General features: G+C 66.8%; 93 protein-coding genes, 1 tRNA gene and 8 pseudogenes (2 of these 102 only partly in view). 47 read left to right on the top strand and 55 right to left on the bottom strand.

Going from position 1 to position 115,343, the window contains the following annotated elements; all coding sequences use genetic code 11:
• Positions 1-925: the 3' portion of an alpha/beta hydrolase gene (locus MF407_RS15210; protein ID WP_239702811.1), read on the top strand. Its footprint begins 23 nt before the window's first position; 925 of the gene's 948 nt are visible here — the last part of the coding sequence; the start codon falls outside the window, past its left edge; the stop codon is at positions 923-925.
• Positions 922-2,439: a fatty acyl-CoA synthetase gene (locus MF407_RS15205; RefSeq protein ID WP_345770877.1), complete on the top strand. Its 1,518-nt coding sequence runs from the start codon at positions 922-924 to the stop codon at positions 2,437-2,439. Before MF407_RS15210 ends, MF407_RS15205 begins: the two co-directional genes overlap by 4 nt.
• A gap of 75 nt (positions 2,440-2,514) precedes the next feature.
• On the opposite strand, the gene MF407_RS15200 is transcribed toward MF407_RS15205, so the two are convergent.
• Entirely contained in the window at positions 2,515-3,057 is a 543-nt protein-coding gene (locus MF407_RS15200) for a YceI family protein (protein WP_129626493.1), read from the bottom strand.
• 118 nt (positions 3,058-3,175) lie between these two features.
• On the opposite strand from MF407_RS15200, the gene MF407_RS15195 reads away from it, so the two are divergent.
• Together MF407_RS15195 and MF407_RS15190 are read left to right on the top strand one after the other, a co-directional pair.
• Entirely contained in the window at positions 3,176-3,679 is a 504-nt protein-coding gene (locus MF407_RS15195; protein WP_129626495.1) for a MarR family transcriptional regulator, read from the top strand.
• A gap of 107 nt (positions 3,680-3,786) precedes the next feature.
• Positions 3,787-5,247 (top strand): SIR2 family protein, encoded by a 1,461-nt coding sequence (locus MF407_RS15190; protein ID WP_239702810.1) that lies wholly within the window; start codon positions 3,787-3,789, stop codon positions 5,245-5,247.
• Positions 5,248-5,251: 4 nt separating this feature from the next.
• On the opposite strand, the gene gabT is transcribed toward MF407_RS15190, so the two are convergent.
• A complete protein-coding gene (gene gabT / locus MF407_RS15185; RefSeq protein ID WP_239702809.1) occupies positions 5,252-6,598 on the bottom strand; it encodes a 4-aminobutyrate--2-oxoglutarate transaminase in 1,347 nt (448 codons plus the stop codon).
• Positions 6,599-6,722: 124 nt separating this feature from the next.
• On the opposite strand from gabT, the gene MF407_RS15180 reads away from it, so the two are divergent.
• From MF407_RS15180 to MF407_RS15170, 3 genes are all read left to right on the top strand, one after another.
• Complete coding sequence (locus MF407_RS15180) at positions 6,723-7,436, top strand: exonuclease domain-containing protein (RefSeq protein WP_239702808.1); 714 nt, start codon at positions 6,723-6,725, stop codon at positions 7,434-7,436.
• Between the two features lie 199 nt (positions 7,437-7,635).
• Positions 7,636-9,792, top strand: coding sequence for a M4 family metallopeptidase (locus MF407_RS15175; protein ID WP_239702807.1), 2,157 nt, complete (start codon positions 7,636-7,638; stop codon positions 9,790-9,792).
• 313 nt (positions 9,793-10,105) lie between these two features.
• A complete protein-coding gene (locus MF407_RS15170; RefSeq protein WP_129626505.1) occupies positions 10,106-11,092 on the top strand; it encodes an NYN domain-containing protein in 987 nt (328 codons plus the stop codon).
• 58 nt (positions 11,093-11,150) lie between these two features.
• Here MF407_RS15170 and MF407_RS15165 read toward each other — a convergent pair whose 3' ends face one another.
• A complete protein-coding gene (locus tag MF407_RS15165; RefSeq protein ID WP_239702806.1) occupies positions 11,151-12,989 on the bottom strand; it encodes a phosphoenolpyruvate carboxykinase (GTP) in 1,839 nt (612 codons plus the stop codon).
• A gap of 222 nt (positions 12,990-13,211) precedes the next feature.
• Positions 13,212-14,471 carry a DUF4921 family protein gene (locus MF407_RS15160; RefSeq protein WP_239702805.1) on the bottom strand — a complete coding sequence of 420 codons (1,260 nt, stop codon included), beginning with the start codon at positions 14,469-14,471 and terminating at the stop codon, positions 13,212-13,214.
• Positions 14,472-14,571: 100 nt separating this feature from the next.
• Here MF407_RS15160 and fgd point away from each other — a divergent pair, with 100 nt between their 5' ends.
• Positions 14,572-15,579, top strand: a complete 1,008-nt coding sequence (gene fgd / locus MF407_RS15155) for a glucose-6-phosphate dehydrogenase (coenzyme-F420) (RefSeq protein WP_239702804.1) — start codon at positions 14,572-14,574, stop codon at positions 15,577-15,579.
• Positions 15,580-15,887: 308 nt separating this feature from the next.
• Complete coding sequence (locus MF407_RS15150; protein WP_239702803.1) at positions 15,888-17,264, top strand: aspartate aminotransferase family protein; 1,377 nt, start codon at positions 15,888-15,890, stop codon at positions 17,262-17,264.
• Positions 17,265-17,558: 294 nt separating this feature from the next.
• Here MF407_RS15150 and MF407_RS15145 read toward each other — a convergent pair whose 3' ends face one another.
• The 7 genes and pseudogenes from MF407_RS15145 to MF407_RS15115 all read right to left on the bottom strand — a co-directional run bounded on the left by MF407_RS15145 (position 17,559) and on the right by MF407_RS15115 (position 22,660).
• Complete coding sequence (locus MF407_RS15145; RefSeq protein ID WP_129626515.1) at positions 17,559-17,876, bottom strand: GNAT family N-acetyltransferase; 318 nt, start codon at positions 17,874-17,876, stop codon at positions 17,559-17,561.
• A gap of 72 nt (positions 17,877-17,948) precedes the next feature.
• On the bottom strand, positions 17,949-18,134 hold the full coding sequence (locus MF407_RS15140) for a hypothetical protein (RefSeq protein WP_239702930.1): 186 nt from the start codon (positions 18,132-18,134) through the stop codon (positions 17,949-17,951).
• A 449-nt stretch (positions 18,135-18,583) separates the two neighbouring features.
• Positions 18,584-18,871: pseudogene (locus tag MF407_RS15135) on the bottom strand (pirin family protein); the annotation flags it as partial.
• 110 nt (positions 18,872-18,981) lie between these two features.
• Positions 18,982-19,308 (bottom strand): tetratricopeptide repeat protein, encoded by a 327-nt coding sequence (locus MF407_RS15130; protein ID WP_239702802.1) that lies wholly within the window; start codon positions 19,306-19,308, stop codon positions 18,982-18,984.
• Positions 19,309-19,374: 66 nt separating this feature from the next.
• The gene (locus MF407_RS15125) at positions 19,375-19,974 is read right to left on the bottom strand and encodes an FMN reductase (protein WP_239702801.1); all 600 of its coding nucleotides are present in this window, start codon (positions 19,972-19,974) and stop codon (positions 19,375-19,377) included.
• Between the two features lie 90 nt (positions 19,975-20,064).
• A complete protein-coding gene (locus MF407_RS15120; RefSeq protein ID WP_239702800.1) occupies positions 20,065-21,225 on the bottom strand; it encodes an LLM class flavin-dependent oxidoreductase in 1,161 nt (386 codons plus the stop codon).
• Positions 21,226-21,304: 79 nt separating this feature from the next.
• Positions 21,305-22,660, bottom strand: coding sequence for an NAD(P)/FAD-dependent oxidoreductase (locus MF407_RS15115; RefSeq protein ID WP_239702799.1), 1,356 nt, complete (start codon positions 22,658-22,660; stop codon positions 21,305-21,307).
• A gap of 63 nt (positions 22,661-22,723) precedes the next feature.
• On the opposite strand from MF407_RS15115, the gene MF407_RS15110 reads away from it, so the two are divergent.
• From MF407_RS15110 to MF407_RS15095, 4 genes are all read left to right on the top strand, one after another.
• Complete coding sequence (locus MF407_RS15110) at positions 22,724-23,773, top strand: biotin/lipoate A/B protein ligase family protein (RefSeq protein ID WP_239702798.1); 1,050 nt, start codon at positions 22,724-22,726, stop codon at positions 23,771-23,773.
• A 187-nt stretch (positions 23,774-23,960) separates the two neighbouring features.
• Positions 23,961-24,770 carry a CoA transferase gene (locus MF407_RS15105; protein WP_129626529.1) on the top strand — a complete coding sequence of 270 codons (810 nt, stop codon included), beginning with the start codon at positions 23,961-23,963 and terminating at the stop codon, positions 24,768-24,770.
• A 325-nt stretch (positions 24,771-25,095) separates the two neighbouring features.
• Positions 25,096-26,049: a PfkB family carbohydrate kinase gene (locus tag MF407_RS15100; protein WP_129626531.1), complete on the top strand. Its 954-nt coding sequence runs from the start codon at positions 25,096-25,098 to the stop codon at positions 26,047-26,049.
• A gap of 1 nt (position 26,050) precedes the next feature.
• Positions 26,051-26,878, top strand: coding sequence for a 5'/3'-nucleotidase SurE (locus tag MF407_RS15095; protein WP_129626533.1), 828 nt, complete (start codon positions 26,051-26,053; stop codon positions 26,876-26,878).
• A gap of 90 nt (positions 26,879-26,968) precedes the next feature.
• Here MF407_RS15095 and MF407_RS15090 read toward each other — a convergent pair whose 3' ends face one another.
• The 5 genes from MF407_RS15090 to MF407_RS15070 all read right to left on the bottom strand — a co-directional run bounded on the left by MF407_RS15090 (position 26,969) and on the right by MF407_RS15070 (position 35,109).
• Complete coding sequence (locus tag MF407_RS15090; RefSeq protein ID WP_129626535.1) at positions 26,969-27,976, bottom strand: NADP-dependent oxidoreductase; 1,008 nt, start codon at positions 27,974-27,976, stop codon at positions 26,969-26,971.
• 20 nt (positions 27,977-27,996) lie between these two features.
• Positions 27,997-29,286 carry a nucleoside transporter C-terminal domain-containing protein gene (locus MF407_RS15085; protein ID WP_239702797.1) on the bottom strand — a complete coding sequence of 430 codons (1,290 nt, stop codon included), beginning with the start codon at positions 29,284-29,286 and terminating at the stop codon, positions 27,997-27,999.
• 159 nt (positions 29,287-29,445) lie between these two features.
• A complete protein-coding gene (betT, locus tag MF407_RS15080) occupies positions 29,446-31,455 on the bottom strand; it encodes a choline BCCT transporter BetT (protein ID WP_239702796.1) in 2,010 nt (669 codons plus the stop codon).
• A complete protein-coding gene (gene betA, locus MF407_RS15075; protein ID WP_239702795.1) occupies positions 31,452-33,191 on the bottom strand; it encodes a choline dehydrogenase in 1,740 nt (579 codons plus the stop codon). The genes betT and betA overlap by 4 nt, the downstream gene beginning before the upstream one ends.
• Positions 33,192-33,621: 430 nt before the next feature.
• Complete coding sequence (locus MF407_RS15070; RefSeq protein ID WP_239702794.1) at positions 33,622-35,109, bottom strand: aldehyde dehydrogenase family protein; 1,488 nt, start codon at positions 35,107-35,109, stop codon at positions 33,622-33,624.
• Positions 35,110-35,240: 131 nt separating this feature from the next.
• Between MF407_RS15070 and MF407_RS15065 the strand changes: the two genes are divergently transcribed.
• The 3 genes from MF407_RS15065 (at position 35,241) to MF407_RS15055 (ending at position 38,626) form a co-directional block, all read left to right on the top strand.
• The gene (locus MF407_RS15065) at positions 35,241-35,792 is read left to right on the top strand and encodes a TetR/AcrR family transcriptional regulator (protein WP_239702793.1); all 552 of its coding nucleotides are present in this window, start codon (positions 35,241-35,243) and stop codon (positions 35,790-35,792) included.
• Between the two features lie 146 nt (positions 35,793-35,938).
• Entirely contained in the window at positions 35,939-36,952 is a 1,014-nt protein-coding gene (locus MF407_RS15060) for an IS481 family transposase (protein ID WP_239702792.1), read from the top strand.
• Between the two features lie 234 nt (positions 36,953-37,186).
• Complete coding sequence (locus MF407_RS15055; protein WP_239702791.1) at positions 37,187-38,626, top strand: DEAD/DEAH box helicase; 1,440 nt, start codon at positions 37,187-37,189, stop codon at positions 38,624-38,626.
• A 90-nt stretch (positions 38,627-38,716) separates the two neighbouring features.
• On the opposite strand, the gene MF407_RS15050 is transcribed toward MF407_RS15055, so the two are convergent.
• Both MF407_RS15050 and MF407_RS15045 read right to left on the bottom strand, forming a co-directional pair.
• Positions 38,717-39,613 carry an exodeoxyribonuclease III gene (locus tag MF407_RS15050; RefSeq protein ID WP_239702790.1) on the bottom strand — a complete coding sequence of 299 codons (897 nt, stop codon included), beginning with the start codon at positions 39,611-39,613 and terminating at the stop codon, positions 38,717-38,719.
• 235 nt (positions 39,614-39,848) lie between these two features.
• Positions 39,849-40,274 (bottom strand): organic hydroperoxide resistance protein, encoded by a 426-nt coding sequence (locus MF407_RS15045; protein WP_129626549.1) that lies wholly within the window; start codon positions 40,272-40,274, stop codon positions 39,849-39,851.
• Positions 40,275-40,728: 454 nt separating this feature from the next.
• On the opposite strand from MF407_RS15045, the gene gdhA reads away from it, so the two are divergent.
• On the top strand, positions 40,729-42,072 hold the full coding sequence (gdhA, locus tag MF407_RS15040; protein WP_129626551.1) for an NADP-specific glutamate dehydrogenase: 1,344 nt from the start codon (positions 40,729-40,731) through the stop codon (positions 42,070-42,072).
• 136 nt (positions 42,073-42,208) lie between these two features.
• Positions 42,209-42,955, top strand: a complete 747-nt coding sequence (locus tag MF407_RS15035) for a GAP family protein (protein ID WP_239702789.1) — start codon at positions 42,209-42,211, stop codon at positions 42,953-42,955.
• A gap of 3 nt (positions 42,956-42,958) precedes the next feature.
• Here the strand turns inward: MF407_RS15035 and MF407_RS15030 are convergent, their stop codons facing one another.
• Together MF407_RS15030 and MF407_RS15025 are read right to left on the bottom strand one after the other, a co-directional pair.
• Positions 42,959-43,390: a rhodanese-like domain-containing protein gene (locus MF407_RS15030; protein WP_239702788.1), complete on the bottom strand. Its 432-nt coding sequence runs from the start codon at positions 43,388-43,390 to the stop codon at positions 42,959-42,961.
• 108 nt (positions 43,391-43,498) lie between these two features.
• Positions 43,499-44,110, bottom strand: coding sequence for a hypothetical protein (locus MF407_RS15025; RefSeq protein ID WP_141927218.1), 612 nt, complete (start codon positions 44,108-44,110; stop codon positions 43,499-43,501).
• A 60-nt stretch (positions 44,111-44,170) separates the two neighbouring features.
• On the opposite strand from MF407_RS15025, the gene MF407_RS15020 reads away from it, so the two are divergent.
• Positions 44,171-44,317, top strand: coding sequence for a hypothetical protein (locus MF407_RS15020; protein ID WP_168990275.1), 147 nt, complete (start codon positions 44,171-44,173; stop codon positions 44,315-44,317).
• A gap of 188 nt (positions 44,318-44,505) precedes the next feature.
• Here MF407_RS15020 and MF407_RS15015 read toward each other — a convergent pair whose 3' ends face one another.
• The 5 genes from MF407_RS15015 to MF407_RS15995 all read right to left on the bottom strand — a co-directional run bounded on the left by MF407_RS15015 (position 44,506) and on the right by MF407_RS15995 (position 58,444).
• On the bottom strand, positions 44,506-47,598 hold the full coding sequence (locus MF407_RS15015) for a M6 family metalloprotease domain-containing protein (RefSeq protein ID WP_239702787.1): 3,093 nt from the start codon (positions 47,596-47,598) through the stop codon (positions 44,506-44,508).
• Between the two features lie 235 nt (positions 47,599-47,833).
• The gene (recD, locus tag MF407_RS15010; RefSeq protein ID WP_239702786.1) at positions 47,834-49,558 is read right to left on the bottom strand and encodes an exodeoxyribonuclease V subunit alpha; all 1,725 of its coding nucleotides are present in this window, start codon (positions 49,556-49,558) and stop codon (positions 47,834-47,836) included.
• Positions 49,555-53,154 (bottom strand): UvrD-helicase domain-containing protein, encoded by a 3,600-nt coding sequence (locus tag MF407_RS15005; RefSeq protein WP_239702785.1) that lies wholly within the window; start codon positions 53,152-53,154, stop codon positions 49,555-49,557. Before MF407_RS15005 ends, recD begins: the two co-directional genes overlap by 4 nt.
• Positions 53,151-56,723, bottom strand: a complete 3,573-nt coding sequence (gene recC / locus MF407_RS15000) for an exodeoxyribonuclease V subunit gamma (RefSeq protein ID WP_239702784.1) — start codon at positions 56,721-56,723, stop codon at positions 53,151-53,153. The genes MF407_RS15005 and recC overlap by 4 nt, the downstream gene beginning before the upstream one ends.
• Complete coding sequence (locus MF407_RS15995) at positions 56,720-58,444, bottom strand: TM0106 family RecB-like putative nuclease (RefSeq protein ID WP_239702783.1); 1,725 nt, start codon at positions 58,442-58,444, stop codon at positions 56,720-56,722. Before MF407_RS15995 ends, recC begins: the two co-directional genes overlap by 4 nt.
• 888 nt (positions 58,445-59,332) lie before the next feature.
• Between MF407_RS15995 and MF407_RS14990 the strand changes: the two are divergent.
• Together MF407_RS14990 and MF407_RS14985 are read left to right on the top strand one after the other, a co-directional pair.
• Positions 59,333-60,282 (top strand): annotated as a pseudogene (locus MF407_RS14990) (ISL3 family transposase); the annotation flags it as partial.
• 79 nt (positions 60,283-60,361) lie between these two features.
• Entirely contained in the window at positions 60,362-60,895 is a 534-nt protein-coding gene (locus MF407_RS14985) for a GNAT family N-acetyltransferase (protein ID WP_168990277.1), read from the top strand.
• Positions 60,896-60,897: 2 nt separating this feature from the next.
• Here the strand turns inward: MF407_RS14985 and MF407_RS14980 are convergent, their stop codons facing one another.
• Both MF407_RS14980 and MF407_RS14975 read right to left on the bottom strand, forming a co-directional pair.
• Positions 60,898-62,544 carry an exodeoxyribonuclease VII large subunit gene (locus MF407_RS14980; protein WP_129626571.1) on the bottom strand — a complete coding sequence of 549 codons (1,647 nt, stop codon included), beginning with the start codon at positions 62,542-62,544 and terminating at the stop codon, positions 60,898-60,900.
• The gene (locus MF407_RS14975; RefSeq protein WP_129626573.1) at positions 62,504-63,337 is read right to left on the bottom strand and encodes an MFS transporter; all 834 of its coding nucleotides are present in this window, start codon (positions 63,335-63,337) and stop codon (positions 62,504-62,506) included. Before MF407_RS14975 ends, MF407_RS14980 begins: the two co-directional genes overlap by 41 nt.
• Positions 63,338-63,380: 43 nt before the next feature.
• On the opposite strand from MF407_RS14975, the gene MF407_RS14970 reads away from it, so the two are divergent.
• Complete coding sequence (locus MF407_RS14970) at positions 63,381-64,019, top strand: GntR family transcriptional regulator (RefSeq protein WP_129626575.1); 639 nt, start codon at positions 63,381-63,383, stop codon at positions 64,017-64,019.
• A gap of 66 nt (positions 64,020-64,085) precedes the next feature.
• On the opposite strand, the gene MF407_RS14965 is transcribed toward MF407_RS14970, so the two are convergent.
• Positions 64,086-64,664 (bottom strand): hypothetical protein, encoded by a 579-nt coding sequence (locus MF407_RS14965; protein ID WP_129626577.1) that lies wholly within the window; start codon positions 64,662-64,664, stop codon positions 64,086-64,088.
• 109 nt (positions 64,665-64,773) lie between these two features.
• Positions 64,774-65,058: a hypothetical protein gene (locus MF407_RS14960; protein ID WP_129626578.1), complete on the bottom strand. Its 285-nt coding sequence runs from the start codon at positions 65,056-65,058 to the stop codon at positions 64,774-64,776.
• A 43-nt stretch (positions 65,059-65,101) separates the two neighbouring features.
• Here MF407_RS14960 and MF407_RS14955 point away from each other — a divergent pair, with 43 nt between their 5' ends.
• The 4 genes from MF407_RS14955 to MF407_RS14940 all read left to right on the top strand — a co-directional run bounded on the left by MF407_RS14955 (position 65,102) and on the right by MF407_RS14940 (position 69,252).
• On the top strand, positions 65,102-65,890 hold the full coding sequence (locus MF407_RS14955) for an aminoglycoside phosphotransferase (RefSeq protein ID WP_239702782.1): 789 nt from the start codon (positions 65,102-65,104) through the stop codon (positions 65,888-65,890).
• Between the two features lie 617 nt (positions 65,891-66,507).
• Positions 66,508-66,702, top strand: a complete 195-nt coding sequence (locus MF407_RS14950) for a hypothetical protein (RefSeq protein WP_239702781.1) — start codon at positions 66,508-66,510, stop codon at positions 66,700-66,702.
• Positions 66,699-67,574 (top strand): IS1634 family transposase, encoded by an 876-nt coding sequence (locus MF407_RS14945; RefSeq protein WP_239702780.1) that lies wholly within the window; start codon positions 66,699-66,701, stop codon positions 67,572-67,574. The genes MF407_RS14950 and MF407_RS14945 overlap by 4 nt, the downstream gene beginning before the upstream one ends.
• A 280-nt stretch (positions 67,575-67,854) precedes the next feature.
• The gene (locus MF407_RS14940; protein ID WP_239702779.1) at positions 67,855-69,252 is read left to right on the top strand and encodes an IS256 family transposase; all 1,398 of its coding nucleotides are present in this window, start codon (positions 67,855-67,857) and stop codon (positions 69,250-69,252) included.
• Between the two features lie 613 nt (positions 69,253-69,865).
• Here MF407_RS14940 and MF407_RS14935 read toward each other — a convergent pair.
• The 5 genes and pseudogenes from MF407_RS14935 to MF407_RS14915 all read right to left on the bottom strand — a co-directional run.
• Positions 69,866-70,174, bottom strand: a pseudogene (locus MF407_RS14935) (DUF664 domain-containing protein); the annotation flags it as partial.
• Between the two features lie 15 nt (positions 70,175-70,189).
• A pseudogene (locus tag MF407_RS14930) lies at positions 70,190-71,499 on the bottom strand (ISL3 family transposase).
• Positions 71,500-72,117: 618 nt separating this feature from the next.
• Positions 72,118-72,201, bottom strand: a pseudogene (locus tag MF407_RS14925) (antibiotic biosynthesis monooxygenase); the annotation flags it as partial.
• Positions 72,202-72,278: 77 nt separating this feature from the next.
• On the bottom strand, positions 72,279-72,689 hold the full coding sequence (locus tag MF407_RS14920) for a heme-binding protein (protein ID WP_063250650.1): 411 nt from the start codon (positions 72,687-72,689) through the stop codon (positions 72,279-72,281).
• Between the two features lie 130 nt (positions 72,690-72,819).
• Positions 72,820-73,131 carry an antibiotic biosynthesis monooxygenase gene (locus MF407_RS14915; protein WP_068102119.1) on the bottom strand — a complete coding sequence of 104 codons (312 nt, stop codon included), beginning with the start codon at positions 73,129-73,131 and terminating at the stop codon, positions 72,820-72,822.
• 108 nt (positions 73,132-73,239) lie between these two features.
• On the opposite strand from MF407_RS14915, the gene MF407_RS14910 reads away from it, so the two are divergent.
• On the top strand, positions 73,240-74,181 hold the full coding sequence (locus tag MF407_RS14910) for a helix-turn-helix domain-containing protein (protein ID WP_239702778.1): 942 nt from the start codon (positions 73,240-73,242) through the stop codon (positions 74,179-74,181).
• Between the two features lie 335 nt (positions 74,182-74,516).
• On the top strand, positions 74,517-75,056 hold the full coding sequence (locus MF407_RS14905; RefSeq protein ID WP_129626586.1) for a GNAT family N-acetyltransferase: 540 nt from the start codon (positions 74,517-74,519) through the stop codon (positions 75,054-75,056).
• On the opposite strand, the pseudogene MF407_RS14900 reads toward MF407_RS14905, so the two are convergent.
• Positions 75,053-75,557, bottom strand: a pseudogene (locus MF407_RS14900) (transposase); the annotation flags it as partial. The gene MF407_RS14905 and the pseudogene MF407_RS14900 sit on opposite strands and share 4 nt — an antisense overlap.
• 330 nt (positions 75,558-75,887) lie before the next feature.
• Here MF407_RS14900 and MF407_RS14895 point away from each other — a divergent pair.
• The 4 genes from MF407_RS14895 to MF407_RS14880 all read left to right on the top strand — a co-directional run bounded on the left by MF407_RS14895 (position 75,888) and on the right by MF407_RS14880 (position 81,466).
• A complete protein-coding gene (locus tag MF407_RS14895; protein WP_239702777.1) occupies positions 75,888-76,895 on the top strand; it encodes a hypothetical protein in 1,008 nt (335 codons plus the stop codon).
• The gene (locus MF407_RS14890) at positions 76,883-78,103 is read left to right on the top strand and encodes a glycosyltransferase (RefSeq protein ID WP_129626590.1); all 1,221 of its coding nucleotides are present in this window, start codon (positions 76,883-76,885) and stop codon (positions 78,101-78,103) included. The genes MF407_RS14895 and MF407_RS14890 overlap by 13 nt, the downstream gene beginning before the upstream one ends.
• Before the next feature lie 136 nt (positions 78,104-78,239).
• Positions 78,240-79,601, top strand: a complete 1,362-nt coding sequence (locus MF407_RS14885) for a deoxyribodipyrimidine photo-lyase (protein WP_239702776.1) — start codon at positions 78,240-78,242, stop codon at positions 79,599-79,601.
• A gap of 359 nt (positions 79,602-79,960) precedes the next feature.
• The gene (locus tag MF407_RS14880; protein ID WP_239702775.1) at positions 79,961-81,466 is read left to right on the top strand and encodes a plasmid pRiA4b ORF-3 family protein; all 1,506 of its coding nucleotides are present in this window, start codon (positions 79,961-79,963) and stop codon (positions 81,464-81,466) included.
• Between the two features lie 111 nt (positions 81,467-81,577).
• Here the strand turns inward: MF407_RS14880 and MF407_RS14875 are convergent, their stop codons facing one another.
• The 6 genes from MF407_RS14875 to MF407_RS14850 form a co-directional block, all read right to left on the bottom strand.
• Entirely contained in the window at positions 81,578-82,822 is a 1,245-nt protein-coding gene (locus tag MF407_RS14875) for an arginine deiminase (protein ID WP_239702774.1), read from the bottom strand.
• A 31-nt stretch (positions 82,823-82,853) separates the two neighbouring features.
• Positions 82,854-83,255: a phospholipase A2 gene (locus MF407_RS14870; RefSeq protein WP_170221650.1), complete on the bottom strand. Its 402-nt coding sequence runs from the start codon at positions 83,253-83,255 to the stop codon at positions 82,854-82,856.
• 148 nt (positions 83,256-83,403) lie between these two features.
• Positions 83,404-84,285, bottom strand: coding sequence for a polyphosphate kinase 2 (gene ppk2 / locus MF407_RS14865; protein ID WP_141927304.1), 882 nt, complete (start codon positions 84,283-84,285; stop codon positions 83,404-83,406).
• Between the two features lie 227 nt (positions 84,286-84,512).
• On the bottom strand, positions 84,513-85,022 hold the full coding sequence (locus MF407_RS14860; protein WP_275578278.1) for a pyridoxamine 5'-phosphate oxidase family protein: 510 nt from the start codon (positions 85,020-85,022) through the stop codon (positions 84,513-84,515).
• A gap of 170 nt (positions 85,023-85,192) precedes the next feature.
• Positions 85,193-85,789, bottom strand: coding sequence for a DoxX family protein (locus MF407_RS14855; RefSeq protein WP_239702772.1), 597 nt, complete (start codon positions 85,787-85,789; stop codon positions 85,193-85,195).
• 221 nt (positions 85,790-86,010) lie between these two features.
• Positions 86,011-86,310 (bottom strand): hypothetical protein, encoded by a 300-nt coding sequence (locus MF407_RS14850; RefSeq protein WP_129627748.1) that lies wholly within the window; start codon positions 86,308-86,310, stop codon positions 86,011-86,013.
• A gap of 34 nt (positions 86,311-86,344) precedes the next feature.
• Between MF407_RS14850 and MF407_RS14845 the strand changes: the two genes are divergently transcribed.
• Positions 86,345-87,154: a hypothetical protein gene (locus MF407_RS14845; protein ID WP_239702771.1), complete on the top strand. Its 810-nt coding sequence runs from the start codon at positions 86,345-86,347 to the stop codon at positions 87,152-87,154.
• Here MF407_RS14845 and MF407_RS14840 read toward each other — a convergent pair.
• From MF407_RS14840 to MF407_RS14815, 6 genes are all read right to left on the bottom strand, one after another.
• Entirely contained in the window at positions 87,129-87,407 is a 279-nt protein-coding gene (locus tag MF407_RS14840) for a hypothetical protein (RefSeq protein WP_239702770.1), read from the bottom strand. The genes MF407_RS14845 and MF407_RS14840 overlap by 26 nt on opposite strands.
• Positions 87,404-87,784, bottom strand: a complete 381-nt coding sequence (locus tag MF407_RS14835; RefSeq protein ID WP_239702769.1) for a hypothetical protein — start codon at positions 87,782-87,784, stop codon at positions 87,404-87,406. Before MF407_RS14835 ends, MF407_RS14840 begins: the two co-directional genes overlap by 4 nt.
• A gap of 22 nt (positions 87,785-87,806) precedes the next feature.
• A complete protein-coding gene (locus MF407_RS14830) occupies positions 87,807-88,757 on the bottom strand; it encodes an NADPH:quinone oxidoreductase family protein (RefSeq protein WP_239702768.1) in 951 nt (316 codons plus the stop codon).
• A gap of 314 nt (positions 88,758-89,071) precedes the next feature.
• Positions 89,072-89,737, bottom strand: coding sequence for a TetR/AcrR family transcriptional regulator (locus MF407_RS14825; RefSeq protein WP_239702767.1), 666 nt, complete (start codon positions 89,735-89,737; stop codon positions 89,072-89,074).
• Positions 89,734-90,957, bottom strand: coding sequence for an acyl-CoA dehydrogenase family protein (locus tag MF407_RS14820; protein WP_239702766.1), 1,224 nt, complete (start codon positions 90,955-90,957; stop codon positions 89,734-89,736). The genes MF407_RS14825 and MF407_RS14820 overlap by 4 nt, the downstream gene beginning before the upstream one ends.
• Before the next feature lie 575 nt (positions 90,958-91,532).
• A tRNA-Leu gene (locus MF407_RS14815) sits at positions 91,533-91,615 on the bottom strand.
• 350 nt (positions 91,616-91,965) lie between these two features.
• On the opposite strand from MF407_RS14815, the gene MF407_RS15735 reads away from it, so the two are divergent.
• The 9 genes from MF407_RS15735 (at position 91,966) to MF407_RS14765 (ending at position 103,222) form a co-directional block, all read left to right on the top strand.
• Positions 91,966-93,099, top strand: a complete 1,134-nt coding sequence (locus tag MF407_RS15735) for a DUF2207 domain-containing protein (protein WP_275578277.1) — start codon at positions 91,966-91,968, stop codon at positions 93,097-93,099.
• Between the two features lie 437 nt (positions 93,100-93,536).
• Positions 93,537-94,622, top strand: a complete 1,086-nt coding sequence (locus MF407_RS14800) for a DUF3662 and FHA domain-containing protein (RefSeq protein ID WP_239702765.1) — start codon at positions 93,537-93,539, stop codon at positions 94,620-94,622.
• On the top strand, positions 94,619-95,083 hold the full coding sequence (locus MF407_RS14795; RefSeq protein ID WP_129626442.1) for an FHA domain-containing protein: 465 nt from the start codon (positions 94,619-94,621) through the stop codon (positions 95,081-95,083). Before MF407_RS14800 ends, MF407_RS14795 begins: the two co-directional genes overlap by 4 nt.
• A 3-nt stretch (positions 95,084-95,086) precedes the next feature.
• Complete coding sequence (locus MF407_RS14790) at positions 95,087-96,406, top strand: protein phosphatase 2C domain-containing protein (protein WP_239702764.1); 1,320 nt, start codon at positions 95,087-95,089, stop codon at positions 96,404-96,406.
• The gene (locus MF407_RS14785; RefSeq protein WP_239702763.1) at positions 96,403-97,770 is read left to right on the top strand and encodes an FtsW/RodA/SpoVE family cell cycle protein; all 1,368 of its coding nucleotides are present in this window, start codon (positions 96,403-96,405) and stop codon (positions 97,768-97,770) included. Before MF407_RS14790 ends, MF407_RS14785 begins: the two co-directional genes overlap by 4 nt.
• Positions 97,767-99,218 (top strand): penicillin-binding transpeptidase domain-containing protein, encoded by a 1,452-nt coding sequence (locus tag MF407_RS14780; protein WP_239702762.1) that lies wholly within the window; start codon positions 97,767-97,769, stop codon positions 99,216-99,218. The genes MF407_RS14785 and MF407_RS14780 overlap by 4 nt, the downstream gene beginning before the upstream one ends.
• Entirely contained in the window at positions 99,218-100,672 is a 1,455-nt protein-coding gene (locus MF407_RS14775; protein ID WP_239702761.1) for a serine/threonine-protein kinase, read from the top strand. The genes MF407_RS14780 and MF407_RS14775 overlap by 1 nt, the downstream gene beginning before the upstream one ends.
• 2 nt (positions 100,673-100,674) lie before the next feature.
• Positions 100,675-102,576 (top strand): Stk1 family PASTA domain-containing Ser/Thr kinase, encoded by a 1,902-nt coding sequence (gene pknB, locus MF407_RS14770; protein WP_239702760.1) that lies wholly within the window; start codon positions 100,675-100,677, stop codon positions 102,574-102,576.
• 25 nt (positions 102,577-102,601) lie between these two features.
• Positions 102,602-103,222 (top strand): aminodeoxychorismate/anthranilate synthase component II, encoded by a 621-nt coding sequence (locus MF407_RS14765; RefSeq protein ID WP_239702759.1) that lies wholly within the window; start codon positions 102,602-102,604, stop codon positions 103,220-103,222.
• A 204-nt stretch (positions 103,223-103,426) separates the two neighbouring features.
• Here MF407_RS14765 and MF407_RS15990 read toward each other — a convergent pair whose 3' ends face one another.
• On the bottom strand, positions 103,427-103,879 hold the full coding sequence (locus tag MF407_RS15990) for a cell division protein CrgA (protein WP_239702758.1): 453 nt from the start codon (positions 103,877-103,879) through the stop codon (positions 103,427-103,429).
• A 66-nt stretch (positions 103,880-103,945) separates the two neighbouring features.
• Between MF407_RS15990 and MF407_RS14755 the strand changes: the two genes are divergently transcribed.
• Positions 103,946-104,671, top strand: coding sequence for a DUF881 domain-containing protein (locus MF407_RS14755; RefSeq protein WP_239702757.1), 726 nt, complete (start codon positions 103,946-103,948; stop codon positions 104,669-104,671).
• Between the two features lie 77 nt (positions 104,672-104,748).
• On the opposite strand, the gene MF407_RS14750 is transcribed toward MF407_RS14755, so the two are convergent.
• The 3 genes from MF407_RS14750 to MF407_RS14740 form a co-directional block, all read right to left on the bottom strand.
• Complete coding sequence (locus MF407_RS14750; protein ID WP_239702756.1) at positions 104,749-105,537, bottom strand: rhomboid family intramembrane serine protease; 789 nt, start codon at positions 105,535-105,537, stop codon at positions 104,749-104,751.
• A gap of 68 nt (positions 105,538-105,605) precedes the next feature.
• The gene (locus MF407_RS14745) at positions 105,606-106,121 is read right to left on the bottom strand and encodes a peptidylprolyl isomerase (protein WP_239702755.1); all 516 of its coding nucleotides are present in this window, start codon (positions 106,119-106,121) and stop codon (positions 105,606-105,608) included.
• 81 nt (positions 106,122-106,202) lie between these two features.
• Positions 106,203-107,393 carry a MarP family serine protease gene (locus MF407_RS14740; RefSeq protein WP_239702754.1) on the bottom strand — a complete coding sequence of 397 codons (1,191 nt, stop codon included), beginning with the start codon at positions 107,391-107,393 and terminating at the stop codon, positions 106,203-106,205.
• A 229-nt stretch (positions 107,394-107,622) separates the two neighbouring features.
• On the opposite strand from MF407_RS14740, the gene MF407_RS14735 reads away from it, so the two are divergent.
• The 4 genes from MF407_RS14735 to MF407_RS14720 all read left to right on the top strand — a co-directional run bounded on the left by MF407_RS14735 (position 107,623) and on the right by MF407_RS14720 (position 111,944).
• Positions 107,623-108,435, top strand: a complete 813-nt coding sequence (locus tag MF407_RS14735; protein WP_141927291.1) for a hypothetical protein — start codon at positions 107,623-107,625, stop codon at positions 108,433-108,435.
• Positions 108,436-108,555: 120 nt separating this feature from the next.
• Positions 108,556-109,770, top strand: a complete 1,215-nt coding sequence (locus MF407_RS14730) for an ATP-grasp domain-containing protein (protein WP_239702753.1) — start codon at positions 108,556-108,558, stop codon at positions 109,768-109,770.
• Positions 109,771-109,855: 85 nt separating this feature from the next.
• Positions 109,856-110,821, top strand: coding sequence for a hypothetical protein (locus tag MF407_RS14725; RefSeq protein ID WP_239702752.1), 966 nt, complete (start codon positions 109,856-109,858; stop codon positions 110,819-110,821).
• Positions 110,790-111,944 (top strand): alpha/beta hydrolase-fold protein, encoded by a 1,155-nt coding sequence (locus tag MF407_RS14720; protein WP_129626415.1) that lies wholly within the window; start codon positions 110,790-110,792, stop codon positions 111,942-111,944. Before MF407_RS14725 ends, MF407_RS14720 begins: the two co-directional genes overlap by 32 nt.
• Positions 111,945-112,084: 140 nt before the next feature.
• On the opposite strand, the pseudogene ilvA reads toward MF407_RS14720, so the two are convergent.
• The 4 genes and pseudogenes from ilvA to MF407_RS14700 form a co-directional block, all read right to left on the bottom strand.
• Positions 112,085-113,305: pseudogene (gene ilvA / locus MF407_RS14715) on the bottom strand (threonine ammonia-lyase IlvA); the annotation flags it as partial.
• 154 nt (positions 113,306-113,459) lie between these two features.
• Positions 113,460-113,549, bottom strand: a complete 90-nt coding sequence (locus MF407_RS14710) for a hypothetical protein (RefSeq protein ID WP_239702926.1) — start codon at positions 113,547-113,549, stop codon at positions 113,460-113,462.
• Between the two features lie 188 nt (positions 113,550-113,737).
• Positions 113,738-114,235 (bottom strand): annotated as a pseudogene (locus tag MF407_RS15985) (DNA-formamidopyrimidine glycosylase family protein); the annotation flags it as partial.
• Between the two features lie 160 nt (positions 114,236-114,395).
• A protein-coding gene (locus MF407_RS14700) for a hypothetical protein (RefSeq protein WP_239702751.1) crosses the window boundary here: on the bottom strand, positions 114,396-115,343 show its 3' portion. 372 nt of this gene lie beyond the right edge of the window; the window shows 948 of its 1,320 coding nt (coding positions 373-1,320); its start codon lies off the right edge, out of view; the stop codon is at positions 114,396-114,398.

Below are 115,343 nucleotides of genomic sequence, written 5' to 3'. Positions count from 1 at the left end.
CGACACCGCCGACGAGACGCCGGTCTTCGTCCACTGCTGGTCGCCGGAGGGCACTCCGCGCGCCGCCGTCCAGCTCGCGCACGGCATGGCCGAGCACGGCGCCCGTTACGAGCGGTTCGCCCAGGCACTGACCGACGCCGGGTATGTGGTCTACGCCGGTGACCACCGCGGCCACGGCAAGACGGTCCACGACCCGAACGACGTCGGTTACTTCAAGGACGAGGAAGGTTTCGACGCCGTCGTCGACGACATGTCCGTGCTCACCCAGCGGATCAAGGCCGACCACCCGGGCCTGCCGGTGTTCCTGTTCGGCCACTCGATGGGATCGTTCCTCTCGCGGATGTACGTCACGAAGTACGGATCCGAACTCGCCGGCCTGGTGCTCTCGGGCACCGGTGGATCGGCCGGCCCGCTCGGCAAGGTGGGCCGCGGAATCGCCGGCGTACAGGCGAAGGTGAAGGGTCGCCGGCACCCGTCCGGCCTGATGAACAAACTCACCTTCGGCCAGTACAACGCCGCCTTCAAACCGGCACGCACCGACTTCGACTGGCTCTCGCGCGACGAGGCCGAGGTCGACAGGTACATCGCCGATCCCAAGTGCGGCGAGCTGTTCACGGCCGGGTTCTACGCCGACCTGCTGCACGGACTGGAGCGGGTCAACGACGACAAGGTCGTTTCGGCGACCCCGGACGATCTGCCGATCCTGCTGGTGTCCGGCAGCAACGATCCGGTCGGCGGCAAGGAGGCCAAGGGCGTGCGCGAGGTGGCGGCACAGTTGCGCACGACGGGCGTCCGCGAGGTCACGACGACAATCTATCCCGAGGCTCGTCACGAACTGCTCAATGAGACCAACCGCGACGAGGTGACCGCCGACCTGCTCGCCTGGTTCGACGCACATCTTCCCCAACAAGGGGCCGGCGCATGATGGACGCGACCACGCTGCGCAGCAACACGGTGTCGGACGTCGTCCGCCGAAGTGCCGCGCGATTCGGCGACCGGGAGGCCGTGCGCTTCGGCGACCGCACCTGGAGCTACCGCGAGTTGGACGACGCGGTCACCCGGGTCGCGCACCACCTGGCCGGTCTTGGACTCGAACCGAAAGCGCGCATCGCAACCCTCGGCAAGAACTCCGACGCCTACCTGATCGCGTTCCTGGCCTGCGCACGCGCCGGGTTCATCCATGTGCCGCTCAACTACAACCTGCTCGGCCGCGAGCTCGACCACCTGATCAACAACAGCGCAAGCACGCTCGTCCTGGTCGATCCCGCGTTCGCCGCCCGCCTCGACGACATCGAGCACCAGCCGTCCGCCGTCATTACGCTCCGCGACGCCGGCGACTCTATTCTCGCTGTGGCACAAGGTGATTCAACACCCGACTTCGAGGAGCGCGGCCGGGACACCGACACCGTCCAGTTGCTCTACACCTCCGGCACGACATCGGCTCCGAAGGGCGCGATCATGTCGCACCGGGCGCTGGTCAGCGAGTACGTGTCGTGCATCCACGCGCTCGACCTGCACCCGGACGACAACCCGTTGCACGTGATGCCGCTGTACCACTCGGCGCAGATGCACGTGTTCGTACTGCCGGGGCTGATGATCGGTCAGACGAACACGATCCTCGAAGTGCCCGAAGCAGCGGACGTCCTGAACCGGCTGGCGAACGACGGTCACCGTTCGTTCTTCGCAGCACCGACACTGTGGGTGGGCATGGCGAATCACCCTGATTTCGAACGACTTTCGTTCGGTGGGCTGACCAAGGCCTACTACGGGGCGTCGATCATGCCGGTGCCGGTGCTCAAGAAGTGGCAGGCGAAGGCGCCGACTGTCGGTTTCTACAACTGCTTCGGTCAGAGCGAGGTCGCACCACTGACGACGGTGCTGCGACCGGAGGAGCACGAGGCGCGTCCGGACAGCGCGGGCAAGCCGGTGCTGTTCGTCGAGGCACGGGTCGTCGACGCGTCCGGCGACGACGTCCCGACCGGCGAATCCGGTGAGATCGTCTACCGCTCACCGCAGTTGTGCGACGGCTACTGGAACAATTTCAAGGCCACCGAAGAAGCGTTCGCCGATGGCTGGTTCCACTCCGGCGACTTGGTGCGCCAGGACGAGGAAGGCTACATCTTCGTCGTCGACCGCATCAAGGACGTCATCAACACCGGTGGTGTGCTCGTCGCGTCCCGCGAGGTCGAGGACGCTCTTTACACCCACCCCGGCGTCGCCGAGGTCGCGGTCGTCGGGGTGCCCGACGAGAAGTGGGTGGAGAAGATCGTGGCGTTCGTCGTACGCCGGCCCGAAGCGTCCGACCTGGACGTCGAGACGCTCACCGAGCACGCGCGCACGCAGGTGGCGTCCTTCAAGGTGCCCAAGCAGATCGAGTTCATCGACGATCTGCCGCGCAACGCGTCCGGCAAGATCCTCAAGCGTGAACTTCGCGGCTGACGAACGAGCCCGCCCCACCGCGACGGGGGTTCGCGGTGGGGCGGGGGCTTGCTTTGCGGTCAGGCCGCGGGCGGATCAGGCCTGACGAATCGCGGAAATTTCGAACTCCAAGGTGACCTTGTCGGAGACCAGGACGCCGCCGGTCTCGAGGGCTGCGTTCCAGGTCAGACCGTACTCCGCGCGGTTGACGACGGTCTTGCCCTCGAAGCCGACACGCTGGTTGCCGAACGGGTCGGTGGCCCCACCCTCGTACTCGAACTCGATGGTGATCGACTTGGTGAGGTCCTTGATGGTCAGGTCGCCGGTGACGACGAGGTCATCGCCCTTGGCCTGGACGTCGGTGCTCTTGAAGGTGATCGTCGGGTACTTCTCGACGTCGAAGAAGTCGGCGCTCTTCAGGTGCCCGTCACGGTCGGCGTTGCGGGTGTCGACCGATGCGGTGTCGATCGTGACGTCGATGGACGCATCCTGCAGGTTCTCACCGGTGACGGCCTTGCCGTCGACCTCGTTGAACGAGCCGCGGACCTTGGTGACCATCGCGTGGCGGACCACGAAGCCGATGCGGGTGTGCGACGGGTCGATAACGTAGGTGCCGTTCAGCGTGTCGATACCGGACATATGTAGTGCTCCTTGTTGAACGCGGTGCGGCCGAGCCGGCGCCGCAGCTATTGTTGACGTGTCACCAACAATAGAGGTAATATTCTTGACATGTCAACTACGCCGGGGGAGCCCGGAAATGAGCGGGAATGAGACACCCGAGCCGCGTTGGCTCGACGACCGACAGCAGCAGGTCTGGCGCCAATGGCTGCTCGCACATCGCGAGTTGAACGCGCTGATCTCGCGGCAGTTGCAGGCCGACGGCGGACTTTCACTACCCGACTTCGAGGTGTTGGTCGCACTGAGCGAGGCACCTGACCGCCGGTTGCGCGCCACCGTGCTGGCCGACGGGATGTTCTGGGAGCGCAGCCGACTGTCGCATCAGGTCAAGCGGATGGAAGCACGCGGACTGGTCAGCCGTATCGACTGTGAGCAGGACCGCCGCGGTGCCTGGATCGGGATCACGGCCGAGGGTCAAGCCGCGCTCGACAAGGTCGCACCCGGCCACGTCGAGACGGTGCGCCGTCACCTGTTCGATCGCCTGGATGAGGCATCGCTGGAGGCCCTGGGCCGCGCGACCAGCACGGTCCTGGACGGCATCGACGGGCCTGAGGTCACCTACCCGAACACGAAGGTTTCCTGATCCGAGAAGGTTTTCTCCTTCTCGGAACGGTGATCGAACCTTCTCAACGGTAGAGAACCTTCTGCGTCCGACCGACGACCGTCCCCCTGGTTTGACAGGATCGACTCATGCTCAAGGGCCACCTCTTCCTGCTGCACGCCGACCTGGCCGATGTCGCGTACGACGCGATCGTTCTTCCCACTGACTCCACCTTCTCGGTGCGTGAGGAATGGAAGAAGCTCGGCGTCGACACCAGCAAGCCCGCACGCTTCGACGAACAGCACTTCGGCAGGACCGGTCGCACCTGGTGGGTCGACGTCACCGACGGCGGACGCTCGGACGCTGACGCGCTCGTCGCGCACCTCGCCGCTTGTCTGGACGATGTCGCCGCGACACTGAACACCCGCCTGGCGCGGGTCGCCGTCCCGGTGCTCGCTGTCGGCGGCGGCGGGCTCGACGACGAATCCGGCTCTGTCCAGGGCCGATTGCTCGACGTACTGGTGAAAGCGGCCGAGCATCACGTGCTCGACATACTGCTCACGACCATCGACGAGCGTCGATTCCAGGCACTTCAGGACGCCCGACTCGGGGATCCGACGCGATGGTTCCCGGGGTTCGCACAGTCCGGGCGTCCGGACGAGCCCACGCTCTCCCTGGCGCAGACCCTCGGCACCCGCGCCCGCAAGGGTGAACTGTCGCTCTTCCTCGGCGCAGGCGTGAGCGTCGGTGCCGGACTTCCGGATTGGCGAACCCTCGTTGCCCGGATCGTGGCAGCCGCGAAGTTGCCGGACACGATCACGCCCCAGTCGTTCGGCGAACTGTCGCTGCTGGATCAGGCCGAGTTGCTGCAGCGGCGCGACCCGAAGTTCGCCTCGGCGGTCGTCGATCAGGTCAAGACGGTCAAGCGTCCCGGGCTGTCGCATCTGCTGCTCGCCGCGCTACGGGTTCAGCAGTCGGCCACCACCAACTACGACGATCTCTACGAACGTGCGGTGAGTTCCGCCGACCACCGCATACGCCTGGCGGTGTTGCCGTACGAACGGCGCACCGACGGACGGCCCTGGCTGCTGAAGATGCACGGCGATGTGCAGCATCCGGACGACATCGTGCTCACCCGCTCACAGTTCGCGGCGTACGACGCACGGCATCGGCCGGCCGGCGCACTGTTCCAGTCGATGTTGTTGACCTCGCACCTACTGGTCATCGGAGCATCGCTGACCGACGACAACGTGCTGCGACTGGTGCACCAGGTGCGCGACTACCTGCGGCCGACAGCCGGCACCGCGAACTTCGGCACCGTACTGAGTCTTCATCCCGACCCGGCGCGCTCGGCGCTCTGGCAGGACGAACTCGACTGGATCAGCGTCGACCGGGAGGGTGACGACCCCGGACGGGTGCTCGAGATCTTCCTGGACGCCGTCGCCATGCATGCCTGGTCGGCATCGACCAGCGTCCTGGACGAACGCTTCGACAATCAGTTGACCATCGACGAGCGCGACCTTGCGCAACGAGTGCGCGAGATTGCCGGCGAGGTCGAGAGACAGACCGGCCACGCCTGGCAGGGACTCAAAGGCGCCCTGCGACTCTGATCGCTCAGAGTGCGTCGATCGCTTCCCCGATCACGTCGAGGCCTTCGTCCAGTTCTTCGTCGCTGATGATCAACGGCGGGAGCAGGCGGATGACGTTGCCGAAAGTGCCGCAGGTCAACGTCAGCACGCCCTGCGAATTGGCTTGAGCAGCAACCTTCTTGGCTGCATCCGCATTCGGGGTGATGCCGTCGTCGGTGACGAACTCGATCGCGAGCATCGCTCCACGACCGCGCGCCTCACCGACGTACGGGGACGACTGCACGAAGCTTTCCAGCCGCGGCATCGCCACCGCTTCGATCTGTTTCGCACGACCGACCAGGTCATCGCTCTCGATGACCTCGATCGCCGCGAGCGCAGCAGCACAGGCCACCGGGTTGCCGGCGTACGTACCGCCGATGCCACCGACCGGCGCCGCATTCATGATCTCGGCCCGCCCGGTGACCGCGGAGATCGGCATTCCACCACCGAGCGCCTTGGCGGTGGTGATGAGGTCGGGCTCGATGTTCTCGAACTCGGAGGCGAAAAGCGTTCCGGTACGGGCGAATCCGGTCTGAATCTCGTCGGCGACGAACACGATGCCGTGCTCACGCGCGAAGTCCTGCACACCCTTGAGGAAGCCGGGCTCGGGAGCGATGAAACCGCCCTCCCCCGCGATCGGCTCGGCCACGATGCAGGCGACGTTACCGGCACCGATCTGGGTCAGCACCATTTCCTTCAGCATCGCCAGCGCCTCGGACGCAGCGTTCTCGCGCCGGTTCGGCCAGCGGAAGCCGTACGCGGTCGGCGTCCGGTACACCTCGGTCGCGAACGGACCGAATCCCTGCTTGTAGGGCACGTTCTTCGCGGTCATCGACATCGTCATGTGCGTGCGCCCGTGGTACGCGTGATCGAGGACGACGACTGCCGGGCGACCGGTGTAGGCGCGGGCGATCTTCACGGCGTTCTCGATCGCCTCCGCCCCACTGGTGAACAGCGCGCTGCGCTTGTCGAAGTCGCCCGGCGTCAACTCGTTCAGCTTCGCGCAGACGTCGACGAAGCCTTGGTACTCGGTCACCATGAAGCAGGTGTGGATGGCCGACTTCGCTTGTGCAGCAACGGCTTCAGCGACCTTCGGGTTCGCCGCACCGACACTGGTCACTGCGATACCGGACGCGAAGTCGATCAGCTTGTTGTCGTCGACGTCGACCAGCAGCGAACCCTCGACATGGTCGATGAAGATCGGCGAGGTGATACCGAATCCGCTGGAGACGGCCTTCTCGCGAGCAGCGTGCAGTTCACGGGACTTCGGCCCCGGGATCTGCGTGCGCAACTGACGGATCGACGCGACGGTCGCTGACTGTGACTCGGACATTGTGACGGCTCCCGAACGTGGTGACATTTCGAAGTCGAACTCTTGAGCCCGACCTGGCCAACGGTATGCCCTCGTCCGCGACTTGTCTCCCGGGACTGTCAGACCGTGCTCCTACAGTGGTGCCATGACCTCGACGACTCCCCCCGAACCGTTTCCGGTCGAGGTGAGTCGCCGTTTTCCACACAATTACGCCGTGCTCGACGTCGAGACCAGCGGACTCGACCCGCGCCACCACCGCGTCCTGCAGGTCGCGGTCACCCAACTCGATGCATCCGGGTCGATCGAGCGACGCTGGAGCACGTTGGTCGATCCAGGCGTCGATCCGGGTCCCGTCGACCTCCACGGCATCACTTCCGAGAGACTGGCCGGAGCGCCCACGTTCGCCCAGATCGCGCCGACCGTCGCCGACCTCGTCCGTGATCGTGTCGTCGTGGCACACAACGCACGTTTCGACTGGGCCTTCCTCGCCGCCGAGGCCAAACGCGTCGGCTCGACGTTGCCCACTCGCGAGCGCCTGTGCACGATCGAGCTGACTCGCGCGCTGAAGACTCCTGCGGCCACGTTCTCCCTCGAATCCCTGTGCACCTACTGGAACGTCCCACAGGCCAGACCGCACGACGCCGAGGACGACGTCCGGGTGCTCGTCGAGGTGCTGCGCCACGCACTCACCGACGCCCACACCCAGCGCATCGCGCTTCCGATTCGTGATCCTTACGCCCGGATTCCGTTGCGTCGCAAGCTTCGTCGTCGTTACCGTCGTCTTCGGTGGAAGCTGCGCCGCCGCTGGAAAAACATCCGCGCTCACGCACACGATGTGCCGCATATCCCCCAGCCATAACTCCACGGTGCCGGTAAAGCGCACCCCACCTCACCGGTAAGGAAACGGTCAGCGCGAGGACGTCTCCGATCAAGGTTTCGTCTTGCCTTGGTCAAGCTTTGTCAAAGCCGCTGTCCTACTAACGGACGCAGGGAGCACCCTCAGCGAACGGCGTGTCACCCCGCACGCCGTTCCCTTTCCCGCTCCGTAGGAGGAGTACATGAAGCGCACAGCGCTCGGCCTCGTGGCCCTCGGTTCCGTTGCCGCCCTCACGCTCGGCACACCTGCCGACGCGGCGCACGTCGCCGCCCCCAAGGCCGCTGCCCCCGCGGCCGCCATGTCGGTCACCCCGGCCACCTACGCCGGTCAGATGGCGGCGGCCGGCAAGGCCGCCGGCGACACCGCGAAGTCCCTCGGCCTCGGCGCCAAGGAGAAGCTGGTCGTCAAGTCGGTCATCACCGACCCGGACGGCTCCACGCACACCCGCTACGACCGCACCTACGCCGGGATGGAGGTCATCGGCGGCGACCTCATCGTCAAGCGTGACGCGGGCGGCAAGATCGTCGACACCATCTGGAACGTCGAGGCGAAGGTCTCGCTGCCGTCCGGTACCGCGAAGGTCACCGACGCCGGCGCCCGCCAGAAAGCGGTCGGCCACAGCGCCGAGCGCACCAAGGACGGCGCGCTGAAGCAGGTTAAGGCGACGAAGTCCGAGCAGGCCGTCATCCTCCACGCCGACGGCACCGCGAGCCTCGTCCGCGCCGTCACCACCGAAGGCGTCGCGCACAACCAGACCCCGAGCCGCCAGGTCGTGATGGTCGACGCGTCGACCGGCGCCGTGATCTCCTCGAGCGAGAAGATCCACGCCGGCACCGGTCGCGGCGTGTTCGTCGGCAGCGTGAACCTGTCGACCACGTACTCGGGTGGCGCCTACCAGTTGCGCAACTCGACCACCGGCAATTACACGACCGACATGAACAACGGCACCTCCGGCACCGGCACCCAGTTCACCGACTCCGACGATGCCTGGGGCACCGGTTCCACCAGCAGCCGTCAGTCGGCGGCCGTCGATGCACAGTTCGGCGCCGACACCACGTTCGCCTACTTCAAGAACGTGCTCGGCCGTAACGGCATCTGGAACAACGGTACCGGCGCTCGTAGCCGCGTCCATTACGGCAACAGCTACGTCAACGCCTTCTGGGACGGTACCCAGATGACCTACGGCGACGGCCGCAACAACGCTGCCCCGCTGACCGAACTCGATGTCGCCTCGCACGAGATGACCCACGGCGTCACCGAGAACACCGCGAACCTCGACTACGGCAACCCGGGCGCCGGCCGCTACGTGGAGTCGGGTGGCCTCAACGAGGCGACCTCGGACATCTTCGGCGTCGCCGTCGAGTTCCACGCGGCTCTCCCCGCCGACAATCCCGACTACTACATGGGTGAGCTGATCAACCTCAACGGCAACGGCACGCCGCTGCGTTACATGGACAAGCCGAGCAAGGACGGCGTCAGCCTGGACTGCTACTCCTCCAGCACGATCACCGTCGACCCGCACTACTCCTCCGGCCCGCTGAATCACTGGTTCTACATGGCTGCCGAAGGGTCGGGTTCGAAGACGATCAACGGGGTCTCCTACAACTCCCCGACTTGTGGTGGCGCACCGGCGGTCACGGGCGCAGGACGGACCAATATCGAGAAGGTCTGGTACCGCACCCTGTCCACCAAGCTCACCACGAGCTCGAACTACCGGGCAGCTCGTGAAGGTGCGATCAAGTCGGCGATCGAGCTGTACGGCTCGAGCAGCGCGGTCTGCACCGCGGTCGAGAAGGCGTTCAACGCGATCACCGTTCCCAAGGGCACGGCGGCCTGCTCCGGCACCACCGACCCCGGCCCGACCGACCCGACGCCGGCCGGCAGCGAGCGTGTCACCAACGGTGGCTTCGAATCCGGTAGCACCGGTTGGACCGGCACCAGCGGACCGATCACGAACAACACCGGCCGCACCGCGCACAGCGGCAGCTGGAAGATGTGGCTCGGCGGAAACGGTACGACCTCCTCGGAGTACGAGCAGCAGACGGTGACCATCCCGTCGACGTCCACCTCGGCCACCCTCACCTATTGGGTGTCCGTGGACTCGTCCGAGACCACCTCGTACACCGCGTACGACAAGGCATCGGTGACGGTGACCCCGTCCGGCGGCACGGCCCGCACGGTTGCTTCGTACTCGAACCTGACCAAGGGTGCGTGGAAGCAGGTCACGGTCGACCTGTCCGCCTACAAGGGCCAGTCGGTCACGTTGAAGTTCTCGGCCACCGAGGACTCCTCCGCCCAGACGAGCTTCGTCTTCGACGACGTCTCGATCAAGGCTTGATCGAACGCGTCTGCTGAACGTGAAGTGGCCGGGTCCGCGGGGGGACCCGGCCACTTCGCCATTCTCTTTGCCTGTCAGACCAATTCCCGATCCGGCACGTGCTGCAACCTGCTCGGCCACCGGATCTTCGCTCCGATGTCCAGGTTCAGCGCAGTGACCAGCACCCCCCGGACGATGACGGTCTTTCCCCTCGGTCTGCGTTGACGAACCTAACCCTCCTCCCCAGGGGTGGGCAGCACATTCCCGTCCACGGGCGGGTTCGAGGTCGGGCCAACCCGATACGGCGGACGGCCCGCCTCGTTAGGGTCGGGTCATGAGCCGGTCCTATTGCGCCCTGTACGTCGATGCCGGATACCTGTTGGCGGCCACCGCCACCTGCGTCTCGGGGAGTTCGTTGCGTGCCGGTGTGGTCGTGGACCATCAGCGTTTGATCGAGCAGCTCATCGCGCAGGCGGAACGGCTGAGCGGACTGCCGTTGCTGCGCGTCAACTGGTACGACTCCGGCGGTCAGCGTGGTGGCAACCCGGACGAACTGCAGGAACGCATCGGCATGCTGCCGCGCGTGAAACTGCGCTTGGGACGCCTGTCGTACGGCGGCGAGCAGAAGGGTGTCGACCTGCGCATCGGGCTCGACCTCGCCACCCACAGCCGCAACCGGATCGTCGACATCATCTATCTGCTCAGCGGCGACGACGATCTCACCGAAGCAGTGGAGGAAGCTCAGCACCTCGGCGCCCAGGTGATCGTGTTGGCCGTGCCGGACAAGGACGGGAACCCCAACGGTGTCTCCAAGCACCTGTGGCGCGAGGCCGACGACGTCCAGCTCGTCGATCCGTCGATCATCGACGACACCGTGTTCGTGCGCACCACGCCGGCTCCCGCCCCCGAGCAGCCTTCGGCCAGCGAAACCGCTGAACCGCAAGTAGATTCGGCGCCTACTCCCACGAGTATCGGCGCTCGCCCGAGCCCGAAACAGATGCCCGCCAGGCGGGTCGACCGACCGGCGCCCATCCCGGTACCGATTGACTTCGACCGGGTCGACCCGGCGATGTTGGTCACCGCCGACGAGGAGGCCGCGATCACCGCGGTCAGCAAGGCCGTCGTGTCGTCGTGGATGCGTTCGGCGTCGCCGAGCGCACGCGCTCACCTGCTGGAGCGCAAGCCGTCGATACCGCCGGAACTCGACCGGGCGCTGCTGGTCGACCTGTCCGGTCGCCTCGGTGTCTACGAGATCAGCGAGCCCACCCGTTTTCGGCTTCGTACCCGATTCTGGGACGTCGCCGAGGAATTCGCCGAGTAGCGGGAGCAAACGAAAAGTGGCCGCAGGAGCGGCCACTTTCGTTGATTACGGGTGTAGGTCACTCGGCGTCGTCGAAGTCCTTGGCGACGCGGCGGTGGGCTTCCCAAATCTCCTGCGGCAAACGCTCGAACGCCTTGAGGTGCTCCTCGCGGTAGCCCATCTCCTCGCGCCAGCGCGGCACGTCGATCGACAGGATCCTGTCGAGGTCGGCCTGCGGCATCTCCAGGCCTTCGAGGTTGAGTTCCTCCTGCTTGGGGATGATGCCGGCCGGCGTCTTGACGCCGTCGACCTCGCCGTTCTTCAGCGCCATCAGCCACAGCAGCGGACGCAGGTTCTCGCGGTAGCCGGGCCACAGGTAGTGACCGTCCTCCTGGCTGCGCTGGAACCAGTTCACGTGCGCGAAGATCGGCTTGTCCTTGACGGCGCCGATGATGTCGAGCCAGTGCTGGGCGTAATCGCCCTCGCCGTACGACATGAACGGGCGCATCGACATCGGGTCGTAACGCAGCACGCCCTCCTTGCCGTCGGCCGCAGCGGTCGCCTCGGCGCCGAGCGTCAGACCGTCGTACACACCTTCGGCGAGGTCGTCGATCGCGCGGATCAGCGGCTCACGGTCCCGGGTGCGGCCACCGAAGATGATGCCGTCGATCGGCACACCCTTGGGGTCCTCGAAGTCCTGCGCGACGTTCGGCACATTGGCCAGCGTCGTGGTGAAGCGGCTGTTCGGGTGCGCCCACGGGGCGCTCTTCTCATCGTCGCTGCGCTCGGAGATGAGGCGACCGCGCCAGTCACGCCAGCCCTCGACGTCCGAGGGGGTGTTCGGGGTCTTGCCCTCCCACCACACCTCGTGGGTCTTCTCGTTGTAGGCGACGTTGGTGAAGATCGTGCCGGTGCCGGGTGCCACGGACGCGAGCGCCGTCGGGTTGGTCTTCTCGTTGGTGTCCTTGGCGACACCGAACGCACCGAACTCGGGGTTCATGCCGTAGAGCTTGCCGTCGTCGCCGACCCACAGCCAGGCGATGTCGTCGCCGTAGAAGGAGACTTCGTACCGGTCGCCCAGGGCGTCCGGCGGGAGCATCATGGCCAGGTTGGTCTTGCCCGAGGCACTCGGGAAGCCACCACAGATGTGGTACTCCTTGCCGGTCTCCTTGTCCTTGATGCCGATCAGCATGAACTGCTCGGACAGGAACTCCTTGGAGGCCCATCCGTCGTACGCCGCCTGGCGCAGACCGTGGGCGATCTTGCCCAGCAAGGCGTTGCCGCCGTAGCTGGAACCGAAGTGCAGGATGGTGCGCTCGTCGGCGACGGTGACGAAGTAACGCTGGTCGTCGTCGGTGCCCTGGCCGAGGTTCTCCAGGTCGCCGGTGACGTGCACGGCGCGCACGAAGTGGTCGGGCTCGGCGAGCTTGTTGATGTAGTCGGCGCCGACGCGGGCCATGCGGATCATGTGCAGGACGACGGTGCGCGAGTCGGTGAGTTCGACCCCGGCGGCGTACTTCTCCAGCGGAGCGCCGCGGGGCGACATCAGGTACGGGACGACGTACATCGTCTTGCCCTTCGAGGCGCCGGTCATGCGCTCGACCTGGACCTGCTTCATCTCCTGCGCCGGGCGCCAGTTGTTGTAGACACCCTTGTCGCTCTCACGGTTCGTGGCGACGATGGTGCGCTCCTCCGAGCGCGCGGTGTCCTTCTCGTAGCTGCGCGAGTAGTACAGGCCCTCCCCGGCCGGCTCGAGCTCGCCCGCGTCCAGGCATTCCTGGATCAGTCGCGCGTCATCCTCGGCGCCGACCACTTCGACGCGGTCCGCGCCGGTGATCTTCGCCCAGTGTTCGACGTACTCGCGAACATGGGGATTCGTCAGGCCACCGGCTTCGAGCGCCGCCGCCACATCAACCATCGGTTCACTTCCCTCTCAACGGGTGCGAGGCATGACGTCGCGTTCGGACGTCATTGTCCTAGCTACTACTCAGAATAGTACTTCTTCTGGGGTTGGCCGTGCTGGGGTCAAATCTGCCATGGCCGACAGCGGCGGTGTGACGCGGGTCCTATTTATTTACCCGTCGGTAACATCTTGGCTCACGCAGGACAAAGCCCGATCTTTGTCAGCAGTTGCTGTCACTCAGGTGGTCGACCCGAGTTCGACCTCACCCAACACACCGTCGCTGCGCAGGTCACCCAGTCGATCGACCAGCCGCTCGCGCAACGTCCACGGGTCGATGGTGTTGACGAACACCCCTGTGCCGCCTTCGAATCCGGCCGGGTTGTTGATCCGCCACTTGATGACCGCCCGCAGCGGCATGCGCACGCCCGGCACGGACGGCGGCTGGTGGTGCCACTCCTCGTTCGTGGGTACGAGCACGCCGGTCGCGGCGTGACAGGCGTGGACCAGATCGGACCAGCCGCGCAGCACCTCGTCCCCCAACTCCCACGGCAGCCCGTCGGCCTTGGTGAACACATCGATGCCCGGGTAGCGGTGCCCGACGCCGGCGAATGCGATCGCGTGCTCGTTCTCGGCGATGACCAGACCGTGCGTGCGCGCGAGGTCGGGCCCGAACCGGCGGTAGATCTCCGGGTCCTTGCGCCACTTGGCGATCTCCCCGCGCAGTCGACCACCGATGCGGTCGATCGCGACCAGTTGCTTGTGCAGATGCTCGAACGACGCCCCGGCGGGCGCGAGCCAGTTCTGGAAGATCGAGACGTACTGCGCGTGCGGGTTGCCCTCGTACAACCGCCGTGCACTGCTGACCGTCGCTCGGACGAAAGCCGTGTGCTCGTGCGGGCTGAGCGTGCCGGACGACGCGAGCTGGTCGGTGCGCGTCGCGCCGTCGACGTAGTGCCGGCGAGCGACGATCACGTCATGGCAGCCGGCGAAGAAGCCGCGTGACTCGTTCTGCAGCAGGTCGTCGTCCAGGTCGGCGGATTCCTCACCCTTGGCCTTCAACCGGGTGCGGACGAGGTCGCGAACGTGCCGGCGACCCAGTTCCGTCGACAGGTAGTGCTCCTCGCGTTCGAGTGCCGCCGGACCACCGTCGTACCCGTGGTTGAGGTGCCAGTAGTCGTAGGAGAGGATCTCGAAAAGGTTTGGTATCCGGCGGAACTCGGCCGGCGCCGCAATCACCTCGTCCGCCGTGAGGTCACTTGTCTCGACCCAGCCGGACTCGACCCGCGTCCAACGAGTGCGCTCCGGCGTCGTCTCCAGGTAGCGCCCTTCGCAGAACGCGCACCGGTTGCGGATCTCGTGTTCGGTGAGCGAGTGCACGTCGTCCAGCACCGACGGCAGCGGACGGTTGCCGCGGCCGGGCACCGTCCACACCTCCGTGCCGGAAAACGGGTTGATCTGCTTCACGGTGCCGTCGGGCAGTCGCAGCAACGGCTCCATGCACTCAACCCTAGGCCGCGGGGGATACTCGGGTCAGACCGCGCCACCGCCTTGACACCACCTTGACACCGCCTTGCCACCGTCCCGCTAGGAGCACCCCATGGCCCTCACCCTCGGGTACAAAGCGTCAGCCGAGCAGTTCGGCCCGCGCGAACTCGTCGACCTCGGCGTCGCCGCCGAGCAACGCGGAATGCAGTCGGCCTTTGTCAGCGACCATTTCCAGCCCTGGCGCCACGACGGTGGGCACGCACCGTTCGCGATCTCGTGGATGTCGGCCGTGGGCGCGCAGACCAGCGACATCACGCTCGGCACGTCCGTCATGACTCCGACCTTCCGTTACAACCCCGCGGTCGTCGCGCAGGCGTTCGCAACGATGGGCTGCCTGTTCCCGAGACGGGTCGTGCTCGGCGTCGGCACCGGCGAAGCCCTGAACGAGATCGCCACCGGGTTCGAGGGCGAGTGGCCGCCGTTCAAGGAGCGCTTCGCCCGTCTGCGTGAGGCCGTCCGACTGATGCGACAGCTGTGGAAGGGTGACGAGGTCACCTTCGAGGGCGACTACTACCGCACCGACTCGGCGTCGATCTACGACGTGCCCGACGGCGGGATCCCGGTGTACGTCGCGGCCGGCGGTCCGACCGTTGCCAAGTACGCCGGACGCATGGGCGACGGGTTCATCTGCACCTCCGGCAAGGGCATGTCGCTCTACACCGACGAACTGCTGCCCGCGGTGAAGGAGGGCGCTGAGCTGGGCAAGGGTTCTTACGAGGACCTCGACAAGATGATCGAGATCAAGTTGTCGTACGACACCGACCCGGCGAATGCCCTTGAGAACACTCGCTTCTGGGCTCCCCTGTCACTCACTCCCGAGCAGAAGCACTCGGTCGATTCACCGCGCGAGATGGAGCGCCTGGCCGACGAACTCCCGATTGAGCAGGTCGCCAAGCGGTGGATCGTCGCCTCGAACCCGGACGAGGTGCTCGAGCAGGTCAAGCCGTACGTCGACGCCGGATTCGACCACCTGGTCTTCCACGCGCCCGGCCACGACCAGCGCCGCTTCCTGGAGCAGTTCGAGCGCGACCTGGCCGACCCCCTGCGCTCCCTCGGCTGACAAGCAGAATCCGCGTGAGTTTGTGCCCTTCGCCGAGTCGGGCGAAGGGCACAAACTCACGCCGATTTCAGCACTGTCTGCGCAAGCATGGTCAACGCGGTGGACGGTCTGTACCCGCCCTTCCCCGAGAAAGTGCGTCCGCTCGTGCCATGCGGCCGCGCTGCGTTCGACGCGTTCTGCGAACTTTCGTGGGTGAGTGTCCGGGGTACTGTGGAGGTCGCGCGTTCACGCGCCCTGCTCCGCTGCCAGGCCGGTCGGAGCCGAACGACACAGCCGCCGATGCCAGGCCGATCGGCTGGAGAACTGTCATGCCTGTAGAGATCAGTCCCGAGCGGATCGCCGAACTCACCGAGATCGAGGCGGCCAAGCTCGACAAGAAGACCCAGAAGTCCAAGGAGATGTACGCCCGGGCGCAGAAGCACCTCGCCGGCGGCGTCGCGTCGTCCTACCAGCTGCGCGACCCGTGGCCGATCTACCTGGAGGGTGGTTCGGGCCCGCGCGTGTGGGACGTCGACGGCAACGAGATGTGGGACTTCCACAACGGCTTCGGCTCGATGGTGCAGGGTCACGCGAACCCGATCATCGGCAAGGCGATCGCCGACCGTTACCCCAAGGGCACGCACTTCGCGGCACCCACCGAGGACGCCATCGTCGTCGGTGACGAGCTCGCCCGCCGCTGGAACCTACCGAAGTGGCGTTTCACGAACTCCGGTTCGGAGTCGACGATGGACGCCATCCGCATCGCCCGTGCATACGCCGGTCGCGACACCGTGATGAAGATCTTCGGTTCGTACCACGGCCACCATGACACCGTCATGGTCTCGATCGGCGTGCCCTACGGCGAGATCGGCGACAAGGACGACCTCAAGTCGCTGCCCTACGGTGCGGGAATCCCGGACGCCACCGTCCAGATGACCGTCGCGGTGCCGTTCAACGACGCCGACGCGATGGAGCGGCGCATCGTTGCCCTCGACAAGGAGGGCCGCAAGCCGGCCTGCGTGATCATGGAAGCCGCGATGATGAACCTCGGCGTCGTGCTCCCCGAACCCGGTTACCTCGAGGCCGTCCGTGAGATCACCAAGAAGCACGGCATCGTGCTGATCTTCGACGAGGTCAAGACCGGCCTGCAGGTTGCTCCGGGTGGCGCCACCGAACTGTTCGGCGTGCTGCCCGACATGGTCACGCTCGCCAAGGGTCTCGGCGCGGGTCTGCCCACCGGTGCGATCGGTGGAACCGAAGAGGTCATGTCCGTCGTCGAGGACGGCTCGGTCTACCAGGTTGGCACCTACAACGGGAACCCGCTCGGCGTCGCCGCGATGCGCGCGAACCTGCTCGACGTCCTCACCCCGGACGCCTACAAGCACCTCGCGCACCTCAACGACCGCATCGTCGGTGGCTGCCAGGACGTCGTCGACAAGTACGACCTGCCCGGGTACGCCGTCGGCATCGGCTCGAAGGGTTGCGTGACGTTCGCGCCGGAGAAGGTCGTCGACTACGCCAGCTACAAAGAGCACCAGAACGGCCCGCTGGCCGACCTGGCGTGGCTCTACAACATGAACCGCCGCATCTTCATGACCCCCGGGCGTGAAGAGGAGTGGACGCTGTCGATCACCCACACCGACGAAGCCGTCGACGCATTCGTGGCGGTGTTCGACGAGATGGCTCGCGACCTCACCACCGACTGACGACCAATTCATCACCGCTGGTTGCACCGAAAATCGGTCACACCCAACGGAACTCACCGCTGGTTGAGCAGCGGGACTGGCGAAGGAAATCCCGCGCGCCGAAACCCGATGAGACACAACGAAACCCGGCCACACGTATCCATCGTGTGGCCGGGTTCTCCTTCGCGGCACCGTGGTCTCGGCGCACGCTGCTTGCTTCGTCAGCAGCCTGACTCAACCAGCGTTCGGGTTCAGCTACGCAACTGGAACGCGGCACCTTTCAGACCGACCGGGCGATGAACTTCTCGGACGTCGTCAGTCGGCGGCCGGCTTGGCCTGGCCGTAGACCAGCGGGATGTAGTCGGGGTGCTTGGCGATCCACCCCTTGACGTACGAGCACTGCGGCACGACCTCACGGGTGCCTTCGTCGCGCACCGCGTCGAGCGCGAACCGGACGAGTTGTCCGGCGACACCCTTCCCCTCGTACCCCGAATCGACGACCGTGTGGGTGAACACGACGACGTCCTCGGTCTTGTCGTACTCCGCGAACCCGATCACCTCACCGTCGTGGACGGCTTCGTAACGGCTGCGCTCGGGGTTGTCACGGACGTCGATGTCGAGCTTGTCGGTCATGTCGGGCAACACTTCCTCTGAGTCGGATCCTTGGTCACAACGCTAGGCGTGACTCACGGGTAGTTCAGGGTTTCACGCAGTCCGTTTGCCGCGACGGTTGCGCGGACGCAGCCGGACACCGGGCAGCTTTGGGGCCGCGATCCGCAGCGTCTCGCCCTCGTACCCCTCGACCTCGCCGAAACGCTCGGCCTGTGCCTGCCACTGCTCACGGAACTGCTCGATCTCGTCATGGGTGCGCCCGACGAAGTTCCACCACATGATGATCTCCTCCTCGAACGGCTCACCGCGAGCAGAATGATCCGCGCACCGTCCGGACCTGCCTGCAGCACAAGAGAATCCGGGCCCTCGTCCTGGCAGACCAGGTCACCGAACTCCAGCGGCTCGCCGTCCACGCTCACCGCGCCGGTGTCGAGCAGCACCCCGTGTTCGAACGTCGGATCGAGCCGCAGCGTGACCTTCGCGTCGGGCGCGAGGTCGAGTTGTGCCCCGAGCAGCGGGGTATAGGTGTGCACCGGCGACTCAGCGACGTCAGCGAGGGAGCCGAGGAAGACGCGAGCGGTGCCGGCGTCGTCCGCGAGCGCCACCGGCTCGGCCGCGAAATGCTCGAAATTCCGGACGGTGTGCCGGTCGGCGTCCGGCAGAACAGCCCAGAGTTGGACGCCGTGCAGCACGTCCGTCGACTCGGTGGACACCTCGGAATGACAGATGCCGGCGCCCGAGGTCATCAGGTTGACCTCACCCGGGCGCACCTGGCCGATCGCGCCGCCGGAGTCGCGGTGCTCGATCTCGCCCTCGAACAGCCACGAGACGGTCTGCAGTCCGGTGTGCGGGTGCGGCGGGACGTCCATGCCACCCTCGTTGTTCGCGCGAACCCGCTGCGGACCGTAGTGATCGACGAAGCACCATGCCCCGACGAACGAGCGATCCTTCGCCGGCAGTGTCCGCCGCACGGTGATCGCGCGCAGCCCGCCGAGCGGCACCTCCCGCGGCTTCATCAGTTGCGTGGCCATGACGTCATCCCATCACCGAGTGGCCGGGCTATGAACGAGTGGCCGGGGTATAGACCGGCCACCAGTTGACAGCCCGGCCACTCGGTGGAGGCTTTCTAGACGGTCGAGACGCCGAACGCCTCGGCCTGCTTCAGATAGGTCTCGGCCTCCTCGTACCGGGCCTGCCGGTACAGGGTGCGGCCCAGGACGACGAGCGCGTACGCGTCCGTCGGGTTGTCCTCGAGTGCCGCGCGGGCCGCGGCCTCGGCCTTGGTCAACTGCGCGGAGTGGAACAGCGCTCGCATGAGCAGCTCGCGGGCGTCGCCGGTGCCGAGGCCCTCGCCGGACGCCAGCACTTCCTCGAACTCACGCGCCGCCTGCGCATACTTGCGCTGCTCGAACAGCCGACGTCCGTATTCGTAACGGTCGAACTCCTGGATCATCGGTGCTCCTTCCGATTTCTGATGGAAGATCGACCCCGTCCTGGCGGGCCCGATCTTCCACTCGAACTAGTTTGCCGCGGCGAGCAGTTGCTCGAACGGCGTGACGTCGGCGGACTCGTCCACCTTCGGCTTCCGAATGCTGCTGCCGCCCAGGACGGTTCGCAGTTCGCCGGCAGCGCGCTCGATACGGCGCTCGAGCGCGGCAGCGCCTTCTCCGCCGAAGTCGGAGGTCGCGGCGTACACGCCGGTCGGCAGCACGAACGCACCCATGTAGGCGAACAGTGGACGCAGCGCGTGGTCGATCGCGAGCGAGTGGCGCTCGGTACCGCCGGTCGCGGCGACCAGCACCGGCGTCCCACGCAGCGTGTCGGGCTCGATGAGGTCGACGAAGGACTTGAACAGGCCACTGTAGGACGCCTGGAAGGTCGGGGTCACGGCGATGATCGCGTCGGACGCCGTGACCTGCTTGAGCGCGTCCTTGAGCGCACCGGTCGGGAAACCGGTGAGCAGGGCGTCGGTGATCTCGTGGGCGAGATCGCGCACCTCGATGTCGTGGATGTCGACGGCGCCCAGTTGACGACGGACGGCGTCGGCCAACTGGTCGGCGAGCAACTTCGTCGACGACGGCGAGCGCAGGCCCGCGCTGATGACGGTAACGGTGGTCACGTCAGGTCTCCTTGCTGGTGATCTACACCCGTAGTCCATGGAAACGGTCGCAACAGCAGCCGCATTCCACGACTACGGGTGGAAGGAAAATCAGAGTTGGTTGGCGTCCTCAGCGCGGGTGCCCGTCCACTGGTCGGTGGCGGGTGTGGCCGCGTCCCCCGTGGCGGTGCCGTCGGCCTGAGCCGCGGCGAGCAGCGAGGCGTGCGTCGGCGCGTCCGGCACGTGCGCCGGCTTCATCGTCGCGAACTCCTTGCGCAGCACCGGCACGACCTCCTCGCCGAGCAGGTCGAGCTGCTCGAGCACGGTCTTGAGCGGCAGGCCGGCGTGGTCCATCAGGAACAGCTGGCGCTGGTAATCGCCGACGTACTCACGGAAACCGAGCGTCCGCTCGATGACCTCCTGCGGCGAACCGACGGTCAGCGGCGTCTCGCGGGTGAACATCTCCATCGACGGACCACCCCCGTAGACCGGGGCGTTGTCGAAGTAGGGACGGAACTCCCGCTTGGCGTCCTGGCTGTTCTTGCGAATGAACGCCTGACCACCCAGGCCGACGATCGCCTGGTCGGCGGTGCCGTGGCCGTAGTGCTCGAAGCGGCGGCGGTACAGCTGCACCATCTGCTGCGTGTGCTCCTTCGGCCAGAAGATGTGGTTGGCGAAGAACCCGTCGCCGTAGTACGCGGCCTGCTCGGCGATCTCGGGGCTGCGGATCGAGCCGTGCCAGACGAACGGTGCGATGCCGTCCATCGGACGCGGGGTGGAGGTGAAGCCCTGCAGTGGCGTGCGGTGCTTGCCCTGCCAGTTCACCGCCTCCTCGCGCCACAACTTGTGCAGCAGCGCATAGTTCTCCACCGCGAGCTCGAGTCCGTCGCGGATGTCCTTGCCGAACCACGGGTAGACCGGACCGGTGTTGCCGCGTCCGAGCATCAGGTCGATGCGTCCGTCGGCGAGGTGTTGGGCGTAGGCGTAGTCCTCCGCCAGTCGCACCGGGTCGTTCGTGGTGATGAGCGTGGTCGCGGTAGTGAGGATGATCCGCTCGGTCTGAGCGGCGAGGTGCGCCATCAGGATCGTCGGGTTGGCCGGCGCGATGAACGGCGGGTTGTGGTGCTCACCGGTGGCGAATACGTCCAGGCCGACTTGCTCGGCCTTCTTCGCGATCGCGACCGTGGCCTTGATCCGCTCATGCTCGGTGGGCGTGCGGCCCGTCACCGGGTCGGTGGTCACGTCACCCACGGTGAAGATTCCGAACTGCATGACTGACTCCTCTGATCGACCGATGACCACGTTAGTGGACATGTCAACTAACGTCCAATCGACTCTGTTCCGGGCTCTTTCAGCCGCGGCGGTACTGCCTCGGGAGCTCCTCCAACAGCCGCAGCCACAGTTCGCTCGCGGTCGGATAACTCGGCACCGCGTGCCGCAGGACGTGGACGGGCACCCGTCCCACGATCGCGATCGTCGCCGCATGCAGGAGTTCGCCGGCACCCGGTCCGACGAAGGTCGCGGCCCGCACCACGCGATCCTTCCGATCGACCAACAACTGGGCCTGGCCCTGGACGTGGTCACGCAGCAGCGCGGCGCCGGCGGCAGAGTTGAACGGCACCCTGACGACCTCGACGTCGTCGAGGTCCTTGCGGAGCGGTCCGACCTGGGCGATCTGCGGCTCGGTGAAGACCACCTGCGGGACCGGGACATCCGCGGGCTCCGGTTCAGCGGCGCCGGCCAGCCGGGCGCCGATCCCGCGAGCTCGGTACTTGCCCCAGTGCGTCAACGGGGCCTCGCCGCTCGCGTCGCCGACGGCGATGAGCCAGTCCGGCCAAGCGTCCGGGTCGTCGGTCAGGTCGAGCGCGTCCAGTCCGATCTCGCCGAGGCGGGGACGGCGCCCGACAGCCAGCAGGATCTCGTCGAACTCGAGTTTCTGGTCATCGACCGTCACCGTGACAGCTCCGCCGTGGACCCGCCCGAGGCCGGTGTCGCTCGCGTCCGGGCGCTCACAGGAGGTCACGTTCGCTTCGAGCCGGACGTCGACACCGCTGTCCCGCAAGCTCTTCAGCACGGTCTCGGCGGCGAAGGGCTCCTGGTTGGTGAGCAGGCTGTCACCCCGCACCAGCATCGTGACCTCGCTGCCGAGCGCGCGCATCCAGGTGGCGGCTTCGCACGCCACGACACCACCGCCGACGATGGCCAGCCGTTCGGGCACGTCCACCACGCCGGTCGCGTCCCGCGAACCCCAGGCACACACGTCCGCGTACTCCGGCGGAATGACGGGTGTACTTCCGGTGGCAATCACCACGGCCTTGCGCGCGGCGATCGTTCGCCCGTCCACCTGCACCTTCCGCTCGCCGGACAGTCGCGCAGCACCGCGCACCACGGGGACGCCGATGCCTTCGGCCCACTCCACCTGGCTCGCATCGTCGTAGTGCGAGACCCACTCGTCCCGACGTTTCAGAAGTTCCTCGACCTGTACCGAGGCATCCGAAATGCCTTGCAGGTCAACCGAATCGTTCGCGATCTCGACCGGACGCAGCAGCGCCTTGCTCGGCATGCACGCGTAGTAGGAGCACTCACCGCCGGCGAGTTCTTTCTCGATCAGCACCGCGTTCAGGTCGGAAGCCTCGGTCACGTACTGCGCCACGTTCTCCCCGACGGGTCCGGCACCGATCACGATCACGTCGTATTCATCGCTCATACATCGACGCTACGGGCAGGCAGGCGCGGGAAGGACCGGGCGGCTGGTGTTGTTCTCGACTGCATGCGCGGTGAATACAAGGTTCCGGGCGGCAAACTCGTCGCCGTCGATCTCGAGGTTCGTGACGGACGCCTGGCCGAGGTCAGTGTCTCCGGTGACTTCTTCCTTGAACCCGAGGAGGCGCTGCTCGACATCAACGCGGCCCTCAACGGCGTCTCGACGGAGGCCGGTGTCGACCAGCTGAGTTCGGCGATCCAGGGTTCGGTCGACAGAGACGTCGCGTTCATCGGGTTCTCGCCGGAGGCCGTCGGCATCGCGGTGCGCCGGGCCCTCGGCAAGGCCACCGGTTGGCACGACCACACCTTCGACGTCATCCCCGCCAAGGTGATGGACCCCGCCATGCACGTCGCGCTGGACGAGGTCATCGGACGTGAGGTGGCGCGCGGCGAGCGTCCGCCCACGCTGCGCTTGTGGGACTGGGACTCCCCGCTGGTCGTCATCGGTTCGTTCCAGTCGGTGAAGAACGAGGTCGACCCGGACGGTGCGGCCAAGCACGGCATCGACGTCGTCCGACGCGTTTCCGGCGGCGGCGCGATGTTCATGGAGCCTGGCAACTGCATCACCTACTCGCTCGTGGTGCCTGCGTCGCTGGTCGAGGGGCTGTCCTTCGAGCGGTCCTACTCCTTCCTGGACGACTGGGTGATCGAGGCCCTGCGCGAGGTCGGCGTCAACGCGCACTTCGTCCCGCTCAACGACATCGCGAGCGACCAGGGCAAGATCGGCGGTGCCGCGCAGAAGCGGTTCGCCGACGGAGCCGTGCTGCACCACGTGACGATGAGCTACGACATCGACGCCGACAAGATGGTCGAGGTGCTGCGCATCGGCCGCGAGAAGATGAGCGACAAGGGCCACCGTTCGGCGAACAAGCGCGTCGACCCGATGCGCTCGCAGACCGGCATGACCCGCGACGCGATCCTCGACTCGTTCCTGGCGACCTTCGAGAAGCGTTACGCCACGACACGATCGGACTACACGCAGGCAGAGTTGGAGGCTGCCGAACAGCTGATGGACGCGAAGTTCTCCACTCCCGAGTGGACCCACCGCGTCCCCTGACCCCGGACGTCGTAGCTGTTCCCGCACGGGTTCGTGGGCTTCGCTGCGGGCTTCTGGATCGCCGTCTTCGCCTTCGTCGGAGCAGAACTCGTCGGCACCGCGGCGGCCCCGCCCGGGCCATCAGGCGCTGCGCGAGTCACACGCCGAGAAGGTCGCGCAGCGGGTCCGTCAGGGTTAGGTTCGGTTCATGCTCGAGGGAACCCGCGTGGTGTCGCTGGCGATCAATCTGCCCGGTCCGTTGGCCGCCGCACGGCTGGCCTCGATGGGTGCGGATGTAACGAAGGTGGAGCCCCCGTCCGGTGATCCCCTGGCCAGCATGGTGCCCGATTACTACGCCGAACTTGTTGCGGCACAACAGGTTCTGACGATCGACCTCAAGACGGACGACGGACGCGCGCAACTGGCCGAGTTGCTCACGGACGCCGATCTGCTGCTCACCGCGCAGCGTCCTTCCGCACTCGCCCGCCTCGGTCTGGACGACCTGGACCTGCCGCAGTTGTGCCAGGTGCGGATCGTCGGGCACTCCGACGACCCGGAGGTGGGTGGCCACGACCTGACCTACCAGGCGACGGCCGGCCTGCTGCGGCCGCCGGCGCTGCCGTCCGTGCTGGTGGCGGACGTCCTCGGCGCGGAACGCGCGGTGTCGACCGCGCTCGGTGCGCTGGTGCAGCGCTCGCTCACCGGACACGGCGGCACCCACATGGCCGGCCTGGACGAGGCCGGTGCGTTCGCGGCCGGACCCAACCGGCACGGCATGACCGACCCGGCAAGCCCGATCTCCGGCGGCTGGGCCCGGTACAACCTCTACCGCGCGAGCGACGACGGCTGGGTAGCACTCGCCGCACTGGAACAACACTTCTGGAAACGGTTCGCGGACGCCTTCGACTGCGCCGAGGAGTACGCCGACGTCGCGTCCGTCATGGCGACGAAAACCGTTGCCGGATGGGTCGATTGGGGCAACGAACACGACGTCCCCATCGCCGCGGTGAAGCGCTAGCTCAGGCTGCACGAACCGAATCCCGCACCGGACCCGTCCGCTTCCCGGACCAGATGCGACGTCGCCCCGGCGACAGCAAACCAGGACGAAAACCATGAAGAAGCTCACCGCCGCTGCGTGCCTGATGGCTCTCCCGCTGCTCGCCGGGTGCAACACCGGGGACGTGCCGACGACGACAAGGAGTCCCGTTCGGTCTACGACTCCGACAAGATCAACTGACCGCTCACGCCGACGGCTCCACCCACCCGGGTGGAGCCGTTCGTTTCGGTCGAAGTCATCGCCGCGCTCGCCCTGTTCGTAGCCGTTCATCGACAACGATTGAGGCGTGACCTTCGAACCCCGCATTGCCGTCCTTGCCCCCACTCCCCTCGCCGTCGTCGAGGCCACCGCTGCTCTCACCGACGTCAAGCGCAGCGAACACGTTGATGCCGAGGGCGGCGTCCACATCCACCCGGGTGGTCAGGGACTGTGGATGGCCCGGATGGCACGGTCGCTGGGTGCGAAGGTGACGGTCGTCGGCCCGTTCGGTGGGGAGCTGGGTCCATTGATCCAGACGATGTTGACCGATCTTGATCTCGAGGTGAAGCCGGTGCCCTACTCCGCGGGCAACGGTGGCTACATCTACGAACTGCGAAACGGCGAGCGGGAGGTGCTGACCCACATGCCACCGCCTGTGCTCACCCGTCACGAGTACGACGACCTCTACGGCATCGCCCTGGTCGAGGGCATGGACGCCGACCTCACGGTGATCACCGGGTGTGAGCCGGCCGACGTGCTGCCGGACGAGTTCTTCCACCGGCTCGTCTCCGACATCCGTTCCTCGGGCGGACGCGTTGTCGCCGACCTCTCGGGTGGACCGGCGCTGGCCGCGATCGACGCCGGGGTCGACGTGCTGAAGATCGCCCACGACGAACTTCTCGAAGCAAAGCTCGCCGACGGCGAGAGCGCCGAGAAGATCATCGCCGGGGCCAAAAAGGTCCTCGACAAGGGCGTCGGCGCGATCGTCGTCTCGCGCGCGGAGAAGCCGGCGTTCGCGATCGACAAGGATGGCGTCCGCGAGCTCATCACCCCGGCCGTCACCACGCACGAACACCGCGGCGCCGGTGACTCGATGACGGCCGGCATCGCCGTTGCGCTCGCCCGCGGCGAGAACCTCACCGAGGCAGCCCGATTGGGTGCAGCCGCCGGCGCTTTGAATGTCACTCGCGGCGGCCTGGGCACCGGCAACCGCGAGACCATCGAGCGCATCGCCGACCACGTCCAGATCAAGGAACGCTGACATGCACGTATTGGTCACCAATGACGACGGGATCGAGTCGGCAGGTCTGGCAGCACTCGTCAAGGCGGCTCTCGGACGCGGTTACACCGTCCAGGTGGCCGCACCGGCACACGAGTACTCGGGTGCTTCCGCGTCCCTGGCCGGTGAGGAGAAGGACGGGAAAATCGTTCTCGTCAAAGCGGATCCACCCGAAATGCCCGAAGGGGTCGACTGCATCGGCGTGAAGGCAGCGCCCGGTCTCATTGCCTTCCTCGCCTCGTACGGCGCCTTCGGTGACAAGCCCGACCTGATCATGTCCGGATGCAACCTCGGCGCCAACACCGGTCACGCGACGCTGCATTCCGGCACCGTCGGAGCGGCCCACACTGCAGTCACGCACGACATCCCCGGCCTGGCCGTGTCGGTGACCTCAGGCGAGCCGCAGAACTGGGACACCGTCCAGCGCATCACCGACATCGCGCTTGAGTGGCTGGAGAAGACCGAGTTCAACGGCCACGTGCTCAACATCAACGTCCCCGACGTGCCGTGGTCGAAGCTGCGCGGCCTGCGCGGTGCACATTTGGCACCGTTCGGCGCCGTGCAGGCGCGCATCGACGAGCGGTTCACCGAGGGCATCGACGTCACGTACATCGCGGAGGACGCCGACGACGAGCCCGGTTCGGATCATCACCTGCTCACCCAGGGCTGGGCCACGGCCACCTGGTTGCGTGCTCCGGTCGACAACCTGGATCTCGAGGTTCCGGAGTTCACGGGCGAGGGCACCGAGGACGACGTCGAGGAGTACCGCCCCGACTCCGCGCGGGTGATGACGACCCGCGAGAGCGACTGAGCCAGCACCGGCTGCAGTAACAACCGGAACCCTTGACTACAGGCGTAGTCAAGGGTTCCGGTTGTTACTGCGACCTGTTGCCGCTGCGGTTCAGAGGCGGACGATCATCTTGCCGGTGTTGGCCCCGGCGAGCAGGTCGATGAACGCCTGCGGGGCGTTCTCCAGTCCTTCGCGCACCGTCTCGTCCCACTGGATCGAACCGTCGGCCAGCCACGGACCGACCACCGACAGGAACTCGTCCCGCATGTCGGAGTACTTGCCCACGATGAATCCGCGCAGCGTCAGGCGCTTGCCGATCGCGAGCGCGAGATTCCTTGGTGCACAAGCGGGTTCGGTCGCGTTGTATTGCGAGATCGCACCACACATCGCCACGCGCCCGTCGACGTTGAGCGCGGAGATCGCGGCTTCGAGGTGGTCGCCACCGACGTTGTCGAAGTAGACGTCGATGCCGTCGGGCGCGGCCTTCTTCAACGAATCGCGCACCGATCCATCGTGGTAGTCGAAGGCGGCGTCGAACCCGAGGTCGATGAGTCGCTCCACCTTGGCTGCGGACCCGGCAGAACCAACGACTCGCGAGGCCCCGGACAGTCGGGCGATCTGCCCGACCAGTGAACCCACGGCGCCGGCGGCACCCGAGACGAATACCGCGTCCCCGGGCTGGAACTCGGCCGCCGCCATGAGTCCCGCATACGCGGTGAGGCCAGGCATGCCGAGTACCCCGAGATAGCTGCTGTCACGCAGGTCGGAGGTGTCGACGGCCGTCGCGCGCCCTGCCGGGAGGATGGCGTGCTCGCGCCAGCCGAGTCCGTGCAGCACGCTCTGCCCTTCGGCGAATTCGTCCGAACGAGAAGCGATCACGGTGCCGACCGCACCGCCGTCGAGGGGCTGGTCGATCTGGAACGGCGGCACGTAAGACTTCACGTCGTTCATCCGCCCACGCATGTACGGGTCGACCGACATGACGGTGTTGCGGACGAGGATCTCGCCGTCCTTCAGTTCGGGCAGATCCACCTCCATCAGCCGAAAATTGTCGGGCGTCGGCGCGCCGCTCGGGCGGGACGCCAGTTGGATCTCACGGGTTCTGGTCGGAAGGCTCATACCCCCACCGTACGTGCCGATCAACCCAGCAGGATACCTGCGATCGCCGCGCTCATCAGGTTCGCCAAAGTGGCCGCGAGGATGGCACGCAGACCGAGTTCGGCGATCTCACCGCGGCGCTTGGGAGCCATCCCACCGAGGCCGCCGAGCAGGATGCCGAGCGAGCCCAGGTTGGCGAAGCCGGTGAGCGCGAAGGTGACGATCGCCTGGGTGCGCTGGGAGAAGTCGGCGATGTTGGGAGCGAAGTTGGAGAACGCCACGAACTCGTTGACCACGACCTTCTGACCGACGTACGAACCCGCGTCCGTCGCCTCCGACCACGGCACACCGATGAGCGTCATGATCGGCGCCATCACATAGCCGAGGATCGTCTCGAACTTCAGGTCGTCAGCACCGAACCACCCACCGACCACGCCGAGCAGCAGGTTGATCAGCGCGATCAGCGAGATGAAGGCCAGCAGCATCGCGCCGATGTTCAATGCGAGCTTCATGCCGTCGGACGCACCCGCGGCGGCGGCGTCGATCACGTTGCGGTGCTTGACCTCGTCCTCATCGTCGTCGTCATCGACAGCGACCGCGCGCGGTTCACCCCTGTCGAGGTCGACCGTGCCGACCCCATCGCCGGCTTTCGCGGTGGCCGGCACGGTGGCTGGCTCGGCACCCTCCGGAAGGATGATCTTCGCCATCAGCAGCGCGCCCGGAGCAGCCATGAAGCTGGCAGCGATCAGGTAGTCGAGTTTGGCGCCGAGCAGCGCGTAACCGACCAGCACCGAACCTGCGACGGTCGACAACCCGCCGACCATCACCGCGAACAGCCCGGAGCGGGAGATCCTCGAAAGGTACGGCTTGATCACCAACGGCGCCTCGGTCTGGCCGAGGAAGATGTTTGCGGCGGCGTTGACCGACTCCTCGTGACGGGTGCCGAGCACCTTGGCGAGCGCCCCACCGAGCCAGGTGACCACCTTCTGCAGGATGCCCAGGTGGAACAGGATCGCCGTCAGCGAGGCGAAGAAGACGATCACCGGTAGCACCTGCAACGCGAAGACCATCCCCTCCTTCGGGATCAACGGCCCGAACAGGAAGCTGATGCCTTCCTTCGAGGAGTCGATGACGGCCTGGACGCCCTCGGACGCCTTCGCGAGCGCGTCGCGTCCCCACGGCACGAACAGCACCAGCACGCCGAAGCCCACCTGCAACGCAAGCGCGGCAGCGATCGTCCGCGCCTTGATCGCCTTGCGGTCCATCGAGAGCAGATACGCGATGGTCAGCAGGCCGATCATGCCCCCGATCCCCCAGAGAACGTTGACCATGTGCGACTCCTCTCGGCAGGTTTGGGCACGAGCCTTTCATCTGAATCGAGGAAGTTGGTGAGTCCGCACCGACCAGCCCCGAACGCCGAGTGGCCGGGCTGTGAGCCAGCGGCCAGGCTCTAACCCGTCCACCAGTTCATAGCCCGGCCACTCGGTGGATCAGGTGGCGTCGGAGACCGCCTGCTGCGTCGAGACCCACCACTCGTAGTGGTCCAACACGTCGTGACAGATCTGCTCGAACGAGTAGGCGATCACGTCGTAGGCACCCCCGCTGGGGAGCACGACCTCCAGCAGCGTGGTCTGGTCGTCGGCCTCGATCATCCGCGAGCCGTAGCTCGGGGCCTTCATCCGACGCACCTGCACGGTGTAGGCGAACTGCTCCTCACCGTCCCGGACGGTCAGCACCGCCGTCCGCGGCGCCTGCGTGGTCGAGCCTGCGACGTCCTCGACGGACGCGTCCACACCGCGCTCGACCAACTCGCCCGCGACCTCGCGCAGGGCAGGGACGACGGTCGAGTCGAGTCGTTGGGTCGCCTGCTTCAGCGAGACGGTGCCGAGCGAACGTGCGAGGCGACGCTTCCACGAACCCAGGCTCGCCGCTGCCTCCCGCCCGACGACGGACGCGGTCACCGAGGTGCGTAGTGCGTCCGCGTGCAGACGTTCGCCTTCGAGCGCGCGGTGCAGGCCGATCATCACCAGCACCATGACGATCGCGAACGGCAGACCCATGATGATCGTGGCGCTCTGCAGCGCACCGATGCCGCCGACCAGCAACACGGCCACCGTGAGCAGACCGGTCGCGGCGGCCCACAGGACCCGCAGCCACGGCTTGGCGTCGACGTCGGAGTCGGGTAGGTCGGACGAGAGGTTCGCCATCACCAGAGCGCCCGAGTCCGCGCTGGTCACGTAGAAGAGCAGACCCACGAACGTGGCCAGTGCGACGAGGACCATCGCGCCCGGGTACTGCTGCAGCATGTCGTAGAACCCGGTCTCCGGAGTGTTGACCGCGGTCTCACCGAAAGCCTTGTCCCCGTCCATGATTCGCTTCACGGCGCTGTTTCCGAAGATGGTCACCCACATCACGATGTAGATGAACGGGATGGTCAGCGTGCCGACCACGAACTGGCCGATCGTGCGGCCCTTGGAGATGCGGGCGAGGAACATGCCCACGAAGGACGCCCAGGCAATCCACCAGGCCCAGAAGAACAGCGTCCAGCCGTTCATCCATTCCGCGTCGTAGTCGAAGGCCATGGTGTCCATCGTCATGCCCGGGAAGAGGTTGACGAAGTCGCCGACGTTCATCATCGCGGCCCGCAGCAGGAATGCGGTCTGCCCGGTGACCAGCACCCACAGGGCGAGGACGATCGCGAGGACGACGTTGAGCTGGGACAGGATGCGAATGCCCTTGTCGACGCCGGACGTCGCGGAAATGGTCGCGACGACGACCGCGAGGATCGCCAGTCCCACCTGTGCCGGCGTCCCCTGGTCGATGCCGAACATCACGTCGAGGCCGACATTGAGCATCACCACGCCGATGCCCAGCGAGGTGGCGACACCGAAGATCGTGCCGAGCACGGTCGCGATGTCGACGGCGTCCCCGATGCGTCCGTTGATGCGTTTGCCGAACAGCGGATGCAGCGCCGAACGAACGGCGAGCGGCAGACCCTTGCGGTGTGCGAAGTAGCCGAGCGCGATGCCCATGAGGGCGTACATTCCCCACCCGGTGATGCCGTAGTGGAACAGCGTCCAGACGGTGGATTCCCTTGCCGCGTCGAGGGTTTCACCCTTGCCCTGCGGCGGGTGGAGGTACTGCGTTGCCGGTTCGGCGACGGCGAAGAACATCACGTCCGTGCCGATGCCGGCCGCGAACAACATGCACGCCCAGGAGAATGTGGAGAACTCCGGACGATCGGAGTCCGCACCCAGTCGCACCCTCGAGTACCGCAGTCCGAGGTAGACGACGAAAACGAGGATCGCGGTCGCCAGCAGAATGTAGAACCAGCCGAACCAGTTCGAGATCCAGCTCACCGTGTCACCCAGGACCCGTCCGGCGTGGTCGGGAGCAAAAAGCGCCCAGGCAGCGACCGCGAGCGTGAAGACGTCCGAGACGATCAGCACCGGCCATTTGGTGCGCGGCTGCGTGATCTCTTGCGTATCAACAGAACTCACTGGATCTCACCCATGGCCTCGGCGGCACTCGGCACCTTGTCCGCAGCGTTCCACGAGTGGTTGCGTGGGTCACCCTCCGGGAAGATCGGCATGCCCGACTTCGCCCGGTAGACCGGCGGGTGCTCCGGCGCGAGCGGGGTGTTGCCGGCGATCAGGTCGGCCGCCTTCTCCGCGACCATCATCACCGGTGCGTAGATGTTGCCGTTCGTGATGGTCGGGAAGACCGACGCGTCCACAACCCGCAGACCCTCGGTGCCGTGCACCTTCATCGACGACGGGTCGACGACCGCCATGTCGTCGACACCCATCTTGGCCGAGCAGGACGGGTGCAGCGCGGTCTCGGCGTCCTTGGCCACCCAGTCGATGATCTCCTGGTCGGTCTCGACCGACGGTCCGGGCGAGATCTCGCCGCCGTTGAACGGCGCGAACGCGGGCTGCTTCAGGATGTGCCGGGCGGCCCGGATGACCTCGACCCACTCGCGCCGGTCGTTCTCGGTGGACAGGTAGTTGAACAAGATGCTGGGCTTGGCCAGCGGGTCGTCGTTCTTGATGCGGACGTGGCCGCGCACGTCGGAGTTCATCGGGCCGACGTGCACCTGGTAGCCGTGCGTGCCCTCCGGCGCGGTGCCGTCGTAGCGGACCGCGATCGGCAGGAAGTGGAACATCAGGTTCGGGTAGGCGACCTCCTCGTTGGTGCGGATGAATCCGCCGCCCTCGAAGTGGTTGGACGCACCGACGCCGCGGTTGAGGAACAGCCACTCGGCACCGATGTACGGGGCCTTCCACTTCTTCAGCCAGGGCGCGATCGACACCGGCTGCAAGCTGGAGTGCTGCAGGTAGACCTCGAGGTGGTCCTGCAGGTTCTCACCGACGCCGGGCAGGTCGATGCGCGGCGTGACGCCGGCTGCACGAAGCGTCTCCGGGTTGCCGACTCCGCTGAGCTGCAACAGTTGTGGAGAGTTGAACGCGCCACCGCACAGGATGACCTCGCCCGCCTCGACGGAGTGCTTGAACTTGCCGCCGCGCGCAAAGTCGACGCCGGTCACCCGGTTGCCCGACCACTGCAGGCCGGTCACGGTGGCGAGCGTGGCGATGTCGAGGTTCTTGCGGTTGCGGATCGGGCGCAGGTAGGCGCGGGACGCGCTCATCCGGCTGCCCTTGAAGACGTTGCGATCGAAGGGCGCGAAACCCTCCTGGCGATAACCGTTGACGTCGTCCGTGCGCGGGTAACCGGCCTGCTGGGTCGCCTCGAAGAACGCTTGGAACAGCGGGCTGCTGGCCGGCCCACGCTCGAGCTTCAGCGGACCGGAGCCACCGCGCCAGTCGTCCGCGCCGGCGATGCAGGTCTCCATGCGCTTGAAGTAGGGCAGGCAGTGGGCGTAGTCCCAGTGCTCCATGCCCTCGAACGTGGCCCACTTGTCGTAGTCACCGGCGTTGCCGCGCTGGAAGATCATGCCGTTGATCGAGCTCGACCCGCCGAGCACCTTGCCGCGGGCATGCGGGACGCGTCGTCCACCCATGTGCGGCTCGGGCTCGGTCTCGTAGGCCCAGTCGTAGAGCGGGTTGCCCGAGGGGAACATCAACGCCGCTGGCATGTGGATCAACGGGTCGAACAGGAAGTCGGCACGACCTGCTTCCAGCACCAGGACGCTGGTGTTCTTGTCGCTCGACAGCCGGTTGGCAAGAGCCGAGCCGGCGGACCCGCCGCCGACGATCACGTAGTCGTACTTCTTCATCGTTTCGTATCTCCTTGAATCACAGTCGAAGTGCAGTCGCGGCGACCCGCTGGTCGAGCCGCACGTCTCCGCTGGTCGAGCCACACCCTTTTCCGCTGGTTGAGCCGCGGGACTGAGGAACGAAGTCCCGCGCGCCGAAACCTCTCCCATTCACGAAGCGCTGGTCGAGCCACACCCTTTTCCGCTGGTTGAGCCGCGGGACTGAGGAACGAAGTCCCACGCGCCGAAACCTCTCGCATTCACGTTCCCGCTGGTCGATCCACACCCTTTTCCGCTGGTTGAGCCGCGGGACTGAGGAACGAAGTACCGCGCGCCGAAACCTCTCGCATTCACGAAGCGCCTCGATGAAGTGCTCCGTCCGCGCACCAGGTTTCGGCACCTTCGGATTCGCAAGCTCATCCGTAGGGCTCAACCAGCGAAAAGGCGAGAGTCAGTTGCCGAACCATCCCGCCGGGGCGGGCCGAGTGTTGTGCCAGATGTGCTTGGTCTCCTGGTACTCGTGCAACCCGGCGTGACCCAGTTCGCGGCCGATACCGGACTGTTTCATCCCGCCCCATTCGGCCTGCGGCACGTACGGGTGGTAGTCGTTGATCCAGATGGTGCCGTGGCGCAGCCGCTTGGCGACGCGCTCGGCGCGGCCTGCGTTCTGGCTCCACACTGCTCCGGCGAGTCCGTAGATGGTGTCGTTGGCGAGCTTCACCGCAGCATCCTCGGCAGCGTCCGCGTCCGCGCCGGAAAAGGTCTCTACGGTCAGCACCGGCCCGAACGACTCCTCCTGCACGCACTTCATCGAGGTGTCGCAACCGTCGAGGATCGTCGGCGGATAGTACGAACCCTTCGCGAGTTCGCCTTCGTCGCAACGCTTTCCGCCGGTCCGCAGCACGGCACCCTCGGCGACGGCATCATCCACGTACGTGGCGACCTTCGCCAAGTGGTCCTCGCTGATCAGCGGTCCTGCCTCGGCCCTGTCGTCGAACGGACCACCGAGGCGGATCTTCTCGGCACGACGGACGAGTTCATCGACGACCTCGTCATGGATCGACTCCTCGACGATGAGCCGTGCACCGGCAGAACAGACCTGGCCGGAGTCGAGGAAGATCGCGGTGAGCGCGTTGTCGATCGCGGCCGGCAGGTCGGAGTCCGCGAAGATCACGTTGGGGTTCTTGCCGCCCAGCTCGAGCGCGACGCGCTTCACGGTCGGTGCGGCGGACGCCATGATCGAGCGGCCGGTCACGACACCACCGGTGAAGGAGACCAGGTCGACCTCGGGCGCCTCGGTCAGCGTCGGACCCACGTCCTTTCCGGCGCCGAGGATCAAATTGGCAACGCCCTTGGGCAGGCCGAGTTCGTCGAGGGTGCGCACCAGCCACATGGCGGTCTGCGGGGTGAGTTCGGCGGGCTTGAGCACGAAGGTGTTGCCGGCTGCGAGCGCCGGGGCGACCTTCCACGCGGTCTGCAGCAGTGGGTAGTTCCACGGCGTGATCAGCACGCAGACGCCGACGGGCTCGGTGACGACCCGGCTGGAGACGTCCGGCATGCCGGTGTCGACGATGCGTCCGGCCTCACTCTGAGCGAGCGAGGCGAAGTGCCGGAAGACGTTGACGATGTCGTCGACGTCGATCTGCGACTCGACGAACCGCTTACCCGTGTCGAGCGATTCGAGGCGGGCGACCTCGTCCTTCTCCGCCTCCAGCCGGTCGGCCAGCCGGTGCAGCAGAGCAGCCCGCTCGGGCGAGGGAATGTCACGCCAGGGACCCTCGTCGAACGCTCGCCGAGCTGCTTGGACGGCGCGACGGGCGTCGTCCTGGCCGGCCTCGGCGACAGTGATCACCGCGGATCCGTCTGCAGGACAGGTGATCTCACGGGTTGCGCCAGATGCGGCGTCGACCCACTCACCATCGATGAACAAGCTGGGCACAGTTCTCCTCCAAGACGATCGCTTCACAGTCCGAGTGAGCACGTCCGGCGTCTCTGGGATGCCAGGCAGCTCGATAACGCTCGTTACAACATAACGCACGTTATAGTAAGAATGTGAAAGCGGAACGACCCGTGCGCGAACGGCTGTTGGACGCCGCCGATGCTGTGCTGTTCGAGAACGGCTCGGTCTCGACGCCGGTGGACGTGATCCTCAAGCACGCGGGAGCGTCCCCGCCGAGCCTGTACTCGCACTTCGGCAACAAGGAGGGCTTGATCACCTCCGCCCTGCGTCGTCGCCTGACGATCTGGACGCAAGTCTGGGACGAAGCGATCGCGTCCGCCGAGTCCGACGTGGACCGACTGCTCGCACTCTGGCCGGCGCTGCGCACCTATCAGGCCCACCACCTGGCCGAGCGCTGGTGCGCCTTCAGCGGCACCGCGGCCGCACATCCCTCACCGAGCGAGCAACTGGCCGCAGTGCTGGCCGACGAGACTCACCTGCTGCGTACGCGACTGCACGATTACTCCGTGCCGGTCGCCGGTAAGAGCGCGAATTCCCTTGCCTCGCAACTGTTCATCGCCTACACCGGAACGATGGCCACCACGCTGCGCGAGCCATACGAGCAGGCCATCGACGAAGGTGAAGCGACAGCGCGAGCCCTCGTCGCCAGGTACGCCGCCTGACGCAGGAATCACGCTGTTCGATCAGGTGCGGAGCGTTAGCTGTTCTGTCCACGGACGTTAGTTACGGCGAGTCGACTGGAATGTGAGGAAGACCTCCGGGTGAGGTGTGGAGCTACCACGCACCCACATTCACCACGGAGGTCTTCATGTCCCACGCTAACGCGACGCTCACACCGGCTGGCCGGCTCCGCTTGGCCAAGCTCATCGTCGATGAGCAGTGGTCCTACGCGCATGCTGCTGAACGGTTTTCGGTCAGCATCACGACCGCACGCCGCTGGGCGTTGCGGTACCGGGAACATGGCCCGGCCGGGATGACCGACCGATCCTCACGACCACACCACTGTCCCCACCAGTTACCGCGGCGCACTGAACGCCGGATTATCAACCTGCGGGTGACACGCCGGTGGGGTCCGGCCCGTATCGCCTACCACCTGGGGTTGAATCCCTCGACCGTGCACCACGTGCTGCGCCGGTACGGCTGCCCGCGACTGAAGTGGACCGACCCCGCGACCGGGACCCGCATCAAGGCATCCTCACGCGACAAGCAACGGTATGAACACCAGGCACCCGGTGACCTGGTGCATGTCGACATCAAGAAACTCGGGAAGATCCCCGACGGCGGTGGGTGGCGCATCACCGGACGCGGTTCGGCTCAGGACCGACGTGCCGGCGTGGCCCGTGACCGTGCCGCACGTCAGGGCGCACCCTCCTCGCGTGGCTACGTCTACCTCCACCACGCCGTCGATGACCACTCCCGGCTGGCCTACTCAGAGATCCTCAGCGATGAACGCAAGGAGACAGCCGCAGCGTTCTGGAAGCGTGCCCAACAGTTCTTCGCTCGCCATGGCATCACCGTCAAAGCGGTCCTGACCGACAACGGCGCCTGCTACCGCAGCCGGTTATGGGCCAAGACGCTCGGCACGCGCATCAAACACCGCCGTACCCGCCCCTACCGGCCGCAAACCAACGGCAAGGTCGAACGCTTCAACCGGACCCTGCTGGAGGAATGGGCTTACGCGTGCGCTTACACCTCAGAAGCCGACCGCCGTGCGACCTACCCCGAATGGCTCCATCACTACAATCACCACCGCGGCCACACCAGCCTCAAGGGCCAATCACCCATCGACCGCGTGCCTAACCTCTCCGGACAGAACAGCTAGGCGTCGACGGGACGAGACCAGTGCGGATGTCTTCGAATAGGTGATTCGAGCGTCTGCCCGTAGGGTGGAGCCAGCGGTCCGCACAGTCTTGCCTCGGGCCGCAGGTGTTCGAGAAGCGCTAGATGCCTTCACTTATGCCGCTACCGCAGCCGAACCGAGCGCGGGGCGAGCCCGGCGAGACACCGCCTTTCTTACGGAGTTTCTTTGTCCGACAATACTTTTGCGCCTTTTGGTGTGCCGGCTTCCTTGATCCGCGTCCTCGCGGAGCAGGGAATCACCACCCCGACCCCGATCCAGGCGGCGACCCTGCCGGATTCGCTCGCGGGTCGTGACGTCCTCGGCCGGGGCCGCACCGGCTCCGGCAAGACGTACGCGTTCCTGCTGCCGCTGGTCGCCCGACTGCAGGCGTCCAGCAGCCGCCGTCAGCCCAAGCGTCCGCGTGCGCTGATCCTGGCGCCGACGCGTGAACTGGTGAACCAGATCAACGCTTCGTTGAAGCCGCTCGCCGACATGGTCGGGCTACGTAGCCAGACCGTCTTCGGTGGCGTGGGCCAGAACCCGCAGGCAGCTGCGCTCGCGAAGGGCGTCGACATCGTCGTCGCCTGCCCGGGCCGCCTGGAAGACCTTGTCTCCCAGGGACTTTGCGACCTGAGTGCGGTCGAGATCACCATCCTCGACGAGGCCGACCACATGGCCGACCTGGGCTTCCTGCCCGGCGTGAAGCGCATCCTGAACAAGACCCCGCGCGACGGACAGCGCCTGCTGTTCTCCGCGACCCTCGACCGCGGTGTCGACGTGCTAGTCAAGAGCTACCTCACCAACCCGGTCACCCACCACGCCGACAGCGCACAGTCGCCGGTCAGCGCGATGGACCACCACGTCCTGCACCTGCACAAGGACCACCGCCTGCCGGTGCTCGTCGACCTCGCTGCTGCCCCCGGCCGCACCGTCGTCTTCACCCGCACCAAGCACGGAGCCAAGAAGTTGGCCAAGCAGCTTGCGGCACAAGGAGTTCCGGCAGTCGACCTGCACGGCAACCTCAGCCAGAACGCCCGCGTCCGCAACATGGACGCGTTCCACAGCGGCACCGTCCGGACGCTGGTTGCCACCGACATCGCCGCGCGTGGCATTCACGTCGACGACGTCTCCTTGGTGATCCACGCCGACCCGCCGGCCGAGCACAAGGCGTACCTGCACCGTTCGGGACGCACCGCTCGTGCGGGCGCCGCCGGCACCGTTGTGACGCTGATGCTCGACGAGCAGCAGAAGGACGTCCGCGATCTGACCCGCGCGGCCGGTATCAAGCCGACGACCACCAAGGTCGACCCGGCCCACCCGCTGCTGACCGAACTGGCTCCGGGCGAGCGCTCGTTCGTCGCTCCGTCCGAGCAGGTTCAGGTTGCACCGGCCCCGCAGAAGCAGGGTTCACGCGGCGGACGCGGCCAGGGTTCCGGACGCGGTCAGGGCTCCGGCGCGGGACGCGGCCAGGGTGCGGGTCGTTCGGGCCAGGGCACGCGTTCGGGACAGGGTCGTGGCACCTCGCAGGGCTCGTCTGCTGGTTCGTCGCACGGTTCGTCTCAGCGTTCGCCGAAGCCCACCGGCGAGCGGGCAGGTGCGGCGCCGCGTCGTAACCGCGGACCGCGTCGGGCAAGCAGCCCGGCCACCTCGCGCTGACACCGTAAGCGGTCGTCATAGCGGCCGGTTTCCTTGACTACGGGCGTAGTAGAGGAAGCCGGCCGTTATTGCGACCCGTTGTCGCGAGGCTCAGAAGTCGTAGTCCACGACGACCGGTGCGTGATCGCTGATCCGCACGTCGCGGGAGGGCTCGCGATCCACCCACGCAGCAGACGCCGTCCGCGCCAGTTTCGGTGTGGCCAGGTGGTAGTCGATGCGCCAGCCGACGTTCCTGTCGAAGGCCTGCCCCATCCACGACCACCATGAGTACGGACCGTCGGTCTCGGGGTGGAGTGTGCGGACGACGTCCACGAGGGTGCGCGGCGACATCTGCGCCCCGATCCACTCGCGCTCCTCGGGCAGGAAGCCCTCGGAGTTCTTGCTGGTGCGCCAGTTGGTCAGGTCGTACCGGGTGTGCCCGATATTGAAGTCACCCATGAGCAGGAACTCGCGTCCGTTCGCCGATGCCGTTCTGCGGGAACGGGACAGCTGCCGGGCGAAGGAGTCGAGGAAGCGCATCTTGCGTTCGTACTTCACGCCGCCGTCCGGTGCTTCGCGCATCCGGCCGGGTTTCTGCAGGTGGACGGGCAGTCCGCCCTTGGGCAGGTACAGCGAGGCGACGGTCAGCGGTGCGTCCGCAAGGTCGACCTCGACGTAGCGCCCCTCGTGCGAGAACTCGCGCATGCCACGGGCCAGCGTCATCGGCTCGGTCGGCACGAGTTCGCCGTTCAGTCGGACGTCGCCGCTCCAGGTGCGGACGGCGGACGGCGCGTGCCGGGTGAGGACGGCGACGCCGTTGCGTCCCTTGATCCCGCCCTCTTCGTACGCGACGTGATAGTCGGCATAGACACCGTCCGGGATGTCCGCGTGCTGGGCCCGAACCTCTTGCAGCGCAACGACATCCGGGTTTCTCGTGGCGAGCCATTGCTCGAAGCCGCGGCGTTGGGCAGCTCGGATTCCGTTGACGTTGTAACTGGCGATACGCACGGTCGATCAGCCTACGAGTCCGTTCGGAGACGCAAGAACCCGACCGGATGCCCGCTGGTTGAGCCCGGACGCAGCGACGAAGGAGCAGCGGCCCGTGCCGAAACCAAGGCGCGGAAACACGAGAACCCAGCCGCGTCGGGCTGGGTTCTCGTTGTCCGCCATCTTGGCTTCGACGCGCACGGAATCGTTCCTCATCCGTGCGGCTCAACCAGCGGTGACGGCGTGAGGGGTTCGATCAGTCGTCGGAGACGGTGACCTCGACGGGGATGTTGCCGCGGGTCGCGTTGGAGTACGGGCACATCTGGTGCGCCTTGTCGGCGAGCGCCTGGGCGGCGTCCTTCTCCATATTCGGGATGACGACCTCGAGCACGACGGCGAGCCCGAAGCCGCCGTCCACCTTGCCGATGCTGACCTTCGCGCCGACGGTCGAGCCGGTGAGGTCGGGCTTGTCGTCGCTGAGCGTCGCGGCCTTCTTCAGGGCGCCATGAAAGCACGCGGCGTAGCCGGCGGCAAAGAGGTCCTCGGGGTTGGCGCCGCCACCGGGGCCGCCCATGCCCTCGGGCACCTTGAGGTCGAGGTCGACGTACCCGTCGACGGTCTTGGTGTGGCCGTTGCGGCCGTCACCGGTTGCGAGTGCCTCGGCGGTGTAGAGCGTTTCCATGATGAAGGTCCTCTCAGCTGCTGTACAGGTCATCACCGACGCTAGCCGCCGACGCGCGCGGGAGGCGAGTCAGCCCGGGGAGCTCTACCCGTGGCCCCGGCGCAGCCGCTGCTACAAAGTCGCAGTCAGAGGGCAGGTTCACTCACCGAGGAACCTCAGAAACTGTTGCTGCACAGGCATTCTCAAAGGGGGTCCAGTGGCACGGGCGGGAACGAGAACAACTCGACCACCGGTTCGAGCGATGCCGGTGCCAAGTGGAACGCCCGACCAGGCCCGGAGCCCGTGATCCAGGCGAACCCACTACGTCTCGCCCAGCCCACTGGTGTGCTCAGTAGGTTCGGCGCTGATCAACAGGTACGCGAGCGCCCGTACGATCCGCCGGTCCTCGCGCAGCCCAGGGGCGTCTGCTGGGACGCCGCGGCACGGTTGCCGGCGACTTGGCACACTTGTACGCATGAGCGCCGGACTTCACCCGAACATGCAGGAGCACTTCGACGCCGTCGTCGCCCGCAATCCCGGCGAGACGGAGTTCCATCAGGCGGTGTACGAGGTGATGCACAGCCTCGGCCCGATCGCCGGCAAGCGGCCGGAGTACGCGCAGTGGTCGATCCTCAAGCGCGTCTGCGAACCGGAACGACAGATCATCTTCCGCGTCCCGTGGGTCACCGACTCCGGTGAAGTGGAGATCAACCGCGGCTTCCGCGTCGAGTTCAACTCCGCGCTCGGCCCGTACAAGGGCGGCCTGCGTTTCCACCCGAGCGTGAACCTGTCGATCATCAAGTTCCTGGGGTTCGAGCAGATCTTCAAGAACTCCCTGACCGGCATGCCGATCGGCGGCGGCAAGGGCGGCTCCGACTTCGACCCCAAGGGTCGTTCGGACGGCGAGATCATGCGCTTCTGTCAGTCGTTCATGACCGAGCTCTACCGGCACATCGGCGAATACACCGACGTCCCGGCCGGTGACATCGGCGTCGGCGGACGCGAGCTCGGCTATTTGTTCGGGCAGTACAAGCGGATCACCAACCGGTACGAATCCGGCGTCCTCACCGGCAAGGGCCTGTCGTGGGGCGGGTCACGGGTGCGTACCGAGGCGACCGGTTACGGCACGGTCTTCTTCACCCAGGAAATGCTGGGGACGCGTGGCGAGAGCTTCGACGGCAAGCGCGTCGTGGTCTCCGGCTCGGGCAATGTGGCGCTGTACGCGATCGAGAAGGTGCAGCAGCTGGGCGGCACGGTCATCGCCTGCTCCGACTCCAACGGCTACCTGGTCGACGAGAACGGTCTCGACCTGGGCCAGCTGAAGGACCTCAAGGAGGTGCGCCGTGAGCGCCTGTCGGCGTACTCGTCCGACTCGACCGCGCACTCGACCGAGGGCTCGATCTGGGACGTGAAGTGTGACGTCGCGCTCCCCTGCGCCACCCAGAACGAGCTGAACGAAGACCACGCGAAGTCGTTGGTACGCAACGGGGTTCAAGCAGTAGCCGAAGGCGCGAACATGCCCTGCACCCCGGGCGCGGTCAAGGTTTTCCAGCAGTCGTCCGTGCTGTTCGGCCCGGGCAAGGCGTCCAACGCCGGCGGTGTCGCGACCAGCGCGTTGGAGATGCAGCAGAACGCGAGCCGTGACTCGTGGAGCTTCGAGGACACCGAGGCGCGCCTGGAGCAGATCATGCGCGACATCCACACCCGCTGCGTCACGACCGCGGACGAGTTCGGGCTCGAGGGCAACTACGTCGCCGGTGCGAACCTGGCCGGTTACATGAAGGTCGCCGACGCGATGGTGGCGCTCGGCGTCATCTGAACCGCCAAAAAGTTGGCGGAGAGCGGTCGTCATAGCGGCCGGTTTCCTTGACTACGGGCGTAGAGGGGCGGGTACGACTTAGGTAGGGGTTCGGTCGGCCGATGACTGCACGAACTGTCTCGGCGAAGCTGGCACCATGGAACTCGGACTGCTCGCCCCACTGGTGGTGCTCGCGCTGATCGACAGCACCAGCTTCGGCACACTCGCGATCCCGGTGTGGCTGATGACCCACCCTTCGAAGCCGCGACTGGGCCGAATCCTGTTGTATCTGAGCACCATTGCGGTGTTCTACTTCGTACTTGGTCTCGGCCTGTACTTCGGGGCACAGTCATTACGCGACGCGTTCGCCTCGCTGTCGATATCCGAACCCGCTCGCTGGGTCGCTCTCGTGGCGGGCGCGGTGTTGCTACTGCTCGGACTCACCATCGAGCCGTGGACCGAGGCAGGCAAGAAGCGCAAGCGGGCCGGGGAAGCTGCCCGTCAGCAGGCCCGTGGACCCGGACGCATCGAACGGTGGCGGACGTCGACCGCGGACGGTTCGGCGTCCCCCGCGTCCGTCATGGCCTTCGCGACCGTGGCCGCGCTGATCGAGGCCGCAAGCATGCTGCCCTATCTGGCCGCGATCGGACTGATGGTCGCCGCCGATCTGCCGCCGCTCGGCGCGGTGGGGGTACTGGCGGCCTACTGCGTGGTGATGATCGCGCCGGCGTTGTTGCTGCTCGCGCTCCGGCTCTCGATGCACGAGCGCATCCAACCGACGTTGGCGCGCGTGGATCGCTGGCTGCGCAACAACTCCAAAGAAACGTTGGCGTGGGTGTTCGCGCTGCTAGGACTCTGGCTGATCAGCAACAACTGGCAGGTCGCACGGGATCTGATCGGCTGAGGACTACTCGACGACGCGGGTGGGTTCTTCGTCGATCGGCAGGCCGGCCTCGACGTAGCCACGGAAGCCGCCGACCAGGTCTGCAGCCCAACGGAATCCGAGTCGTTTCAGGTCGCTGGCGGCAAGCGAGGACGAGTAGCCCTCATTGCACACCACGACCACGACGTCATCCTTGGTCGGTCCGTCCGACATCGAGTAACCGCTGGTCGGGTCGAGGCGCCACTCCAACACCGACCGGTCGATGACGACCGCTCCCGGGATGTGGCCGTTGGCTCGACGGCTCGCCTCGGGACGAATGTCGATCACGAACGCCACGTCGTCCTGCCACTCGGTCAGGTCCTGCGGCTCGACCCGGGTCAGCGACTCGCGAGCGGTCGCGAGGCGCCTGTCGATGCTTTCGGCATCGCCAGTGAGGTCGTAGAAGCTGGGGCACATTCCGCAAATTCTGCCAGCATGAGACGGGCTCTGGGGCGATCAGAAGAGCCGACCAAAGGCGAACGGACGGTAGCAAACGCCCGGCGGAACGTACGAAACGGGAAAGATTCAGCGTTCGCGGACGATCGTGGTCACGACCCGCGTCACGGCAGGGAGTTGGGGCGTGGAGCTGAAACCGAAGGCCGGGTTGGGCGTGACCCGAGTGAGCGCTCCGAGCGCCTCTTCGTGCCAGGTGCCCGTGAGGCGAGTCACTGCGTGCTGGTCGAGCGCCCCGTAATACTCCCGGCGTCCGTTGCCGGCGGTACCGACGGTGCGCACGCCGGGGTGGACGATGCGGGCGACCGGGTCGGCGAGAACAGCAAGCGGCCTGCTGCTGGCAATCCGTTGCGGCACGGCATGCAGAAGCCAGCCTGTCGGGGTGCGCTTTCCCAGGCCGAAGGACGCCCGGAGCGGGCCGGCGTCGACCGTCCAGCCCTGCGTCAAGTGGACATCACACAGCACGGTCTCGTCGAAGTTGTAGGTCTGCGAAACATACTGAGCGACGGCTTCATTCGGTGCGAGCAGGAAGCGGCGACCGGACGCGTCCGCCACCATGACATCGGTGAACGCACCGAGCGGCGAGTGCGACCAATCGCCGACCACCACCCGGACGCCGCTGGTCGATCCGGCGCCGAGGATGCGCCCCTCGAAGCGGTCGATGATCTTCGTGGAACGGGGCATGCCGACATCTTCCTCCTCGCAGGTCGCCACCGGGCGGGCGGTGGCGCGTAGCGTCGAAGCATGAGCGAACAGAACGGGAAGCCGGAAGAGCACAAGGCCGAGGTCGACCAGCAGGACGGTGGGCCGGGAGCGCAGCAGGACGACGGCGGCGACACCAATGACGTCGCGAGCGGCGGGGTCTCGAAGGAGAAGAAGTCCGACGACTGATCCACGCCCGAATCCGCATGACGTGTGTTCGTTTCAAGGGTTGAAGACGACCACACGTCACGCGAGTTTCAAGGCTTGGGTCACCGGGCGCGCAGCTTCTCCAGCAACGGCTTCGCGACCTGCTCGAAGAGGCATCCTGGAGTCGCCGCCGGCCTGCACCAAGGGGTGATACCGGACTGTCGGGCAGGTCACTTGAAGTACGCCGACGTGTCGATCGTGACCGGAGTCTTGCCGGACGCGAACACGGTGATCGTCCCCCCGGTACCGACCTTCACGATCGCCGAGTTCGAGATCGACCCACCCGGGGTGTAGTTCAGGTTCGACACCGTCGGACGAGCAACCCCGGTCGGCCACGCCGTCAAATACCCCGACTGCGACGGGTTCACCGACGTCACCGTCACCTGAACCGCCTTCGCGTTCGACGGGACACCGGCAACGCCGGCGACCTTCACCTGGAACGCGTTGCCGGCGGCGGTGGCCCGGGAACCGAGCAACCTCGTCGGCGTGAACGCAACCGTGTCCGCACCCGCCGGCACCCAACCGTTCAGATCGACCACCAGATCGGTACTCGCGGTCGACCGCAGCGTCACCTTTCCACCCGTCCCCAGCTTCACGATGCCCAGACCGGCGATGGTCTGCCCCTTGCGGAAACTGATCGACGTCGCCGCCGGGGTCGCCACACCCGCCGGGAACGCAGTCACCGTCCCGGCAGCCGACGGGTTCACCGACGTGATGTTCAATATCGCCGCCGATGCCGTCGCCGACACACCATGGGTGCCGCCGACCGCGATGGTCACCGACCCACCGGCTGGAATCCGAACCTTCGGCGCGCCCGTGCCATACCTGGTGTCCATCACCCGCGTCGGATTCACACCCGCGTACGCACTGCCCGTCGGGTAATACCCGGCCACGTCCGCCAGCAGGTGGGTGCCCGCCGAGGTCGAGAGCGACACCTTGCCACCGTTGCCGACCTTGGCGATGACGAGGTTCGGAACGGTCTGTCCGGTGACAAAATTGAGGTTCGACGCGGTCGGCTTGGTCGCACCGGCAGGCCACACCGTCACCCACCCGTTCGCCTTCGGACTCACAGCAGTCACGTTCAACACCACCGACGACGCATTCGCCGGCACACCACCCCGACCGGTCACCTGCAGATCGACCTTCCCGTTTGCCGGCACAACCGCCTTCGGCGCGCCCGTGCCGTACCGCGTGTCCAGGGTCCGCGACGGAGCCAACGACACGAACGACGACGTCGCCGCCGGCGTGAAGCTCCATTGCAGATCCAAAGCACCCGGCGCGCCGTACCAGGAGTCCACGGCGATCCGGTAGGTCGTGCCGGCGGTCACCGGGACGTTGCTGAGCTTGCTGGTGAGCACATGGTTGGCCGCGTCCACGTCGTCGTTCGCAGCAATCCGGGTCAGCGCGTTCACCGCAGCTCCCGTGTAGACGGCCAGCGTCGAGTCGAACGTCGTGTTGGCCGTGGCAACGGTCAGCTTGCCGGCCGACGGGGCAGTCCAGTTGAACCACACCGAGTTTCCGCCGACGGCGTCCGCGTGACGAGGCTCACCGGCCTGGATGGACGCGTCCACCGTGCCCTGTTTCCAGGTGCCCGCGGTTGCCGGCGAGAGTGCTTTCGCCGACGCGAAAGTGTCGTTCGCGGGCGGGGTGATCGAGACCGTGCCGGTCGCGGCCATCGTGGCCGGCATGGACGTCGAGCAGCCGCTGGTCGTCGTGACCCGCACTCCTGCGTCCTGGCCGTTGTAGGCCTTGGAGTTCGGCACCGAGGTTGCGTTGAAGCTCGTTCGGCCCGCGAGACCGTGGAAGGGATCACCGGGTGAGGAGAAGTAGTCCTCGTCGCCGTCCGCCTCCTCGATGTCGATGAGTTGGCCGTACGGGGTTCGGACGTTGTCCTGGTAGGCCTCCTTCACGTGGTAGACCAGCAAGCCACAGCCGGGCAGGCCGCCGTCGAGACCGGACTGCTGCCGGTTCTCGACGAGGAAGTACTCACCCTTCGAGCCGACGCCGGGACCGTCCGGATCCGCGAGCAACCGGAACGCGCTCGGGTTCGTACTCGCCTGTGGCACAGAAACATTGGCCAGTGAGTTGACTGCAGTCGGTGCGATCCATCCCTGCAGGTACTTGCTGTACGCGTCCGGGAGGGTCGGGGTGTCACCCGGCATTCCCCCGGGCTTCGTGCCCCACGAGCCGCCCGCCATGAGGCTCCAGATGCCGAGGCCTTCGCTCTTCTGGCTGATGTCGTAGAGGTCGACCCAGCCGAGGTCGTGACCGAACTCGTGCGCCATGATCCCGATGGTCGCCATGCGCGACTGCGTCGGGTACTCCTTCTCGCAGTGCATCTCACCGAACTCGGTGTAGCCGTTCGTACCGACGTAGGTGCCGTCGACGGGCTGCGTCATGCTCACCGGAACGGACCACTGATGACCCCAGACGCTCACTCCACAGGGGTTGCCGACCGAGCCTTCGTAGCCGGCGGCAATCACAGTGACGTGCAGTTCGTTGGGTTGGATCGCGCCGTCGCCGTTGGTGTCGTAGGACGCGTAGTCGATGTAGGGGTCAGCTGCCGTGATCGCCGCTGCAGCGACCTTCCGGTCGCCGGCGTTGGTGCGGGTGCTGTCCGGGTGGCTCATCGGCAGGGTCACCCACCCGACCACTCCGTCGTTCGCCGCACCGCTCGACTCCTGAGCCGGCGCCACGTCGAGCTTGTTGAAGCTGGCGCCCTTGTAGAACGAGCGAACGCTGCCCGTGCCTCCGAAGAACTTCGAACTCCACTGTGCTGCAGTCGTACCGAGCGAAGACCGGTCGGAGAACTGGGCCAGGATCACCAACGTGCGCTGTGTGCCGGTGAAGCCCAGCGGCTGCTGAACCGTTGCCGCTTCCTGCAGGTCCTGGGTCGGGGTCAACCCGACCGACTCCTGCGGCACCGCTGCGGACGCGGCCGCCTTCTTCGAACCGGCCTTGGGCTGGCCCTTGCTGTCGAGTCCGGACGCGTACCGCCAGTACCCCTGCCGGTCCTTGACGACCGTGGCGTTGCCCTTGATGGTCGAGGTCCAGTTGCGCAGCCGGTCGCCGTTGCGCTGGATCGTGACCTTGCTGCCGTCCGGCTGGGTGACCGTCTTCGGCGTGGTGTCGACGGGCGCACCGCGCACCTCGCGCGTTGTCTTTTTCTGCGGCGCCTTCGACGCGGGCTTCTGCGCAGCAACCGTCTGGGACGTGCGCTCGCTCGGATCTGCGTGGCTCGCAGGCGCCGCCGTTGCACTCATCCCGAAGGCCGTGACCGCTGTGACTACCAGCGTCGCAAAACGACGCTTCGATGATGTGTGCATCAAATTTGTTCCTCCCCGCACCGACTACCCGCAGTAAGAGTCCCGCGCGGTGCCCGTATGTGCAAACAAATCAGCGAACTCGAGGGGCGACGTTGCCGAGAGGATCCGAAATGCACGAGGGCACTCCGTATACGGCGTGCCCTCGTGCACTTGGAGTCGCCTCGGATCGGGGTCAGCTCGACAGGCGTTGACGTAGGCCGGAGGTACGGCGGACGGGGGTGTCGACGGCGAGGGCGATCGCTTCGCGGGTGCCGACCATCGTCAGGTGTTCCTGCGGCCGGGTGACGGCGGTGTAGAGCATCTCCCTGGTCAGCAGTCGCGACTCGACCGGCGGGACGAGAACAATGATCTCGGCGGCCTGGCTGCCCTGCGCCTTGTGCACGGTCATCGCGTGCATGGTCTCGACCTCCGACAGCAGCCACGGCGGGAACGACTCGCGTCCGTGGCCGGTCTCGATGACCGCACGGGTGCCGTCGGGTGTCTGGACGATGACACCGGCGTCGCCGTTGTTGAGGCCGAGCCCGTGGTCGTTGCGGGTGATCAGGATCGGGCGGCCGACGTACATCTGGTGCGAGCGGATGTCGGGCGCGTGCTTGGCGAGTTCCATCTCGACCAGACGGTTCCAGTGGCTCGCGCCGAAGGGTCCGTGGCGGTGGGCGCACAGCAGACGCAGACGTCCGAGTTGTTCGACGGCTGCGTCGGCGTCCCCGGCGGCAGCGAGTTCGCGCAGCTTCAGGGCGTGTTGGGCCACGCGCGGGATGAGTTCGAGCGAGGGGGTGTCGGTCTCGATCAATTGCACGCCGGACTTCGCCTGGTCGATCGCCTCGGCCACCTGCTCCGGCACGCCGGTGCGGAAGGCTGCGGCGAGGCGGGCGCGGTCGTCGCCCATGCGATAGTCCTGCACGAGCCGGACGACGGCGCCGGACGCGTCCAGTCCGGCCACGACGTCCGCCAGCACGGACCCTGCTTCGACGGACGCGAGCTGGTCGGGGTCGCCGACCAGCAGCAGTCGCGTTGTGGGTGAGAGCGATTCGACCAGGCGGGCCATCAGGTTGAGCGAGACCATCGAGGCCTCGTCGACCACGACGACGTCGTGTGGGAGCGGGTCGTGTGCTCCGTGACGGAAGCGCAGGTTCGTGCCGGGCAGCGGACCGAGCAGTCGGTGCAGCGTCACCGCCGGCTTGATCGCGCTGTCACCATCAAGCGTGGCGCCGAGCGACTGGTTCATGCGGGCGGCGGCCTTGCCGGTGGGCGCAGCGAGTCCGATGCGTAGTTGGCCGTCGGACGCGGCTAGCAGGGCGGTGAGGATCTGGCCGATCGCGTGGGTCTTGCCCATGCCGGGCCCACCGGTCAGCACGGTGACCGGGCGGGTCGCGACTGAGCGAACCGCGGTTTGCTGCTCCTTGTTGAGATCGCCCTTGCCGATGCTCTCCTCGACGACGGACAGGTCGACCGGCGGCAGGTGTTCGGGCACGCGGTCGGTCAGCGCGGAGGCAATGAGCAACTCGTCGGCGAGGTACCGATCCAGGTAGACCAGACCGAGGTCGATGCGCAGGATCCGTTGCTGCACAAGTGGACTGGCTTGAAGGGTGCGCAGCCAGTCCTCAGGTGACGGCAGATCGACGAGACCCTGTGCGGTCTCCGCGTCCTGCTCGATTTCGTCGACATCGACGGCGGCGGTCCAGCCGGCGACGTCCGACAGGTCGAGCGCGGTCGAACCGTCACGTACCGCCCGCACCGCGAACGCGAAGGCGAGGGCGGCGTCCGAGGTCGGCTCCTCCCCCACCGCGGCACAGACCCGCGCGGCCACGAGGCAGTCGCTGCCGTCAAGGATGCCCGCTTCGTTCAGTGTGGCCAGGCGTCCCTGGGCGTTGAGACTGAGTGCGGCGTCGGTCATCGCTCACCTCCGTCAAGCACCTTCGACAGGTCGTCGAGGATGGCCGTCGGTGGGTGCCAGGTGAAGACGCCGCAGCGTCCACCGTCGACCACCGGGGTGTCGGGGCCGGCCATGCCGCGCACGTACAGGTACATCACGCCGCCGAAGTGCTCGCCCGGGTCGTATCCGGGCAGCCGCCATCGCAAATACCGATGCAGCACAATCGAATACAGGATCGCCTGCAGCGGGTAGGAGGAGTGGCCCATCGCCGCGTTCAGGCGGGCGGGTTCGTAGTCGGCGAGGGTCAGCGGTTCGCCGGGTTCGCCGAGCCAGTTGGTCTTGTAGTCGACGATGTAGAACCGTCCGTCGTGCCGGAAGGTGAGGTCGACCGATCCGGTGAGGTAACCGAGCAGGGTCTGGTCGCCGTACGCCTCGCCGGCCAGTGCGTCCGCGAAGTCGATCAATGGATCGTCGTCGCAGAGGTGTGTGCGCAGAACCTCGGCCATCTCGCGCAGCACCGGACGCGCGTGCGGACGGTCGCCGCCGGCGAGGGGCATCTCGAAGTCCATCTCGCAGAACCGGTCGGTCTTCGCAATGTCGACCAGTCGAGGGGCATCAGGTTCGGGACCCATCGGCGTGGTGCAGACCGCCTCCATCGCGTCGACGAGTGCCTCGGGGACGAGGTCGACGGGCCAGAAGACGAGTTGTTCGCGGACGTTCTCGAGCAGGGTTGCGCGCAGGTCGCGGGCCTGGAGGTCGGCATGTTCGAGGACAGCGTGGACGAGCGAGCCGAAGGTCGCCCCGACGGGAAGGTCGGCCATCGGCGAGGGTTCGGTGTTCGCGTCACCGGGTTTCGGCACGTCGATGAGTGGTGTGGTGTGGTCGCCCGCGTTCCCGCTGGTTGAGCCGGGCGACTGACGAAGGAAGTCGCCCGCGCCGAAACCACCGGGAACGACGATGACCTCCTCGTCGATGCGTCCGACGGCACCGTCCTCGGGTTCGGATAGTTCGCCCGCGGCTTCGGCAGCCGCCTCACCCGCTGCAGCAAGCGAGGAGTAGGACGCGCGGCGCCAGTCCCGGTCGATGATCGAGTCATCGAACCAGCGGGCCGTCAGGCGTTCGGTCGACGGCTCGACCGGGGGTGCCGGCTGCGTCGTGCCGCTACCGATGACTTCGAGGCTGAACGCGCCGTGGTCGGCCCAGGTCTGCAGGAAGCGCTGGTTCGTGGCGATGGAGTGCTTGTCGATCGGGTCGAGCAGCGTGATCACCGCACGCTGGTCGAGTAGCGAGGCAGGGTTATCGATCGAGCGCGATCGAGACCCGGTGAGGTCGTCGGGAGAGTCTTCGTGATCGTCGCCATGGTCTCGATCGCGGCGCTCGCCCTGGGGGCTCGCACCTACTCGACCAGCGTCCGGTTCGTCGGCGTTGTCCGGGCTCCCACCTACTCGACCAGCGTGTGGTTCGGCGGCGTTGCCGTGTGTCCGCGACCGCAGCAACTGGTCGAGGGCTTCGGGGGTGGGGGCTTGGCCGAAGAGGAGGCGGTGGAGGCCGGCGTCCTTGCTGTTGTAGGTCGGCGCCCACCACAGCACCAGCTGAGACTGGGCACGGGTCATCGCGACGTACGCCAGGCGCATGTGTTCGCCGAGGTCGTCGGCGCGACGCTCGGAACCGTTGAGGTCGGCGCGGTCGTAGGACAGGATGCGTTGGCCGTCGCGGTGCACAACAACCGCGTGCTCCTTGTCGGACAGCCAGTTGTTGAACAGGAAGGGCGCGTACACGATCGGGTACTGCAGTCCCTTGCTGCTGTGGATCGTCGAGAGCGTGACGGCGAGCGCGTCGGAGTCGAGGCGCATGGTCCTCGAATCCGCAGGCGTGGCAGCGTCGTCCGCGCTCTGTTTCATCATCCACGCGATCAACGACGGCAACCCGGTCATGCCCTGCAGCACCTGCTCGTGCAGCACCTGGGCACAGTGCTCGATGTCGGTGAGGTCTCGTTCGCCGCCGACCTGACCCAGGACGCGCTCGGCCAGCCCTTGGCTGCGCGCGACGTCCAACACAGCCGCGACTCCCCCACGATGGAATGCGGTGATCAACGAACGGATCTGTGCCGCAACGGTTTCGATTTCGGCTTCGTCGGCGCTGTCGAGTTGTTCGGCGGTCCAGCCGATGAACGGGGTGAGTGCTGCGAGACCGACCCGGTCGCGGCGGTGGGGTTGTTCGAGCGCCATCAGCAGTTCGAGCCAGGCCTCGGCAGCGGGCGTCCGCAGCACGGACGTGCCGGAAACCAGCACCGACGCAATTCCCCTGCGGCGCAACTCTTCCCGGATCCCGGCGAGGTCGCTGCCGACGTGGCAGAGCACCGCGATGTCCTGTGGCTGCACGGGCCGTCCGTCGAGCTCGGCACCGGACGCGAGCAGCCGCGCGATGTCGTCCGCGACGTCGGGGTAGACCTGCCGGCGCACGTCACCGATGGACGGCTGGCGTTCGCCGTCGATGAGCGGCCAGGTGCGCAGCCGCACCGGGGTGTCGTCCGGCGAACCGCTGAGTCGATGCGTCTTGTGGTGCGCGGTGACCGGGTGGACGACGATGCCCTCGGACAACGCGACCCCGTTCATCAGGGTCTGCAGCGAACGGACGAGGGGTTCGTCGCTGCGGTAGTTGGTGGGCAGCGAGGTGCGCCGGTCGGCGGTGTCGGCGGCCTGCAGATAGGTGTGGATGTCGCCACCGCGGAAGGCGTAGATCGCCTGCTTCGGGTCGCCGATGAGCAGCAGCGAGATGCCCTCACACGCGAAGGCACGGGAGAACACCTGCCACTGAACGGGATCGGTGTCCTGGAACTCATCCACCAGCACCACCGACCAGCGGTCGCGCATCCTCCGCCGCGCCGGACCGCTCTCGTCCTCAAGGGCGTCGGCGAGTTGTTCGAGCAGGTCGTCGTAGGAGAGCACGGCCGCGCGCCGCTTTCGCCTCTCGAACTCCTCCCGCACCCGTCGCACCAGGTCCATGCGCACTCCGAGCGGGCCGGACGCGTCCGTCGGGTGCAGTTCGGCACCGGAGTTGGTGAGGGCGTGGCGGGCGTCCTTGCGGGCGATCGCGTAGTCAGGGGTGCCGGGCACCGCGCGCAGGTGGTCGGCGAGAAAGAGGTCGTCGATGACGTCGCTCTGCAGTTGTTCGAGGTCTTCGGCGAGGGTCGCGCCCGGGTCGGAGTCGCCGGCGACACCGAGTCCGCGCAGCACGTAGTGGCAGAACTGGTGGATGGTCGCGATCGTGGCGGTATCGAAGTCGGCGACCGCCGTCCGCAGCCGTCGCACACGCAGCGCCAATTCCGCTGGTGCACAGTCACGCAGGTGCTCGACGAGCGGGTCTTCGGTCGGGGCGGACGACTCGAGTTCGGCAAGGGTCTCCTCCAGCCGGGCCCGCACGCGCTCGCGCAGCTCCTGGCTGGCGGCGCGGCTGAAGGTGACGATGAGCAGTTTGTCGATCGGCATGCCCTGCTCGACGACGTACCTGGTCGCGAGGGCGGCCACCGTCCAGGTCTTGCCGGTGCCGGCGGACGCCTCGATGAGCGTGGTGCCTTCGGGCAGGGGGCCGGTGATTTCGAAGGTGTCGGTGCTCACGCGTCCTCCTGGTGGGTGAGGACCGGCAGCCAGATGCGGGCGGAGAACTGCCGCAGACCGAGCATCTCGATCTGTTGGATCGGGGCGCCACGGCCGAGGATCTTCACCCAGTACGGGTCGGTGTTCTCGCCGGGGATCTTGTCGCCTTCCCATTCGGTGCTCGCGAAGTGCAGCAGCAGGTTGTCGTCACCGTTCAACAGCTTGACGCGGTTGCCGCGGACGAACGCGTGCGCGGTCCTGGGCGGGACGGTCATCGGGTACTGCAGTCCCTTGCCGCGCAGTTCGACGAGATCGGCCAGCAGTATCGAAGCTTCTTGTGCCCCAGGCGATCTCAGACGGACGCTGCCCCGCTTGCCCTGCAGGGTGGCGTGGTGGGTGCGGTCAGGTTCGACGGCGGCCAGCGCGAGCAGTCGCACCCAGCCGCTGATCAGCTGCTTGGGACCGATGCGGGAGAAGGTGTGCACGCGCAGTTCGTCGCCGTGCACGCCGCCGACGACACCGGTGAGCCGCACCGAGCCTGGACCGCCCGTCCCAGGCAGGTCAAGGCGAACGTCGACCGAGCGCGGTGGCACGTCGTCCGGCCGGTGCAAATGCTTTGTGATCGTGGCGAGTTCACCCTGGACATCCTTGCGCGCCTTGTCGCCGAGGGCACCGGGCGGGAAGCTCGAACGGCGGTTCTCGCGCTGCATGACCTCGTCCAGGGTCGCGCCCTGCACCATCTGTTGCAGCATGCGTTCGCCGATGGCCCAGGTCTGCAGGCCGTCGAGGGCGATCGGGACGGCGTCGTCGACGGGGTCGGCTTCGCGCGGCACGAAGATGCCCAGGCGGCTGCGCAGGAAGTCGCGGGCGGGGTTGTGCAGGAACCCGGTGAGTTCGTCGACGGTGACGGCGTCGAGCGGGCGAGCCGGGAGAAGTCCGGACAGGAACGGTGCCTGTGGCGGTTGGTCGTGACGGAATCGGCGCAGTGCCTTCGCGCCGGCGAGCGCGGATCGGTCGAAGGTGCCGCCGGGCAGCGGGGACGCTGCTGTGAAGTTGCGTTCGTCGAACGCCTGCAACGGGTGCAGGTGCACGAAGGAGTTGTCGCCGCCCCCGGTGCGAGTGGCAACCGCGATGAGCTCCTGCAGCGGGACGGCCGGTGGGCGCCGGGCACCGTTGTGTTCGTTGGCGCCGGAGTAGATCGCGACGAAGTAGTCGTCGGCGGCCATGACGGCGTCGAGCAGGAGTTGGCGGTCCTCGCTGCGCGGGTCGCGCTCCCCCACGAACGGTCGGCGGGCGAGCACGTCGTCACCGTCGACCACGGGTGAGCGCGGGTAGACGCCGTCGTCGAGGCCGAGCACGACGACGGCCTTGTGCGGCACCGAACGCATCGGCACCATCGAGCAGACGGTGATCGCGCCGGTGCGGAAGTTGGCGCGGGTCGGACGGCCCGCCCAGCGCTGGTCGAGGAGCGTGCGAATGTCGCTGAGCCGCAACGGAACCTCGCCGGCCGAGGCGGCGATGGTGTCGAGTTCGCGGTCGATCTGCGACAGCTGCCAGCGGTCGTCGAGCGGCACATCCGCGAGACCGTGGACGATGTCCTTCAACCAGTTCATCCACTGCGCGGTCTGCACGTTGCCGTCGGTGGAGGTGAGGTGTTCGCCGCGTCCGCGCACGTCGTCGGCGGCACGTTTGATGCGCTCCATGAGCTCGAGGAAGCGTCCGGCGACCTCGATGTCGCGGCTGCCGATGTCGTCGACCGGGGCACCGATCGCGTCCGGACCGTCGGCGTCCGCGCTGATCGCGACCCCGAGGGCGATGCGGTCGAGGGCAGGGGTCCAGGTGTGTGCGTCGAAGCCGCGCAGTCCGTACTCGCGGCGGTGCAGTTCGTCGAATCCCCAACGGACGTCGGCGTCCTCGACCCAGGCGGCGATGCGGCTGAGTGAGTCGTCGTCGAACCCGAAACGGCGGCGGACGGACTCGTGGCCGGCGAGGTCGAGCACCTCGGACGCGGTCATCCGGCCGGCGACGATCGCGACGACGCGTCGGGCGAGGTCGTACAGCGGGTTGGTGGCGCCGGGCGACCGGTCGGCCAGTTGCAGGCGCAGTCGTTGGCCGGGGTGGACGTCGTGGTCGGGCACGGTGATCGAGGAGACGTTGCTGAGTCCGAAGGTGGCACGCAGCAGCGGTGCGAAGGCCTCGATGTCGGGGCACATGACCAGGATGTCGCGCGGTTGCAGGTCGCCCTTGCCCTCGGCGAGCAACCAGGTGAGCACTTCGCGGAGTACTTCGACCTGGCGGGGGCGGCCGTGGCACGAGTGCACCTGGAGCGAGTTGTCCGTGAAGCGTGCCTTGGTTTCGGCACTGGACGCTGCTCCTTCGTCGCCGCGCCCAGGCTCAACCAGCGGCGACGGCGCGCGCCCACCGTGTTCCGCTGGTTGAGCCGCGGGACTGACGAAGGAAGTCCCGCGCGCCGAGACCACCGGAACATCACGCAGCACTGAGGCCGGAGCCGTGTTCCCACGCACATCCGCCTGCATCGACGCCAACCGCGAACCGGCGGACGAACCCGACGACAACGGCTCATGAACCACCGGCCCCATGCTCACGAGCGTCTGCTGCAACTCACGAACATCGCGTCCGAGCGTCGCCAACAACGGGTTCTCCGCAACGAGAGCGGTCTCGTCCTCGGACCTCGGTTTCGGCGCGTACGGATTCGCAAGCTCATCAGTACGGCTCATCCAGCGGGAGGAATCGGACGCGCCGAAACCCAGGGACCCGATCGCGTCCCACAAAGCCGGCGACGGATGCGGCAACCACAGGTGCAACTCCCGCTGCGAACCCAGTGCGTGGATCAACTCCCGCTCAGCCCGCGCCAACCGGGTGTACCCGAAGAACGACAACCGCTCCGGCAACTCCAACGGCAACGAACCGTCCCGCAAACCCGCAACGACCCGCTGGTGCCGTCCGGTGACCGACTCATCGAGCCCGTGCGCGTCCAGGGTCAGCTCGACGACGCGCCGCCACAACGGCGGCTGCCACATCAGATCGTCCGCCAAAGACGACCCGTATCCGTCTGTTTTCGAACCGGATTCCCATTCGCCGAGCATCTGCGGACGATCCCGGTGGTACGCAGCAAAGAGCCCGGCGATGCGCCGAGCAACGACGTACCGGCGTGCCCGACGTGCCTTGCGGTCCCACTCGGCGGCGGGGTCTGCGACGATCTCCGGGCCGGCACCGAGGTGACGAGTGATGGCCTCGAACCCGGGCGTGCCACACAACTCGTCGATGGCGTCCAGCGTGGTCCAGACGAGCCGGTCGGCCGACCACGGGTCGTCCCGGTCGCGATCGAGCAGCAACCCGACGAGCGACGAAGGGGTGAGAATCTCCAGTCCCGCGCAGATGCCGTCATCGCCGGCGACCGATCCCAGCGTGTGCGACAGCTGCTGGGTGAGCCAGCGCTCCACACCTCGCGCGGGCACGACGACGACCTCGGAACTGAAGACGTCCGCGGGGTTGTCGGCGAGCATCGTGGCGAGACCGGCTGCGAGTTCCTGCGGCCGGTCGCTGCGGTGCACGTGGATGCCGGTCATTCGGTCTCCAGCGAGGCGAGGGTCGGCAAGCCGGGCGCGTGGTCGCGGATCCAGGCGGTGGCGGCGGTGTCGTCCTCGTTGTAGGCCAGGACGCGGTCGCGCAGGATCCGGCGCAGCTGCGGGTCGGTGGTGGCACGGGACTCATCCAGCCACAGCTGACAGTTGCGTCCGCCGGGGTCGTCGTCTCGCCAGGCGAACCCGAGGGCGACGGCGAGCGGTTTGAGTCCGTGGCCGGCGGCGGAAATGAGGTGCTTCTCGGCCCATGCGCAGGTGTCGACAAACTCGATACCCGTGTCCTGGACGGCGGACTTGCCCTGGATGTTGGTGAGGCGTTGTCGTTCGACGGGTCCGTGGTGGAAGACCCGGATCGTCTCGCCGTTCGCGAGCGCCGAATCACGTTGTTGCGCAAGCCAGTCGGTGAGCTGGTTCGCGAGCGCCAACTCGGACTCATCGCTCAGGTGGTCCCACTCGACAAAGATGTGGAAACTCGACTCGCCCCCACGCCGCAGCCGGGCACCCCAGAGGAACACCCGGTTGTCGGTGTCGTTCTCCATGTCGAGATCGATCTCGACGTCGGCACTCGGCGGGAGCACGACGTCGGTGCGAAAAGCGAGCGCGTGACCGGCGACGGCGATCTTCGCCTTCTCGATGGTGAGCGCGATGCGCTTGCCGGCGTTCTTCGTGCGGTCACCGGTTTCGGCCTGGTAGCTCTCAAGCCATTCGGGGGTGAGTTCGAGCGCGGCGAGCTGGTCGACGGTGTGGACGCCGAGGGTGCGCAGCGCGAGCCACTCGCGCAGGGTCGGGCGCCAGGAGGTGAACGAGGTGGTGGGGTCGGCGTCGAACACCGGCCCGCAGACCGCGTACCAGGGGCAGTTGTCGCACTCGGAGGTGTAGATCGGGACGACGAGCGAGTCGTTGCCGGTGGCAGCGTTCTGCGCGACGGCCAGCCGGAACCCGAACTCGTGGTCATAGCGTTCGAGCGCGCTGCGGGTCTTGGTGCCCTCGCTGCGCGAGTAGGTGGTGAAGGCGGGTTCGTCGAGCGCGATCCAGGTGCCGTGCACCTCGTTCAGCCCCCACATCGCCCAGTCGTCGCCGGAGACGAGGAAGGCTTCGTAGTGGTCGGGACCGGGGTGGCGGCCGATGGTCTCCAACATGCGGGTGTAGTGGACGAGTTGGAGCGCGTCGGGCTCCAACCGGGCGGGGCGCGGACGCGCGTCGGCGAGCGACGAGCGCTGCTGCGGGTTGCTCGCCGGCGCGACCGTGACGGCGTAGGTGTTTCTGCTGTTGGACTTCATCGCCGACAGGAACTTGTGCAGCTTCACATCCCCGGGAAGGTAGGTGGCGGGCCACGAATTGCCGTGTCGGATCAGCAGATCTGGGCGCCCGGACCGGTGACCCTCGCTGTCTTCAGGGAGTGCACCGCGCACGATGATCTCGACGCCGCGCTCCATCGCATCGAGCGTCTGGTCGACCGCGTCCCGGTAGTACGTGTCGGGTTCGACGACGTGGAAGCGCTCCGGTGCATCCGCCGTGATTCGATCGAACAACTCGGCCTCGAACGCGTTGCCGGCGTCGAGGATGTCCTGCAGTTCGGGCGAGATCGGGATCGGCGCACCGACCATCGAAGGATCGAAGTCGTAATGCGTGCGGACGGGGCACTGGATGGCGGGGTACGCGCCGAGCACGAGCGAGCGCTTCGTCGCCGCTTTGTTGTCGGTCACCCGTACCCCTTTCACGTCTTCGCGTGAGGTTACGCGACGGCACCGACAGGCGGTCGGGGTTCGGGTGGCGGATGATGTCGATCCCCACGCCGACGACTGCGACCGGTGCCGCGCGACGCAAACGAAGCGCACAAGATCTGGAAGGGGGCGCCTCGATCAGCGCTGCACCTCCCGGCGGGAGGACTGCGGCGCGGGCGCTTGTTAGTACCTCGGACCCCCTGAGAGACGCAGCTGTGGTCAGTCGGTGACCGTGCCGGTGAGTCCCTTCTGCGACCACGTCCTGGGAGCGTCATCGGAAGAGTTAGCGTCCACCGTGCCGGTCGCGCTTCCGGTCATTGCATCTTCAACGGGCTTTCTTCATACTTCAGTAGAAAGACGACATCCTTCAGTTGAAAGACGACGTCCGTCACCATGTAGGCGTCGCTCCCCGTGCCGCCGCGGTCTTGCGGACGCCTAGCGGCTTGGCGGTCTTCTTACCGTCCAGCTGAACATCGGTGAGGGTCACAGTCGTGTCTTACGGGGCTCGGAAGTACTTCTCACGGTAATGCCCGACCCGGGACGTCGAAGGTTTGATCGTGGCGATCACCCACTGCGTACCCGCCGGTGTCCACCCATGCGCCTTCACGTAGGGGGACAACGTCCACGTGACCTGGCATTCGGTGCCGACGCCCGTGGTGAATCCTCTCTCGGGCTCAGATTCCCGCATCCCCACCTCCCTCGTGGAATCGATTCCATGGAAACGATTCCACGCGCCCTGCTGTGAGTGTTGTCACAAAGCACGGGTGGGCGCCCGGCAACTTGCGGCTGTGCTTCAGGACGTGCTTCAACCCGAGGAAGAGGGGCGGCAGCGCGTGGTGGTGTGCCTGCGGCCGATGTCCCGCAGACGGTCGTGGCGGGCTCGGCTGGGCGCTGATAGCGATTGTCGTGGATCACCTCACGGTGACCCGCGTGGCGGCCGGTCTCGGGGTGTCCTGGCATACCGCGAACAGTGCGATCATCGCTGAGGGTAGGCGGCGGCTGATCGATAACCCCGCCCGGTTCGACGGGGTGACCACGATCGGCGTCGACGAGCACGTGTGGTGACACACCCGGTTCGGCCACAACTACGTCACGGTGATCATCGACCTCACCCCGGTCCGGGGCGAGACGGGCCCGGCGCGGTTGCTCGAAGGCCGTTTTCAAGCAGTGGCTGAACGGCCGCGCGAAGCAGTGGTGCGACGGGATCGAGGTGGTCGCGATGGACGGATTCAGCGGGTTCAAGACCGCGACCACCGAGGAGCTGCCCGACGCGGCCCCGTCGATAATCCCGGTGATGGACCCGTTCCATGTCGTCCGCCTGGCCGGCGACGCCCTGGACCGGTGCGGGCAGCGCGTCCAGCAGGACACGCTCGGGCATCGTGGCCGCGCCGGCGACCCGCTGTACAAGGCACGCCGGACCCTGCACACCGGCGCCGGACTGCTCACGCAGAAGCAGACCGCCCGCATCAACGCCGTGTTCGCGATCGACGAGCATGTCGAAGTCGAAGCAACCTGGGGCATCTACCTAGCGCATCGTCGCGGCCTACCGCGAGCCCGACAAGAAGAAAGCGAAGCAGATGATGCGAGCCGTGATCGACGCAGTCAGCGCCGGCGTCCCGACCGCGCTCGTCGAGATCCGCAAGCTCGGCCGCGCCCTCAAGCAACGCGCCCTCGACGTGCTCGCGTTCTTTGACCGGCCAGGCACCAGCAACGGGCCGACCGAGGCCATCAACGGCCACCTGGAACACCTACGCGGATCCGCTCTCGGCTTCCGAAACCTCACCAGCTACATCGCCCGCGGCCTGCTCGAGGCCGGCGGTTCAGACCGCAACTACACCTCGAATGCGATGAGCCGAGAAACTTCTCGCGCTCGTCCGGGCCGTCGAGCAGACTGTGCCGGTGATACCCCTGCACACCGAACGCCTGGCGCTGCGTCCCTTCACGGACACCGATGCGGACGCCGTTCTGGCAATCCACCAGCACGAGGGGCTGCGCCGCTTCGTCCCGTCCGCCGTGCTCGAAGACGTCGGTGCCGTAGCCGAACGGTTGGAGCGCTACCGCAGGTTCGACAGCCACCCGGTGCACGGCATGGTCGCCGTCGAGCGGCTCGCCGATGGCGTGGTCGTCGGGATGATCCTGCTCAAGCCGATCCCCGCCTCGACCGGCGTCGACCTCGATGACGTGGAGATCGGTTGGCGCGGGCACCCCGAGCACTCTGGTCAGCGATACATGGCCGAGGCCGCGCGTGCTGCACTCGACCATGCGCTCGCTTCCGGTCTGCCGCGGGTCGTTGCCGTCACCGATCCGGACAACCATGCCTCGCAAGCGGTCTGTCGCCGGATCGGCATGGCGGATCGGGGCACCACCGGCGATTACTACGACGAACCCAGGTTGCACTTCTTCGTCGCAGACGGACTACAAACGGATCGTTGAAGTCACCAGGTGCGGTACCAGCCGGGATGAAGCTCGAAGCCGTGGCTACCGACCACACAGCGCATTGAGCCATGGTCCGCAGTACACACTCCGCGTCCGACAGCGCGCATCTGTTGGCGGGGCAAGGTCGGCGCCTTGCTAGTGGCATTCGCCACCGCCCGCTTGGGAGGACACGCCAGCCGCGCGCCCTTGGAGTCAACGACGAATACGTGGCCCCAGTTCGGAGTGGACCTACACGGTTGGGGCACGGACGCCATGTCGTAGTAGACGACGTTGATGTCGCAGCGCACTCCATCAGCGCTGCCAGAGCACACGATGTTGCGTGACGTGTCGGCGAACTGCTGTGGGGCGGTCTGGATCAGTTCGCCAGTTGGTCGCCCAAGGTCTTCCACGTAATCAGAAACCGTTGCGTATGCGAATGGGGTAAGGGCGGCGAGGACGGCTACGACTGCGAGCGCGGCCAGCTTGCGCCGACCAACTCGCGGGACACCGCGCCACCTCTTCTTTGCGGGCACAGGCGCTGAATAGTTCGGCACCGCCACGTGTGGGAATGGCGGCGGAGTCGGCTGAACCTGCGGTCGGCGAACGGGCAATGAAGGGGCAGCCGGAACGGCCGGAACGAACTGTCGCGGCGTCGCTGCTGCCGGCCTCGCAGGGACGTTGCGGACGGTCGGAGTCGTCGGGATCACTGTCCGGCTCGCTCGACTTTGCTCTCGGTCCATTGTCAGCGCCGCGCTGTGCAGTTCTTGCAGGTTCCGACCAGACCACGATGCTCTGCCGACCCTGGCACCCGCTTCGCTCGGGGTTGGGTAGCTCGCCCCTGCCGCCTCGGAGATCAGATGCGTGTTCGATTTGTGCCCGATCCCAACCACTACAGGCACGGAGCATTCAGCGACAGCACAGGCCACACGGGCGTCGTCGAACGGAGTGCGGTCGGCGGCCTTGCCACCACCGCGGGTGATCACCACAAGGCCGGTCGATTGTGCATCGACCATAGCCAGCGCCTTCACCAGGCCGTTCACAACCTTCTCGTGCTCCCCCTGTAGCCGCGTACCGGTGAAGCGCACTCTCCCGCTGTATCGCTTTGGCATCCCCCTGCACTCGGCTCGCCTCAACTTGTCCAGGAAGTCCTTCACCCCGTCGATGGACTCGCTCCCCAACACCACGATGTCGCGATCGCCCAAGGTCGCATCAATCACGAAGTGGTTCAAACGGGAGACGTTCGGCCTTGAGGGGTGCGCAGCACGGAAAATCCGGCATTGTTTCTCCCGCCAATTCGTCCAGCTTCCCGTCGGAAGGTCCGGGTCAACCCGGTAGACGTAGAACTCGAGTTCAGTGCTGGGCGGCGTCAATCTCATTCGACCTTCGAGCGTCACCTGCCGCCCAACGACGAACTGATCCAGCTTGTCGCGTTCGCGGAGAAACCGATCGATTTTCGTCCACGACTTCGGCGGTATGCAGACGGGGATCTCCACGAAGTTGCCACCTCGCCGCGCCATGATCACCGTGAGTCGTTGAGCGGTGCCGTTGCTCGTCGAGCGAATTCGCAGGATCTCGCCACTTATCCATACTGTCGGTTGGCTCACCTCTGCGAAGGTCCGCAGAACATCATCGATGTCGCTTACGTCGTGCCACAGTGTCCCACCCATACCAACACGCTAAATACGACCCATGACAACCAGCCGGGAGTGTCAGAATTTCGGTGTTTCTGGTCTGCGTGATCACCATGACCGCCGCGCCGGCGTACGCGGTCCGCCCGGTGCGCGTCGGGCCCTCACCCTCCGCACTGACCGGACGCTGTGCCTCGAGTGCGCGGGCCAGCAAGAGTGGGTCGGGGCGCAGCATCGTGAACAGCACGATGCCGGCCGTGAGGTAGGCGACGGCGGCGAGGAGAAAGGGTCCGGCGAGCGCGGGCAACCCGAGGTGGCGGGCGAGACCGCCGAGCGGTTCGACGAGGTTCGGGCCGGCGACCGCGCCGAGAGTGGTCGATACGAGCGCCACGCTCACCGCGCGCCCACGGGTGGCCGCGGTTGCCAAATCGGCTCCGGCGTAACGGGCTTGAAGGTTGGTGGCCGTGCCCGCGCCGTAGACGAAGAGCGCGACGAACAGCAGCGGCACGTTGTCGAGCGCGGCCGCCAACACCACGCCGGCCGCGCCGAGCCCGCCCGCAGCGAACCCGAGACCCAAGCCGAGCCGGCGTCCGGAACGTTGGCTGATGCGTCCGACCAGGTAGGCCGCGAGCGCCGAGCCGAGCGTGAACAGCGCGGCCGGCACGCCCGCGAGCCCCTTGGTGTGCATCATCTGCTCGGCGAGCAGCGCGCCAACGGTCACGCCGGCCGCGAGCCCGGCGCCGCCGAGCACCTGCCCGAGCATCACCACGCGCAGCGTCCGCTGTTGCACCCGGTCGCGCTCGGCCTCGGTGACCTTTCCAACTGTGTGCATAACTCGTATCCTACTTGTATACGAGTTCGAGGAGCCAGTCACGATGTCCACCACCGCCGCCGACCGTGCGCACACCCACCTCCGCGAGGAGATCCTGCAAGGCCGCATCACGCCCGGCACGATGCTCAGCGAATCGGAGCTCGCCGGACGCCTGTCGATGAGCCGCACTCCAGTACGCGCGGCGCTCACCCGCCTGCAGGACGAGGGCTGGGTGACGATCTATCCGCAGCGCGGCGCGCTGGTGCGCGAGGTCGGCGAGCAGGAGGTGTGGGACGCCGCGGCGGTGCGGCACGCGCTGGAGTCGGCCGGGGTGCGTCGTGGTGTTCCGTCGCTGCGCGATGCACTTTCGGGCGAGCTGGCTGAGAACCTTGAAGCGCAGCGGGTTGCCTTGTCGGACAACGACTTTGCTTCATTCATGAGCCTGACAATGCGGTTTCACCGCGGGTTCGTCGAGCTGGCCGGCAACGCCGTGATGCTGTCGGTATATGACCGGCTGCAGGACAAGCAGGCCGCCGCGATCGCGCGCAGTTCGGGCACGATCACCGGCGACATCGACCAGGTGATCGCCGAGCATCGGCGGCTGCTCGATGACGCGCTGCGGGGCGACTGGGTGACGTTCGCGACGCATCTCGACGACCACCAGACGCGCAACCACGGGTTGGAGTCGGGGTCGACGCGCTGAGTTCGGGGATCCCACGCGAAAGTGCCCGTACGATTCCGTCCGGGCACTTCACGATGTTGTATCTGCTTACTTCGGCGAGAGGTCACTCGGACGCGACGTGATCGCCACCATGACGCCACCGGCCAGCTTGTCTTCCGTGACGGTGCCGTAGGGCTGTTTCTGGGCCGCGTTGCCTGACCAACCCAGCGCTACCGGCAGTTCGTTGACGCCGATCTTCGCCTTGTAGTTCTTGACGACCTTGTACCCGCGCTTGGTCAGTTCCTTCTCGTAGAAGGAGATGATCTGGTCGCTGGGCACGCCGCTGAGCGAAAACTGCCACGAGCCGTTGAACGGGCCGGCAAGTTCATCGAGCGTCGCCTCGGCCGGCACCGGCCAGGTCTTCACTCCGGTCGGGCCGCCGTCTTTGACCGTCACTTCCTTCACGGTGAGCGAGTTGCCTGCGGCAGCGGTCGACGAACCGCCGTTCGTCGACGAACCGCCTGCCTGTTCGGAGGTGCTGGTCGCACCGCCATTCGCCGACGTGGTGCTGCTGCTCGAAGCCGCCTCGGATGGCGTGCTGGAGTCGGACCCGCCGTCCGACCCGCACGCCGTGAGCGCGAGCGCGCACGTCACTGCTGCGGCCAGCTTCATCGTGTGTTTGTGCATTGCTGCCCTCCTGGCGCCGGGCAGAACCCGGCTATCGATGATTTGCCAGACCGGGGACGCAACGATCGGCGGGACGGTTCCACGAACGTCCACCAGTTGAGACTCGCTCTTACGGGGAATGGCCGACGTCCACGACGCCCACACGCTCAACCGTCAGACCTGCAGCGTGCGCGAGATAGTCATTCAGTGCGAGCGAGGCCTTCTCCGCGCTGTCCGAGTCGCTGTCGAGCACCGACTGCAGCATCATCGCGTGCAGCCGCGACCCCATCGCGATCTCGGCAGACTCGACCCGACTGAACCAGAACCGAAGGGACAGCCCCTGCAGCGGGGCGATCGCGTCGGCCAAGAAGTCGTTGCGAGCGCCGGCTACCAGCAGATCGTGGGTTTCCTTCACAGTCTCCGCGTAGGCGGGCGTGCGCGCCGTAGTCTGGGCGGCGATGATTCCGACCGACCACGTGCTCGACCTGTTCGCCGTCCCCGGCGCTCTCGAACCCCTCGCCGGCGGCCAGGGGAACAGCGTCCGTGCCGGTGATCTGGTGCTCTCCCCCGGCCGCAACCCGCAGCTGCAGAGCCGGCTGAGTCCGATGCTGGCGGCTGTGGCCGCCGAGCTCGACACGCGTCCGGGGCGTGACCGCCGAGACCTACGCATCGCCATGCCGGTGCCCGCGCGCGACCTCTCCTGGGTCGTGGACGGTTGGGCTGCAAGCAGATTCGAGCCCGGCACACGTGCGCTGACCGACCTGCCGGCGACGCGCGCCGCGGGTGCGGCCTTCCATGCTGAGCTCGCCCGGGCCGGTCTCACCTGGACGCCGGTGAGCGACGACCGCTGGCAGGTCGCCGAGCGGATCGCGTTCGGTAACGAGCCGGTGCCCGACGACGCGCCGCCGCTGGTGCATGCCCTGGCCGATGAGCGCGACGACACCGACCTCGGGCCCGACCAGTTCGTGCACGGCGACCTCGCCGGCAACCTGCTGCTCGACGCCGACGGCGCCCCGGTGGTCATCGACGTCGCGCCCTACTGGCGTCCGGCGTTGTGGGCCGAGGCCGTGTGGGTGCTCGACTCGGTGATGTGGCTCGGCGCCAATGCGGGGGCGATGGAGGAGTTTGCTTCCGGCGCAGGCCGGCAGGCGATGGTGCGGGCGGCGATGTTCAGGCTGCTCAGTGACCGCCCAGCGGATGTTCCCAGGTTCGAGGAAGTGCTGGGCCTCCTGACTCGTGCCACGTGAGCGAATTCTGCTGATCACGTGGGTGTCGTTGCAGGTCAGCGGCTTGTGCTTGGTCGAGATGACACACCCCGGTCGCGGGTAGGCTCGCTCGTCGTGGTGTTCGTGCGGAAGTCTCCGGGTCGGTCGGGCAGCACGAAGGTCCAGATTGCTGAGCGGCGAGCCGGCCGTGACGTGGTGTTGGAGCATGTCGGGACGGCTCGGTCTGAGGCCGAGTTGGCGGTGCTGCTGGCCGAGGCTCGCCGCCGTTTGCGTCCGGGTCAGGACGCGTTGGAGCTGGGCCTCCAGGACGATGACCGCGCCACCGATGAGGGGACCGCGGACCGGCCGGGTGTGATCACCAGCAAGTCGAGCGCAGTGTTGTGGCGGGTGCTGAGCACGGCGTATGTCCGGCTCGGATTCGACGCCGTCGAGGATGCCGCGTTCCGGCAGTTGGTGCTGGCCCGGTTGATCGAACCGACGAGCAAGGCCGACTCGCTGCGCGTGTTGGACGAGATCGGTATCGAGCATGCCGCGTTGCGCACGATGTTCCGCACGCTGAAGCGAGCCGGCACCGGTGAGTACCGCGACCAGATCGCCACGGCCTGCTTCACCCACGCGGCCACCCATGGTGATGTGACGTGTGCCTGTACGACGTCACCACGCTGTATTTCGAGGCCGAACACGAGGACGACCTGCGCAAGGTCGGCTACTCCAAGGAACGCCGGGTCGACCCACAAATCGTGGTCGGGTTGCTCGTCGACCGGCACGGCTTCCCGTTGGAGATCGGCTGCTTCGAAGGCAACAAGGCCGAAACCACCACGATCCCGGCGTGATCGTGCCGATCGTGCGGCAATTCCAGGAACGCCACAACCTGGCGCAGGTGGTGATCGTCGCGGACGCGGGCATGTTGTCCGCGACCAACCTGCACGCGTTGGATGAGGCGGGGTTGCGGTTCATCGTCGGGTCCCGCGTCACGAAGGCACCCGCCGATTTGGAGTCCCATTTCCGGTGGCACGGTGACGCCTTCGTCGACGGGCAAGTCATCGACACGATCACCCCACGCACCGCGACCACTGCGGCTCGGGCGGTGAACGATCCGATGCTCAAGGCGGAGCCGGTGTGGGACCCGAGCGTGCACTCCAGGTCGTGGCGGGCGGTGTGGGCGTATTCCGCCAAGCGTGCCGTCAGGGACGCGAAAACGTTGACGTTGCAGGAGAACCGCGCCAAAGCCGTTGTCGCCGGGGAGAAGGCTGCGCGGGCTCCACGGTTCGTCAAAACAAGCAACGGGACGAGGTCACTGGACGAGGCTTCGCTGGCCAGGGCGCGCCGGCTGGTCGGGTTGAAGGGGTACGTCACCAACATCCCCGCCGACCTGGCCACCGCGGGCGAGATCATCGGCAACTATCACGACCTGTGGCGGGTCGAGCAGTCATTCCGGATGTCCAAGACCGACCTGCGTGCCCGGCCGATGTTCCACCACACCCGGGACGCGATCGAGGCTCACCTAACGATCGTCTTCACCGCCCTCGCGGTCGCCCGCTACCTGCAGAACACCACCGGGATGAGCATCAAGAAGATCATCCGCGCGTTACGACCGTTGCAGCAGATCACCGTCACCATCGCCGGGCACAGCCATCACGCCCGAGACCCCATCACCGAATCAGCACAGACCATCCTCGATGCCCTCGGCATCGCCACCGACTGACACACCCCGGTGGCACGAGTCAGGTGGGGTGGCCCGACTTCGAGCATGGGTTCGACTCGCTGAGGGGGCGGCGCATGGTGGGCCTCGTCTATGGCGGATCGCACATCTACCGCATGTGCTCTACGCGTCTGGACCGCGATGCCGACAATCCCCTCGGGCTAGACGAGACGACGATCCCCGGTGGGTCGTACCTGCGTTTGCGCCTGCGGGGACTGTCGCAATTAGGTGTTTTTGGTCCGTGACACGCCCCTTGGGTGGGGCGGGATCGGAGCAGTAGCGCATGACACTGCAGGACGTGAACAACAGCAACCAGGACGGGGCCGAAGCCCAGGAATTGTCTCGGCGGCGTGAGCCGGCCGATCGTCTGCCAAGCAAGTCCGAGGAGCAGGCACGCTGGTTGGCGGCGATCACCGAGCTGGTGCAGGACGCGCGCGCCAACGGTGACTCGCTGACCGGCCCGTCAGGACTGTTGAAGGACCTGACCAAGATGGTGCTGGAGGTCTCCCTGGAAGAGGAGATGACCGAGCACCTCGGCCACGGCAAGCACGATCCGCCGGCCCCGGCCGCTGGTCCTGACCACGATGATGTTGGGAGTCGCACCACGGACGAGCGGATTCGTAATGTTCGCAACGGTTCCCGGACCAAGACCGTGTTGACGGACAATGTCGGCAGGGTCGAGATCCAAGTGCCGCGGGACCGGGCGGGCACGTTCGAACCGGTGATCGTGCCCAAGCACCACCGCAAGCTCGGCAGCGTGGAGCAGGTCGTGCTGTCGCTGACCGCGAAGGGTTTGACGACTGGTGAGATCAGCGCGCACTTGGAGGAGATCTACGGCGCGAGCGTGTCCAGGGACACCATCAGCCGGATCACTGACCGGATCGGCGAGGAGATGAACGAGTGGCTGTCGCGGCCGCTGGACCCGGTGTACGCGGCGATCTTTATCGACGCGATCGTGGTCAAGGTGCGTGACGGGCAGGTCGCCAACCGGCCGTTCTACGCCGCGATCGGGGTGAGCGTCGACGGGCGTAAGGACGTGCTCGGACTGTGGGCCGGCACCCCCGGCGACGGGGAGGGAGCCAAGTACTGGCTGGCGGTGCTGACCGAGTTGAAGAACCGCGGCATCCAGGACACGATGTTCGTTGTCTGTGACGGCCTGAAGGGCTTGCCGGAGGTGGTGGCCACGACCTGGCCGGACGCGACCGTCCAGACATGTGTCATTCACTTGCTCCGCAACAGTTTCCGGCTCACGTCGCGTAAGTACTGGGATCAGATCGCCCGGGAGTTGAAGCTGGTGTACACCGCGCCCACTGCGCAGGCGGCACGAGCACAGTTCGAGACGTTCACCGACACCTGGGGCCAGCGGTATCCGGCGCTGATCCGGTTGTGGGACAACGCCTGGGAAGAGTTCACCCCGTTCCTGGCCTACGACGTCGAGATCCGGCGAATCCTCTTCAGTACCAACGCGATCGAGTCGTTGAACGCCCGCTACCGGCGAGCAGTCCGCGCCCGCGGGCACTTCCCGAACGAGCAAGCAGCGCTTAAATGCCTCTACCTCGTGACCAGGTCACTGGATCCCACAGGGCGAGGACAGGCACGATGGACCATGCGATGGAAGCCAGCACTCAACGTGTTCGCGACCGTCTTCGAGGGCCGCTGGCCCACCGCAGAACAGTACTAATCAACAGGACCAGAAACACCGAAATTCTGACACTCCCCGCCTGCGAGGCGAGGTACCGGCGGTGTATGGACAGATCGGTGAAGCCTTCGATGTTCTCTTTGCTCACGCGGAGCATGACTCCACGCGCCCCCAGATCGAGAGCTACCGGCGCGAAGGCGAGATCGACTGCCTCGTGCCGATCCCTCGTGTAGCTCAATCGAACGTTTACGCACGTGTCAGGGATCGCCAAAGCCCTGACTTGGCACCTCAACGGGATCGGTTTCGAGGGTGTTGACGCGCTTGACGCTCGTTTCCTCTGCGGTAGTTGCCTGTCAAGCGCGCCATGAGCTCCTGGGGGTCGCCCGCTTCGACGTCCTCTAAGAAGGAAGCCGCTCTGACGCCCCGCAAGACCGTCGCCTGCTTGCCGCGATGCGTAATGATCACTTCACCAGCTCGTTCGACGTAATCGAACCCCTCAGGTCTTGGCATAACGGCGAGCCTACTGATCAGGCCTCCCCTCGGACCAGCACATTTTTCTGAGGCGTGAGCGGCCGCAGCGCCGCCGTGTAGCTCAAACGAAGGGTTCTGCCCCACGCAGCCAATCTTGTGGGGCAGAACCCTTCTTCGCGAGTGGTCACTTGCTCCAGGGAGTGACGAAGTCGTTTGCCGGTCGCCCTTCGGCGGCGGCGAGCAGCTCGGCGCCCTTGGTGCCGTCGATCTGTTCGCGGATGATGTCGGCGTGGCCGGCGTGGCGGGCGAACTCTTCGATGTGATGCACATACAGGTAGCGCAGTTTCGCGGGCCGGGTCTCGTTCATCCCGTACCAGGGCATCGGCCCGACGGGCAGCTCGTCATCGAGGTCGCCTTCACGACACATCGTCATGTACTCGGCTCGAATGGCATCGAACGTGGCGAGCAGGGCATCGCGGTCCTCCTCGTCGCTGGGGGTGAAACTGGCTCATCCCAATCGGGGGTGTAGGAGTTGGGGTCTGAAGCCGCCGGTCTCGAGCAGGCTTCGGGCGATGTAGTTGGTCAGGTTGCGGAACCCGAGTGCGGAGCCGCGCAGGTGTTCGGCCCGTCCGTTGAGCGCCTCGGTCGGCCCGTTGCTGGTGCCGGGTCGTTCGAAGTAGGCGAGCACGTCAGCGGCTCGCTTCTTCAGGGTCCGGCCCAGGGTGGTGAGCTCGGTGAGCACCTTGGGGACCCCGGCGCTGAGGTCGGTGATCAGCTTCTCCATGAGCTCGCGGCCACGTTGCCGGTCCTCGTGGCGATAGGCGGCGATCATGCGCTGGTAGACACCCCAGGTCGCCTCGACCTCGACGTGAACGTCATCAACGAACAGCGCGCGTAGCCTGTCGCTCTGCTTGTCGGTGAGCAGGTCCGCGCCGGTGTGCAGCGTGCGCCGCGACTTGTAGAGCGGGTCGTCCCTGAACCCACGGTGCCCGTGGATCGCGAGTTGGACCCGGCGCCGGCACCTGTCGAGGGCGTCACGGGCCAGGCGCACGACGTGGAAGGGATCCATCACCGTGACCGCGTCCGGGATCTCCTCTGCAGCGGCGGTCTTGAACCGGTGAAGCCGTCCATCGCGACCACCTCGACCGCGTCACGGAAGGCGTCGTCGCGGTCGGCGAGCCAGGTCTTGAACGCCGCCTTCGACCGGCCCTCGACCATGTCCAGCAGCCTTGCTGGGCCGGCGCCATCGCGGACCGGGGTGAGGTCGATGATCACGGTGACGTACTTGTCGCTACGCCTGGTGTGGCGCCAGACGTGCTCATCGACGCCAATGACCTTCACGCACTCAAACCGCGTGGGGTCGTTGATCAGCCGCCGCTTGCCTTCAGCCAGGACCGCGTTGTTGGCGGTGTCCCATGCGACCCCGAGTCCCTCGGCGACACGGGCGACGGTGAGGTGTGCGACCACGATCCCTTCCAGCGCCAACCGCAGCCCGGTGTGCGAGAGCTCCGCCGCGGCGCTGGTGTCTTGGCGCCCACGTGTCCAGTCGGCACAGCGATAGCGGCGCACTACAACTTCCGGCACGCTCGGTCGCCAACCCAGCGGCTCGTGGGCCAACTGCCGGCTAACGATGTCTCAAGCAGCGCCTTCGCTGCCGCACCGTCGGCACCACTGATCTGGTTCCACCACGCGGCACGCGAGGACCGCACGATCCGGTTCAAGTCGTTGTCCGGTCACGCTCAGACCGAGGCCGTCGAGTCGAGCGAAGGCGGACAGGTCAGGGCGGCCGAAGCCGGCCGGCGGGGTAGCGTCGGACACGTCGAGGTCTTCCGGATGGATGGCGTAGGAACCTCCGTCGGCGGGAGACCTCGACGTCTATCTGCGGACCGACGCGCCCGGCCGACCTACACCGTCGTCTCAGAAGACCCCTGAAACGTCTTCGACGACGACGGGACCGGCGAGGAGGAGGGCGCGGTGAGCTAAAGGAATGGAGCTTGCTCGGCTTCGACGCCGCCGCAAGCTCCGGTGAAACGGTCGGTACTGATCGGTCGTCGTCGGTCACCACCGGATGGCGGCGTCCCCCACGCTCGGCGTTTGCGCAGGTCGGCGGCTCGTTCGCCCAGTGGGCACATCAAGCGATAGACGCAAAGCCGACGTGATGAGGTCGTCGGTTCGATTCCCACAGGGGGCTCCGGCGAACAGCCCCTGACCTGCGGAAACGCAGGGCAGGGGCTGTTCGGGTCTGGTGGTCGCGCGATGCGCTGGCCTCACGGCTCTGCCCGACACCGACGTCGCTCTCCTCTGCGACGGACCCCTCGCGGCCGGCATCCTGTCCGTGTGTCGATAGGCCTCGCACCGCTCGGCAACGCAGCGTGGCGTTGCGTCGCGACCTGGCTACGGCTCGGAGGGGCGCGATCGTCTCAGTGCGTTGGCGGACTACGGGAGCTTGGACGCGAGGACGTCGGCCGCCATGATCTCGGGTGCTGCGCCGAGGAGGTGCTGGTTGGCCGTCAGGTCCGAACCGTGACCGTCTACGTCGACGACGCACGCATCCAGCCCCGTGCCGGCCGGGGGGCCGGGTTCGGTGCGGGTCGGTCTCAGAAGGCGCTGGCGGCGGCTTCGGCGACGGCCTGGTCTTGGACGCCGGTTCCTCCGCTGACGCCGACGGCGCCGACGACCTGGCCGTCGCGCTCGAGCGGGATGCCACCGGCGAAGATCATCACCCGACCGTCGTTGGAGGCGTTGATGCCGTAGAACTGCTCACCGGGTTGGGCGAGGTCGCCGAGGTCTTTGGTGGCTGTGTCGAACGCTCGGGCCGTGAAAGCTTTGTTGATCGAGATGTCGATGCTGCCCAGCCACGCTCCGTCCATCCGTACGTGAGCGACGAGATTGCCGCCGGCATCGACGACGGCGATGTTACTGGGCTGACCCTGCGTGCTGGATTCAGCTTCTGCTGCCGCGATGACACGTTTGGCGTCGTCCAACGACAATGTAGGAATAGATGGCATCAATTGCTCCTTCGAATGTGGCGTGCGCTTTGTGGCTCGAGCCGCTCCAGAGCCGCCCGTTGGTTTGCCTGTTGAGTTTGTGACCGACAGCGCTCGTGTTGTGTTCGCGTTGCGGACGTGCGTTGGCGGACTACGGGAGCTTGGACGCGAGGACGTCGGCCGGCAGGATCTCGGGTGCTGCGCCGAGGAGGTGCTGATTGGCCGTCAGGGCTGCGACGATGGCGCCGTTGGCGTGGGCGTCACGAGCGGCCTCGTCGGGGAATGCATCGAAGATCCAGAAAGTGTCGGCGTGGGTCCTGACCGCGAACCAGACAATCGTTCCTACTTCTTCGTTGGCGAGCGCGACAGCGCCGGCGAGCAGATCGGCGAGCGCGTCGTGCTGTCCATCGGCCGCGACGATCTTGGCGACGAAGGCATACGGAAGTGATGCGGGTGTGGACATGAGGGGTTCTCCTAGGTGTCGAGGTTTCTTGGTGAAGCAAGTTCAGCGTAGGACGAGCAAGGGCATGTGAGAAGTGGCGTATACGGCAGTTTTGCTATTGTTTGCGCCATGCGTATCGGACTGATCGCGATCGACGGCTGCTTCGGTTCGGCTGTCGCGTCGATCATCGACATCGTGCGGGTGGCCGACGGAGCCCGCAGCGATGTCGACCCGCGGATCGACCCGATCGAACTCGCCATCCTCGGACCGAAACGGACAGTGACCACGACAACATCGATGACCCTGTCGGTGGACCACCCGCTGTCGGAGTCCGCAGAGTTCGACGTGGTCGTCGTCCCTGCGCTTGGAACCCTCACGGCCACCGCTACCCACGACGCCCTACAGAGCCGAGATGTTCGTTCGGTCATCGCCTCGCTCGGGCGCCTCGACGACGCGACCACCCGGATCGCCGCGGCGTGCACCGGCGTGTTCGCTGTCGCCGAGACCGGACGGATGGATCATCGGCGGGCGACGACCAGCTGGTTCCTGGGGCCGGAGTTCCTGAAGCGCTATCCGACCGTCGCCCTCGATCTCGACACCATGGTCGTGGTCGACGGGAACCTCGTCACCGCCGGCGCCGCCTTCGCCCACATCGACCTCGCGCTCTCACTCGTGCGATCGATCAGCCCCGACCTGGCCCAACATGTCGCCAAGCTCCTCATCATCGACGAGCGTCCGTCGCAGGCGGCCTTCGTCGCCTACGAACATCTCCGGCACGATGACCCGATCGTCGTCGAGTTCGAACGCTTCGTGCGCGCCCGCCTGGACGAACCGTTCAACGTCGCCTTCGTCGCGCAGTCGCTCGGCACCAGCCGGCGCACCCTCGAACGACGAGTCCGTGCGGCGCTCAACCTCACTCCGCTCGGCTTCGTCCAACGGCTTCGCATCGAACGAGCTCGGCACCTCTCAGCAACCACGGACCTCACCTCCGCCGACATCGCGCTACGGGTCGGCTACGCGAACGCCGAGACCCTGCGCTCCCTCCTGCGCAGGGAACGACGCCGTTCCTGACCTATCGCCATGCCATAGAACCACCTCTCAGCACGTCGCGTCGACGCTCCTGCGTCGCCCCTGGACGACCCACTCGACACGCCCGCAGCACAGGCCATGTGACGTGTCCCGGCTTCCCGGACGGTCGGGGTTGGGCGGCTGTGATGTCGCTGCGTTCTCGTTGAGAGGATCAGCAGACCCGATCAGAGCCGATTGGGATAAGACGCGAAGGCGGTCAGGTCAGGGCGGCCGAAGCCGGCCGGCGGGGTAGCGTCGGCCACGTCGAGGTCCGCTAAGCCCGATGAGCGCAATTTTACTCATCGGACATGAACAACGGGCTTTGAGTTGCATAGGTTGTGCGCGTGACCGTGATACCCGACCCGCTCAACTTGGCCTGGCCTCGCGCCTACGGTTTGTGTCTGCTGCGCCCAGTCACCGAGCACGACGTCGACGACATCTTGGCGTATCGCAGTCGCCCCGAAGTCGCGCGCTTCTTGACGCATCCAGTGCTCAACCGTGACGCCGTCCTGGCACGGATTCACCAGCGGATACGGCCACTTACTGTTGATGCTCGCGAAGTAACGAGAGGCCTGGCGGTCGAGGTCAAAGGCCGCCTAGTGGGCGACGCCATGATGCGGGTCGACCACACCGACGAGGAGACGGGCCCCCGAGTGTGGATCGGATACGCCTTCAACCCCGAAGCCTGGGGCAAGGGGTACGCCACAGACACCGCAACCTGCCTGACCCGGGCCGGCACGGCGATGGGCCTGCGCGTATGGGCCGACACAGTTCCAGGGAATGTGGGCTCCGAACGCGTTCTCACTAAAGCCGGTCTGCACCTGGTGGGAGTGCAGGTCGTCGGCAACGGACCGCGAAACGTCTTCGCAAGCGACTAGCCCCGGTCTTTCAGGGGGAAGCGGATGACGGCTGTGCTGGGTGAGGTGGTTCGATGGCGGTGTCTGGGCATGACGTCGTGCCGGCTGGCGCTGCCGGTCTGCGGTTCTGCGGGTGCTGATGTCGTGGGCGGACGGGTTGAGTCAGGCTGGCCGCGGGATGCGGCGATGTTCGCGAAGACCGCGACGATCGCGGTGGCCCTTGGCCACGTTTCAGGGATCTTCGACCGGTGCCGCCGCTGACCGTGGATGATGCGGGCGGGGACGTGAAGAAGCCGGTACCGCAACGCTTTCGGTTCGCAGGTGGCCAGGGAATGGACATCACCGGTGAGGGCGAGCAACCGGGTCCAGGCGACCAGATCCGCCGCGATCATGGTCAACGCCAGCCACGCGGTGTTGATCCCGAACTCCCCGGGAGGGGAACCGGCCCAGGCCGGTGTCCTTGGCGTGCCGGATGCGGTCCTCGACTCGCGCGTGCGCCCGGTGACGGGCTTCGAGGAAGCGAGCTGGCCGGTGCTGGCGTTGGTCACGAAGGCTTGGTAGCCAGCGCGCTGCCCCACAGGTTGATCCCGAACAAGGTCAAGGCTGCCCGCTTCGCCAAGTCGCGCCGTCCGACCAGCTAATGGCGCACTGCGTTCGATCGGCAAGAACGCGGAGCCGGTATCGGCGTGCGGGCGGTGCTTCGACGCGGAGTGTCAGCACCCCGTCGTATGGTCACCCCGTGATGTGGATGAGCGGCTTGGCCCGATGAGGCCCGGAAGTATCGACCGGCCCGCGACCGTGCATCCGGTCCTCACCGTGCAAGAGTGCTATTCGAGAGTCGGCGCGACTTCAGTGACGCACCTGATCGTCGGTCACGAAGAGCACGGGGTCACTCGGCTCGCCCGCGAGTTGAGCACGACTCCGTCGCTGCGAAGCGCCCCGGTCATCCGGGTGCTGGACGGGATCGGCACCGATCTCGTCCGTCTGGTCGCCCGCGCCTCCGTCCACGTGCACGTCACCGATCGCCTGTTCGGTCACACTGCCGCGCAGACAGCGTCCACGCTCATTGCGCTGGGCCGGTCCACGTCGATGAGTGTCACCTTGCACGACTTGCCGCAGCCTTCGGACGGCCCGGATCGTCACCGACAACGGGCGTCGGCATACGCCGACATCCTGGCCGTCAGCCGCGGGGTCGCCCTCAGCTCACATCATGAGTCCACGCTGCTGGACGCGGTGCTGAAGCTGACCGACCGCCGGAGTCTGAGGGCAGTTCCGCGGGCTGTCATACCCCTGCCGATCGAGAGTCCCCGCCGGTATGTCAGCCCCGACGAGGTCGGCGGCACCCACCGCGATCTTGCAGTGTTCGGGTTCCTGTATCCGGGCAAGGGCTATGCCCAGGCGCTTCGTGCCCTCAGCGAACTCCCCGCAGATGTGGGACTCACCGCCCTCGGACGACCATCGCCGGGCCATGGTCATCTTGTCGAGGAACTACAGCGCCAAGCGCACCGACGCAGCCGACGATTCACGGTCACCGGTTACATCCCGGACGACCGGCTCCAGGAGGTGCTGGCTCGGGTTGCGGTGCCGGTCGCGCCGCATCAGCACCTGTCTGCGTCCGGCTCCATCAACTCCTGGCTTACAGCCGGTCGACGACCGCTGGTTCCTCGTTCGCGGTACGTCGAGGAACTCGACGCCCGCTGTCCCGACGTGCTGACGATCTACGACGATCTCGCCGCCGCCGCCCGACACGCACTCGACCACCCCGAGTCGACGACGCTGAAACCCGGCGTCCCGCTCGGCCCGTCGCTCGACGACGTCGGCGCTCTCTACGCGAAGGCCTTGGCCTCATGGCACCACTGACGGCTGTCGTCGTCCCGTTCTTCGACCAGCAAAGCCAACTCGACCTGCTGCTGACAGCCTTGGAACTCCAGTCCGTCGGCCCCGATGCGTTCGAGGTGGTCGTGGCCGACGACGGTTCGCCCGTTCGTGCGGTACTGGGCGACCGACCGTACGCGACACGTGCGGTGCGCCAGGAGAATCTGGGATTTCGCGCATCGGCCGCACGGGACTTGGGCGCTCGGGCGACGGATGCCGAGGTGATCTGCTTCCTGGATTGCGACACCGTTCCCGAACCCGACTACTTACGTACGATGACTGACGTCATCCGTCAGGGCGATGAACGTTGCGGAGTCGTCGCCGTGGGACGCAGACGCCACGCCGACCTCACCGGGTGGGAGCCGGCCCGGTTGCATGCCTGGTTGCGCGGTGATGGTGCCCCACCGACGCCACTGACCGAACCAGCCTGGCTGCGCGAGGGTTATCGTGCGACCGATAACCTGCGATACGCCGACGACCGCTCCTACCGCTTCATCATTTCCGCCGTCCTGGGAATGACCCGTCGAACCTACCGACGTGCCGGCGGATTCGACCCCGGTTTCGTCGGTTACGGCGGTGAAGACTGGGACCTCGCGAACAGATGTTGGCTGAGCGGTTGCGACCTGCGGCACGTCCCGGACGCCGTGGCCTGGCACGACGGACCCGACTTCGCCGACCGGAGCACCGAACACACCGCCGTCAAGGACCGCGAAACGCTTCAACTCGCGCGTGTCCTCACCGACCCGATGGCTCGCGGATCAGGATTCATGTGGCCCTACCCGGCAACCGTCGTCCGGGTGCATGGACACCACGACATCGGCCCGCTGGCCGCGTCGTGTTCGAGTTGGCTGGCCGGTGGCGACGTCGCGCTCTGGTTCGTCGATCATCCACGGGTGCCGACCCAACTTCCGCCCGACCCCCGGCTGCACCACGGAGCACCGTCGAACCAGGTGTTGCAGCGCTGCCGATACCAGGTCGATGTGTATGCACCGCTCGCGCTGTCCGCCCCGCTCCCTCGCCTCATCCCGGACGGCGGTCTCGACGTCCGAACCGGCAATGAGATCGTGGCGAGGGTGCGGCACACCCGCATGATCAATCGCGGTGCGGGCAACGCACCGGCGACGGTTGTCGACGGCCGGCTGCTGGACGATAGCGTCACCCTCGAGTCGCGGTGGGGTGGCTGGGACAAGTAGCAGATCGCACCCTCGTTCGGGCGCACCTCAGGTATGTGTCTGGCTGACGTCGTGCCCGGTGACCACACTCGCGGTGTCAGCGAATTTAACGCGGCCGGCGGCCAATCGCAGGACTGGGCCCGGCGAGGATGGGTCGGTGACCACGCTCCTATGGCTGCGCCGAGACCTGCGCCGCAACGACCTGCCGGCCCTGCTCAGTGCCCACGAAGCAACGGCCGACGACGTGGCCGCCGTGTTCGTCGTCGACCCCACGCTGTGGGGAGGCTCGGGCGACGTCCGACGGGCCTGGCTTGCCGCCTCGGTCAAGGCCGCCGTCGCGAGCTTCGACGGACACCTCGCGTTGCTGCACGGCGACCCACGCGAGGTGATCCCCCAGGTTGCCGAGCGCATCGGCGCAACCTCGGTGCACGTCACCCGCGAGACCACACCGTACGGCGCCCGCCGCGATCGCGATGTCGCAGATGCGCTGCAGCGCAACGGTATCGAGTGGGTCGAGGCCGGCACGCCGTACGCGATCGGTCCGGGGATCATCCGGAACAAGAGCGGTGACGGGTTCAAGGTGTTCACGCCGTTCGCGCGAACCTGGCGCGAACACGGCACCTCCGACCCGGCGCCGGAGGTCGAGCCGAACTGGCGCGACGTCCGCCATGACGCTGCTGCGACGAAGGCCGTCGACGACGCCCTGAAGGACGTTCCCACCCTCCCTGACGCGGGTGAAGACGCTGCGCTGGATCGTTGGAAAGAGTTCTTACACAGCGGAATCGACGACTACGCCGCCACTCGCGATCGGCCGAGCATCGCCGGCACGTCCTTCCTCAGCCCCTACCTCAAGGTCGGTGCCATCCACCCGCGCACCCTGCTGGCCGACCTGCGCGGCCGCAGCGGCGAAGGCGTCGACACCTTCATCACCGAACTCGCCTGGCGCGAGTTCTACGCCGACGTGCTATTGCGCGAACCGTCCAGTGCGTGGCACGACCTGACCACCTCGCTGCGCGGCATGGAGTACGACCCGCCCGGCGACGGCGTCCGGGCCTGGCAGGAAGGCCGCACCGGCTTCCCGTTCGTCGACGCCGGGATGCGGCAACTGGCCGAGACCGGGTGGATGCACAACCGCGTCCGCATGGTCACCGCTAGCTTCCTGACCAAACACCTGCACGTGTGGTGGACGGTCGGCGCGCGCCACTTCCTCGACCACCTGATCGACGGCGACCTCGCCTCCAACAACCATGGCTGGCAGTGGGTCGCGGGCACCGGCACGGACGCGTCCCCCTACTTCCGGGTGTTCAACCCGGTCACCCAGGGCATCAAGTTCGACCCGGACGGCGACTACGTGCGCCGCTGGATCCCCGAGTTGCGACACCTCGACGGCAAGGCCGCGCACGAACCCTGGAAGCACGACGACGGCTACGCTCACGGCTATCCCGAGCGGATCGTCGATCACGCGGAGGAACGCGAAGAGGCGCTGCGTCGGTACGACCGGGCCCGCGGGCGTGGGTAGCTCGCGGTCCGTGAACTCGACTACCTGCCCGACGGTGCCGCCAGTTCGCTCGCCGCGCGCCGGCAGGAGGCCCACGGCCTGATCCTGCCCGAGTTCACCGGTCTTGCCCCACGAACTCGTCACCAGCCATGGTCGGCTGCACGTGGATGGGCGAGTTCGGCCTCAACGCACTCGACCCGACCCCGTGCTCCTTCAAGAAGGACGCCTTCTTCCCAGGTCCTGCCTCTCATCGGACGCAGTCGGCCCGAGTGGCGTGGGCCGCCGACCTTTCATATTGGGATTCGACTCCCAACAATCACCGCGATCGTACGCACACGAACCGACGTGACTCGAGCGATCGATCTGGTTGACTCGGGAACATGGGCGGATCCAACCAACCTGACATCGACGCACTCGTGAAGCAGATCATCGCCGGACGCAACCCGTCCGAACTCCTGGAGGACCTGCGTCGAGGGCGCATCCTCGACTCGCTGCGCACCGGCAGCTTCCAGCAACACGTCAACAAACCGGTCGCGGTCGCCGCGCCGCTGGATGAGCCGTTGCTGCTGACGATCAAGGTCGAACTCGAGGACTCCGAACCGCTCATCTGGCGGCGGTTGCAGGTGCGCACGGACATGGCACTCGACGCGTTCCACGACGTGCTGCAGGACGCGATGGGGTGGTCGAACAGCCACCTGCATCGGTTCCACATTCCCGGCGATCGGAACTACTTCCTCAACGAGTTCGACGTCGGTGAGGGCGAGAATGGGACGCCGGAGACCGACGTCCGGCTCGACCAGATTCTGCGCGCCAAGGGCGACGGACTTAACTACGAGTACGACCTCGGTGACGGGTGGGAACACCGGATCGTCGTGGAGGAGGTACGGACGGCGACTCCCGACGACAAGGTCGCGAACTGCGTTGCGGGAGGACGACGTTGCCCGGCCGAGGACGTCGGTGGGATCGGGTTCTTCAACGACCTGGCAGCAGAGTTGCGGCGGGTGAAGAACCCGCAGTTGCTGAGCGGCGAGTTCGAGGACCTCGCGCACTGGTTGCCGGCGGACTACGACCCGGATGACTTCAGCGTCGAGGATGCGAACTTCGCCCTGTCGATGTCGGGAACGGGTGGCGCCTCAGCGATCCTCGATGTTGCGGCTGACGGGGTGCAGCGTGCGCCCGAGTTCGAAGCGCTGGTCGGCCGGTGTCCGCGGCATCTCATCGGTGAACTCATCCTGCTCAGCAGCGAAGCCTTGCGAGCAGCGCCGGCCACGGACGTGGAATTGCGGGAGCAGTTGCGTCCGTTCCAGACGATGCTCGACCTGGCCGATCCGGACGGCATTCCGTTGACCAAGGCGGGCTGGCTCGCGCCAGATGCGTGCGAACACGTCTGGAACGAGAGCGGATTGAACTGGGGCTATGGCAAGGGCAACCGCGAGCAGCACACGCCTGAAGTGAGCCAGCTGCGTCGCGATTGTGTCACCCTGAAGCTGCTGCGCAAGAACCGCGAGCGGCTACTGCTCACGCCGCTCGGACGGAAGGCCGGTGCGGATGTAGGGGTTCTGTCATCGGTCATTGCCGGGTCGTTGCTCCGGGGTGAAACCGAGATGGATCGGGATGCGAACGTTCTTGCATTGTTGCTGCTTGCGGCTGGTCGGCCGTTCGAGAGACGTGACGACTTCGAGGACCAGGTGGCGAACTTGCTCACGGAGATCGGTTGGCGGACAGGGGATTACGCCGAGGCGCCCGTGCATCGGCACGAACTGCGGCTGTATCGCATCGAGCGGATCGTTGCCGGCGATCCGAACGCTGCTTTTCGTTGGACGGGCCCGGTCGGATCCGCGGGTGCGCGGCAGCTCGCGAAGAAGGCGCTCTGGCCGGACGCGTGATGGGGTTTCGTCGATTGTCACCGGGTTTCGGAGCATGCAACCTCGTACCTCGGCTGCACGGCTCAACCAGCGGAAATCCTGGGACTCAACCAGCGTGAGGTGCGCTGGGGGTCAGTAGAGGGGGTCGCGGAGGACGGGGCAGGTCATGCAGCGTCCGCCGCCGCGTCCGCGTCCGAGTTCGCCGGCGCTGATCGTGATGACCTCGATGCCCGCGTTCGCGAGCGCCTTGTTGGTGGCGGTATTGCGGTCGTAACCCATGACGACACCGGGTTCGAGGGCCAACAGGTTTGCGCCGTCGTCCCACTGTTCGCGTTGTACGCCGAACGGGTCGCCGTCGGTCGCGACCGTGCGCAACTTCGTGCCGAGGGCCTTGCCCACCGTCTCGACGAAGGACGTGTCGGCGCGGTGCACGTCGAGGCCGGACGGCGCGTTCGGGTCGGGACGCAGCGTGATCGGCACGATGCGGTCGGTGATGGGCGCGAACGCGGTCACGACGTCCTCGGAACAGAACGTGAACACGGTGTCGAGGTGCATCGCAGCACGCAGCTTCGGCAACGCGGCAACGATCACCTGCGCAGCAGCGCCCGCGTCGAAGAGCGTGTGCGCGACCTGGGTGATCGCCTGCTGCGAGGTGCGCTCCCCCATGCCGATGAGCACAACGCCGTTACCGACGGGCATCACGTCACCGCCCTCGAGCGTCGCGAGTCCGCGGAACAGATTGCGCCCGTCCGGATCACCGAACCAGTACGTCAGATCCTGATCGACGAACGCCGGATGGAACCGGTACACCGCCGTCGTCAGCAACGTTTCCTGTTGTCGGACAGGCCAATACATCGGGTTCAGCGTGACACCGCCGTAGATCCACGACGTGTTGTCGCGCATGAACAACGTGTTCGGCAACGGCGGGATGAAGAACCCCATCTGGTCGAGGTCGCGGGCCACCTGCAGCAGCGGACTCGACAGATCGTCCGGCACGTCTCGGTACGACACCCCTCCGACGAGGTACTCCGTCAATTCTGCAGCGGGCAACGAGTCGAGCCAACTGCGCAGGTCGTCGGTGAATGCCGCCCCGACCCGGTCGTCGGTCACCTTGCGGTCGAGCACCCATGCGCGGGCTACAGGTTGGTCGAGGATGTCGGTCAGCAGATCGAGCAGGTCGAGCACCTCGATGCCACGCGATTCCATCTTCGCCACGAAGTCGGCGTGGTCCCGCTGCGCCTTCTCGACCCAGATGACCTCGTCGAACAACAGGTCCGCGCACGTGTCAGGGGTGAGGCGCAGGTGCGCCAGGCTCGGACGACAGACCAGGACGCGGCGCAGGCGTCCGGCCTCGGAATGGACTCCGACTTCAGGCATTCGTCGATCGTCTCATTCCGGAGTGCGCCGATCAGTTGTTCAGCCCGCTGCCCTTGTAATAGAACCGGCCCGCTCCGCGGACGGCCCAGTAATAGGTGGACGCGATCGCGCGGCACGTCGCGCCCTTGCCGGCGGCGGCGCACGCGTTGTTCATCCGGGTGCGGAACGCGGTGTCGCAGGTCAGGCGGTTGGTGCGGCTGCCCGCGCTGTAGCACGCGTCGTGGCGGGTGCACGCGTAGTGGAAGTTCGCCCCACCCGGCGGGTTCTCGGGGACGAGGCGTCCGATCCAGTTGTTGGGTCCGCACTGGAACTCGCCCGCTGCGTAGACGTAGGTAGCGGTGGGTGCGGCCTGCGCTTCCGGGACCGTCGTCAGGGAGACACCGGCCGCCATCGCGACCCCGCTCATCACTGTCAAGAATTTGCGACCCGCCATGTCCGCCCCGTTTCGTCGAAGTGTGAAGCTCCAACGTTGCATGCGGGCGGGCCGGTGGGAATGGGTGAGTGCGTTTCTTTGCGAAGTTCTTACTCGGACGCGCGCGGTCGGGCGGGCGTCGAACGTCAGCCTGGTTTCGGCGCGTGGACTACTTCTTCTTGGCCGCCTTCTTGCTGGTCGCCTTCGTGATCGGCTTCTCAGTGACCTTGCCCAACTTGTTCACCTCACCTGCGTGGTCGGGGACGTAGGTCTGGGAGGTACGGGGCGGGCGGGTGTAGCCGACAGGTGCGGGGCGCTCCGGGATCGACGGCACCTTCACCTTCACGTACTCCCACGGAATCATCGACAGCAGGTGCGCGATCACGTTGATGCGGGACGCGCGCTTGTCCTCGGATTCGACCACGTACCAAGGCGATTGCGAGCGGTCGGTGGCAGCGAACATCTGGTCCTTGGCCTGTGAGTAGGCCTCCCAGCGGGTGATCGACTCGAGGTCCATCGGGGACAGCTTCCACTGCCGCATCGGGTCGCTGTGACGCGACTTGAAGCGCGCCTCCTGCTCAACGTCCGACACCGAGAACCAGTACTTCAACAGGATGATGCCGTCGTCGATCAGCATCTGCTCGAAGATCGGCGCCTGCACCAGGAAGCGCTCGTACTGCTCCTCCGTACAGAACCCCATCACATGCTCTACGCCGGCGCGGTTGTACCAGGAGCGGTCGAAGATGACGATCTCGCCGGCGGCCGGCAGGTGCTGGATGTAGCGCTGGAAGTACCACTGCGTCTTCTCGCGGTCGGACGGCGCGGGCAGCGCGGAGACGCGAGCAACGCGCGGGCTGAGGTACTCGGTGATGCGCTTGATCGCCGAACCCTTGCCGGCTGCGTCCCGGCCCTCAAAGATGACGACGACACGGGCACCGGTCTCCTTGACCCACTCCTGCATCGCCACCAGCTGAGCCTGGAGTCGCTCCAACTCCTCTTCGTAGAGGTCCTTGTCCATGCGGACCATGCCGCTCGCAGTCTTCTTGGCCATGTTCCGATCGTGCCATTGCGGCCCGCTGTCTGTTGCCAATTGGGCCGACCGGTGAGTGGCATCCGTCTCACCATGTGCGCGTCCGGCACCGATTCGACTGCGGAGACGGCCGATCGCAGAGGACGAGTCAGCACACGGGCGGTGCCGTTCAGCGCGAAAGATACTCAGCCGCGCACTCCCCAACCCCGGAGTGGGAAGCGCGACGGCTGAGGTCTTTGTGGCCCGCCTCAGGCGAGGTCGAGCTTGGCGTTCTCGCCGTCGTCCGGACGCTGCTTGGTGACCGCGCCCTTGACCATGCCGAACAGCTGCGCGGGCTTGCTGGGCGAATCCCAGAACTCACCACCGGTGAGGTTCACCCGGATCAACGCGACCTCAGGGCTCTCCGGTTCCCGCTGGAACCAGGCCTGCGCGAACGGGTTCCACAGCTCCTTCTTCTTCGCGACGTCGTCGACCAGTTCGCCTGTGCCACTGGCCGATACCCACGACGTGCCACTGACGAACGCGATGTTCACCTGCGGGTGCGTGGCGAGCTGGTCGATCTTGGGGGAGTCGGCGAACGCCATGAACCACAGCGTCCCGTCGTCGTCCACCTTCTGCACCGCCATCGGACGGCTGATGATCGTGCCGTCGGCGTCGACCGAGGTGAACATGCAGGTGCGCTCGTCCTTGACCATCTCGACGAACGTCGGGACGTCGTGCGCCGGTCCCTGTGCGGGGTCGGGCCTCCGACACGCCAATTAAGGGGAACGCAATGATCAAGAAGGACGAACCGGACGCAAGTGCCTGCCCGCAGACGTACGTGGAGCCCTGGCGCTAGAGAAATGGACGTAATGACGACCGGCTCCCTTCACTACGGCTGTAGTCAAGGGAACCGGTCGTTATTGGGTGCGGCTCTTCGCAGGCGCGGTCAGCGCAGGATGCCGTTGCCGACCTTGCGTCCCCACCAGCGTCCGAGTCCGAGCTTGTCGCCGGAGAACGTGTAGGCGACCACCAGGAGTCCGAGTGCCTCGAGCCAGTGGCTGTCGAAGACCGGGTTCGTGAAGCCCTTGCCGGACTGGCCGATCGGGAACTCTGCGAGGTACATGAGGAAGAGCAGCAGCGTGCCCGACCAGGCGGCGAGCTTCAGGCCCGCGCCGAAGAGCATCGCGATGCCGATACCGGCGAGGCCGGCCATGAACAGCCAGTCGGACCACGTGCCGGCGATGTTCTTGAAGAAGTCGCCGAACGGGCCCTCCGCGTTCTTCATGAATCCCTGCGCCGGCTTGCCGCCGTTGACCCAGGCGCGTGCTTCGGGCGTCGCGTAACCGAGGCCGAACAGCTTGTCCAGGAACGGCCACAGGAAGAAGAAGCCGAGGATGATCCGCAGGATGCTCAGCAGCCAGCGAGCGATCGGGGATCGGACGACGTCCTCCTGGAACGTCACCGCGCGGTCGGTTGCGTCGTGGTCGCGACGCCCTGCGCGGTCGTGTCCTTCGTCAACTCCGCGGTCTGTCGTGTTGCTCATGGCCAACATCCCTCCCACGGGGTGGTGGGCGATCCGGGGCGGTTCGCCCTACCTACTATAAATGGTAGTACTACGCCGCGTAAGTGGCCAATCCATTGCCTCGGTGCGTCGTGTCGGTGTCGGACGAGCGAAGTTCGAGGCGGCGTGTCGGCCGTTGCCCGGAGGGTGTCAGTGCCGAGCAATACGATCCAGATGCAGAGCCCTTCAAGGGGGGGCCACGATCAAGGGGGACACGTGAAGCGACGCATGCTGGGAGCAACGGCCGCGGCGGTGCTGGTGCTGAGTGGTTGCAACGGTGGTTCGAACGACGCCGCGACGAAGTCATCGCCGGCAAGTTCGGCGAGCGCGACCGGGTCGAGCACCTCGAGCGCCTCGACGACGACCGGGTCGCCGAGGCCTACGTCATCCTCCGCCTTGACTTCCTTGGCCTCGCCGAGCTCGTCCGCATCGTCGACGCCGAGCAGCACATCCGGTGGGCGTACCGAGATCGTCGGCATCAACCCACGTACGACCTCGGGCACCCTCGCACCCGGATGGACGACGCGCCGCGACTCGATGGGCTGCGGCGGCTACACAGACCCGTCAGGTTTCGCGATCGCCGACGGCATCTTCCACTGCGGCTCGAACGCACAGGGCCTGAACGCCTGCTGGCCACTGAGCGATGGAACGTCCGCATGTCTGCACTCCGCGTTCAACCGTGAGCTGGCGCTGATCGACACTCCGGACGGCAGTGCGGTGAAAGCACCGGCATCGGCCTCTCCGTTCGCCGTCCAGTTGAGTAACGGCGTGCGCTGTGAGGTGGTCAGCCATGCGCACCACCCGCCGCGCCCGGACCAGCGGTTGTCCTGGTACTCCTGCGCCGACGGCCGCGGCTTGTTCGCGCGTTCCAGCGCAGACCCGCTCCCGAGCAGCTTCGACCGAAGCGCAGCGGCGTGGACTGCCGATGCAGCAACCGGCAACGGCGCGATGAAGAAGGTCTCGATCCGCAAGGCGTGGTTTGCCACCGCGACGAAGGTGTCCGCCGCCTCGTCCCCGGCCGCCTCTGGCCTCGACCAGGTCGGCACTGCGAACGCGTTCCTGCGTGCGATCGGAGCGAAGAACGAGACCAAGGCCGCTCAGTACGGAACGCCCGCAGCGATTCGTGGCACCGACAGCGGCGGGATCGAGAACGTCGTCTACAACACGTGCACGCCGAAGGGCGGCACCCCGTGGACGTGCGTGGCCGAAGTGGGCGAGAACCACACCGACAACGTCTGGTACGCGACCTTGACCGTCACCAAGCAGAGCGGTCGGTGGATGGTCACCGGCTACCGGCCGTGGGACACCTGCGAGACCACGCCTATCGAGAGCTGCGTTCCGAGCTGATCTCGGTGACAGCGGTCGCGGCGAGGTTGTGCCAGCGCCACGGTTTGTCGATCAACGCATGACCGCCGCCGGGCACCTCGGTGTAGGTCGCGTCTGCCCCTAGTGCCTGGAGCCGTTCGACGAACCGGCGCGCTTTCGCGGGCGAGCAAACGGTGTCGTTCTCACCGTGGATGACTCGAACGATCTTCTCGCGCAACGGTTCTGCGTGTTCGTCGTCGGCCACCCAGGGCGCAAGGGCGACGCTGCCGATCACCGACTTCTCGCGTCCGGCGCGGATCGCCGCCCACCCCCGCTGGAGTGACCCAGCAGCACGATCGGCAGGTCGTACTCGGCGTGCAACCGGCGGACGAGTTCACGGGCCTGGACGACTCCGCTCCCGGACTGCGCCACCCAGCCACCGTGCGTGTTGTGCACCAGGACCGGGGCGACCCGGCCCCTCGACACCCGCCGGACGGCCGACGCGAAGGGGAGCATCCGTAGGTAGGAGATGTCGCGAAAACGCTTGGGCTGCAACTCCGTTGCGCGCCCGCCGTGGAGCAGGAGTGCGATGGCCTGGGTGCGTCCGGTGACGCGGACGCGTCCCTGGCGGACCGCGTCCATCGCGTCGTCGAGGTCGATGTCGTCCGGCATTGTCCGACTCTGTTCACCTAACTCAGGGCAGCAACACGACTTTGCCGGTGACCGCGCGGGTCTCCAGCGACTGCAGCGCCTCGGCGGCCTGCTCGAGCGGGTAGGTGTCGCCCACGATGGGCTTCAGGACGCCGCTCTCCAGGTGCGGACGCAGCGCCTCCCACTCCTTGCCGATGTGCCCCGGACGCGTCAACGCATACGCGCCCCAGCCGACTCCCACGACCGAAATGTTGTTCAGCAGAAGGCGATTCACCTTCACCTCGGGAATCGAACCGGCGGTGAATCCGATGACCAGGATGCGTCCGTCGTCCTTCAGGCAACGCAGCGAGTCGGTGAAGCGGTCACCGCCCACCGGGTCGACGACGATGTCGACCGACTTGCCGACCGCGTCCTTGAATCCCTCGGCCAGCACGAACTCGTCCGCGCCGGCCTGCTTGGCGACCTCACCCTTGGCCTCGGTCGAGACGACCGCGATCACTCGTCCGGCGCCGAAGGCCTTGGCGACCTGGATGGACGCGGTGCCGATGCCGCCGGCGGCGCCGTGCACCAGGACGGTCTCGCCTTCGGCGAGCTGCCCGCGTTCGACGAGTCCGAAGTAGGCGGTGCAGTAGTTGAACAGGAAGGACGCGCCTTCCTCGAAACCGACCGAGTCGGGCAGCTTGAAGGTCATCGACGGGTCGGCGGCGACCTTCTGCGCGAACCCGCCGAGCAGCGGGAGCGCTGCCACGCGGTCGCCCTGGGACAAGCCGCTCCCATCGGGGGCGGACTCGACGATGCCGGCGACCTCGGCGCCCGGGACGAAGGGCGTTTCGGGCTTCATCTGGTAGAGGCCACGGGTCTGCAGGAGTTCGGGGAAGGCGACGCCGGCCGCCTTCACGTCGATGACGACCTTGTCGTCGCCGGACGGGTCGGGCAGCTCGTTGAATTCGAGGGCGTCGGGTCCGTCGAGGGTGGTGATCTGAATGGCCTTCATGGTCTTCCTTCGTGAATGTCGTTGTGGGACCTGATTGCTGCTGAAGTCGCTTCGTTCGCGCACGAGGTTTCGGCGCAGGCTGATTCCTTCGTCATCAGCCTGGCTCAACCAGCGGGATCGTCGGTATCAGCCTGGCTCAACCAGCGCGATTGTCGGTATCAGCCTGGCTCAACCAGCGGGATTGTCGGCGTCGGTCGGGCTCAACCAGCGCGATTGTCGGCACTGGGCGGCTCGACCGGCGTGGGTCACCACGCCGGTCGAGTAGTGAGGAGGGCTACCGACCGAGCGCGATCGAGACCTGGTGCGGAACACGGTCACCTGTACGTGGGCATGGTGAGGCCGAGGGCGTTGGTCCAGAGTCTCGTGGCGGTGGTGACCAGCGCGTCGACCGGGGTGTTGTCGTCGAACAGGTAGGAGTCGTTCGCCAGGCGGGAAACCATGCCCGAGAGCGCGGTGGCCGCGATCCGGGCGTCCAGCTCGGCGTCCGCGAGGCCGCGTTTCTGCAGGTCACGGATCGCGCGGGTGTTGCGGTCGATGAACGCGTCCGCCCTCGCTTTACGCAGATCGCGGAAACGCGGGTCGACCGAGGCCACCTGCCCGAGCAACTGGTTCAGCCGCGCGTTACGTGAAAAAGCTTCGAAATAGGCCCGATTGCTCTCGGCGATGATCGCGACGGGGTCGTCGGCCGGGGCGATGCGTCCGGTGCCGGGGTGCAGCATGTCGGCCTGAGCCTCGTGCAGCACCGCCGCGAATACTTCGTCCTTGCCGTCGAACCAGGTGTAGAACGTGCCGATCGAACACTGCGCCTCGGCCACGATGTCGACCAGGCGCGAGTCGACGTACCCGTCGCGTTCGAAGACGGTGCGGGCCGCACGGACGAGGTTGTCCCGCGTCCGGCGGCCGCGCGGTGTCTGCGGTTGGACCCCGACCATCGACGGGTCGACCAGCGCCGGCAACGAGGCCGAGCGCGCCGCGGTCACGACTTCTTGCCCCAGCCCGGGTCGCGGCGACGCAGTTCCTGGCGGGCGATCGTCATCTTGTGCACCTCGTCCGGGCCGTCGGCCAGACGCAGGGTGCGCATGTGGGCGTACATCTTCGCCAACGGGAAGTCGTCGCTCACGCCGCCGCCGCCGTGCACCTGGATCGCGCGGTCGATGACCTTGAGCGCGACGTTCGGTGCGACGACCTTGATCGCGGAGATCTCGGTGCGGGCGCCCTTGTTGCCGACGGTGTCCATCAGGTACGCCGCCTTCAGGGTGAGCAGGCGGGCCATCTCGATCTCCATGCGCGACTCGGCGATCCAGTCCTGGATGTTGGAGCGGTTGGCGATCGGCTGACCGAAGGTGACGCGCGACTGGGCGCGGTCGATCATCAGGTCCAGGGCGCGCTCGGCGACACCGATTGCCCTCATGCAGTGGTGAATTCGGCCCGGACCGAGACGTGCCTGACTGATCATGAAGCCGTCGCCCTCACCGGCCAGCAGCGCCGACTTCGGGACGCGGACGTCCTCGAAGATGACCTCGGCGTGACCCTCGCGGTCCTGGTAGCCGAAGACCGGCAGGCCGCGGACGACCTTCACACCTGGGGTGTCGAGCGGGACGACCATCATCGACTGCTGGCGGTGCTTCTCGGCCGACGGATCGGTCTTGCCCATCACGATGAGGACCTTGCAGTTCTTGTGCAGGGCGTTCGAGGTCCACCACTTGCGGCCGTTGATGACGTACTCGTCACCGTCGGCAACCATCTGCGTCTCGATGTTGGTGGCGTCCGAGCTGGCGACGGCCGGCTCGGTCATCGCGAAGGCCGAGGCGATCTTGCCGTCGAGGAGCGGCTTGAGCCACTTCTCCTTGTGCTCGTCGGTGCCGAAGAGAGTCAGCACCTCCATGTTGCCGGTGTCGGGTGCGTTGCAGTTCGTCGCCTCAGGGGCGAGCTCGATGCTGCGTCCCATGACCTCGGCGAGGTGCGCGTAGTCGAGGTTCGACAGGCCGGGGCCCCACTCCTTGTGCGGGTGGAACAGGTTCCACAGACCGCGGTCGCGTGCCTCGGCCTTGAGGTCCTCCAGCACCTGCGGGTGGTGGTTGACGTCGCCGGACGTCACCATCTGCTCGTGGTACACGCTCTCGGCCGGGTAGACGTACTCGTCCATGAAGGACAGCAACTTCTCCCGGTACTCCTGGCCGCGCTCACTGGGTTCGAACATGGTTCGCCTCTCGTCGGTGGTTTGCTCCAGTCTTACCTGAATCCGGATTCAGGTTCAAGGGGTGCCGCAGAAACCGGGACGATGTTCTTTCGGGATTCTCGATCCCGTTGTGGCGGCGTTTCATCGGACCTCACCTGGTCTCGATCGCGGCACTCCGCCAACACTCCGCACCTACTCGGCCGGCGTGATCGGTGCGACGTCCCGCGCGACTAGGCCGAAGTTGGCGAAGCAGCCCTCGGTGTGAGCGTCGCGTTAGCGTGGGACATGAAGACCTCCGTGGTGGATGTGGGTGCGTGGTAGCTCCACACCTCACCCGGAGGTCTTCCTCACCTCCTAGTCGACTCGCCTGCGGATGGTTCGCGGTGCGTCGTCCTGGCGCCGTGCCTTCGCACGCCAACGCCACCTTCCGGATGACTTCCGCATCGGCCAAGTCGTCCGGCGTCGGCAGGTACACTGCCTCGTCCGTCATGGAACCCTTGTTCGCAACGAGTCGTACTGCATTATGCGGCCGCAGCACAGGGTGATTGAACGACGAAGGGCGGATCCTCAAGAGGATCCGCCCTTCGGTCTTCGCGTGCGCGAGGGGGAGTTGAACCCCCACGCCCTTTCGGGCACACGGACCTGAACCGTGCGCGTCTGCCTATTCCGCCACTCGCGCGAGACCACCCAAGTTTGCCTTGTCGAGGTCCCTGACACAAATCGAGTTGTTTCCCGTCCGGGTGAGCACTCTCACACTGGCTACTCACAACTGTGGAGAACAGTGTGGATAAGTGGGGAGAACATGTTGAGACATGTGTAACGGTCGCCCGTTCAACCGGCGTCCGGCGCGGGCTGGCGGGCGGATGGGTGGGAGGTACCTGTGGAGATCGGTCGGATGAGTTCGCGGCGGGCACGGACGAAGGAGCTACAGACGCGCGTTACGCCGAGGTAGGCGTCTGTACTCCGTCGTAACGCGCGATCGGCGCGCTTTCGTGCGTGGATTCCGGGCGACGTGTCAGGATCGGGCGCATGGATCCGGTCATCGGGGTAGTGCTGTGCATCCTCATCGTCGTCGCTGTCGTGTTCGGGCTGAAGGCTCTGAACGCCAAGAACTCGAAGGTTCCGGTCTTCGACGGGGTGGCTCCGGGAGTGATTCCGGCCAACCCGGACGCGCACCCGACGCAATTCGTGTCGTCCAAGAACCTTTTGCCCAACCCGCCGCCGCCCAGGTTCGAGCCGCCGGAGCGAATCCTGTCGTGGATGACCGGCGCGCTCGGGCCGAAGGGAGTCGGCGGACGTGACTTCGGCGCCCTCGTCGTCGACCTGGCCGTGGCCGGGTACATCCGCATCGACAAGGACCCGAATGCAGACCAGTCGCGCCGGCGTTCGAACACCGACTGGAATCTGACCCGTACGAACAAGGACGCGAGCCAGCTGGTCGGCGCCCCGCACGAACTCATGCTGATGGCGTTTCCGCAGGGCAACCCGGGCGACGCCACCGCGATGGACGCCCTCAGCCGGCGTGCCCGTGCAGGCGTCGGTCAGATCGTCCGCGACTACATGAACAGGGACGCCGACGTGGCCATCGGCGCCGGGAACCGGTTCGAGCGTCACCCGATCCGGACGGCGCTGCAGGCGCAGACCGACCAGTTCCACCAGTACCTCAAGACCGCCGAGGCCGACCAGATCCGTGTAGAGCAGGCCGCTTCGATCTTCAGCCGCTATCTGCCGTGGGCCATCGCGCTCGGTGAGGCCGAGCACTGGGCGAACGTCTTCAAGGACGTCGCCCGCAACGCCGGGATCGGTGACGGCAGCGTCGGGGCGACGGACGCCGTCATCCTAAGCACCTGGGGGACGGACCTCGCGTGGTTCGGCGGCGTGGACTTCGGTGGCTTCGGGGACGGTGGGTTCGACGGCGGGTTCTTCGATGGCGGGTTCGACGGGTTCGGCGACTCGATCGGTGGACTGACCGACGGCATCGGCGACTTCGGTTCGTCGATGGACTCGTTCGGTGGAGACATCGGTGGCGGCTCGGGCGGGTCGGACGGTGGTTCGTCCGGTGGGGGTTGGAGCAGCTGTTCGAGTGGAGCCAGTTGTGGGAGTTCGAGCTCGTGCGGCGGGTCGAGCTGCGGTGGCGGCGGGGGCTGCGGCGGCGGGAGCTGAGGTCGTCCGGGTCGAGTGGCTGGGTGTTCGTTCGCCCGTCACCATGGTCTCGATCGCGGCACTCCACTAACGCTCCGCACCTACTCGACCACCGTCCGAACGGTCTCGATCCCTTCGACACGACACTCGTACCTCGCGTCGGCTCAGGACAAGCGCATGTGGCACTCCGCCAACGCTCCGCACCTACTCGACCACCGTCCGAATGGTCTCGATCTTTTCGACACGACGCTCGTGTGGTGGCTGGTCGTTCGTCCTCGCACTGGTGTCGGCGCCTGGGGGCAGTGTCGAAGCCGCGGGGCAACACGGAAACTGATGGGAACCCGCCAACCGTTGGTGCCCTCGTTACGATGACGTGACTGCCGCGCGGGCTCGACTCGTGGATCACAGCAGTCACACGCATCACAGTCCGGGACCGACGCGACAAGGAGGGCGACCACATGGGCTTGTTCGACAAGCTCGAAAAGCGCCTCGAGTCCGGGGTGAACAGTGCGTTCGCCAAGGCGTTCCGCGCCGAGGTCCAGCCGGTCGAGCTCGCGAGCGCGATGCGCCGGGCCATGGACGACCGCGCCACCAGCGCCGGCAAGAACAAGCGTCCGATCGTGCCGAACATGTTCGACATCGAGCTCAGCAGCACCGACCACGAACACCTCACCGCCTACCAGGCCGCGCTGGTCGATGAGTTGAAGGCGAGCGCCGCCGAGCACGCCGAGACGCAGCGGTACACCCCGGGCGGGCCGCTCACGGTCAACTTCACCGAGAACGACGCGCTCGAGACGGGCGTGTTCAAGGTGCGTCCCTCGATCGCTCGCCAGGCGGTGCAGCAACCCGATCCGGAGCCCCTGCACGAGGCGCCGACCGACGCTCCCGAGCCGGAGCCGAGTCGTAAGCCGGCCGGCGGGTTCGCCCTTCCGGGTATGCGGCGCCGCAAGCACGATCCCGAGTTCGACGATCGCAGCGAAGCCGTCACCCACCACGCGGGTGGGGCGCACGACACCTACACCGGCCGGTCGGACGAGGACGCCGACGACCGGGACGTGGACTCCAACGACAGGGCCCAGGACGCCCACGGCTGGGAAGAAGAAGAGGACGAGTTCGGCCACGCCTTCGTCCGACGCAACCAGTCGGATCACCAGGACCAGTACGAACAGCCCGCGGAGTACTACGAGGAGCAGCCCGAGCGTCCGGCGCCGTGGACCCCCAGTCCGGCCGCGCCGCGCAGCTACCGGCAGCGTCCCTACCTCGACATCGACGGCGACCGCTACCCGCTGATGGGCGCGATCACCATCATCGGCCGCGACGACGACGTCGACATCGTGCTCGACGACAGCGGAGTATCGCGGCGGCACAGCGAAGTTCGGGTCACGAACGACGGTCCGCACCTGGTCGCGAGCTTGTCCGACCTGGGCTCCACGAACGGCACGTTCCTCAACGGCGAACGGGTCACCAGCGTCCACCTCGACGAGGGCGACCGCATCACGGTCGGCCGCACGTCGATCATCTTCCGGCAGGGCAAACGTCGATGAGCGAATTGACCATCACCGCAATCCGATTGGGACTGCTGGCGTTGTTGTGGGCCTTCGTGTTCAGCATCGTCGGCGTCCTGCGCGGTGACCTGTACGGCGCCCGCACGGTCACCCGCGGCGCCTCGCGTCCCGTCGCCGCACCGGCGGCCGGACGCGCCCCCAAGCGGCGCGGCCCCACCCACCTGGCCGTGGTCGACGGGCACATGCGCGGCATCACCGTGCCGCTGACCGAGAACGGCGTGCTCATCGGTCGCAACCCCGAGTGCAGCCTGGTGCTGTCGGACGAGTTCGCCAGCGGCCGGCACGCGCGCGTATACCCCGAAGGCGACCAGTGGTTCGTCGACGACCTCGGCTCCACCAACGGTACTTTCGTCGGCCCGCAGCGCATCGGCGAACACGTGCCGTTGCATGAGGGATCCCACATCCGGATCGGCACCACGGTGCTCGAAGTCAGGAAGTAAGACATGCCCATCGCCTTGCGCTTCGCTGCCCGGTCGAATCTGGGCCTGGGGTCCAAGACCCGCAACGAGGACTCCGCGTTCGCCTCCCCCGACCTGCTCGTCCTCGCCGACGGCATGGGCGGACACGCCGCCGGCGACACCGCGAGCGCGACCGTCGTCGCCGAACTGATGACTCTCGACGGCGAGTCGTGGGGCGCGGACGAGGCCGCCCACCAGTTGCGCCAGGCCGTGCGCCGGGCCAACGACCGGTTGCGGCAGATGATGGACACCGACCTCGACACCGAGGGCATGGGCACCACGCTCATCGCGTTCATCCGCTCCGGGACGAAGCTGGCCATGGCCAACATCGGCGACAGCCGCGCCTACCTCGTCCGCGACGGCGTGTTCACCCAGCTGACCAAGGACCACTCGTTCGTGCAGGCGTTGCTGGACGAGGGCCGTATCACCCCCGAAGAGGCCGAGCACCACCCGCAGCGCTCGATGGTCACCCGGGTGCTGACCGGACGCGAGGACGACGACCCGGACATCTCCATGCGCGAGGCGCAGCGTGGCGACCGGTTGCTGATCTGCTCCGACGGGTTGTCGGACTACGTGGCGCGTTCGACGATCGAGGGCATCATGACCTCGCCGGGTTCGCCCGGCGACATCGCCGACCGGCTGATCGAGATCGCGCTGAAGGCGTCCACCCGCGACAACGTGACGGTCGTCGTGGCCGAGGTCGTCGACGGCAAGGAGCCGATCTCCAGCACCCCGCAGATCGTCGGCGCAGCCGCCGACCTGGCGATCGGTCACGAGGACGACGAGACACAGGAACAACCGCAGGAACCCCGCACTCCGGCCGAGAAGGCGGCAGCGCTGCAGCGGGAGACCGCGCGGGAGCCCGCGCCCCCGCAGCCGGTCCACCCGGGCGACGACTACGACGACGGTGGTGAAACCCACGGCCTGCCGCAGTTGGCCGAGGAGAAGCCGAACAAGGGCGGCAAGCTGCGCTGGTTCGGTCTCGGCGCGGTGCTGATCGCGATGGCCGTCGCCGGCGCGCTGCTCGGTTACAACTGGACGCAGAGTCAGTACTACGTGGGAGCAAACAGCGGGAAGGTCGCGATCTTCAAGGGCGTGCCGCAGGACCTCGGTCCGGTGCGCCTGTCGAGCATCGAGTCGACGACGAACCTCCAGGTCAAGGACCTGCCGAGCTTCTACCGCGACAAGGTCAACAACACGATGACCGCCAAGGACAAGGCCGACGCCCAGCGCGTCGTCGCCGACCTGCAGAAGCAGCTCGAGCGCTGCAAGGCCGACACGTCCGGGAGCAACTGCGCGTCGTGACCGTCACCGGCCAGAATCCCCGCACCCGCCGCGGCACCGAACTGGTGCTGCTGATCTTTGCGATCGCGGTGGTGCTGTTGGCGTACGCCAATGTGGGGCTGGCGATGGAGGGCAGCCTGCCCGTCGATCTGCTGCCGATCGGTGCCGGATTCGCAGTGATCGCAATCGTTTTCCACCTCGTGCTGCGGTGGAAGGCGGCGTACGCCGACCCGACGTTGCTGCCGATCGCGACCCTGCTCAACGGTCTCGGCCTGGTGATGATCCACCGGCTCGACCTCAACTCCTCCAAGACCAACGGACTGCTCGAGGGTTCGGCGCTTCGTCAGCTGGTCTGGAGCGCGGTCGCCATCGGTGCGGCGATCGCGCTGCTGTTCGTGATCAGCGACCACCGCCGGCTGCGGCGCTACACCTTCACCTTCGGCCTGGCCGGCATCGTCCTGCTGATGATGCCGCTGCTGCCCGTCATCGGACGCAACATCAACGGCAACCGCATCTGGATCGGGCTGGGACCGTTCAGTTTCCAGCCCGGTGAGATCGCCAAGCTGTGCGCGGTCGTGTTCTTCGCCTCCTACCTGGTGCAGACCCGGGACGCGTTGTCGCTGGTCGGCAAGCGCGTCCTCGGCTTCCCGCTGCCGCGCGCCCGCGACCTGGGCCCGATCATCGTCGCCTGGCTCGCCTCGCTGGCGGTGCTGGTGTTCGAGTCCGACCTCGGTACCTCGCTGCTGTTCTTCGGGCTCTTCGTCGCGATGCTCTACATCGCCACCGAGCGCCGCTCCTGGATCATCATCGGTCTGGGCATGTTCCTGCTCGGCTGCTTCGTCGCCTACCAACTGTTCGCCCACTTCCAGGTGCGCGTGCAACTGTGGCTCGACCCGTTCACCGAGGGCCTGTCCGACCAGAACGCCAAGGGCCTGATGGGTATGGCCAGCGGCGGTCTCACCGGTACCGGCCTGGGCAAAGGCCACCCGGAGATCACCTACTTCGCGAACTCCGACTTCATCTTCGCCAGCTTCGGCGAGGAACTCGGCCTCATCGGGGTCATGGCGATCCTCATGCTCTACGGGCTGTTCGTCGAACGCGGACTGCGCACCGCGCTCGCCGCCCGCGACGGCTTCGGCAAGCTGCTCGCGTCCGGCCTCGCGTTCTCGATCGCGTTGCAGTGCTTCGTGGTCATCGGCGGGGTCACCCGCGTCATTCCGCTCACCGGACAGACCACACCGTTCCTCGCAGCCGGCGGGTCGTCGTTGCTGGCCAACTGGATGCTCGTGGCACTGTTGCTGCGGATCAGTGACCAGGCACGACGTCCGATGTTCGAATCGAAGGACGTCTCGGACGAGATGACGCAGGCGGTGAGGATTCGATGAATACTCCGATCCGGCGGCTGTCGTTCGTGGTGATGGCAATGTTCGCGGCGCTGCTCGTCGCGAGCACGATGATCCAGTTCGTCCAGGCGAAGAGTTACAACGAGAAGCCCGGCAACCGGCGTGCGTTGCTGAAGTCGTACGCCAAGGAACGCGGCTCGATCCTGGTCGACGGCAACGCGGTCGCGGTCAGCAAGCCGGTCGACAACGACTTCAAGTGGCAGCGCAGTTACCCGCAGGGGTCGACGTACGCCGCCGCCACCGGCTATTTCTCCTTCACCTATGGCACCAGCGGCGTCGAGCGCGGGTACAACGACCTGCTGTCGGGCAGCTCGGACAAGTTGTTCTACCGGCAGTTGCCCGAGATCCTCACCGGCAAGGAGCCGCAGGGCGCCAGCGTCGACCTGACGATCCGGGCCAAGGTGCAGCAGGCCGCCCGCAATGCACTGGGCAACCAGCGCGGTGCCGTCGTCGCGATGGACCCCAAGACCGGGGCGATCCTGGCGATGGTCACCAGCCCGACGTACGACCCGAACCTGTTGTCGACGCACGACCTGAACGCGGTTCAGGACAACTGGAAGCAACTGACCACGGCGAAGAACCAGCCGATGATCAACCGGGTCATCGGCGGCAACCTCTACCCGCCCGGCTCCACGTTCAAGCTCGTCACCGCTGCCGCTGCCCTGGAATCGGGCAAGTACAAGCCGGATTCCGAGCTCGACGCACCGGCCGCGATCAAGCTGCCCGGCGTCGTCCGGCCGCTGCCGAACGTCACCGGACGCGCGTGCGGCCCGAACGACAGGACGACGCTCGAGCACGCGATCGAGATCAGCTGCAACACCGCGTTCGCCGGTCTGGGCATGGACCTCGGGCAGGACAAGGTGCGTCAGCAGGCGACGAAGTTCGGGTTCGGCCAGCAGCTGTCGATCCCGATGAACGTCACGCCCTCCACCTTCCCCGGCAACCTGCAACAGGCGCAGTTGGCGCAGTCCTCGATCGGACAGTTCGACGTGCGCGCCACCCCGCTGCAGATGGCGATGGTCTCGGCCGGGATCGCCAACGGCGGCAAGGTCATGCGTCCTTACCTGGTGCAGACCGTGCGCGACAAGAACCTCGACGTCGTGCAGTCGACCGACCCGTCGGTCTTCTCCGACGCGGTCGGAAGCGACGTCGCGACCCAGTTGAAGGACATGATGAAGAAGGTCGTCGACACCGGAACCGGTCGGCGAGCGCAGATCCCGAATGTGGAAGTTGCAGGAAAAACCGGAACGGCCGAGACCGCTCCGGGCGTCAACGCCGATGTGTGGTTCACCGGGTTCGCCCCGGCGAACGACCCGAAGGTGGTCGTGGCGGTCGTCGTCGAAGACGGCGGAACAGCAGGACAGGAAGCATCCGGAGGATCGGTCGCAGCACCGATCGCAAAGGCAGTGATGGAAGCGGTGGTCAATTAATGAACCGAACCGGAGACGTACTGGGGGGACGGTACGAGCTCACCGACCGCATCGCCGCGGGCGGCATGGGTGAGGTGTGGAAAGCCACCGACCAGGTGCTCGGGCGCACGGTCGCGCTCAAGCTGCTCAAGGACGGGCTGACCGACGAGATCGGCTTCACCGAGCGGTTCCGCAACGAGGCCCGACTGTCGGCGGCACTGACCCACGGCAACGTGGCGCAGGTGTACGACTACGGCGAGGACGACGGCACCGCCTACCTGGTGATGGAGTACGTCCCGGGCATGCCACTGTCCAAGATCATCGCCGAGAACGCACCGATCTCGGCCGCCGACACCGCCGGGCTGCTGGCGCAGGCAGCGTCCGCGCTGCAGGCCGCGCACCGTAGCGGGTTGATTCACCGTGACGTGAAACCGGCGAACATGCTGGTCACCGCCGACGGCATCGTGAAGCTCACCGACTTCGGTATCGCCCGCGCGATCGGGTCGGCCGCGATGACCAAGACCGGTGAGGTGATGGGCACCGCGCAATACCTCGCCCCCGAGGCCGCGCTCGGCCACGAGGTCACCGGCCTGGTCGACGTGTACGCACTCGGCATCATCGCCTACGAGATGGTCACCGGACGCCGTCCGTTCGAGTCCGACAGCCCCGTCACCCTGGCGCTCGCACACGTCAACCAAACGCCGCCGCAGATGCCGCAGGAAGTGCCGCCGCCGGTGCGCGCGATCATCCTCGCGACGCTGGAGAAGAACCCGGCGCTGCGCCCGGACTCGGCCGCGGAGTTCTCCCGCGCCCTGCGTCAGGCTGTGGTCGACTCCACCCGGATGGGCTTCGACCCGAACAAGCGGGCACCCAAGCAGACCCCGGGCGGCCCAGCCGGATCGTCCGGCCCGCACTCACCTCAGAACTCTCCCCACCCGGGCCCGGCATCCGGTCCGCACTCGGGCGGCTCCGGACCACAGCACGGCAACATCGGCGGCCCGCTTCCCGGACGCCAGGAGGTCTCGCACCACCCGGCACCCACCGGGCCGTCGGCTCCGCCGTCCGGTCACCCGGCAGCAGCCGGGTTCAAGGGCGACCCGAGCGGTCCCAACGCGCCGACGTCCGGGCCGCAGGCAAGCACGTCGGGTCCGAACAACACCTCGAGGTTAGCGGCATCGTCCCCGGCGACTCGTAAGGACAAGCGGCTGCAGCCGTCCAGCGGGGGGTCGTCGACCGTCACGAACAACAACAACGACGACTTCGCCGGGCTCGGCATCTCCAAGAGCCTGTTCATGAAGATCCTCGGCGGTGTGGTGGCGCTGCTGCTGCTCATCGTCGTCCTCGTCGTGGTGCTCAACCAGGGCGGCAAGGTCACTCCGCCGAGAAACCCCACCGAGACACAGCAGCAACAGCAGAACGACAACAACGACGACGGCAACAGCGAGACCCCCAGCGACCAAGGGAACATCAACTAGCGATGACGCAAGCTCCCCGCCTGCTCGGCGGCCGCTACGAGGTCGGTGAACTCATCGGACGCGGCGGCATGGCCGAAGTGCACCTGGGTCACGACACGCGCCTCGGGCGTCCGGTCGCGATCAAGATGCTGCGTTCCGACCTGGCTCGCGACAGCACCTTCCTGACCCGTTTCCGGCGCGAGGCGAAGTCGGCAGCCGGGCTGAATCATCACGCGATCGTCGCCGTGTACGACTCCGGCGAGGAGACCTACACCGAGACCGGTGGCGCCGAGATCGACGTGCCGTACATCGTGATGGAGTACGTGGACGGCGACACGCTGCGCGACGTGCTCAACGCCGAGGGTCACCTGTCCCCGGACGAGGCCGCCCGCATCACGCAGGGCATCCTGTCGGCCCTGGAGTACTCGCACAGTCGCGGAATCGTGCACCGCGACATCAAACCGGCCAACGTGATGCTGACCCGCGGCGGCCAGGTGAAGGTGATGGACTTCGGCATCGCCCGCGCCCTGGCCGATGTCGGCGCCACCATGACGTCCGCTCAGGCCGTCGTCGGGACCGCGCGCTACCTCTCCCCCGAGCAGGCCAAGGGGGACCAGGTCGATGAACGCTCCGACCTGTACTCAGCGGGCTGCGTCTTGTATGAACTGCTCTGCGGCAGAACACCGTTCGTCGGTGAGCCGGTCAGCCTGGTCTACCAGCACATCAGCGACCGTCCGGCGCCCCCGTCGTCCTACGAGCCGACGGTGCCCAAGCCGATGGACGCCGTCGCGATGCATTCGCTGGAGAAGCCGCGCGAAGGTCGCTACCAGACCGCCGGCGACTTCCGGGCCGATCTGCAGAACGCCCGGACGAACACGCCGGTCTCGGCGGCGGCCACCGCAAGCCTTGCGGCTGCCGGTGGCGCCGCCGCCGCCGCCGCGAAGGCGCCCGCTCCGGTGGAGCAACCGCGCCGCGACAGCACCCGCGAGATCGCCGACCGCGGTCGGCGGCCGAATCACGTCGGTCTGTGGACCGCAGCCGTCATCGCCGCGCTGCTGGCCATCCTCGGCGTCGGCTACCTGGTGATGAACGGTCAGGACGAGACCAAGCTGGCCTCGGTGCCATCGGTGCGCGGGTTCACCGAGCAGGCAGCCGACCAGACGCTCCGCAACGCCGGCTTCGTCCCCAGTTTCCGAAAGGTGACCAGCGACGCGACCCTCGACACCGTGGTCGCGCAGCGTCCGAACGGTGGTGAGCAGGCCGAATCCGGATCGACGGTCACCGTCGACCTGTCCGGTGGTCCCAACGTGCGCACTGTGCCGTCCGTGGTCGGGAAGACCGAGCAGGAGGCGAGAAAGGTCCTGGGCGACAACGGTTTCGACAAGGTGGCCGTTGATCCGACCCGGGTCGACGACACCGAGTACGCCGAGGGACAGGTGACGTCCACCGACCCCATCGAGAACAGCGCAGCGCCGCCGACCCAGACGATCACGCTGAAGCTCAGCAGCGGCAAGGTCACCGTGCCGGGCAACCTGGAGGGCATGAACTTCTTCGCCGCCCAGCAGGCACTGGCGAAGGCGCACCTGCAGCCGGCCGATCCGCCGACCTCCGTGCCGACGTCCAACTCGGACCTGTGGGACAAGGTGCAGGACGTGCCGGACGCCGGCAAGAAGGTCGCGGTGAACTCCCGGATCGCGATCTCGGTCTACACCCGCTCCTCGACGGTGACGGTCAACCCGCCGCCGCCGCCGCCGACGACGACCAGCTCCACGTCCTCGCCGACCTCGAGCCCGACGTCCACACCTTCGTCGACGTCCAGCCCGACGTCGTCGCCGTCACCAACCTCGACGGCGCCGCCGTCACCGACGTCGACCCCGCCCAAGCCCTCGACGCCGTCCACCCCGCAAACCCCGCCCAACCGGTGACCGCTTCCGACCTAGAATTCGGGGCATGACCCGCATCCTCGTCGTCGACAACTACGACAGCTTCGTCTTCACGATCGTCGGGTACCTCGAACAGTTGGGTGCGCAGTGCGATGTGCGCCGCAACGACGCCGTGACCACCGACGAGGCGGCGGAGTTCGACGGGGTGCTGGTCTCGCCCGGACCGGGGACGCCGGAGGCCGCCGGGGTGTCGATGGACATGATCCGTGCCTGCGCCGACCGGGCCCAGCCGATGTTCGGAGTGTGTCTGGGTCACCAGGCGCTGGGTGTGGTCTACGGCGGCGTGGTCAGCCGCGCCCCTGAACTGCTGCACGGCAAGACCTCACGCATCGTCCACGACGGCACCGGCGTGCTGGCGGGTCTGCCCTCGCCGTTCACCGCGACGCGCTACCACTCGCTGGCGATCGAATCCGACACCGTGCCGGACGAACTCCTCGTCACCGGCCGCACCGAGAACGGGATTGTGATGGCGGTCAAGCACCGCGATCTGCCGCTGCACGGGGTGCAGTTCCACCCCGAGTCCGTGCTCACCGAGGGTGGTCACCGGATGCTGGCCAACTGGCTCGCCGAGTGCGGCATGACGGACGCCGTCGAGCGTTCGACCGGGCTGGCCCCGCTCGTCCACTGAGCCGCCGCGCGCCACTGTCGTCACAGACGACACTTTCCACAACATTTGCACCATGTGTGGATAACCATGCCTACTTATCCACAGTATTGTTCACAGCTGGGGATAACTACATCGATGTAACTTCGAACTCATGTCCGACAAAACATCGATGCCCCCGGAGTCGTCCGGAGGCATCGATGCGTGGTGCTCAGTCCGTGGAAGCAACTACTTCCATCTCGTGGTCATGATGAAACCGGCCATGATCAACACGAAACCGACCGCCATGTTCCAGTTCTCCAGCGCGGGGATCGGGTACGTGGGGCGCTCGCCCTTGGCGTTCGGCTCCATGGTGGTCGACAGGTAGTACACGACCAGCCATAGCAGACCGGCACCCATCAGGCTGAGCATCGTCGGCACCCACCACTTGGGGTTCTTGCCGCCGTCGAGCTTGACCGGCTGCGGCGTGGTGCGTCGGCGCAGCGCCTCCCGCTCGGACTCCCGTCGGGCCTCGGCCTTCTCCGCGTCCCGCTCCGCCTTGGTCTTGTTGGCGACGCCGAGCGTGCCGTCCTTCGCGTCCTCGTCGGTGCGGTCGGCACCCTCGACCGCGTCGAGCTCGATGACCTCTTCGGTCACGGAGTCCTTCGCAGGTTCCTCGGACGGCTTCTTGGACTTGCTCACATCTTCTCCCGGTCGGTGCGGCGGTTAGGCTAGAAGCCTAAGTCACCCGGTCCCGAAGGTTCATCGATGACTCGCCGCTCGCCCTGGACGCTCGTGGTCACCGCAGTGACCCTGAGCGCGGGGTTGCTGTTCGGAGTGAGCGCATCGACCAGCGAGGGAAGTGATCTGCGGCCTGGTCAGCGCGACCTCAGCCAGGTGGTGCTCGCGGCGAACCAGCGGGTCGCCGGGCAGGCCGCCACCGCAAAACGGTTGCAGGGTGAGGTCGATGCGCTGAGCAAGCGCTCGGGCGCAGGCGCGACGGCATCCAACCTGGCCAAGCAGGCCGACTCCCTGGCTCCGCGGGCCGGTTTCACCGCGATCACCGGCGACACCGTCACCGTCACGCTCGACGACTCCAAGCGTGACCCGGCCACCTTGCCCGAGGGCTCCAACCTGAACTGGATGGTCGTGCACCAGCAGGACGTCCAGGCGGTCGTCAACGCGCTGTGGCGTGGCGGCGCGAAGGCGATGATGCTGATGGACCAGCGGGTGATCAGCACCTCGGCCGTCCGCTGCGTCGGCAATACCTTGATCCTGCAGGGACGCGTCTACTCGCCGCCGTTCAAGATCACCGCGATGGGCGACCAGGCGCAGCTGCGCAAGGCGCTCAAGGACGACCCGGACGTCGCGAACTACCGCGACTTCGTCGACCGCGTCGGGGTGAAGTACGAGGTGGAGAACGGCTCGAACAAAACGTTCCCGCCCTTCGAGGGCACCACCGAGTTGCGCTACGCGAAGACCACCAAGAAGTAGCCGGCTTCCGAGCCCGCGAACCTACTCCTTCTCGGTCGAGCCCACTGGGTGTGCGCAGTAGGTTCGCGAGATGGTGGTCAGACGATGGGGTTGACCCAGGCGGCCGGGACCCACTTGGTGGCCAGCCAGGCGAGGGCGGCGAGCGCCACGACGATCGCGGCGAGGCCGGGCCAGTGCAGCTTGCGGTCGCGCAGGTTCAGCACTGCGGCGCAGGCGGCGCCGGTGATCGCGCCGCCCAGGTGGGCCTGCCAGGCGATGCCGGAGACCAGGAACGACAACACGGCGTTGAGGCCGAGGACGATCAGCATCGGCGTGATGTCGCGCTTGAGCCGGAGATTGAGCACGACGACGCCGAGGAAGAGTCCGAACACTCCACCGGACGCGCCGACGGTGCCCTGGAACCACGCGTCCGCACGCGGGATGTCGAGGGCGGCGAGCACCTCGAAGCCGACCGACCCGCCGAACGCTGAGATCAGGAACAGCGCCAGGAAGCGGGCGCGTCCCAGGATGGGTTCGAGGTACTGCCCGGTGAGCCAGAGCGCGTACATGTTGAACAGCAGGTGCATCGGCGACGGCGAGGCGTGCACGAACGCTGCGGTGATGAAGCGCCACGGTTCGGACGCACCGAGCACCGGCGCGAAGAACATCTCGTCGGTGACCCGCTCGGACACCAACTGTCCGAGCCAGATCAGCGAGCAGAGTCCGATCAGCGCGTAACTGACGATGGGCTTGCCGTCGGTGGGACGGCTGACCGCGCGCGGGTTCGCCTTCGCGACCTGCTTGACGCAGTCGACGCACTGGACGCCGACCTGCGCCGGGCGTTGGCACTCGGCGCAGGTCGGACGTTCGCAGCGCTGGCAGCGCACGTAAGCCACCTGCCCCGGATGACGGGGGCAGGTGGGCTGTGTGGTGCCTTGTTGTGTCATGCGGCCCGTCAGTTGACGGTGACCTTCTCGATGACGACGTCGTCGACCGGACGGTCCTGGGCGCCGGTGCGGACGGCGGCGATCTTGTCGACGACGTCGCGGCCTTCCTGGTCGGCGACCTCACCGAAGATCGTGTGCTTGCCCTGCAGCCAGGTGGTGGGGGCGACGGTGATGAAGAACTGCGACCCGTTGGTGCCCTTGCCGCCGCGCTTGCCCGCGTTGGCCATCGCGAGGATGTAGGGCGAGTTGAAGTTGCGGTCGGGCGAGATCTCGTCGTCGAAGGTGTAACCGGGGCCACCGACGCCGGAGCCCAGCGGGCAGCCGCCCTGGATCATGAAGCCGGGGATGATGCGATGGAAGGTGAGTCCGTCGTAGAACGGCTCAGGGTTCTTGCGACCCGCGTCGTCGTTGTAGTCGAGCGAGCCCTGGGCGAGGCCGACGAAGTTCTTGACCGTGTTCGGCGCGTCGTTCTCGAAGAGCGTGACGTTGATGTCGCCGTGGTTGGTGTGCAGCGTTGCATTCATGCGGCCGAGTCTAGGTTCTGAGCGACCGTCGTGTTCGGTCGCCCGCGGGTGATCTTCGGTGCCCCGCTCGCCGCCGCGCACTCATCGGATCGCGCATGCGCCGGTCGGAACGGAGGACGACCCCACCGACCCCAGGCGCGAGGTGAGCATCTGGTTGGTGAGGACGTACCCGGTGTCGCCGGCGCTCTTCGAACGAGCGAACACGGTGCCGGCCACGCGTCCGTCGGCGGTGAGCATCGGACCGCCGCTGTTGCCCGGACGCACGGGCGCGTTGACGGCGTACACCGACCGGTCGACACCGGGCTGACCGTAGATGTCGTGGCCGCGGGCCTGCAGCGGCGTGCTCACCTTCGCCGAGATGACCCGGTAGGGGCCGCCACCGGGATAGCCGGCGATGACCGCGTCGGTGTTCGGGCGCAGCGGCGTGGACGTCATCGGCAGGGCCGGCGCCTTCAGATCGGGCACGTCCAGCACCGCCAGGTCGGCCCGCGGGTCGAACATCACCACGGTCGCCCGTAACCGCTCGCCTTCGCCGCGCACCTGGACGGTGACCGGCCCGGAGCCGGCCACCACGTGTGCGTTCGTGACCACGCGTCCGGGTGCTTGGACCCACCCTGACCCGCCGTACTGCCCGCCGCATTCGGTGGGCGCCGTGGCGATCTTCACGATCGACCGGGACGCGCGTTCGACTGCCTCGGTGCGGGCGACACCGGGGTCTGCCGGGGCGTCCGGGACGTCGGGTTCGACGGCTTGCTCGAACACCCTGGGGAAACCGGAGCGGTCGAGTTCGTTGCGCAGGGACGCCGACCACCGATCGGCGCCGGAGGGCATCGCTGCGTCCAGACCGGAGAGCACCTGTGAATCGGCGATGGCGTTCGAGGCCCGCTCGGGGACCAGGGTGCGGGCAGCGCCGGTGACCAACCAGACGCCGACCGCCACCGAGACGACTGCGACCATCGCACCCGCGATCGAATCAGCGACGCGCACTGCACGGACGCGCTGCCGCGAGCGCAGTCTTTCGCCGATCGTCGCCACCGAGACCTGGCCGACGAGCGCCGCGACGATGATGATGAAGGCGCTGGTGAGCGCCTGGTGCGTGGGTGTGAGCGTCGCGAGAGAGACGATATGCGGAGCCAGCAGGAAGCCGATCATCCCGCCGAGGATGAGGCCGACGAGCCCGAGCATGCCGGTGATGCCGCCGCGCTGCCAGCCGACGAAGGCGTAGCAGGACAGCATGATCACCAGGAAGACGTCCAGGGTTCCTGCGGCCATGTCACTCACCTTCGGCCTGCCGGGGGTGGGTGGGCCGAACACCCGTTCTCTGTCGAACGCCGGGCGCACCGCGGCGGTTCCGCCGACGAGACAGCCGCCGATGTGACGTACTTCGTCAACCGGCGCCGACCTATCGGCCCGCTCGGCTCGTTAGGGTGGAAAACAGTCCGAGGGCCCGACCCTCATGGGAAGACCGAGGGCCCGACCCTCATGGGAAAAGGAGACACACGTGTTGAGGATCAACCCCTCGCCCGCCGACAAGGCGGCCGACAAGGCCAAGGACGGCGTCCGTGACTTCAAGTCCGCCGCGTCCCTTGCCCTGACCGCTGCGCTCGACAAGGCCAACGAGGCCGCCGCTAACTCACCGAAGGTCGAAGCCGCGAGGGAGGCTGTCGCCCCGCGCGTCGAGGCCGCCCGCGACGCCGCTGCGCCCAAACTGCACAGCGCCAAGGAAGCCGCAGCGCCGCTCGCTGCGACCGCTGCCGCCACGGCCGCGTCCACCTACAAGGACGCGCGCAAGGCTGCTGCGCCGAAGATCAAGGACGCCAAGAAGGCTGCTGCGCCCAAGTTCGAGGCCGCCAAGGCTGCTGCGCTGGACGCAGCTCACGCCGACAACAAGGGCGAGAAGCTGCAGGAGTTCGCGGGGCTGACCCGTGACCAGGCGCACTCGCTGTTCTCGGACGAGTGGATGCCGCGCATCCAGACCGCGATCGCGACCGCTGCCGCCACCGCGCAGCAGGCCGGCCACCGCGCAGGCGACCAGGCCACCCAGGCCTACCTCGCCCTCCCGCCGCAGGCGCAGGACGTCGTCGACAAGGTCGTCCCGGCCGCTGCGAAGAAGCGCAAGAAGAAGGGCACCGTCCTGATCGTGCTGGGTCTCGCGGGCGTGGCCGCCGGCGGATTCCTGATCTACGACAACAACAAGAAGAAGCAGGAGCGTCGCCAGGCGCAGGCCACGGTGCGCGCCACCCAGGCCGCTGCTGCCGACACCGACAAGGTGAACCCGGTCTCGTCCGAGACCGACGGCATCTCCCGTCACTGACGTAGGCACTGTCGGTATTGAGCCGGCACCGGGCCCACCGATCGAAGCCCCCGGTTCGCCCGGGGGCTTCGTCGTGCCCGCACCGGCCCGACCGCACGGTAGCTGGCTAGGCTCGGACGCGTGAACGTCGTCTTCGTCGAACCCAACTTCCCGCGCAACCAGCGCGAGTTCCCGCGCGCCCTCAAGGCTGTCGGAGCGACCGTCTTCGCCGTCGGCGAGACGCCCTGGGAGTGGCTCGACGAAGAGCTGCAGGGCTGGATCGACCACTACTACCAGGTCGGTTCGGTCACCGACGTCGACCAGTTGTCCGCCGGGGTCTCACATTTCCAGAGCCTGGTCTGGGTCGACGCGCTCGAGGCGACGATCGAGTCCCACACGCTGCCGGCCGCGGTCGTCCGGGAACGTCACGGCATCCCGGGCACCAGCGTCCACACCACCTACCTGTGCCGCGACAAGCCGGCGATGAAGGACGCGTTGCGCAAGGCGGGGGTGCCGACGGCTGCGTCGACCGGTGCATCCAGCGCCGACGAGGTCCGGACGTTCGCCGCCGAGAACGGCTACCCGATCATCATCAAACCGCGGGATGGGGCAGGCGCGGCGGGCACGCACAAGGTCAGCAACGACACCGAGCTCGCGGCGGTGCTCGACTCGCTCGGTGACATGCCGTCGGTCGCGGTCGAGGAGTTCATCGAGGGGCACGAGGGGTTCTACGACACCGTCAGTGTCGGCGGCGAGATCAAGCTCGACTTCGCCTGCCACTACTACCCCGGCGTGCTCGAGGCGATGCGCACCCGCTGGATCAGCCCGCAGTACATCTCGACGAACAGGGTCGACGAGGGTGGTCTCTACGCCGACCTGCGCGACCTCGGCGAGCGGGTCAACGCCGCCCTCGGCATCGAGACGTCCGCGACCCACATGGAGTACTTCGTCAGCCCGAAAGGCTTGCGGTTCAGCGAGATCGGCGCGCGTCCACCGGGCGTCGGCTGCTGGGATCTGTACTCGGCGGGCAACGACATCGACATCTTCCGCGCATGGGCCGATGCCATCGTGCACGGACGCGTGTGGCACGTGCCGAGTCGGCAGTACGCGTCCGGCATCATCGCCCTGCGCCCCGACCGGGACGGCGTGATCACCCACATCGACGGTCTGGACGAGGTGCGCAGCAAGTACGGATCGCTGCTCATCGACGAGCACCTGCCGATCGGCCAGGGCACCCAGCCGATCGAAGCCGGCTACATGGCCAACGCGTGGATGCGCCTGCGGCACAGGGACTTCGACACGTTACGCGATGTGCTCGACGACATCGGACGCATCGTCCAGGTGCGCGCTCAGTGACCGCTGAAATCGGCGTGAGTTCGTGCCCTTCGCCGGGCATGGCGAAGGGCACCAACTCACGCGGATTCTCGGGGTGTGCTGCGCGATGACCGTCGTTCTGTTGGGGCCGCAGCGGCGGCCATCCCTGGACAAGCTCGTGTCCTCGCTCGGCCTGGGCGGTCCGTTCGCGACCGTGACCGCCGGGTGGCAGGAGCGGGAGAAGGACGACTCCGAGCTCGACCGGCACCTGGGCGGACGGTCGCGGAACCTGCACCTGTGGCACCGGATGCAGCAGGTGTTCGGGTCCGACCCGGAGTACGCCGCCGCGCACCGTGCCCGGCGCTCGCAACTGCTCGAACTGCAGGAGAACTACCAGCTCGGGCTCTCGCACATCGTGCAGTTCCTGGACGAACTACGACACCGGACCTCCGGTTCGGCAGCGCTGCGTGAACTCGCCGTCGAGGACGCGGTCAACGTGTTGCGCGGCATGGACAAGCAGCACATCCGCCGCGTCGCGGAGATCCAGGGACGCTTCTACAGCGACTTCCCGCCGCACGAGCGGCCGTCAGTCGCCGAACACCGCGCCGAGGTCGCCGAGTTGATGTCGGACGCCGCGGCCGTCGTGATCACCGGCGGACACATCGTCGAACTACTGGACGCGCTGCACCTGTTCAACGTGAATGCCGTTGGCTTACACAGGCTTCCGATCATCGCGTGGTCGGCCGGCGCGATGGCACTCACCTCACGGGTCGTGCTCTTCGACGAGCACGCGGTGCGCGGACCTGGCTGCTCGGAGGTCTTCGACCACGGCCTCGGTCTGCTGCCCGAGGTGACGGTGTTCCCGTCGGCGAAGCAGCGGTTGCGGACGAACGACAAGCAGAACCTGGGGCTGCTGGCCCGCCGGTTCGCGCCCAACACGTGCATCCCGCTCGACCCCGGCGCGCGCGTCGTTATCGGTTCGGACGGCACCCTCCCGGCCGACACCCCGGTGATCGACGATGCCGGCATCATGCGTCCGATGCAGGTTGTGGGAGGTGACGATGCGCAAGCTGGCAATCAACCGACTGCGTGAGCGAAAGCCGTTGGACGAGAGCCGGATCGACCGGTTCCTGCAGCGTCACCAGGTGCCGATCGTCGAGGGACCGAAGTGCACCTTCCTCTTCCGTGGCGGCGAAGACGACGGCGTGGACGAGGTGTGGGTGTGCCACCGCATCGTCGGGCAGCCCGACCGCGTGCCGATGAAGCGCCTGGGCAACACCAGCCTGTGGTTCACGATCATGGAGTTGCCGGCCGGGTCTCGGGTGGAGTATCAGATAGAGGTACGTCGCGCAGAGCACTACGAACGGTTCAACGACCCGCTGAATCCCAAACTCGCGCACAGTCCGGTGGGCTCGTCGTCGGTGTGCCAGGCGACCGGTTACACCGAGCCGGAGTGGGCTCGGTTCGATCCCGACTCACGTCCGGGAGAGCTGCTCGAACTGAGCCAGGCCAGCGGTGCGCTGCGTCGCGAATCCCATTGCCGCGTCTACCTGCCCGCGCGATTCAGCACCACGCACCGTTACCCCCTGCTGGTCGTGCATGACGGCGACGACTTCCTGGAGTTTGCCGCGATGAAGAACGTGCTCGACAACTTGATCCACCGCCGCGACATGGCCGAGACGATCGTGGCGTTCACCAACCCCGGCGATCGGACGCGCGAGTACGCCAACAGTGCGCAACACGCGCGCTTCCTGCACTCCGAGCTCATCCCCCGACTGGAGAGTGAACTGCCGTTGCTCGGCACGCCGGCCGGACGCTGCCTGATGGGTGCCTCGTTCGGCGGCATTGCCAGTCTGTCGACTGCGTACCGCTACCCCGACTTCTTCGGTTCCCTTCTGGTGCAGTCGGGTTCGTTCGTGTTCACCGACATCGGCAACGAGCACGGCGGCGGGCCTGCGTTCGACCCGGTGGTGCGGTTCATGAACCGGTACCGTGCCAAACCGCGCCGCGTCGTCGACCGGATGTATCAGTCCTGCGGCATCTACGAGCCGCTGATCGTGCCGAACCGGTCGATGGTCGACGTGTTCCGCGGCACCGGGATGGACGTGCGCTACTCCGAAGCACGCGACGGTCACTCGTGGGAGGACTGGCGCGACCGCTTGCGTGAGGGTCTGAGCTGGATCTACCCCGGATCGGCGCAGTACTTCTACGAGTAGAACTGCACGGGTGGGCTGGGTGCTCGTGAACGGTCACCTTGGTTTCGGCACGCGAGGAATCGCAAGCTCATCCTCGCGGCTCAACCAGCGGCGACGGTCCACCCGCGCCGGCGCCGGAGCCATCGCGAGATGTGCTGGGCTCAGAGAACGAAGCCGAACAGGGGGCTGTCGGGTGGGAGGTGCTCGATGCGCAGCGGGGAAGCATCCATGCGCTTCAGCAACGGTTCGTAGTCCTCGGCCGAACCGAGCTCGATGCCGACGAGCGCCGGTCCGAACTCGCGGTTGTTGCGTTTGACGTACTCGAAGAGCGAGATGTCGTCGTCCGGGCCGAGGACGTCGTCCAGGAACCGGCGCAGCGCTCCGGGTTCCTGGGAGAACTCGACCATGAAGTAGTGCTTGCGGCCTTCGTACACCAGCGCGCGTTCGACCACGTCGGCATAGCGGGAGACGTCGTTGTTGCCACCGGAGACGACGACAACGACGGTCTGGCCGGGTTCGACCTCCAGCTGCGCCAGAGCGGCCGAAGCAAGCGCACCTGACGGCTCGGCGATGATCCCCTCGGTCTGGTAGAGCGCGAGCATCTCCACGCATAGGGCACCCTCGTCGACCGTGACGACCTCGGGCGACGCAGCCGCGATGATCGGGAACGTGACATCGCCGATACGACGGACGGCGGTGCCGTCGGCGAACGCATCCAACTCATCCAACGTGACGGGCGCCCCGGCTGCCAGCGCGGCGACCAGACTGGCGGCTCCTGCGGGTTCGACCCCGATGATCCTGGTCGGTGAATCACCCAGTGCGGCAATAGTTCCGGCCAGCAGACCGCCGCCACCGACGGGGACGAGGACGACGTCCGGCGCGCCCTTGAGCTCGTCGACGACCTCGGCGATCACGGTGCCCTGACCGGCGACGACCTGCGGGTTGTCGAACGCGGGGACGAGGGTCGCACCGGTGCGCTCGGCGTCCAGCTTGGCAGCGGCCGCAGCATCGTCGTACGACTCCCCGCCGACGACGAGTTCGACGAAACCCTTGCCGAACGCGGCGACGCGGTCGCGCTTCTGGCGAGGGGTGTTGGTCGGCAGGTAGATGCGGGCGTGGACGCCGAGATCGGCGCAGGCGAGGGCCACACCTTGCGCGTGATTGCCGGCGCTGGCGGCGACGACACCGGCGGCACGCTCGGTCTCGCTGAGTTGGCTGATCACGTTGAGCGCGCCACGGATCTTGTACGAGCGGACGGGCTGCTGGTCTTCACGCTTGAGCAGCACGGTGGCACCGAGCGCAGTCGACCAGCGTTCGCAGTACTGCAAAGGCGTGCGGACGACGACCTCGTCGAGACGCTCGCGCGCAACCTCGACGTCGGAGCGGGTCACGGACGGCACGGACATGCGAAAAGCGTACGCCGAGCATCCCGTATGGCGGACGACCATCCCGCAGACTGAACGCCGCGAACCCCCTATTTCTGCGCGAACCGAGGCAGACCTCGTGGGATCGGTGAAAAGTAGTAGGTTCGCGGGCTCAGGCGGGGCGGACGGTGCGGCGACGCGAACGTGGCTGGCAGATGCGACACCAGAACAGGTTGCGGGCGCCGACCTCCTTGCGCGACACCGGCGTCCCACAGACCAGGCAGGGCAGACCTTCGCGGCGGTAGACGTAGACCTCGCCACCGTGCTTGTCGACCCGAGGGGGCGACCCATCGCCTCCGGCGTGTGCTCGGGGTAGACGGTGTCGATGCGTCCGTCGCGGACACCGAGCGGCATCAGCGCCACGAAGTCGTCCCAGATCGCGTCGAACTCCGCGCGGCGCAGGAACTTGCCGGCCATGAAGGGGTCGATGCCGTGCCGGTAGAGCGCCTCGGCCCGGTAGATGTTGCCGACGCCGGCGAAGATCTTCTGATCCATGCAGAGCACTGCGATCGGCGACGACGATCGGTGAATGCGAGCCCAGGCCTTCTCCGGGTCGGCGTCGAGCCGAAGCGGATCGGGGCCGAGAGCATCCGTGATCTTGGAAACCTCTGCCGGAGAACGCAACTGACAGACGTTGGGACCGCGCAGGTCCATCGTGAACGGTTCGTGGTCAGTGGACAGCCGCCACCTGATGGCCCCGGTCTCGGGCGGATCAACTTGCGAAGCGAAGAAGAACTTGCCGAGCAGGCCGAGGTGGATGTTGACCTTCTCCTCGACGTGTTCGAACCCGACGAACATGTGTTTGCCGAAGGCCTCGGCCCGCTCGAAGACGCGTCCGTCGAGATCGGCGGCACCGTCGAAGCGTCCCTGGGGCGAGGTCGAGCGCACCGGGTGACCGGCGAACCGGTCGTTCAGGATCCCGGAGATCCGGTGGGTCACATGTCCTTCAGGCACCGCACCAACCTATGAGCACGAAGGAACGGGAAATGCATCAGGGAACTGCGTATACGGAGTTCCCTGATGCATTTGGCGTGCCCTCGCAGAAGGGTCAACGCACGATGCGCGGTGCTGGAGCCGAGAATCCCTTGGCCGGCTGGGTCAGACCGGGCAGGTTCGGCCAGTTGGCGATCAACTCGGGGCTGGCGTCGAAGCGACCGGTGACGTCTTCGACCACGTCGACCGAACCGCTCTGGTTGTAGAGGCTGAGGTACCGCTTGTTCTGGTCGTCGATCCGGGACGTCGTGCCGAAACCGTTCGACTGGTTCTGCCCGGCAACGAGGTTGAGGTTGCTGGTGCCGGGGTCGGCGTTCATCCCGCTGTACTGCGTGATGTAGGTGTTGGCGGTGGGCTTGACCCCGGTGATCGTGCCGGTGAACCCGAGGGTGAATTGTCCGTACAGGTCGGCCGGCGGCGCAGTGACCAGGACCGAGTCAGGACCGATCGGAGCCTTCGGTGCACCGATACCCACGCGAGTGTCGATGATGCGACGCGGAGCCATGTTGTTGTACACGAAGCCCAGGCCGTTCGAGTTGTCGTAGTAGGCCGCGAGCAGATCGACCACCACGTCGGTCGCGCCAGCCGAACCGTTGTGCACCGAGAACCCGTAGGTGCCCCCGCCCAGGTCGGTGACCGGGACGATCGTGTAGTTGGCCACCGTCCGTCCGGTGGTGAAGTTGACCGACGACGTCTTGGGAACGGTGGCGCCCGAATAGGCGGTGAGCCAGCCGTACGCCTCGGGCTTCACGGCGGTGAGGTTCACCGCCACGGAGGTCGGCTTGGCGATCGGGTTGTCCCACCGGAAGGTCTGAACCATCGTCGCCCCGCCAGGTACCGGACCGGTGGTCTGCCGGGTATCGCTCAAGCGGAACCCGTCGGCGATCAGCGCCAGTGAACCGAGCTCGGTGGTGTCGGCCGCAGTGGAGTAGTAACCGATCAGGTCGACGGCGACATTCGCGGACGCGTTCCCGAGTGACAGCGTGATCGATCCGTCCGAACC

The organism is Yimella sp. NH-Cas1 (genome assembly GCF_022359705.1).
In the GTDB taxonomy this organism is placed as follows: Bacteria; Actinomycetota; Actinomycetes; order Actinomycetales; family Dermatophilaceae; genus Yimella; species Yimella lutea.
This window is presented reverse-complemented; position numbering and strand designations above follow the sequence as displayed.

Coding starts and splice junctions, on each gene's coding strand:
- MF407_RS15205 (WP_345770877.1), top strand. CDS start 922: ATGATGGACGCGACCACGCTGCGCAGCAACACGGTGTCGGACGTCGTC.
- MF407_RS15200 (WP_129626493.1), bottom strand. CDS start 3,057: ATGTCCGGTATCGACACGCTGAACGGCACCTACGTTATCGACCCGTCG.
- MF407_RS15195 (WP_129626495.1), top strand. CDS start 3,176: ATGAGCGGGAATGAGACACCCGAGCCGCGTTGGCTCGACGACCGACAG.
- MF407_RS15190 (WP_239702810.1), top strand. CDS start 3,787: ATGCTCAAGGGCCACCTCTTCCTGCTGCACGCCGACCTGGCCGATGTC.
- gabT (WP_239702809.1), bottom strand. CDS start 6,598: ATGTCCGAGTCACAGTCAGCGACCGTCGCGTCGATCCGTCAGTTGCGC.
- MF407_RS15180 (WP_239702808.1), top strand. CDS start 6,723: ATGACCTCGACGACTCCCCCCGAACCGTTTCCGGTCGAGGTGAGTCGC.
- MF407_RS15175 (WP_239702807.1), top strand. CDS start 7,636: ATGAAGCGCACAGCGCTCGGCCTCGTGGCCCTCGGTTCCGTTGCCGCC.
- MF407_RS15170 (WP_129626505.1), top strand. CDS start 10,106: ATGAGCCGGTCCTATTGCGCCCTGTACGTCGATGCCGGATACCTGTTG.
- MF407_RS15165 (WP_239702806.1), bottom strand. CDS start 12,989: ATGGTTGATGTGGCGGCGGCGCTCGAAGCCGGTGGCCTGACGAATCCC.
- MF407_RS15160 (WP_239702805.1), bottom strand. CDS start 14,471: ATGGAGCCGTTGCTGCGACTGCCCGACGGCACCGTGAAGCAGATCAAC.
- fgd (WP_239702804.1), top strand. CDS start 14,572: ATGGCCCTCACCCTCGGGTACAAAGCGTCAGCCGAGCAGTTCGGCCCG.
- MF407_RS15150 (WP_239702803.1), top strand. CDS start 15,888: ATGCCTGTAGAGATCAGTCCCGAGCGGATCGCCGAACTCACCGAGATC.
- MF407_RS15145 (WP_129626515.1), bottom strand. CDS start 17,876: ATGACCGACAAGCTCGACATCGACGTCCGTGACAACCCCGAGCGCAGC.
- MF407_RS15140 (WP_239702930.1), bottom strand. CDS start 18,134: ATGTGGTGGAACTTCGTCGGGCGCACCCATGACGAGATCGAGCAGTTC.
- MF407_RS15130 (WP_239702802.1), bottom strand. CDS start 19,308: ATGATCCAGGAGTTCGACCGTTACGAATACGGACGTCGGCTGTTCGAG.
- MF407_RS15120 (WP_239702800.1), bottom strand. CDS start 21,225: ATGCAGTTCGGAATCTTCACCGTGGGTGACGTGACCACCGACCCGGTG.
- MF407_RS15115 (WP_239702799.1), bottom strand. CDS start 22,660: ATGAGCGATGAATACGACGTGATCGTGATCGGTGCCGGACCCGTCGGG.
- MF407_RS15110 (WP_239702798.1), top strand. CDS start 22,724: ATGCGCGGTGAATACAAGGTTCCGGGCGGCAAACTCGTCGCCGTCGAT.
- MF407_RS15105 (WP_129626529.1), top strand. CDS start 23,961: ATGCTCGAGGGAACCCGCGTGGTGTCGCTGGCGATCAATCTGCCCGGT.
- MF407_RS15095 (WP_129626533.1), top strand. CDS start 26,051: ATGCACGTATTGGTCACCAATGACGACGGGATCGAGTCGGCAGGTCTG.
- MF407_RS15090 (WP_129626535.1), bottom strand. CDS start 27,976: ATGAGCCTTCCGACCAGAACCCGTGAGATCCAACTGGCGTCCCGCCCG.
- MF407_RS15085 (WP_239702797.1), bottom strand. CDS start 29,286: ATGGTCAACGTTCTCTGGGGGATCGGGGGCATGATCGGCCTGCTGACC.
- betA (WP_239702795.1), bottom strand. CDS start 33,191: ATGAAGAAGTACGACTACGTGATCGTCGGCGGCGGGTCCGCCGGCTCG.
- MF407_RS15060 (WP_239702792.1), top strand. CDS start 35,939: ATGTCCCACGCTAACGCGACGCTCACACCGGCTGGCCGGCTCCGCTTG.
- MF407_RS15045 (WP_129626549.1), bottom strand. CDS start 40,274: ATGGAAACGCTCTACACCGCCGAGGCACTCGCAACCGGTGACGGCCGC.
- gdhA (WP_129626551.1), top strand. CDS start 40,729: ATGAGCGCCGGACTTCACCCGAACATGCAGGAGCACTTCGACGCCGTC.
- MF407_RS15035 (WP_239702789.1), top strand. CDS start 42,209: ATGGAACTCGGACTGCTCGCCCCACTGGTGGTGCTCGCGCTGATCGAC.
- MF407_RS15030 (WP_239702788.1), bottom strand. CDS start 43,390: ATGTGCCCCAGCTTCTACGACCTCACTGGCGATGCCGAAAGCATCGAC.
- MF407_RS15025 (WP_141927218.1), bottom strand. CDS start 44,110: ATGCCCCGTTCCACGAAGATCATCGACCGCTTCGAGGGGCGCATCCTC.
- MF407_RS15020 (WP_168990275.1), top strand. CDS start 44,171: ATGAGCGAACAGAACGGGAAGCCGGAAGAGCACAAGGCCGAGGTCGAC.
- MF407_RS15015 (WP_239702787.1), bottom strand. CDS start 47,598: ATGAGTGCAACGGCGGCGCCTGCGAGCCACGCAGATCCGAGCGAGCGC.
- recD (WP_239702786.1), bottom strand. CDS start 49,558: ATGACCGACGCCGCACTCAGTCTCAACGCCCAGGGACGCCTGGCCACA.
- recC (WP_239702784.1), bottom strand. CDS start 56,723: ATGACCGGCATCCACGTGCACCGCAGCGACCGGCCGCAGGAACTCGCA.
- MF407_RS14980 (WP_129626571.1), bottom strand. CDS start 62,544: ATGGGTGGGACACTGTGGCACGACGTAAGCGACATCGATGATGTTCTG.
- MF407_RS14975 (WP_129626573.1), bottom strand. CDS start 63,337: ATGCACACAGTTGGAAAGGTCACCGAGGCCGAGCGCGACCGGGTGCAA.
- MF407_RS14970 (WP_129626575.1), top strand. CDS start 63,381: ATGTCCACCACCGCCGCCGACCGTGCGCACACCCACCTCCGCGAGGAG.
- MF407_RS14965 (WP_129626577.1), bottom strand. CDS start 64,664: ATGCACAAACACACGATGAAGCTGGCCGCAGCAGTGACGTGCGCGCTC.
- MF407_RS14955 (WP_239702782.1), top strand. CDS start 65,102: ATGATTCCGACCGACCACGTGCTCGACCTGTTCGCCGTCCCCGGCGCT.
- MF407_RS14940 (WP_239702779.1), top strand. CDS start 67,855: ATGACACTGCAGGACGTGAACAACAGCAACCAGGACGGGGCCGAAGCC.
- MF407_RS14920 (WP_063250650.1), bottom strand. CDS start 72,689: ATGCCATCTATTCCTACATTGTCGTTGGACGACGCCAAACGTGTCATC.
- MF407_RS14915 (WP_068102119.1), bottom strand. CDS start 73,131: ATGTCCACACCCGCATCACTTCCGTATGCCTTCGTCGCCAAGATCGTC.
- MF407_RS14910 (WP_239702778.1), top strand. CDS start 73,240: ATGCGTATCGGACTGATCGCGATCGACGGCTGCTTCGGTTCGGCTGTC.
- MF407_RS14890 (WP_129626590.1), top strand. CDS start 76,883: ATGGCACCACTGACGGCTGTCGTCGTCCCGTTCTTCGACCAGCAAAGC.
- MF407_RS14880 (WP_239702775.1), top strand. CDS start 79,961: ATGGGCGGATCCAACCAACCTGACATCGACGCACTCGTGAAGCAGATC.
- MF407_RS14875 (WP_239702774.1), bottom strand. CDS start 82,822: ATGCCTGAAGTCGGAGTCCATTCCGAGGCCGGACGCCTGCGCCGCGTC.
- MF407_RS14870 (WP_170221650.1), bottom strand. CDS start 83,255: ATGGCGGGTCGCAAATTCTTGACAGTGATGAGCGGGGTCGCGATGGCG.
- ppk2 (WP_141927304.1), bottom strand. CDS start 84,285: ATGGCCAAGAAGACTGCGAGCGGCATGGTCCGCATGGACAAGGACCTC.
- MF407_RS14855 (WP_239702772.1), bottom strand. CDS start 85,789: ATGAGCAACACGACAGACCGCGGAGTTGACGAAGGACACGACCGCGCA.
- MF407_RS14845 (WP_239702771.1), top strand. CDS start 86,345: ATGGGCTGCGGCGGCTACACAGACCCGTCAGGTTTCGCGATCGCCGAC.
- MF407_RS14835 (WP_239702769.1), bottom strand. CDS start 87,784: ATGCCGGACGACATCGACCTCGACGACGCGATGGACGCGGTCCGCCAG.
- MF407_RS14830 (WP_239702768.1), bottom strand. CDS start 88,757: ATGAAGGCCATTCAGATCACCACCCTCGACGGACCCGACGCCCTCGAA.
- MF407_RS14820 (WP_239702766.1), bottom strand. CDS start 90,957: ATGTTCGAACCCAGTGAGCGCGGCCAGGAGTACCGGGAGAAGTTGCTG.
- MF407_RS15735 (WP_275578277.1), top strand. CDS start 91,966: ATGGATCCGGTCATCGGGGTAGTGCTGTGCATCCTCATCGTCGTCGCT.
- MF407_RS14800 (WP_239702765.1), top strand. CDS start 93,537: ATGGGCTTGTTCGACAAGCTCGAAAAGCGCCTCGAGTCCGGGGTGAAC.
- MF407_RS14795 (WP_129626442.1), top strand. CDS start 94,619: ATGAGCGAATTGACCATCACCGCAATCCGATTGGGACTGCTGGCGTTG.
- MF407_RS14790 (WP_239702764.1), top strand. CDS start 95,087: ATGCCCATCGCCTTGCGCTTCGCTGCCCGGTCGAATCTGGGCCTGGGG.
- MF407_RS14780 (WP_239702762.1), top strand. CDS start 97,767: ATGAATACTCCGATCCGGCGGCTGTCGTTCGTGGTGATGGCAATGTTC.
- MF407_RS14775 (WP_239702761.1), top strand. CDS start 99,218: ATGAACCGAACCGGAGACGTACTGGGGGGACGGTACGAGCTCACCGAC.
- pknB (WP_239702760.1), top strand. CDS start 100,675: ATGACGCAAGCTCCCCGCCTGCTCGGCGGCCGCTACGAGGTCGGTGAA.
- MF407_RS14765 (WP_239702759.1), top strand. CDS start 102,602: ATGACCCGCATCCTCGTCGTCGACAACTACGACAGCTTCGTCTTCACG.
- MF407_RS14755 (WP_239702757.1), top strand. CDS start 103,946: ATGACTCGCCGCTCGCCCTGGACGCTCGTGGTCACCGCAGTGACCCTG.
- MF407_RS14745 (WP_239702755.1), bottom strand. CDS start 106,121: ATGAATGCAACGCTGCACACCAACCACGGCGACATCAACGTCACGCTC.
- MF407_RS14740 (WP_239702754.1), bottom strand. CDS start 107,393: ATGGCCGCAGGAACCCTGGACGTCTTCCTGGTGATCATGCTGTCCTGC.
- MF407_RS14725 (WP_239702752.1), top strand. CDS start 109,856: ATGACCGTCGTTCTGTTGGGGCCGCAGCGGCGGCCATCCCTGGACAAG.
- MF407_RS14720 (WP_129626415.1), top strand. CDS start 110,790: ATGCGCAAGCTGGCAATCAACCGACTGCGTGAGCGAAAGCCGTTGGAC.